The organism is Paraburkholderia sp. 40 (assembly GCF_050434105.1).
GTDB classification, from domain to species: Bacteria; Pseudomonadota; Gammaproteobacteria; order Burkholderiales; family Burkholderiaceae; genus Paraburkholderia; species Paraburkholderia tuberum.
In genome coordinates, this window is record NZ_JBNPVY010000004.1 from 2522501 (window position 1) to 2633847 (window position 111347).

The window sequence follows — 111347 nt, forward strand, 5'->3', positions numbered from 1 at the left end:
CGAGCTTGATTTCCGGTTGACCGAACTTCGCCGTGTCGGCGGCGAAAATGATGTCGCACATCATCGCCAGTTCGCAGCCGCCGCCGAGCGCGAAGCCCGCCACCGCGGCAATGATCGGCTTACGGATCGAGCGAACCGTTTCCCAATTGCGCGTGATGTAGTCGCCCTTGTAGACATCCATATAGGAGTACGACGCCATCATCCCGATGTCCGCACCGGCCGCGAACGCTTTCTCGCTGCCCGTCACGACGATTGCGCCAATCGACTCGTCGCCGTCGAACTCGCGCAACGCAGCGCCTAGTTCGTCCATCAGCGCGTCGTTCAGTGCATTCAGAGCCTTCGGACGGTTGAGCGTAATCAGTCCGACCCGTCCCCGCGTCTCAACCAGAATGTTTTCGTAAGCCATGCCGCCTCCATAAGGGTTAATCGCACGCGAAAAACGCTTCGCGCATCGTCCGTGGTGATGCTACCATTCACCAACCAACCGGTCGGTCAATTATTCGACAGGTATTTCCCAAACGTACAGCCGAGCCTCTTTGCCATGACACATCCGCTATTCACCAAGCACGAAGACACGCTGCACAAAGCGCTCTCCGCGCTCGAAACGCGCGGCTACTGGAGCCCGTTCGTCGAGATGCCCAGTCCGAAAGTGTACGGGGAAACAGCCAACCCGGACGGCGAAGCCGCGTTCAAGGCGCTTCTAGACAAAACGTTCGACCTGGACCAACCGTCGACGGACGAGACCGTCGGCGCAGAGGTTTCGCCGTTCGGCTTCCAGCTCGGCGTGCGTTACCCGAAAGCCGACCCGAGCACGCTCATCGCCGCATCTGCCGCGGCGCAACGCGATTGGCGCGCCGCCGGCCCGCAGGCATGGATCGGCGTGAGCCTCGAAATCCTCGCGCGCCTAAATTGCGCCAGCTTCGAGCTCGGCTACAGCGTGATGCACACGACCGGTCAGGCGTTCATGATGGCCTTCCAGGCAGGCGGCCCACACGCGCAGGACCGCGCGCTCGAAGCGGTCGCGTATGCCTGGGATCAGCTGCGCCGTATTCCCGCCGACGCGCACTGGGAAAAGCCGCAAGGCAAAAACCCGCCGCTCGCGATGCACAAGCGCTACACCGTCGTGCCGCGCGGCATCGGCCTCGTGCTCGGCTGCTGCACATTCCCGACGTGGAACGGCTATCCGGGCCTGTTCGCCGATCTGGCCACCGGCAACACGGTGATCGTCAAGCCGCATCCGGGCGCGATCCTGCCGCTCGCGCTGACCGTGCGCATCGCGCGTGACGTGTTGCGCGAAGCAGGCTTCGATCCGAACGTCGTCACGCTGCTGGCCACCGCCCCGAACGACGGCGCCCTCGTCCAGCAACTGGCCCAGCGCCCCGAGATCAAACTGATCGACTTCACGGGCAGCACCCAGAACGGCACTTGGCTCGAGCGCAACGCGCACCACGCGCAGGTCTACACCGAAAAAGCTGGCGTCAATCAGATCGTCATCGACTCGGTCGACGACATCAAGGCGGCCGCGCGCAACATCGCGTTCTCGCTGGCGCTGTACTCAGGCCAGATGTGCACCGCGCCGCAAAATATCTACGTACCGCGAGACGGCATTCGCACCGCGGAAGGCACGCTCAGCTTTGACGATGTCTCCCAGGCGCTTGCCGGCGCGGTGCAAAAGCTCGTCGCCGAACCGGCCCGCGCCGTCGAACTGCTCGGCGCGATCCAGAACGAAGGCGTCGTGCAGCGCATCGACGAAGCCGCCGGGCTCGGCCGCGTTCTCGTCGCGAGCCAGACGCTCGACCATCCGTCCTTTCCGGGCGCTCGCGTGCGCACACCGCTCGTATTGCAACTCGACGCCTCGACCGACCGCGCCCAGTTCACGAGAGAATGGTTCGGGCCGATCTCGTTCGTCATCGCGACGGACTCGACCACGCAGTCACTCGACCTCGCTGGCGACATTGCTGCCGAGCACGGCGCGCTAACGCTGGCGGTCTACAGCACGGACGACGCCGTGCTCGACGCCGCGCACGAAGCGTCGATTCGCGGCGGCGTCGCACTGTCGATCAACCTGACCGGTGGCGTGTTTGTCAACCAGTCCGCGGCTTTTTCGGACTTTCACGGCACCGGCGCCAACCCGGCCGCGAATGCCGCGCTTGCCGATGCCGCTTTCGTCGCCAATCGCTTCCGTGTCGTTCAAAGCCGCGTTCATGTTGAACCGAAAGCGGCGCCCGCGGTAGCTGGCTGAACGGCATAAGAAGGCTTCAGCACAACGCACGACTTCGTCCTATGCCGTTCGGCGGATGGACCGAGTCGTGCGCTCTGACTAACATCAGACATCGGATCGGCATCACGCGCCGACGCTAGTCGAGCGACCGTGCCCATCGGCCAAAGAGAGTTTGAGGAGACACCCCATGTCATATGAAGCGATCCGGCTGGACATCGACTCATCGAGCCACGTCGCCACCATCACGCTGAACCGCCCGGACAAGCTCAACAGCTTCACGCGCGCGATGCATCAGGAACTCGGCGCGGCACTCGACCAGGTCGAAAAGTCCGGCACCCGTGCGCTCGTGCTCACCGGCGCGGGACGCGGCTTCTGCGCCGGCCAGGATCTCGCCGACCTCGATTTCACGCCCGGCGCGATGACCGACCTCGGCGCCGTGATCGATGAATACTTCAATCCGTTGATCCGCCGTCTGCAAGCGCTACCGTTTCCGGTGATCGCCGCGGTCAACGGCACGGCCGCCGGCGCGGGCGCCAATCTCGCGTTGGCCTGCGACCTGGTGCTCGCAGGTCGCTCCGCGAGTTTCATCCAAGCGTTCGTGAAGATCGGCCTCGTGCCGGATTCGGGCGGGACGTGGTTCCTGCCGCAACGCGTTGGCATGGCACGCGCGCTCGGCCTCGCGATCACCGGCGACAAGCTCAGCGCCGACACAGCCGAAAGCTGGGGCTTGATCTGGCAAGCGCTCGACGACGCCGAATTGGCTCCGGCCGCGGCAAAACTCGCGGCCCAGCTTGCCCAGCAACCGACGCGCGCGATCGCCGCAATCAAGCAGGCGATGCGTGCCGGCACGACGCAAACGCTCGACCAGCAGCTCGATCTCGAGCGTGACCTGCAGCGCCAACTAGGCGCCTCGCACGATTACGCGGAAGGCGTGCAGGCATTTATCGAAAAGCGCGCGCCGCGCTTCGAGGGGCGTTGAGATGCCCACGCAAACCACCCGCCCCGACCAGATGACTGCCGACGAACTCGCCAGCGCGACAGCTGCCGCGATGTACGAAAACGACGCCTGCAGCCGCGCGCTCGGGCTCGATATTCTCGAAGTGCGCCCCGGCTATGCGCGGCTGCGCATGGCGGTGCGCGACGACTTCCTGAACGGCCATCAGATCTGCCACGGTGGCCTGATCTTCACGCTCGCCGATTCGACCTTCGCGTTCGCCTGCAACACCTACAACATCAATACGGTTGCCGCCGGCTGCTCGATCGAATACCTCCGGCCGGTCTACGGCGGCGACGTGCTGAGCGCCGAAGCGGTCGAGCAGACATCGAGCGGGCGCACTGGCATCTACGATATTCGCGTCACGAATCGCGCCGGCGAGACCGTCGCGATGTTTCGCGGCAAGTCGGCGCAAATCAAGGGCAAGCCGATTCCCACCGGCGACTAACATTGAGCGGCGGCAAGCCAGAGCCGCCCCCGCGGACGACTGTCTGCGTGGCTCTCTGACGCCAACGCGTTACATATCAGACTCAGATACTGAGGCAGCAAGGAGACATTCGATGAGCACCGATCTTCCGCTCGATCCGATCGAGACCGCCAGCCGCGACGAGCTCGCCGCGCTCCAACTTGAACGGCTCAAATGGTCACTCACCCATGCGTATGAAAATTCGCCGGTGTACCGGCGCAAGTTCGACGAAGTCGGTGTTCATCCGGGCGATGTCAAGTCGCTCGCGGACCTCGCGCGCTTTCCGTTCACGACGAAGAAGGATTTCCGCGACAACTATCCGTTCGGCATGTTCGCGGTGCCGCAGGAGCAGATTTCGCGAATCCATGCATCGTCTGGGACGACCGGCAAACCGACCGTCGTCGGCTATACGGCGCGCGACATCGACACGTGGGCGAATCTCGTCGCCCGTTCGATACGCGCCGCCGGCGCGAAGCGCGGCGACAAGGTGCACGTGAGCTACGGCTACGGCCTCTTCACGGGCGGCCTCGGCGCGCATTACGGCGCCGAGCGCGCGGGGCTCACCGTGATTCCGTTCGGCGGTGGTCAGACCGAAAAGCAGGTGCAGCTGATCCAGGACTTCCGGCCGGACATCATCATGGTGACACCGAGCTACATGCTGTCGATCGCCGACGAACTCGAGCGCCAGGGTATCGACCCGGCTAGCTGCTCATTGCGCATCGGCATCTTCGGCGCTGAGCCGTGGACCAACGAAATGCGCGAGGCGATCGAAAAACGCATGGGCATCGACGCGGTCGACATCTACGGTCTCTCCGAAGTGATGGGCCCGGGCGTCGCCTCGGAGTGCGTCGAGACCAAAGACGGCCCGACGATCTGGGAAGACCATTTCTATCCCGAGATCATCGACCCCGAAACGGGCGAGGTGCTGCCCGATGGCGAACTCGGCGAACTCGTGTTCACGTCGCTGACGAAAGAAGCGCTGCCGATCATCCGCTACCGCACGCGCGATCTCACGCGCCTGCTGCCGGGCAGCGCCCGCGCGATGCGGCGAATGGAAAAAATCACGGGCCGCTCGGACGACATGATGATCGTCCGTGGCGTCAATGTGTTCCCGACGCAGATCGAAGAGTTGCTGCTCAAGCAGCACGCGCTCGCGCCGCACTATCAGATCGTACTGACGAAGGAAGGGCCGCTCGACGTGCTGACGCTGAACGTCGAACCGTGCCCCGAAAGCGCGCCGGATACTTCCGCGCTAACCACCGCGAAAAACGCGCTGGCGTACGACATCAAGGCGCTGATTGGCGTAAGCGCGGTGGTGAACGTGCTGGCCGTGAATGGGATCGAGCGCTCGGTGGGCAAGGCGCGGCGGGTGGTCGACAAGCGCAGATCGGGGCTCTAAGTCAGGCAACGGGCAGCGATGCGCAGAGTAAGAGCCCAACAAAAACGGCGTCACGCACGGATCCTGATCCAAACGTGACGCCGATTTCCACGACTTCTATTAACGGCTTCGCGGCAGCCTCCAACCCGCCTCCCGAAAACCGCTGTAACTCAAACGGCAGTCACGCTTCCGCCTGCGCCCCACCGCCTCACGAATTCGGCAGCAGCAACCACATCCGGCCACCCTGCTTCATCTTGCCAGCCAGATCACCGGCATCGTCGCCGAGGCCCCAGAAGTAGTCGGCGCGCACGCCGCCTTTGATCGCGGTGCCCGTGTCCTGCGCGAACACGAGGCGGTTCATCGGCGAGTTCGTCAGCGGCCGTGTGGTCTGCAGGAACACCGGCGTGCCGAGCGGAATCGCGCTCGGGTCGACCGCAATCGAGCGCTCCGGCGTCAGCGGCACGCCGAGCGCGCCGATCGGACCGTCCGCGCCACCGCTCGGCATAGTTTCGGCCGACGGCATCTCGCGAAAAAACACGAAGCGCGGATTGGTGTCGAGCAATCCATCGACGCGCGTCGGATTCGCGCGTGCCCATGCCTTGATGCCCTGCATCGTCGCCTGCGCGGGCGTGATCTCGCCATGATCGAGCAGCCAGCGCCCGATCGACTTGTACGGCTGATTATTGGTACCGCCAAAGCCGACGCGCATCACACTGCCGTCTTCCATCACGATGCGCCCGGAGCCCTGCACCTGCAAAAAGAATGCTTCGATCGGATCGTCGACCCACACGAGTTCGTTGCCGCTGAGCGCGCCCGAGCGTTCGAGCTGCGCGCGCGCCGGCAACGGCGCCCCCGCGCGATAGCCGGCGGGCCAGCGGTACAGCGCGGTCTGATATACCCCATGCCGCGTGCGCGAGCCCCGCAGCAGGGGCTCGTAGTAACCGGTGACCAGACCGTCGAGCGTGCCGTCGCTATTCGCGAGTTGGAACGGCGTGAAGTAGGCTTCGAAGAAGGCGCGCGCGCTGGTGACGTCGAGATCGTCGATTTGCGCGGCGGCCGCGCATGCACGCGACCAGTTCGGCTGACGCGCGAGCCTCGTGCAGTTTTGCCGCAACGCGGCCGTCGCGCCGATCAGCGAGTCGTCCTGCCAGCCCGGCACCTGCTGCCACGCAACCGCGGTCAAGCGCGACGACGCGATCTGGCCGGGGATGATCGCCGCGCCGCTCGGCGGCGAAGGCCGGAGCGCGCCGCCGCCACCGCAGGAGGCAAGCAACACCGCAACCGACAATGCACCGACCCACGCGCCGGCTCGGCGGACAAAACGCATACAATGTTCGTTCTTGATGGAAACCGCCATGTCTGATTTGTTCGACGAATACCCGATGCTCATCTTCGCGCTGGAATCGCTGCTCGCGCTGTTCCTGCTCGTCTTTATCGTTGTGTGGACGTCGTCTGGCAAGAAAAAAGCGAGACGTGCCAAGCCGGCGGAACGGTCCCAACAGCAAAAGCCGCAGTGACCCTGGCCGGCGGGTTGCATACAGAACCGCGCAACCCCTCGTGCATCAAGCGCTCGTCTGAGCGCTCATCCAACCACCCACTCAACTGCCCGCTGCGCCGCGCGCCGATACGAACTCGTTAACGACCGCGCAACACCGCGCCGGTTCAATGCAACGTTCGCGGCATGCGCAACACGAACTCCGGCACCGGCGCCTCGAAGCGCTCACCATCCTCCGCCACGCAGAAGTAATCGCCGCGCATCGTGCCGACCGGCGTCCCGATCACTGCCCAACTCGTGTATTCGAAATGCTCGCCCGGCTTGAGCAGCGGCTGATGACCGACCACGCCCAGGCCTTTGACTTCCTGGACGGTGTTTTCGCTGTCGGTGATGATCCAGTGACGCGCGATCAACTGTGCGGGCACCTGGCCGGTGTTACGGATGGTCAGCGTGTAGGCAAAGGCGTACTGGCGACGCTCCGGGTCCGATTCTTCAGGCAGGTAGTGCACCTGCGCCGAGACGCTGAATTCGTACTGGCTCATCCTGATTCCGATCTGATCAAACGGGCTGTGAAAAATCGTGGAAGGCCCGAACGCCAATGGTCTGCGGGTGCAGCGGCGATGCGGCGCTCATGGAATGGCATTCTGCTTGATGCGCGGCATGGCCGCAACCGGATACGCCTTTCGGCCAGCAGTGTCTAAGACGTTGGGACACGGCTGCTTTGCCGCGCCCAGTCTCCATGTCGTTTTTGCGCCGGCACTTTGCAAAGTTTCATCGCGCGATTCCGCCACGCCAACCGCGGCCAGCACCCCGGTCTGCACGCGCAAAACCGGTAAAATGGCGCTTTCCCGCTTGCATCGGCCCCCTGTCATGACGCAATTTCGCATCGCCCCCAGCATTCTCTCCGCCGACTTCGCCCGCCTGGGCGAAGAAGTCCGCAACGTCGTCGCCGCCGGCGCCGACTGGATCCACTTCGACGTGATGGACAACCACTACGTGCCGAACCTGACCATCGGCCCGCTCGTATGCGAAGCGATCCGCCCGCACGTGGACGTGCCAATCGACGTGCACCTGATGGTGCGTCCCGTCGACCGCATCGTGCCGGACTTCGCGAAAGCCAGCGCGAACCTGATCAGCTTTCACCCGGAAGCGTCGGATCACATCGACCGCACGCTGTCACTGATCCGCGACCACGGCTGCAAGGCCGGCCTCGTGTTCAATCCGGCGACGTCGCTGAACTATCTCGATCATGTGATGGACAAGGTCGACCTCGTGCTGATCATGTCGGTGAACCCGGGCTTCGGCGGCCAGTCGTTCATCCCCGAGGCGCTCAACAAGCTGCGCGAAGCGCGCAAACGCATCGACGCGTACACCGAGCGCACCGGCCGCGACATCCACCTCGAAGTGGACGGCGGCGTGAAGGTCGACAACATCGCGGAAATCGCGGCGGCCGGCGCGGACACGTTCGTGGCCGGCTCGGCGATCTTCGGCCAGCCCGATCACAAGGTCGTGATCGACAAGATGCGCGCCGCCCTCGCGACCGTCCAGCGTTAAAAACCAGCGCCTCATGACCACTCCGTATCCCGCCCCGACGTTTACCGGCCCGCGCCTCGAAGCCGCGATCATCGACCTCGACGGCACGATGATCGACACGGCCGACGACTTCACCGCCGGCGTGAACGGTATGCTCGCTCAGCTCGACGCGGAGGAAACGACGCGCGAGGAAGTGATCGGCTATGTCGGCAAGGGTTCGGAGCATCTGATCCGCAGCGTGCTTGCGCCGCGCTTCGAAGCCGAGCACGCGCAAGAGCGCTTCGACGAAGCGCTCGCGATCTATCAGGCCGAGTACGCGAAGATCAACGGCGTGCACACGCGGCTTTATCCAGACGTCGAGGCCGGTCTGCGCGCGCTGCGCGACGCGGGCCTGAAGCTCGCCTGCGTGACCAACAAGCCGCACCGCTTCGCGCTCGAATTGCTGCAGCAGTACCGGCTTGCACCGTATTTCAGCGTCGTGCTCGGCGGCGACAGTCTCGCGAAAAAGAAACCAGACCCGCTTCCGATGCTGACCGCCGCCGCGCAACTCGGCGTCGAACCGAGCGCCACGGTGGCGATCGGCGACTCGGAAAACGACGCGCTGGCGGGCCGCGCGGCCGGCATGGCGACGCTGACCGTGCCCTACGGGTACAACCACGGCCAAGCTATACAAACGATAAAATCCGATGGTATAGTTGCCTCGCTGCTCGACGCCGCCGGGGCGATCGCAGCGCATCAATCCACGACTTAACAGTCCTTCATCCTCATGTTTCTGAATAAAAAACGGAGTCTGATTAGCATCGACCGGGGAGCCTGGCCCTGGCGTCGCTGGTCGCGCTAACCTCGCCTGAGGTACGCTGAAGCTCGTCTTCGGCAACCGTTTTTTACTTCGCTGCGCTCACGCGCTTTTTCCATCGATCTGTTTTTGCGCAGCTGCATCGGCTGATTGAGCCTGCGCGTACCCGCAAGGTACCGTTGCTCACCCGCACCGCTCGCACGCGCCGATGGAAGACCCGCGCCGGTCGGTATCATTGTGTCGAGAACGTCGACCCACGCCCTGACCGGAGGCGCTTAGCCCCGCTTTGCCCGACGCTTGCTGCCGCCGGACCACCGTACAGGATCGGAACATGACCGAACTCGAATTCCAGTCCCTCGCCAACGAGGGTTTCAACCGCATCCCGCTGATCGCCGAAGCGCTCGCCGACCTCGAGACGCCGCTGTCGCTGTACCTGAAGCTCGCGCAGACCGAGCGCAACGGCGCGAACTCGTTCCTGCTGGAGTCGGTGGTCGGCGGCGAACGCTTCGGGCGTTATTCGTTCATCGGCCTGCCGGCGCGGACTCTCATGCGCACGCGCAACGGCGTGTCGGAAGTGGTCCGCGACGGCAAGGTCGTCGAGACGCACGACGGCGATCCGCTCGCGTTCATCCAGCAGTTCCAGGCGCGCTTCAAGGTCGCGCAACGCCCGGGGCTGCCGCGCTTCACGGGCGGTCTCGCCGGCTATTTCGGCTATGACGCCGTGCGCTACATCGAGAAGAAGCTCGCGCACAGCGCGCCGAAAGACGACCTCAATCTGCCCGACATCCAACTGCTGCTGACCGAGGAAGTCGCCGTCATCGACAACCTCGCGGGCAAGCTCTATCTGGTGGTCTACGCGGACCCGACCCAGGCCGAGGCGTACACGAAAGCGAAGCACCGTCTGCGCGAACTGCGCCAGCGGCTGCGCGTCACCGTCGAGCCGCCTCTTGTGTCGGCCAGCGTGCGCACCGAGATCTACCGCGAATTCGCGAAAGACGATTACCTGGCCGCCGTGCGCAAGGCGAAGGAATACATCGCCGCCGGCGAACTGATGCAGGTGCAAGTCGGCCAGCGCCTGATCAAGCCGTACCGCGACAATCCGCTGTCGCTGTATCGCGCGCTGCGCTCGCTGAATCCGTCGCCGTACATGTACTACTACAACTTCGGCGACTTCCACGTGGTCGGCGCGTCGCCGGAGATTCTGGTGCGCCAGGAAAAGCGCGGCGAGGACCGTATCGTCACGATCCGCCCGCTCGCCGGCACCCGTCCGCGCGGCAACACGCCCGAGCGCGATACCGCGCTCGCGACCGAGCTGCTGAACGATCCGAAGGAAATCGCCGAGCATGTGATGCTGATCGACCTCGCGCGCAACGACGTCGGCCGCATCGCGCAGATCGGCTCGGTGGTCGTGACCGACAAGATGGTGATCGAGAAGTACTCGCACGTGCAGCACATCGTCAGCTCGGTCGAAGGCAAGCTCAAGAACGACATGACCAATTTCGACGTGCTGCGCGCCACCTTCCCGGCCGGCACGCTGTCGGGCGCGCCGAAGGTCCGCGCGATGGAACTGATCGACGAGCTCGAGCCCGTCAAGCGCGGCCTGTACGGCGGGGCGGTCGGCTATCTGTCGTTCACCGGCGAGATGGATCTGGCCATTACGATCCGCACCGGCGTGATCGCGAACGGCAATCTGTATGTGCAGGCGGCCGCGGGCGTGGTCGCCGATTCGGTGCCGGAATCCGAATGGCAGGAGACCGAGAACAAGGCACGCGCGGTGATGCGCGCGGCCGAGCAGGTCCAGGACGGCCTCGATAGCGACTTCTGACCGGAGACACACCATGCTGCTCATGATCGACAACTACGACTCGTTCACCTACAACCTGGTGCAGTACTTCGGCGAACTCGGCGAAGACGTGCGCACCTACCGCAACGACGAAATCACGCTCGACGAAATCGCGAAGCTGAACCCAGAGCGCATCTGCCTGTCGCCGGGCCCGAGCAACCCGCAGCACGCGGGCATCACGCTCGACGTGCTTCGCGAATTCGCCGGCAAGACGCCGATTCTCGGCGTGTGCCTCGGCCATCAGGCGATCGGCGAGGCGTTCGGCGGCCGCGTCGTGCGCGCGCAGACCATCATGCATGGCAAGGTCAGCACGATCGAAACCGACTGCAAGGGCGTATTCGCGGACCTGCCGAAGCATTTCACGGTGACGCGCTACCACTCGCTCGCGATCGAACGCGAATCGCTGCCCGACTGCCTCGAAGTATCGGCCTGGACTGAAGACGGCGAAATCATGGGCGTGCGCCACAAGGAACTGGCCGTGGAAGGCGTGCAGTTCCACCCGGAATCGATCCTGTCCGAACACGGCCACGCGCTGCTCGAAAACTTCGTCAAGCAGTCGAAGCTCGCCGTCGCCGTCAAGGCCTCGAATCACGCGGCGTCCCGCAATGCCTGACACAAGGGAGACGAGATCATGTCCATTACGCCCCAGGAAGCCTTGCAGCGGACCATCGAGCACCGCGAGATTTTTCACGACGAAATGCTGCACCTGATGCGCCTCATCATGCGCGGTGAGCTGTCGCCCGTGATGTCGGCGGCGATCATCACCGGCCTGCGCGTCAAAAAAGAGACCATCGGCGAAATCACCGCGGCCGCCACGGTGATGCGTGAATTTGCCCGGCACGTCGACGTGCCGGACAACTCGAACTTCGTCGATATCGTCGGCACCGGCGGCGACGGCGCGCACACGTTCAACATTTCCACCGCGACGATGTTCGTGTCGGCCGCGGCGGGCGCGAAGGTCGCAAAGCACGGCAATCGCGGCGTATCGAGCAAGTCGGGCAGCGCGGACGTGCTCGAAGCGCTCGGCGTCAACATCGATCTGCAACCAGAGCAGGTCGCGGCATCGATTGCGGAAACGGGCATGGGCTTCATGTTCGCGCCGAACCATCATCCGGCGATGAAAAACGTCGCGCCGGTACGCCGGGAACTCGGCATCCGCACGATCTTCAATATCCTCGGGCCGCTCACCAATCCGGCCGGCGCGCCGAATCAGCTGATGGGCGTGTTTCACCCCGACCTCGTCGGCATTCAGGTGCGCGTGATGCAGCGCCTCGGCGCCAGGCACGTGCTCGTCGTGTACGGGATGGACGGCATGGACGAAGTGTCGCTCGGCGGCGCCACGCTGGTCGGCGAGTTGCGCGACGGCGAGATCCGCGAGTACGAGATCCATCCGGAAGACTTCGGCATGCAGATGGTGTCGAACCGCACGCTCAAAGTCGCCGACGCGGGCGAGTCGAAGGTCATGCTGCTCGACGCGCTCAGCAACAAGCCCGGCGTCGCGCGGGAAATCGTCACGCTGAACGCCGGCACGGCACTCTATTCGGCGAACGTCGCGGCCACGATCGCGGACGGCATCGAGCTCGCGCGCGAGGCGATCGCGAGCGGCAAGGCACGCGCGAAGGTCGACGAACTGGTGCGCTTCACCCAGCAATTCAAGCAGTAATCACGTAGCGAGACATTTATGAGCGACATCCTCGACCGCATCATCGCGGTCAAACGCGAAGAAGTCCGGGCGGCCGAGCAAAGCGTGCCACTCGAAGAACTGCGGCTCGAAGCGTCTTCGCGCGATCTCCGCGACTTCGTCGGCGCATTGCGCGCCAAGCACACGGCGGGTCTCGCCGCGGTGATCTCCGAAGTGAAGAAGGCGAGCCCGTCGAAGGGCGTGCTGCGCGAGCACTTCGTGCCGGCCGACATCGCGCGTTCGTACGAGAAGCACGGCGCGGCGTGTCTGTCCGTGCTGACCGACGTGCAGTTCTTCCAGGGCAGCGTCGTTTATCTGCAGCAAGCGCGCGCCGCGTGCCAGTTGCCGGTGATACGCAAGGACTTCATCGTCGATCCGTATCAGGTGGTCGAAGCACGTGCGATGGGGGCCGACGCGATCCTGCTGATCGCCGCCGCGCTCGAAACCGCCGAGATGCAGGACCTCGAAGCGCTCGCGCATTCGCTGGGTCTCGCGGTGCTCGTCGAAGTGCACGACAGCGATGAACTCAACGAAGCGCTGACGCTGAAGACGCCACTGATCGGCATCAACAACCGCAATCTGCGCACTTTCGAAACCTCGCTCGACACGACGCTCGGCATGCTCGACGCGATTCCCGACGATCGCATCGTCGTGACCGAATCGGGCATCCTGTCGCGCGACGACGTCGAGCGCATGCGCGCGCGGAACGTGCATACCTTCCTCGTCGGCGAAGCGTTCATGCGCGCGGACGAGCCGGGCGTGGAACTTGCACGGATGTTTTTCTGAGCATCGTATCGACGTATCGGCGTATCGGGCGCAGAGAAATCCACGCAACAAGGACACCCAGCATGGGCATGGAACGCGAAATCAAGCTGGCGCTGCCGGCTTCGCAGGTGCAGGCGGCGACGCAGTGGTTCGCCGCGCGCGCCGGCAAGAACGGACGCGCGATCAAGCTCGTGAACATTTACTTCGATACGCCGCAGTTGACGCTGGCGTCGTCAAAGAGCGCGCTGCGTCTACGGCAGACCCCAGACGGCTGGCTGCAGACCTTCAAGACGGTCGGCACGGCGACGAACGGCTTGCATAGCCGGCACGAATGGGAATTGCCGGTCGCGGGCGCGAAACTCGAAATCGAATCGTTGCTGAGCGCTTGCGACGAACCCGCCGCCGCGGATGCACTGAAACAGGCCGCGCCTGTGCTGATCGAGCTGTTCCATACCAATTTCACACGCACGCTATGGCTGCTCGACTCCGACGGCGCTCAGATCGAGGCGGCGATCGATCAGGGTGACGTGCTTGCCGAAGTCGACGATGAAGCCCGCCGCGCGCCGATCTCGGAGATCGAGCTCGAACTGAAATCGGGCGACGAAGCGGCACTTCACACGCTCGCCGCCGAACTCGGCAAACGGATTGCCGGCCTCGCGCCGGATGACATCAGCAAGGCGCAGCGCGGGTATCGGTTGCGCGCCGGGTGAGCGTGTTGCCCGAAACCCGCGGCACCTCATGCGCTCGCTTGCCGCAACTTGAGCTAGTCCGCGTTTGCTGCGACACTTCCCCGCCATGACCTCCGCTTCCCGCACCCGCTCCAGTTTGCCGCAGGCATCCTTGTTCGACGATGTCGCGCCCGCCTCCGCCGCCCCCACCGCCGCCCCGCCCACGCTCGAAGCACAATTCGCCGCGCTACCCGCGGCCTGGCGCGCGCATCTGAAGCCCTTCATCGACAGCGACACCTACGCGCCGCTGTGCCGCTTCGTCGACGGTGAGCGTGCCGCGGGCAAAACGATCTATCCGGCCGACGTGTTCCGCGCGCTCCGCCTGACGAGCCCCGACGAAGTGAAGGTCGTAATCCTAGGCCAGGACCCATACCACGGCGAAGACCGCGGCACGCCGCAGGCGCACGGCCTCGCGTTTTCGGTCGCGCCGCACGTGCGGCCGCCACCGTCGCTGCGCAACATCTTCAAGGAAATCGCCGCGAGTCTCGGTCACCAGACGCCGCCGCACGGTTGCCTCGACAGCTGGGCCAAACAGGGCGTGCTGCTGCTGAACACGGTGCTGACCGTCGAGCGCGACAGCGCCGCAAGCCACGCGAAACGCGGCTGGGAGAAATGTACCGACACGCTGATCCACGAACTCGCGACGCGGCATCAGAACCTCGTCTTCATGCTGTGGGGCGCGCATGCGCAGGCGAAGCGCGCGCTACTCGGCGGCAAGTCGCACTATGTGCTGGAGGCGCCGCATCCGTCGCCGCTGTCCGCGCATCGCGGCTTTCTCGGTTGCGGGCATTTCGCGAAGGCGAACGAATATCTGTTGCAGCACGGCCGGCAGCCGATCGACTGGCGTCTACCGGACGACGCGCAAATGCTTGCGTGAGAGCGTCGTCGTCAGAAGATTGCGATACACAACGAAAACGCCACGGAGGGTGAACCCATCCGTGGCGTTATTCTTTTCATCGCTCGCGCCGCATCGAAGCGGCGCAATGCGGCAGGACAAACCCGCTTAAACCGCGGCGATCGCTTCGCGTGCCGAGCTCAGCGCGGCGTTCGCGGCGTCCGGGCCCAAGTTCAGGCCTTCGGCGTAGATGAAATTCACGTCGGTCATGCCGAGGAAGCCGAGGAAGCTCTTCAGGTACGGCGTCTGGCTATCGTTCGGCGTGCCGAGATACTTGCCGCCGCGCGCCGACACGACGTGGACCTTCTTGCCCGTCACGAGGCCTTCCGGGCCGTTCGCGGTGTAACGGAACGTGATGCCCGCACGTGCGATGAAGTCGAAGTACGTCTTCAGTTGCGACGAGATGCCGAAGTTATACATCGGCGCACCGATCACGATGACGTCGGCCGCTTGCAGTTCGGCGATCAGCGCTTCGCTGCGTGCGGCGATCGCGGCCTGTTCCGGGGTGCGCTGGTCGGCCGGCGTGAAGAACGCGCCGAGCACGGCGTCGTCGAGGTGCGGCAGCGGTTCGGCTTGCAGATTACGGACGACGACTTGCGCGCCCGGATTCGACTGTTGCAGCTTTTCAGTCAGCTCGTTGACGAGAAGCGTCGAGTTCGCGCCTTGCGAACGGGCTGCCGAGTTGATTTGCAGGATCGTGGTCATGGTTGACTCCAGTAGGGGCGCGCAGTGTTGCGCGAGTGAAGTCATTGTGTTTTTTTACCGGCCGGCGAAAAAGCCGTCCGGCGGCGAAGGATTGTTGCATGGATAGAACAATCAACCGCCCTCCTCCGCCGATTGACGACGGGACAGGCGACGATCGGTGGACCGCCCGGTGCGGCCCACCACCACGCCGATCACTTCGTCAGCCAGCGCTCAAGGGCTTTGCGCGCGGCGGGACGGTGATCGCTGACCGTGAGCTTGTAGCGCGCCACTTCGGGACCGTCGAGATTCACCTGCGTGACCCGCAGCTCGTCGCGGCGGAACGCGTGCACCTCGACCTTCGCACCCGGCTGATAGCGCGTCAGCAGAGCATCGATATTCCCGCCGGTCACGCGCAGACCATCGATCGCGATCAGCACGTCGCCCGCGGAGAGACCCGCCTTCTGCGCGGCGCTGCCCTCGTGCACGGTCGCGAGCGCGCAATCCGCGCCGCCGCGTAGCCGCACGCCGAGCGACGGCTTGCCGTTTTTGTCGACGTCCGGCGCGAGCGCCACGCCGAACGGCGCGAGCAGCGCGTCGAGCGGCAGATCGCGCGTGCCGCGCACGCCCTCGGCGAACAGTTCGGCCAGTTGCGCGCCGCTAGCTTCCTCGAAAATCGCCTCGATCTCGCTTTCGTCGACGCCGACCGGCTTGCCTCGATAAAAGTCACGGCCGAAGCGCTTCCACAGCAGACGCATCACGTCGTCGAGCGATTTCTGGTTGCCGGTCTGCGCGCGGATCGTCAGGTCGAAGGCGAGCGCGATCAGCGAGCCCTTCGTGTAATAGCTGACGATCGCGTTCGGCGCGTTCTCGTCCTGCCGGTAGTACTTGACCCACGCATCGAACGAGCTTTCGGCGGCGCTCTGCTTGAGGCGCCCGCTGCCGCGCTGCACCCCGCCGATCACCTTGCCAACCAGGCCGAAATAGTCGTCCTGCGAGATCACGCCGCTGCGTACGAGAATCAGGTCGTCGTAATACGACGTGAAGCCCTCGAACAGCCACAGCATCGACGTGTAGTTTTCGACGCCGAGGTCATACGGCGCGAACACGGCCGGCTTGATCCGCTTCACATTCCACGTGTGGAAATACTCGTGGCTGCACAGACCGAGATAGGTCCGGTAGCCCTCGCTCATCGGCTCGCGGCCCTGCACCGGCAGATCGGTGCGATTGCAGATCAGCGCAGTCGACGCGCGATGCTCGAGCCCGCCGTAACCGTCGGTGACAGCCTGCGTCATGAACACGTACCGCTCGACCGGCGCCTTCTTCGACTTCGGTTCGAACAACGCGATTTGCGCTTCGCAGATGCGCTTCAGGTCCTTGCAGAGACGCTCCATATCGAGCCCGATCGCGCGACCGCCGATCACGACGTCGTGCGGCACGCCGTGCGCCTTGAACGTCGCGAGCGCGAATTCCCCGAGCGTCACAGGATGGTCGATCAATTCGTCGTAGTTCTGCGCGCGGTATTCGCCGAAACCGTAGCGCTTCGTGCCGCGCGCTTCCGGCAGCGCGGTCGCGACGCGCCAGCCGCGATACGCGGCGCCCTGCGGCTTCTGGATATCGACCACGCACTGCGCGTCCTCATGGCCGAGCGGCGACAGGAACACGCTGGTGCCGTTGAAAAAGCCGATCGTGTCGTCCAGATGCGCGGCGCGCACCGACAGGTCCCATGCGTACACCTCGTAGCGCAGCGTCAAGGCTCCCTTGACCGGCGCGGCCTGCCACGTGTGCTTGTCGATCTTCTCGACGCGCACCTTGCGGCCCGCGTCGTTCACCGCGCGCAGTGTGACGATGTTGCGCGCGAACTCGCGCACCATGTAGCTGCCCGGAATCCACACCGGCAGCATGAAACGCTGGCCGGCCAGATCGGGATCGGCGACGGTCACGGTGACTTCGAACAGGTGGGCGGCGGGGTTACCCGGAACGATGGTGTAGCGGATCGGCTTCATCGGCGGCGCTTGGGAGTGTCAGGAGAGTGAGGCGGGAAGTTCGGGGCTCGATGCGAAAGGAGGCGCTGCGTGCGCCTCCTTCAGTTTGAACGTTGCATCTGTTGCGCGCCCAGGGCGTGCGTGGCGCTGTGGCCAGCGCGCTGTTCAGTGCACGGCCGACAGTTCCTTGTCGAGCCGATCTGCCGGCACCGCGCCGGGCAGGCGGCGACCGTCGGCGAGAAACACCGTCGGCGTGCCTTCGACGTTCATCGAACGGCCGAGCGCGAGGTTCTTGTCGATCGCGGCGGTGTCGCAGGTGGCGGCGGCGGTCGGCGCCTGACGGTCCTGCATCCACGATTCCCACGCCTTCGCGCGATCGGCCGAGCACCAGATCGACTTCGACTTGGCCGTCGAATCGGGCGACAGCACCGGGTACAGGAACGTGTAGACCGTCACGTTGTCGATCGACAGCAGCGTTTTTTCGAGCTGCTTGCAGTACGGGCAGTTCGGATCGGAGAACACCGCGATCTTGCGCGCGCCGTTGCCGCGCACGACCTTCACCGCGTTGCCGAACGGCAGGCTCGCGAAGTCGATGCGGTTGGTTTCCGACAGGCGTGCCTCGGTCAGATTCTTGCGCGTCTTCGAGTCCACCATGTCGCCGAGCATCAGGTAGTCGCCGCTCGCATCGCTGTAGATGATCTGCGTGCCGAGGTTTACTTCGTACAGGCCCGCAATCGGCGACTTCGACACGCCCTTGATCGTCACGTCGGACAGACGCGTTTGCAGCGTGGCTTTGAGCTTGTCGGTGGTCTGGTCGGCCTGCGCCGAGCAGCCGAGCGTAGCGGCACCGATCGCGAGCGCGGCGGCGGCGATGCGGAAGGTCTTTTTCATGCTTGAGTCCTGGAGTCAGTCGCGCACCTGCGCGTTTTTTACGTTCCGGCCGCCTATCTGTTCAATCAGGCTCGATCAGGTTCGATCGGGGGTCGGATAAGGGGCGGATCGCAGCGCTTCGATCCGGTCATGATACCTGTCCCGGGCGCCGGTGACCGGCCATCGGCTATCCGCCCGACGCCTCGTTGCGGTTTACCCCAGCGCGGCCGACACGAGCCAGCGCTTGATGAATGGCTGCGCGCCGACGAACGCCATGCCGGTATTGCGCACGGCGCGCGCGAGCGGACCGGGCACCGAGAACAGTTTCTGCAGGCCGTCGGTGGCGATCATCAGCGCGCGAATGTCTTCGCGGCGCGCGCGTTCGTAGCGACGCAGCAGCACCATGTCGCCGAGATCGCGGAACGACTCCTTGCCGCCGATCGTGCTCGCGAGCGCGGCGACGTCGCGCAAGCCCAGGTTCATGCCCTGTCCTGCCAACGGATGGATCAGATGTGCGGCATCGCCGACCAGCGCGACCCGTGGGGCGACGAGCCGGTCCACGGTCTGCAACGCGAGCGGGAAGCCCTGCGCGGGCGTCATGCAGTCGAGCGCACCGAACTGTTCACCGCTCACGTGCTCGACTTCGGCGGCGAGCCGCTCGGGATCGAGCGCGAGCAACTGCTCGGCGTGTTCGGTGCGGGCCGACCAGACCAGCGACACGTGGCCGTCCGGCATCGGCAGTAACGCGATGATCTCGCCGTCGCGGAACCACTGATACGCGGTTTCGCCGTGCGGCTTCGCAGCCTTGAAATTGGCGACCACACCGATCTGTCTGTAGTCGCGGCGCACCATCTTCGAGCCGATCTGCGCGCGCACCCACGAGTGCGCGCCGTCAGCGCCGACTACCAGATCCGCTTCGAGCACGCTGCCGTTCGCGAGGCCGACGCTCGCGTTGTCGACGGAGAAATCGAGCGCCTGCGCGCGCGTGTCGATCCACGTGAGGTTCGGCTGGAAGCGCAGCGCGGCATCGAGCGCGCGCTCGATCACCGACGACTCGACGATCCACGCAAGCTGCGGTACCGATGCCTGAAACGCCGAGAAATGCAGCTCGGCGTGCGCGTCGCCGTAGACGCGCATGTCGTAGACGGGACCTAGCCGTGTGTGATCGAGCGCCTGCCAGACCCGCAGCCGTTCGAGCAAGGCCTGCGAACTCGACGACAACGCATAGACGCGCGAGTCGAAGACAGCACCGGCGGGCAGCGCCGCGCAAGGCTGCGCGAGCAGTGCGACGCGCAGTCCGGCTTGCGTGAGCGCGAGCGCCGCGGTCTTGCCGACGAGCCCGCCGCCGATCACGGCGGCATCAAAGGTCTGGTGGTGTGCGTTCATGCGCGCATTATAGCCGCGGGGGTTGCGGGGGACGGATCGACGGGCGCGGCCGTTGGCTCTGTGCGCGGGGCCTCGCGGGCTCGTGCCGGACATGGTGTGTGGGGTCAGAGCCTGAGGTTGTCGGCGGGACTGTGCGAGTCTGATGCCGACCGCTCGCGCAACCCACACTTCATGCGTTGGCGGCCACGCGCATTTGAGTCCCGGGCCGGTGGCCGCGCGGCCTCGATGCGTCGTGCCCTCGATGCGTCGTGCTAATGCGTCGCGGCGCTTGCCGCGAGCGCCGCGTTCGCCTCGCGCATGCGCATGAAGTCGCGATCGGACGAGAGGTTGCGCCACGCGGCCGCCTCGAGCTCCGCCTTGCGATCGCGCTGATCGCTGCGTACCGCGCAGTCGGGGAACACGCGGTCGAACACGCGCCATAGCGAGTCGTAGTCGTTCTTATCGGCGAACCGCGCGATGTCGGCGTGATCTTCGTGCGACAGGTGGGTCGTCAAACAATCGATGGTCTGCCGGTCCGTGGTGGCCTGCGCTTCGTCGAAATTCGGCGCGACCCATGTCGCGACCGAGCCCACCACGACCGCGGCGACGACGCCGATCCCAACCCATCTGATGATTCCCACGCTGCTCCCCCGGAAATATTGAGCTCTGCCGGCTCTGAACTGACGATTCTACAGTGGCTTCGCGCCAATGCGCCGGCGGGTCCGCGCGGGCGAACGGGTTACAATTGCGCTTTCCGTGAAAACTCGCACTCAATCGTCGAGCCAACGCCCCGATTCGGTGTCTTGTCCGCTCCGCTGAGCCTGCCGCGCCCCACCTTGCGCGAAGGCTTTCCGAATCCGCGCGCAGCGTCGAGCGCATCACGCAACCTACTGATTCACTGAAGGATTTCCATGAGCCTCAAATGCGGCATCGTCGGCCTGCCCAACGTCGGCAAGTCCACCCTGTTCAACGCGCTGACCAAGGCGGGCATCGCCGCCGAAAACTATCCGTTCTGCACGATCGAGCCGAACGTCGGCATCGTCGAGGTGCCGGACGCGCGGCTGAAGGCGCTCGCCGAAATCGTCAAGCCGGAGCGCATCCTGCCGGCCGTGGTCGAGTTCGTCGACATCGCCGGTCTGGTGGCCGGCGCGAGCAAGGGCGAAGGCCTCGGCAACCAGTTCCTCGCGAATATCCGCGAAACCGACGCAATCACGCACGTCGTGCGCTGCTTCGAAGACGACAACGTGATTCACGTCGCGAACAAGATCGATCCGCTGTCGGACATCGAGGTGATCAACACCGAGCTCGCGCTTGCCGACCTCGCCACCGTCGAGAAGGCGCTCGCGCGCTATTCCAAAGCGGCCAAGTCGGGTAACGACAAGGAAGCCGCGAAGAACGCGGCGGTGCTGGAGAAGGTCCGCGCGCAGCTCGACCAGGCGAAGCCGGTCCGCGCGCTCGATCTGACCGATGAAGAAAAGGCTACGCTCAAGCCGTTCTGCCTGATCACCGCCAAGCCGACGATGTACGTCGCCAACGTGAAGGAAAACGGCTTCGAGAACAACCCGCACCTGGACGCGATCACGAAGTTCGCGGCTGCTGAAGGCGCGCCGGTCGTGGCCGTGTGCGCGGCAGTCGAAGCGGAAATCGCCGACCTCGACGAAGCCGACATGGAAGTCTTCCTCGCCGACATGGGCATGCATGAGCCGGGCTTGAACCGCGTGATCCGCGCGGGCTTCAAGCTGCTCGGCCTGCAGACCTACTTCACGGCCGGCGTGAAGGAAGTGCGCGCGTGGACGATCCACGTCGGCGACACGGCGCCGAAGGCGGCCGGCGCGATCCACACCGACTTCGAGCGCGGCTTCATTCGCGCGCAGACGATCAGCTTCGACGACTACATCGCCTACAAGGGTGAACAAGGCGCGAAGGAAGCCGGCAAGATGCGCGCGGAAGGCAAGGAGTACGTCGTGCATGATGGCGACGTGATGAACTTTTTGTTCAACGTGTAGGCGCGAAGCAGCGCAAACTGCGCTGCGCGCTTAAGGCCCGCGAACCCTCAGGGGTTGCGGGCTTTTTTGTTTGCGCGCTACGACTTCCGCAACGCGTCGAGACAACGGGCCTTGATGTTCGGATTTGCAGTCGTGACCGCCGAAACAGCGTGCAACGCTTTGGCCTTGTAGTTTTTCGGCCGGCCAATCGCCGTCGATACTTCAGCGGGCGTGTTGTCTTGCACGGCCGCCACCGCTCCTGACGCGCACACCAGGATCAGAAGTGCAATGAGTTTTTTCATCGTTCTACCCGAAGCTGGCGGTCACCGCTTGACCAGACTCGTTCGCGGACGGCCCGGTCCACGATGACGATGCATCCGTTCGATGCGCTACCCGGATGACTCTTGCTGTCGCCATGCATGAAGAAGGTGTCCCTGCCGAAAGTGTGCGTTCCCGGATTAGGCGTCAATGGCATGGCGAAAGCTCCGACATGATGCGAATGCCTTGGCGACCCAATCGTGTACGACCCTTCAGGTATCGGCCCGACCGATCGGACGTGTTGCATGAGGTAATTGTTTTTGCCCGCCGTGGCCCGGGTATCCGCGTGCGACCACGCTTCCATTTCGGGACAGGGTTCCCGATGTCTGGCTGTATGTCCATGTCATTGTTGACACCTTCTTATCAAGTCGAGAGATCGAGCTTACGGCAACAGCACATGGGCGAATGTCAAAAGTGGTAATGGTCCGGGGAGCGCATCTATGCGGCACCACTCCATGACCTGCATCACCCGTGATCTTTCCGAATAGATTCCCGTTTATTTCCTTTCCCTGACAGCCAATGCTAAATTTCGGCTTCCGGCGCACCGCCACCCTTGGTCCGCGCCGCCCGGCATCCGACGCCGGAATGTCATCGAACACAACTAGAATCGCGCGATTCGCGTCCGCGCCCCTTCCGAACCGGAGACAAAAACGATGAATTACAAGCCGCTGTTCCGTTCACTTTCCGTCGCCGCTGTATTGAGCATCGGCGTCAGCCAGGCGGCTCACGCCGCGACCGAAATCCAGTTCTGGCACGCCATGGAAGCCGCACTGGGTGAACGTCTGAACGACATCGCGAACGACTTCAACAAATCGCAAAACGACTACAAGATCGTGCCCGTGTTCAAGGGCACCTACGACCAGACCCTCGCCGCCGGCATCGCCGCCTATCGCAGCGGCAATGCGCCGGCCATCCTGCAGGTCTACGAGGTCGGCACCGCGACGATGATGCAGGCGAAGAAAGCCATCGTCCCGGTGACGCAGGTATTCAAGGACGCGGGCCTGCCGCTCGATCAGAAAGCCTTCGTGCCGACCATCGCGAGCTATTACAGCGACTCGAAAACCAGCGAACTGATCTCGATGCCGTTCAACAGCTCGACGCCGGTGCTGTACTACAACAAGGATGCGTTCAAGAAGGCTGGCCTCGATCCCAACCAGCCGCCGAAGACCTGGGCCGAGTTGCACGCCGATGCGCAGAAGCTGAAGGCCTCGGGCATGTCGTGCGGCTACTCGTCGGGCTGGCAAAGCTGGATTCAGCTCGAGAACTACAGCGCGTGGCATGCGGCGCCGTTCGCGTCGCGTAACAACGGCTTCGACGGCATGGACGCGCAGCTCGAATTCGACAAGCCGCTGCAGGTCGCGCACATCCAGTTCCTGCAGAACATGGCGAAGGACGGCACGTTCACCTATGTCGGCCGCAAGGACGAACCGGTGTCGAAGTTCTATAGCGGCGACTGCGGCATCATCACGAACTCGTCAGGCTCGCTCGCGACGATCAAGAAATACGCGAAGTTCAACTTCGGCACCGGCATGATGCCGTACGACGACAGCGTGAAGGGCGCACCGCAGAACGCGATCATCGGCGGGGCGAGCCTGTGGGTGCTGTCGGGCAAGGACCCGGCCGTCTACAAGGGCGTCGCGAAGTTCCTCGCCTATCTGGCCACGGCGCCAGTCGCCGCGAAGTGGCATCAGGACACCGGCTATCTGCCGATCACGACCGCCGCGTATGACCTGACGCGCCAGCAGGGCTTCTACGACAAGAACCCCGGCAGCGACACCGCGATCCGCCAGATGCTGAACAAGCCGCCGCTGCCGTTCACGAAGGGCCTGCGTCTGGGCAACATGCCGCAGATCCGCACCGTGATCGACGAAGAACTCGAACAGGTGTGGGCGGACAAGAAGACGCCGCAACAGGCGCTCGACTCGTCCGTCGCGCGCGGCGACGACCTGCTGCGCCGCTTCGAAAAGGCCGGTAACTAAGCATCGCCTGCAGGCAGGGTTCCGGCGCTCCCGCGCGGGAACCCGTCGTTGCAGCACACTCTGGACATCCCGATGGAAAAGCGCTCCTACTTCGGCACCAGCGCGCTGCCCTACCTGCTCGTCGCGCCGCAGCTGCTCATCACGCTCGTGTTCTTCCTCTGGCCGGCGGGCGTCGCGCTCTGGCAATCGACGCAAACCCAGGACGCGTTCGGTACGTCGAGCGAGTTCGTCGGACTCGCGAACTTCAAACAGCTGTTCGCCGACCCGCTGTATCTGGCGTCGTTCAACACGACGATCGTGTTCTGCACGCTCGTCACCGTGTCGGGCCTCGTGATCTCGCTGCTGCTCGCGGTCTGCGCGGACCGCGTGACGCGCGGCGCGAAGGCCTATCAAACGCTGCTGATCTGGCCGTACGCGGTCGCGCCCGCGATCGCCGCGGTGCTGTGGTCGTTCCTGTTCAACCCGAGCATCGGCCTCGTCACGTATGCGCTCGCGAAACACGGCATCGTGTGGAATCACGCGCTGAACCCCGGTCAGGCGATGTTCCTCGTCGTGCTCGCGTCGGTCTGGCAGCAGATCAGCTATAACTTCCTGTTCTTCTATGCGGGCCTGCAGGCGATTCCGCGCTCGCTGATCGAAGCGGCCGCGATCGACGGCGCCGGTCCGGTGCGCCGCTTCTTCGGCATCGCCCTGCCGCTGCTATCGCCGACCACGTTCTTTCTGCTGGTGATCAACATCACCTACGCGTTCTTCGACACCTTTCCCGTGATCGACGCGGCCACCGGCGGCGGCCCAGGCCAGGCCACCCGCACGCTGATCTACAAGATTTTCGCCGAAGGCTTCCAGGGGCTCGACATCGGCAGTTCGGGCGCACAGTCGGTCGTGCTGATGATCATCGTCGTGGCACTGACCGTCGTGCAATTCCGCTTCATCGAACGCAGGGTTCAATACTCATGATCGAGAACCGACGCGGTTTCGACCTGTTCTGTCACGCGATGCTGATCATCGGCGTCGCGCTCGTGGTGTTTCCGGTGTACGTCGCGTTCTGCGCGGCGACGATGAGCGAGCACGAGGTGTTCACGGTGCCGCTGTCGCTCGTGCCGAGCACGCATCTGTTCGAGAACATCGTCACGATCTGGACGCAGGGCACCGGCAACGCCGCGGCGCCGTTCAATCGCATGCTGTTCAACAGCCTCGTGATGGCGCTCGTCATCGCGATCGGCAAGATCGCCGTGTCGATGATCTCCGCGTACGCGATCGTCTACTTCCGCTTTCCGTTTCGCACGCTCGCGTTCTGGCTGATCTTCATCACGCTGATGCTGCCGGTCGAAGTGCGGATTTTCCCGACCGTGCAGGTGGTGTCGTCGATGCATCTGAGCAATACGTACACCGGTTTGACGCTGCCGCTGATCGCGTCGGCGACCGCGACGTTCCTGTTCCGCCAGTTCTTCAAGACGCTGCCGGACGAGCTGATGGAAGCCGCGCGCATCGACGGCGCGGGCGCGCTGCGCTTCTTCTGGGACGTCGTGCTGCCGCTGTCGCGGACCACGATGGCGGCGCTCTTCGTGATCACGTTCATCTACGGCTGGAACCAGTATCTGTGGCCGATCCTGATCACCAGCCAGCAGTCGCTGATCACCGCGGTGATCGGCATCAAGGGGATGATCGCCTCGGGCGATACCGCGACCGAATGGCATCTGGTGATGACGGCCACGCTGCTCGCGATGCTGCCGCCGCTCGCCGTCGTGCTGACGATGCAGCGCTGGTTCGTGCGCGGCCTCGTGGATTCGGAAAAATGATCCGGTATGGCGGACTGCGACAAGCACTCAAAATCAAAGGCTAGAACGGCATGGCTGCACTGACTCTGCAAAGCGTTAAGAAAACCTACGACGGCAAACAGTTCGTGTTGCACGGCATCGACGTCGACGTCGCCGACGGCGAATTCGTCGTGATGGTCGGCCCGTCCGGCTGCGGCAAATCGACCTTGCTGCGAATGGTCGCCGGGCTCGAGCGCATCTCCGACGGCAGCATTTCGATCGCCGGCAAGGTCGTCAACGAGCTGGAACCGAAGGATCGCAACATCGCGATGGTGTTCCAGAACTACGCGCTGTATCCGCATATGAGCGTGGCCGAGAACATGGGTTACGCGCTGAAGATCGCGGGCGTCGATCGTGCGCAGATCGCGAAACGCGTCGAAGCCGCCGCGCAGATTCTCGAGCTCGGCGCGCTGCTGCAGCGCAAGCCGCGCGAGTTGTCGGGCGGGCAGCGGCAGCGCGTCGCGATGGGCCGCGCGATCGTGCGCGAGCCGGCGGTGTTTCTGTTCGACGAGCCGCTGTCGAATCTCGACGCACGTCTGCGCGTGCAGATGCGCCTCGAAATCCAGCGCCTGCATGCGCGCCTCAAGACCACGAGTCTTTACGTCACGCACGATCAGATCGAAGCGATGACGCTGGCGCAGCGCGTGATCGTGATGAACCAGGGCCACGCCGAGCAGATCGGCGCGCCGACCGAAGTCTACGAGCGGCCGGCCACGATGTTCGTCGCGAGCTTCATCGGCTCGCCGGGGATGAACCTGCTCGAAGGCCGTGTCTCCGACGACGGCTCGACCTTCGAGGTCGCCGGCAACGGGCCGAAGCTGCCGCTCGCGGGCGTGCCGTCGATCGGCCGCGAAGTCGCGACAGGCCGCGAGTGGACGCTCGGCATTCGCCCCGAGCATCTGAGCCCGGGCACGGCCAACGCACCGTTCGCGACACTGAGCGTCGATTCTTGCGAAATTCTCGGCGCGGACAATCTCGCGCACGGCCGCTGGGGCAAGCACGATGTGACCGCGCGGCTGCCTCACGCGCATCGTCCCGCGGCCGGCGAGGCGCTGCAGGTCGTGCTGCCCGCGCAGCATCTGCACTTCTTCGATCCGGCGACTGGACGGCGCGCGAACTGAGACGCCCGCGGAGCGTCGCGACGGCGGCCCGCTGCCGGAACTCCCCTGCCGCCCGGCCCTCGCCGCGAAGTACAATGCCACCTGAACCACGTGCCGCACGCGGCAGCGTCGTCGAATCCGACGCCGCGCCGGCCGGCGCCGGGTGTTCCGCCCGGCCCTCACACCGATTACCCATTCACCCCCGACTGCCCGCCCGCACGCGGCCGGCGTCGTCAACGTCTACTGCAAGCAAATGGCCCAATACGTTTTCACCATGAACCGGGTCGGCAAAATCGTGCCGCCCAAGCGCCAGATCCTGAAAGACATTTCGCTATCGTTCTTCCCCGGCGCGAAGATCGGCCTGCTCGGCCTGAACGGCTCGGGCAAGTCGACCCTGATCCGCATCATGGCCGGTGTGGACACGGAGATCGAAGGCGAAGCGACACCGATGCCGAACCTGAACATCGGCTATCTGCCGCAGGAGCCGCAACTCGATCCGCAGAAAACCGTGCGTGAAGCGGTCGAGGAAGGCCTCGGCGACGTGTTCAACGCGCAGAAGAAGCTCGACGAGATCTACGCGGCCTACGCGGAGCCGGATGCCGACTTCGATGCGCTGGCCACCGAGCAGGCGAAGTACGAAGCGATCCTCGCAACGACCGACGGCAGCGCCGAGCAGCAGATCGAAATCGCTGCCGACGCACTGCGCCTGCCGGCATGGGACGCGAAGATCGAGCATCTGTCGGGCGGCGAAAAGCGCCGCGTCGCGCTGTGCAAGCTGCTGCTGCAAAAGCCCGACATGCTGCTGCTCGACGAGCCGACCAACCACCTCGACGCGGAATCGGTCGAATGGCTCGAGCAATTCCTGACGCGCTTCCCGGGCACCGTGGTCGCCGTCACGCACGATCGCTACTTCCTCGACAACGCCGCCGAGTGGATTCTCGAACTCGACCGCGGTCACGGCATTCCGTGGAAGGGCAACTACAGCAGCTGGCTCGATCAGAAGGAAGAGCGTCTGAAGCAGGAAGAAGCGTCGGAGTCCGCGCGCCAGAAGGCGATCAAGAAGGAACTCGAGTGGGTGCGCCAGAACCCGAAGGGCCGCCAGGCGAAGTCGAAGGCGCGTATCGCGCGCTTCGAGGAACTGAACAGCCAGGACTACCAGAAGCGCAACGAAACACAGGAAATCTTCATTCCGGTCGGCGACCGCCTCGGCAATGAAGTGATCGAGTTCAAGAACGTCAGCAAGTCGTACGGCGACCGGCTACTGCTCGATAACGTCAGCTTCAAGATCCCGGCCGGCGCGATCGTCGGCATCATCGGTCCGAACGGCGCCGGCAAGTCGACGCTGTTCCGTATGCTGACCGGTCGCGAACAACCGGATTCGGGCGAGATCGTGCAGGGTCCGACCGTCAAGCTCGCTTACGTGGACCAGAGCCGCGAAGCGCTCGCAGGCACGAAGACCGTGTTCGAGGAAATCTCGGGTGGTGCCGACGTGCTGACGGTCGGCAAGTACGAAACGCCGTCGCGCGCGTATATCGGCCGCTTCAATTTCAAGGGCGGCGACCAGCAGAAGATCGTCGGCAATCTGTCCGGCGGCGAGCGCGGTCGTCTGCATCTGGCGAAGACGCTGATCGCGGGCGGCAACGTGCTGCTGCTCGACGAACCGTCGAACGACCTCGACGTCGAAACGCTGCGCGCGCTCGAAGACGCGCTGCTCGAATTCGCGGGCTCGGTGCTCGTGATTTCGCACGATCGCTGGTTCCTCGATCGCATCGCGACGCATATCCTCGCGTTCGAAGGCGACTCGCAAGTCACGTTCTTCGACGGCAACTACCAGGAATACGAAGCGGACAAGCGCGCGCGTCTCGGCGAGGAAGGCGCGCGGCCGAAGCGCCTGCGCTACAAGCCGATCTCGCGTTAAGAAGCGGGCGGACGACGGCCCGTCTGGCGCAATGCCGGACGGGCCGCGGGGCATGCGCGTTGCTAAGCGTCGCTAGATGGAGGCGCGCGTGAAAGTCTCGCGCACGCGACGGACGGTCAACACAGCGCCGCGCGACGCGGCGACGAGGAGACAGGCATGGCGATGTCGAAGGGCAGGCGCTGGATCGTCATCGTGGGGGCAACGCTATTGGCGTTGCTTCTGATCACGATCGGCGCGATGCAATTCGCGCAACAGGAAGTCAAGAATCGCGTCAGCGCGGCGCTCGGGCCGCTTGGCAGCGCGGACAGTATCGACGTCGGCCTCACCTCGGTACACCTCACCCACGTCGTGCTAAAAGCGCCGCCTGGCTGGCCAGCGGGTGAACCGCTACGCGCCGACGAAATCACGATCACCCCCGACGTGCGCGATCTGATCGCGCGGCGCATGCATATCCGCGAGGTCGTCGTGCGAGGCTTCGACATGGCCGTGTTACGCACGAAGGACGGCTCGCTGAATCTGCTGCCGAACCTGCGCGAATCGCTGAACCGCGGCGATCAGCCGGGCAACGCCGGCACGGCGCCGCCGATCCCGCGCGAAAAGCTGGTCGACCATATCCGCTTCGAACACGGCAACTTCCAGTTCTACGACATGACTGTCGGGCCGCCGCCGTTCAAGGTCACGGTCAGCAACGCCAACGCGAGCGTCGACCATCTGCATCTGCCGGCGCTTGCCGAACCGACCAATGTCAGCGTTCGCGGCTCGATGAAGGGGCCGGCGCATACGGGCACCGTGACGTTCGACGGCTGGATCAAAATCGCCAGCCGCGATTCGCAGACGACCAGCACGCTGCGCGGCGTCGATATTGCGATGCTCGATCCGTATCTGCTGAAGAAGGCCGGCACGCGCGCACAGGTGACGGGCGGCACCGTCGATCTGACGATCGAATCGACGGTGCGGAACTATCATCTCCATGCGCCCGGCACGGTGACGGTCCACAATCTGCAACTCGCCGAATCCGACAATCCGCTCGAGACGTTCATGTCGATTCCGACCCGCGCCGCCGTCGCGGCGCTGAAGACGCATAACGGCGACATCACGCTGCATTTCGTGCTCGACGGCGATCTGCGCGATCCGAAGTTCTCGGTGCGCGAAGGAATCCTCACGCGCATCGGCGCGGGGTTTGCGCAGGCGCTCGGGGTCAGCGTCGAAGGCGTCGCGAAGGGTGCGGGTGAGACCGTCAAGGGTCTCGGCAATGCGCTGAAGAATCTGCTGGGGCAGTAGCGGCGGCGGTCGGCTCAAACCGGCAAGCCCAACTCGCGCAGCTTGGCTTCCGTTTGCGCGGCGCTCGTGTGATGCACGCCGTGCCAGCCGAGCGCCGTCGCGGCTTCGGCGTTCTTCGCGTTGTCGTCGATGAAGACGAGTTCGGCCGGCTCGACACCGGGCATTTGCAGTTCGATGCGCCGGCGCATCTCCGCGAAGATCGCCGGGTCGGGCTTCACGAGCTTCACGAGCCCCGACACGACGACGTCGCGAAACCGCCGCAGCACCGGATAGTGCTCCCACGCGTACGGAAACGTCTCGGCCGACCAGTTGGTCAGCCCGAAGAGCGGCACCTCGGCCGCTTCGAGCTTTTCCATCAGCGCGATGCCGTCGTCGAGCACACCCGCCACCATCTGGTGCCAGCGCTCATAGAACGCGCGGATCAGCGGTTCGTGATCGGGAAACCGCGCGATCAGCTCGTCGGTGGCCTCGACGATCGGCTGACCGCCATCCTGGCGGATCACCCAGTCCATCGAGCAGACGTGCGTGAGGAACCAGCGGCGCTCGACTTCGTCGGGAATCAGCTCGCGGTACAGGTACTCGGGACTCCAGTCGATCAGCACACCGCCGAAATCGAACACCACTGCCTTGATCGCCATGCACCACGCTCCTTTGGAAGGTCGTCGCTACCCTGAGATGGGTTGCGTGCGCTGTTCCAGCCACGCTTTCGCGTCGCCCGATACATGCGGCGCGAGGCGCGCGCGCACTGTCTCGTGATACGCGTTGAGCCACGCGCGCTCGTCGTCGCGCAGCAGCGACAGCTCGATGCAGCGCGCGTCGATCGGGCACAGCGTCAGCGTTTCGAACCTCAGGAAATCGCCGAATTCGGTTTTTTCCGCGGCCACGTTCAGCACGAGGTTTTCGATGCGCACGCCCCACTTGCCCGGTCGATACAGACCCGGCTCGTTCGACGTGATCATGCCCTCCTCCATCGCGGTCCACGGTTCGGCCGGTGCGTAGTGCGAGATCACCTGCGGGCCTTCGTGCACGTTCAGGAAGTAGCCGACCCCGTGACCGGTGCCGTGGCCATAGTCGGCGCCGGCCTGCCAGATCGGTGCGCGCGCGATCGCGTCGAGCATCGGCGAGCGGATGCCGCGCGGGAATTGCGCGCGTGACAGCGCGATCATGCCCTTCAGCACGACGGTGAAATCGCGGCGCTGTTCGCTGCTCGGCGTGCCGACCGGGACGACGCGCGTGATGTCGGTCGTGCCGCTCAGATACTGGCCGCCCGAATCGATCAGCAGCAGGCCATTGCCTTCGATCACCGCATGCGACTCCTCGGTCGCGCGATAGTGCGGCATCGCGCCGTTCGCATTGAAGCCCGCGATCGTCGCGAAGCTCAGCGACACGAAGCCGGGACGGCGCGCGCGAGCTGCCGTCAGACGCTCGTCGATCGTCAGCTCGGTGATGCGCTCGCGGCCGAGCGCGCTTTCGAACCACGCGAAGAATTCGGCGAGCGCGGCGCCGTCCTGCTCCATCGTCTCACGCACGTGCGCGGCATCGGCGGCGGTCTTGCACGACTTCAGAAAAGTGGACGGATTGACCGCCTCGACCACCTTGACCGACGACGGCACCGCCTGCAGCGAGCCGTACGTGATGCGGCGCGGATCGATCAGCAGCGTGCTCCCGGCTGGCAGCGCAGCAAGCGCGTCGGCGGTTTTCGCGTACGGCTCGACGCTGATGCCGTCGCACGCGAGCACTTCGGCGAGCGCCGGCGACACCTTGCCGTCGGCGATAAATAGCGACGCCCGATCCACGCCGATCAGCGCGTGCGCGACGAACACCGGGTTGTAGCTGACGTCGGCGCCGCGCAGATTCAGCAGCCAGGCGAGGTCGTCGAGCGTCGAGATGAGGTGCCACTGCGCGCCTTTCTCGACCATCGCGCGACGCACCTGCGCAAGCTTGTCCGCACGTGTGACGCCCGCTTGCGGCGCGGCGTGCTCGAAGACGGCGTCGGCGGGCAGCGCCGGGCGCTGCGCCCAGATCACGTCGAACAGGTCGAGGTCGGTGCGCAATTGCACGCCGCGCGCGTTCAGTGCGGCGCTCAACGCGCGCCCGGCCGCGACGCCCAGCACCGCGCCGTCCACACCGACCGTGCCGCCGCTCGCGACGTTCTGCGCGAGCCATTCGAAATGCGGCGTCGTGAGCTGGCCGCCGGTCATCTTCATCAGTTCGACACCGCTGCCGGCGAGCTGCGCACTCGCCTGCTCCCAGTAGCGGCTGTCGGTCCAGACGCCGGCGAAATCGGCTGTGACGATCAGCGTGCCGGCCGAGCCGGTGAAGCCCGACAGCCACTGGCGGCCTTGCCAGCGCCCTGGCAGATACTCGGACAGATGCGGATCCGCCGAAGGAACGAGGTAAGCGGCAATGCCTTCGCGCGCCATCGCGGCGCGCAGGCTCGCGAGGCGCTCGGGAATGGAGGAGGTTTCGGGAAGTCGGGCGTTCATGGAGTTACCTGCAAGGATTCATCGACGGATTGACCGGCGCGTTGATTGACGCGACAAGAGGCCGACCGTCACGGCGACGGCGATGAGCGCGACGGCGGTGCATACCGGCCATTCGAGCATGTCGCCGTCATGGAAGAGACTAGTCACATTGCCGGCCATCCGCGCGACGCTCGTGCCGAGCACACCGGCCAACAGCGCGGCCCACCAGCGGGCGCGGCTCGCGCGGCGCTGCGGATGCAACCACCAGCCCGCGAGGCCGATCACCGCGCCGAGTACGAGAATGCCTGGCCAACCCATCAGGCGTCGACTCCAGACTGGGCGCTCAAACACGGCAAGATCAATTTCGGATTCGTCTCATAGGCGAAAGGAGCCGCCAACGCTAGCATTTTTGCCTCCTCAACTATACAAGTTCAGCACGGCGCTTTCCGCATAGCGGTTGAGTTTAGGGATCGGGGTGTGCTTAGGCAAGTTGTAAGTCTGACGAAAACGCCTCATGCTTCGCCCGTTGCCAGGCTGACGCAGCGCCATGCGCATCGCCCTTATCGAACCCGACGTGCAACACGCCAAACTGGTTGACCGGCTCATTTTCGCCGGCGGCCACGCGTGCCAGCACTTCACCACTAGCGCCACGTTCCTGCAGCGCGCTACCGACGAATTTTTCGACCTGTTGATCACCGAAAGTTGGGCCGGCGACCATTGCGCCGAAGACGTGATCCCGCGCGCGCGCTCCATTCTGCCGGGCCTGCCCGTCATGATGCTGCTGACCGCACCGCGCGAATGCCAGATCGTCGCCGCGCTGCATGCCGGCGCCGACGACTGTCTCAGCAAGCCAGTGCGCGGCCCCGAAATGCTCGCGCGTGTCGAGGCGCTGCAGCGCCGTGCGGGCCTGCGGCGGCCGCCCAACCGTCGACGCGACGTGATCGGCGGCTATACGTTCGACGCGGCGAATTTGGCCGTGACATTCCGCGACCTGACCGTGATCCTGACGCCGAAGGAATTCCGCCTCGCTCTGTTGTTGTTCAACAATCTGACGCGACCAGTGTCGCGCGCGCATATTCTCGAGACCGTGTGGGCGCGCCGCCGCGACGTAAAGTCGCGCACCATCGACACTCACGTGTCGCGCGTGCGCGGCAAGTTGCAACTGCGCCCGGAGCTTGGCTACGCGCTGACGCCGGTCTATGGTTACGGTTACCAGCTCGACGCGATTCCGCCGGAGACTCCGACAGGCACGAGCTGACGCATGCGGGGTATGCGGCGTGCAGGATGTGAGAATCGTGGAAACGCTATAATATATGGCTGAACGATAGCTCCCCCAAATGCAGCTTCTAACGATCGGAATCAACCATCACACTGCGCCTGTCGCCTTGCGCGAACGCGTGGCGTTTCCGCTCGAACAGATAAAGCCCGCTCTGGATACATTCAAAGGCATCTGGCTGGGCCACATGGCCCCCAACGCGCCCGAGGCGGCAATTCTGTCCACCTGCAACCGCACCGAACTCTACTGCGCGACCGACGACCTCGCCGCGCGCGAAGCCTCGGTGCAGTGGCTGTCGAAGTACCACAACCTCCCGATCGATGAACTCGCGCCGCACGTCTATGCGCTGCCGCAGTCCGAAGCCGTGCGCCATGCGTTCCGCGTCGCGTCGGGGCTCGATTCGATGGTGCTCGGCGAAACGCAGATCGTCGGACAAATGAAGGACGCGGTGCGCACCGCCTCCGAAGCCGGCGCCCTCGGCACCTACCTGAATCAGCTATTCCAGCGCACCTTCGCCGTCGCGAAGGAAGTGCGCAGCACCACCGAGATCGGCGCGCAGTCGGTGTCGATGGCCGCCGCCGCGGTACGCCTCGCCCAACGCATTTTCGACAAGATCGCGAACCAGCGCGTGCTGTTCATCGGTGCTGGCGAAATGATCGAGCTTTGCGCGACGCACTTCGCGGCGCAGCATCCGCGGGAACTCGTCGTCGCGAACCGAACCGCCGAGCGCGGCATGCGGCTCGCCGAGCGCTTCAACGGCCGCGCCATTCCGCTCTCCGAGCTCCCCGCGCGGATGCACGAATTCGACATCATCGTGTCGTGCACGGCGTCCACGTTGCCGATCATCGGTCTTGGCGCGGTCGAGCGCGCGGTCAAGGCGCGCCGTCACCGGCCGATTTTCATGGTCGACCTCGCGGTGCCGCGTGACATCGAACCCGAAGCCGGCCAGCTCGAAGACGTGTTCCTGTACACCGTCGACGACCTCGGCGCGATCGTCCGCGAAGGCAATGCGTCGCGCCAGGCCGCGGTCGCGCAGGCCGAAGCGATCATCGAAACGCGCGTGCAGAACTTCATGCAGTGGCTTGATGCGCGCAGCATCGTGCCGGTGATCCGCCACATGCACACGCAGGCCGACACACTGCGCCGCGCGGAGGTCGAACGCGCGCAGAAAATGCTCGCGCGCGGCGACGATCCCGCCGCAGTCCTCGAGGCACTGTCGCAATCGCTCACCAACAAGCTGATCCATGGTCCTACGCACGCGCTGAATCGCGCGAGCAGCGACAACCGCGACAAGCTGATCGAACTGATGAGCGGCTTCTACAAACACCCCGGCTCTACCGAGCGTTAGCGGCGCAGTGCTCGCCGCACCCCCGCGCGCCACCGCCGTGGCTCGCAAAGTGCTTCCGCCCCGGGCATTCGCCCGTTCCACTGGCCGCATCCATTCCGGAGTCCGCTCCGCTACCCGCCTGATGAAAACGAGCATGCAACGCAAGCTCGACCAGCTGACCACCCGGCTGGCCGAACTGAACGACCTGTTGAGCCGCGAAGACATCACCGCCAACCTCGACCAGTACCGCAAGCTGACGCGCGAACACGCGGAGCTCGGCCCGGTCGTCGAGCATTATGGGCTGTGGCGCCAGGCGCAGAACGACGCCGCCACCGCGCAGGAACTGCTCGCCGACGCGTCGATGCGCGATTTCGCCGAAGAGGAAATCCGCGCAGCACGCGATCGTATGGAGACGCTCGGCGTCGAACTGCAGAAAATGCTGCTGCCGAAAGACCCGAACGACGAGCGCAACATTTTCCTCGAAATCCGCGCGGGCACCGGCGGCGACGAATCCGCACTGTTCGCGGGCGATCTGCTGCGCATGTATCTGCGCTATGCCGAGCGCAACCGCTGGCAGGTCGAGATGATGTCGGCGAGCGAATCGGACCTCGGGGGCTATCGCGAAGTGATCGTGCGAATTGCCGGCGATGCCGCGTATTCGAAGCTGAAGTTCGAGTCGGGCGGGCATCGCGTGCAGCGCGTGCCGGCCACCGAAACGCAGGGCCGCATCCATACCTCGGCGTGCACGGTCGCGGTGATGCCGGAAGCGGACGAGATCGGCGAAGTCGAGATCAATCCGGCCGATCTGCGTATCGACACGTTCCGCGCGTCGGGCGCGGGCGGCCAGCACATCAACAAGACCGACTCGGCGGTGCGCGTCACGCACTTGCCGACGGGCATCGTCGTCGAATGTCAGGACGACCGCTCGCAGCACAAGAACAAGGATCGCGCGCTGAAGGTGCTCGCCGCGCGCATCAAGGACAAGCAGGCGCACGAGCAGCAGGCGAAGGAAGCGGCGACGCGCAAGAACCTGATCGGCTCGGGCGACCGTTCGGAGCGCATCCGCACGTACAACTTCCCGCAGGGGCGCCTCACCGATCACCGCATCAACCTGACGCTGTATCGCCTCGACGCGATCATGGACGGCGATCTCGAAGAACTGATCGCGGCGCTCGTCAGCGAGCATCAGGCCGAACTGCTGGCTTCGCTCGGCGACGCGGACTAACGCCCCGACAATGACCGACGCCTCCCCGGCTCCGCTCGACCCCACCGCTCTGCCCCCCACGGCCGAAGCGCTAATGCGCGCATCGCCGCTGCCGCCGCTCGAAGCGCGGATTCTGCTCACGCATGTGCTCGGTTGGCGGCGCACGCAGCTGATCACGCGCGGCGAGGAGCCGCTCGAACGCGCAAACGTCGAGCGTTATCGCACGCTCGAGGCGCGGCGCATGGCCGGCGAGCCGGTCGCGCAGCTCGTCGGTGCGCGCGAGTTCTTCGGGCTCGAATTCGAAGTGACGCCGCACGTGCTGATTCCGCGTCCTGAGACCGAGCTGCTGGTGGAGACCGCGCTCGCGGCGATCGAACCTCGGCCGCGCCCACGTGTGCTCGATCTCGGCACCGGGACCGGCGCAATCGCGGTGGCGATCGCGTCGATGCGGCCCGACGCGCAGGTCTGGGCGCTCGACCGCTCGGCCGACGCGCTCGCCGTCGCCGCGCGCAACGGCGCGCGCCTGCTCGACGTGAAACGCCCGGGGGGCGCCGTCGTTTTCCTGCCCAGCGACTGGTACGGCTCGCTCGACGCCGCGTTGCGCTTCGATGCGATCGTCAGCAATCCACCATATATCGCGAGCGGCGACCCGCATCTGCGTGAGGGCGATCTGCGCTTCGAGCCGCGCGGCGCGCTCACTGACGAGGCCGACGGCCTCAGCGCGATCCGCGCGATCGTCGTCGGCGCCCCCGAGCGTCTCGCCGCCGACGGCACGCTTTGGATCGAACATGGCTACGACCAGGCCGAAGCCGTGCGCGCATTGTTGAGCGAACGCGGTTTTGCCGAGGTCCGCTCGGCGCGCGATCTCGCCGGCATCGAGCGGATCAGCGGCGGCGTGCTGCGCGCCGCTGCGGCCTGAGCGCGGTCGCCGAGGCTAAAACCCCAGGCGCGACGTGGCTGCGGCCGCCCGTAGCGAAATCCGCTATCATTTCAGCCTATTCCCATCCTTTATCGGAACCGCAAGGTCAGTCATGGATACGCAACAACGCATCAAGCAAATCGTCGACGGCAACAACGTCGTTCTCTTCATGAAGGGCACGGCCCAGTTCCCGATGTGCGGTTTTTCCGGCCGCGCCATCCAGATCCTGAAGGCGTGCGGTGCCGGTGAAATCAAGACCGTCAACGTGCTCGAAGACGACGAAATCCGTCAGGGCATCAAGGTGTTCTCGAACTGGCCGACCATTCCGCAGCTGTACGTGAAGGGCGAATTCATCGGCGGCTCGGACATCATGATGGAGATGTACGAATCGGGCGAACTGCAGCAGCTGTTCGCCGCGGCCTGAGCGTTCTACGCTTCGTTCGCTTCATCAGGCGCCGCAAGTCATGCAGCAAGCACGCACCGCGGTGCCTCGCCGGCTGATCGTCGCGATCACCGGCGCCACCGGCGCCATCTACGGCATCCGGCTGCTCGAGACGCTGCGGCGGCTCGGCGGCGTCGAGAGCCACCTGCTGATTTCGAGCGCGGGTTGGCTCAACATCCAGCATGAACTCGAGTTGGGCAAGGAAGACGTGCATCCGCTCGCGGATGTCGTCCATTCGGTGCGCGATGTCGGCGCGAGCATCGCGTCCGGCTCGTTCGCGACCGACGGCATGATCGTCGCGCCCTGCTCGATGAAAACACTCGCGAGCATCGCGCACGGTTTCGCCGACAACCTGATCACCCGCGCCGCCGACGTCACACTGAAGGAGCGTCGCCGTCTCGTGCTGCTGGTGCGCGAAACGCCGTTCAATCTCGCGCATCTGCGCAACATGACGACCGTCACCGAAATGGGCGGAGTGATCTTCCCGCCGCTGCCCGCGTTCTATAACCGGCCTGCTTCGATCGACGAGATGGTCGACCACACTGTCGCACGCGTGCTCGATCTGTTTGCGCTGGGGCCGGCGTTGTCGCCGGCGTGGGAAGGATTGCGGGGCGCGCAGGATTAACCGCGACAACGCGGATTAACAACGGCCGCGACGCAATCAATTCCCGCCGAACCCATTTATCAAGCTGGCGTGCGGACCTATATTGGTAGCAACCCAATTTCTCCGTGCTGTGCTTACACGGCCGCGTTGCTGTCATGAACCGCTTACCTTCGCTTTTCCTGTCTCACGGCGCACCCACGTTGCCGATTGATCCGTCGATGCCGTCCGCCGAGTTCGGCGCGCTCAGCACGCAATTGCCGCGTCCCGAGGCAATCCTGATGTTGTCGGCGCACTGGGGCACCGCGCAGCCACTCGCGAGCATCGCGACGGCGCCTGAAACCATCCACGATTTTTATGGTTTTCCGCGCCAGCTCTACGAAATCCAATACCCGGCGCCGGGCGCGCCCGACATCGCACGTAGCGCCGCCGCGCTGCTCGGCGAGAGCGGCATCGTCGCGGACGTGCAGCCGCACGGACTAGACCACGGCGCATGGGTGCCGATGCTGCTGATGTTTCCGCGAGCGGACGTGCCAATCGCGCAACTGTCGATCCAACCGCACAAGGACGCCGCGCATCATTTCCGCGTCGGCCGCGCGCTGCGCGCGCTTAAAGACGAAGGCGTGATGGTGATCGGCTCCGGCCAGATCACCCATAACCTGCGCGCCGCCGATTTCTCCGCGCGCCCGGAAGACGCCGATCCGCGTGTGGCCGAATTCACCGACTGGTTCGAGGACAAGCTCGTCGCGCGCGATATCGACGCGCTGCTCGACTATCGCCGCCAGGCGCCGCACGCGGTGTTGATGCATCCGACCGACGAGCATCTGTTGCCGGTATTCGCCGCGCTCGGTGCCGCCGACGACGACTATTCGCTCGCGATCCAGTCGCTCGGCACCTACCAACGCTCGCTCGCGATGACGAACTACGTGTTCGGGACCGCCTGATCCGACGCGGGGTCGCGCACAAAGGTCAACAAAAAGCCCGCCCGATCATCGATCGGGCGGGCTTTTTATCGGCCCCGAAAGACCCGCGTCGAGCGGATCTTCGGTTTCGACCGGCGCTCAATGCGCGCCGATAACTTCGAGCACTTCGTCGTGCACGAGCCGCTCGTCCAGATACTCCGAACGATAGCCGCTGTTCACGCCCCAGAAGTAGAACACCAACGAGAAGGCGATCACGACGAGCATGTCCCAGCCGTACGGCAGAATGCCGAAGCCGCCAAACTCCTTGCTGCCGATCAGCGACAGGATCGCCATGATCGGCAGATACGCGACCAGCCACCAGGCCGCCTTCAGGTCACGGCCCCAGCCCTCGAAGCCCGACTTCGCCTGGAAGTAGAAATACACCGGCAGCGCGACGACCATCAGCAGAATGATTTCGCCGGTCAGCGGCCACTTCGCCCAGTACAGGATCAGCGACGCGCAGACGAACGCGAACGGCGCGATCACCTTCATGCCGGCGATGTGCAGCGGGCGCTCGAGATCGGTTGCCGCGCGGCGCAGTGCCATCAGGCTGATCGGGCCGGTCAGGTACGAGATCACGGTCGCGACCGAAATCACCGCCGCGAGCGAACTCCAGCCGCGGAAGAAGAACAGGAAGATGAACGAGACGAGCAGGTTGAACCACATCGCGTTGCGCGGAACGCCATAGAACGGGTGCACGTTACCGAACATCTTCGGCATCGTGTTGTTGCGCTCCATCGCGTAGATCATGCGCGAGGTGGTTGCCATGTAGGTCGTACCGGTGCCGCTCGGGCTCACGAACGCGTCGACGTACAGCAGGATCGCCAGCCAGTTCAGGTTCAGTGCAATCGCCAGTTCCGCGAACGGCGAAGCAAAGCTGAAGTGGCTCCAGCCCTTCATCACGTCGGCCGGATTCACGGCGCCGATGTATGCGATCTGCAGCAACACGTAGATCACGAGCGCGAGCAGGATCGAGCCGATCACCGCGAACGGCACGCTCCTGGCCGGATTTCGCGCTTCACCGGCCAGGTTGATCGGGCTCTGGAAACCGTTGAATGCGAACACGATGCCGCTCGTCGCGACCGCGGTCAGGACCGCCGACCAGCCGTACGGCGCGAACGTGGTCGTCTGACCAAAGTTCTCGGTGTGGACGCCTGTCATCATCAGGCCGACGATCGTTGCGCCCGGGATCAGGAACTTGAAGATCGTGATCGCCGAGTTGGCGCGCGCGAACAGCTTGACGCCCCAGTAGTTGAGCAGGAAATAGATGATGACGAGCCCGGCGGACAACAGCAGGCCGTTGGTCGTCAACGACCCGTCGACGAACAGCGCATGCGCCCAGGGATAGGGCCACGTACTCATATATTGGATCGATGCTTCGGCCTCGATCGGGATCACCGACACGATCGCGATCCAGTTGGCCCACGCGCTGATGAAACCGACCAGCGCGCCGTGCGAGTAGCGCGCATAGCGCACCATCCCGCCAGATTCCGGAAACATCGCGCCAAGTTCCGCGTAGGTCAGCGCAATCGCGAGAATCACGAGCGCACCGATGATCCATGCGCAAATCGCAGCCGGACCGGCAATTTTTGCAGCCTTCCACGCGCCGAACAGCCAACCCGAACCGATGATCGAGCCCAGACCGGTCAGCATCAGCGCGAATGGCCCGATGTCCCGTTGTATAGAACTTTTCAAGTCTTCTCCTAAATCAGAACCATGTCGGCACCGCGTGACATCGCTTGTGGCGGTGGGGACGGGGTGACGCGCATGTAAGCGCGTCCAGATGCGGAATAGGTGCAACCGACGCGCGGCGCGTAGTTTAACGGTTGCACCGTGTTACTGCAGCGAAACCGCAGCCGAACTAAGGGTTCTCCCTAGCAAAAAGTTGTCCCCCTGCGCAAGCTTTGTAAGAAAATTTCGGATCAGTCCGGCAAAGTTTCGTCTAGACTGTTGACCTTCGTCCGAATTCGCCGTATAACGTTCGGGCAGGATTTCAAGTGGCGAGTGAAGTGGTTCTTTCGTAGTTCGCCCATCAACGGTACTCCGGTTGGTCCCATTACCCCCTTCCTTGATTTTCATGCACCCCGGGCTTCGGCCTTATTCACCATTTTTAGGAAAAAGTAATATGGAAACCGGTACCGTCAAGTGGTTCAACGACGCTAAGGGCTTTGGCTTCATCACTCCGGACGGCGGCGGTGAAGATCTGTTCGCGCATTTCTCGGAAATTCGCACTGAAGGCTTCAAGACGCTGCAAGAAAACCAGAAGGTGACGTTTGAAGTGAAGACGGGCCCGAAGGGCAAGCAAGCGGCTAACATCAAGCCGGTGTAAGCTCCGCGCTTCCCTCTGGACGCAAAAAAACCCCGCCTCGGCGGGGTTTTTTATTATCGGCGGCCAATCTGAAGGCGCCGATTAACTTCGCATGACTTCGCAATTCGCGGCGGATTATTTGGTGATTATCCGGGATTATCCGAATACGCGCCGCGCATGAATACCGAGGCCAGTCGCCACGCTCGCGAGACGATCGCCAAACACTGCTTGCGCGTCTGGAAACGCCGCGGCCAACGCGCCCGACAGAAACGCGAGGCCGGTCGACCCGCCGGTGAAATAGATCGCGTCGACATCGCGCGGCGCGACGCCCGCCGCCTGCACCGTATCGCGCGCGGCCTGCACGATGCGTCGCGTTTCTTCCTCGCCTGCCTTGATGAGCTGCGCTTCGTCGAACGCGAGACGCAGATCCTCTTCCACCTGCTCGAGATCGATCACGGTCTCGCCGCCCGCCGCCACGCCGATCTTCGCCTCTTCCGCGTGGGCGGCGAGCGCGTGCCCGAAACGCTGCTCGACCACGCGCATCAGCCGGTCGTGGTGCTTCGTCTCCGTGAAAAGGTGCCGCATCAGCGCGAGTTCGCTGACGCGCTTCGGCGTGTAGACGGTGTTGATCAGGTGCCAGGTCGCGAGATCGAAATAAATCCGGTTCGGGATTTCGCGCCCTTGCGGATCGAGCGACTGATAGCCGAGTTCGCGCATTATCGTGGTGAGTTCGACGCGGCGGTCGAAGTCCGTACCCGCGACGTGCACGCCGTGGTGCGCGAGCACATCGTCCTTGCGCTCGACGGGCTTCATCCGTTCCGGCCCCACTCGCACGAGCGAAAAGTCCGACGTACCGCCGCCGATGTCCGCCACAAGCACGAGCCCCTCGGCGCTCAGGTGCGATTCGTAGTCGAACGCAGCCGCGATCGGTTCATACTGAAAGTGGATGTCGCGCAAGCCGACCGTGCGTGCAGCGGCTTCGAGCTGTTGCTGCGCCATCTGGTCGGCGCGCGGGTCGTCGTCGACGAAGAACACCGGGCGGCCCAGCACCGCGCGGTCGATCGCGCCGCCGGCGCTCGCCTCGGCCGCGCGCTTCAGGTGAGTCAGGAACGTCGCGATCACCTCGGTGTACTTGATCGCACTGCCGTCGCCGAGATCGGTCGTATTCTCGGCGAGCGGCGAGCCGAGAATGCTTTTCATGGAGCGCATCAGCCGGCCGTCGAAACCGTCGATGTAAGCAGCGAGCGCCGCGCGCCCGAATTCGCTGGTGTGTTCGTCGGTATTGAAGAAGACCGCGGTGGGCAGCGTCGTGTACGCGCCTTCGACCGGCGCCAGCTTCAGCTGCGGGCCGATCGGAACCGCGACGGACGAATTGGAAGTACCGAAGTCAATCGCGCAATAGTTCATGGCAGGAATGGCCGCTCACGGCTGGCGCGCAAAGAAAGGGGAGCGGCTTTGTATCACGAAAACTCCGGCAGCATCAACTGAAGCTGCCGGGACGGCCGCAAGATCGTTTGAAATCATAGCGGAATGGATCTTGCTGCGTCCGACCGGATATGCCGCCCCATTTCGCCATCGAGGAGACTTCGCGTCATGAGCGTGCCGCCCACCGCCGCCGTCGATGACCAGCACGCCACGCTGATCGAAACCGATCTGCCGTCGCGGCTAGACCGTCTGCCGTGGGGCCGCTTTCATACGCTGATCGTGGTTGCGCTCGGCGTGACGTGGCTGCTCGACGGCCTTGAGGTGACGCTCGCCGGCGCGGTCGCGAGCGCGCTGAAAACCAGCCCGGCGCTGCGCTTTTCGAATGCCGAGGTCGGCCTCGCGGGCAGCGCATACATTGCCGGCGCGGTGCTCGGTGCGCTCGGTTTCGGCTGGCTGACCGACCGGCTCGGCCGCCGCAAGCTGTTTTTCATCACGCTGACGCTGTATCTGGCCGCGACCGCGGCGACCGCGCTGTCGTGGAATCTGATGAGCTTCATGCTGTTCCGCTTCCTGACCGGCGCGGGTATCGGCGGCGAATACACGGCGATCAACTCGACGATCCAGGAATTTACGCCGGCACGCGTGCGCGGCTGGACCGACCTCGGCATCAACGGCACGTTCTGGGTGGGCGCGGGGCTCGGCGCCGCAGGCTCGCTCGTCCTGCTCGATCCGCACCTGCTGCCTTCCGACTGGGGCTGGCGCGCGTGTTTTTTCATCGGCGCGGTGCTCGCGCTGACGATCCTGCCAATGCGCATCTGGATACCCGAAAGCCCACGCTGGCTACTCACGCACGGCGACGAGCGCGACGCCCGCACGATCGTCGAGGGCATCGAGACGCGTTTTCGCGACGACGGCCACACGCTTGCCGACGACGCCCTCACGCGGCTGCGCCTGCGCGCGCGCGACCATACGCCGTTGCGCGAGGTGTTCCACACGCTGTTCAACGTGCACCGGCGCCGCGCGCTGGTCGGTCTCACGTTGATGACCGCGCAGGCATTCTTCTACAACGCGATCTTTTTCACCTACGCGCTCGTCCTCACCGACTTCTATCACGTGCCGGGCGACGACATCGGCTGGTATCTGCTGCCTTTCGCGCTCGGCAATTTCCTGGGGCCGCTCGTGCTCGGGCGGCTGTTCGACGTGATCGGTCGACGCAAGATGATCGCCGCGACCTACGCGATGTCGGCGATCCTGCTGACGCTGTCCGGCTATCTGTTCGAGCAGCAACTGCTGAGCGTCGTCACGCAGACGGTCGCCTGGATGGTCATTTTCTTCTTTGCGTCGGCGGCCGCGAGTTCCGCGTATCTGACCGTGAGCGAATCGTTTCCGCTCGAAATCCGCGCGCTCGCGATCGCGGTTTTCTATGCGTTCGGCACCGCGCTCGGCGGCATCATCGGGCCGGCGTTTTTCGGTCGGCTGATCGATACGCATCAGCGCAGCGAGGTGTATTCGGGCTATCTGGTCGGCTCGGCGTTGATGCTCGCGGCGGCGCTCGTCGCGGCGATCTGGGGTGTCGACGCGGAGCGCAAGTCGCTCGAACATGTGGCCGCGCCGCTGTCCAGCGTGACGGACGGTGAGAACGGCATGGACGGCGCTGCATAAAAAACGCGCGGACCGTGCCGCGCGTGCCTGACCGCTTAGTTGCTCATCGACCGCTTTCTTCGCTTTACGCGATATCGCGCGGCAAGCGCGGCGAATCCATCGCTCAGAGCGCCTTCTTCCAGGCGCCGGCGTACGCGATATCCGCGAGCGCCGCGCGTTGACGCGGCGCCTTCTCGCGTTCGCGCAGGACCGGGTCCAGTTTGTCGACGTCGCCGTAATGGCCGAGCGAGATCATCGCGATCGGCTCGACGTCCTTTGGTAGTTCGAAGGTGGTACGGAACGCGTTCACGTCGAAGCCGCTCATCTGGTGCGCGGCGAGGCCGAGCGCGTGCGCCTGCAGCACCAGCGACATCGCCGCCGCGCCGGCGTCGTAGAACGCGCAGCGGTTTACGTCGCCCTTGTTGGTCAGTGTGTGCGCGGTCACCGCGATCAGCACCGGCGCGTGCGCATTCCAGCCCTGGTTGAACGGCACCAGCGTGGCGAAAGCCTTCTTGAACGCGACTTCGTCGACGCTGCGATCGAATACCAGAAAACGCCAGGGCTGCGCGTTATATGAAGACGGCGCCCAGCGCGCCGCTTCGAGCACGGCTCGCAACTGATCGCGACTCACCGACTCGCTCGAATACGCGCGAGGGCTCCAGCGGCCTGCAATGAGCTCGTGAATGGCAACTTCGGTTGAGGCGGGTTTGTTGGCCATGCGCTTCTCTCGGTAGAAATTCATGTTCTCCGGGCGGCTGCCCGAGGCCACATAGCATAACGGGCTTTCGGTGCGCGCTCCAAATTGCGGCGCGGCGCTATGCGTGCCGGCTGAGAAAACGCACGGCCCCGTCATGGGGCCGTGCGTCGTTGCTTCGCTGACGGTGAATCCGCGCGGCTCGCGAGGCGCCTCAGATTGCCTGCGGCGTCGGCACCTTGGCCGGGCGGTTGATGCGCAGCACGATCACCGCGGCGATCAGACACAAGCCGCCGGAAATCATCGATGCGACCGTGTAGCTGCCAAGACTGGCGCGCAGCATGCCCGCGCCGAGCGCCGCGAACGCCGCGCCGAGCTGGTGGCCCGCGACCACCCAGCCGAACACGATCGGCGCCGATTCCTTGCCGTAGACGTCGGTCGCAAGACGCACGGTCGGCGGCACGGTGGCGATCCAGTCGAGACCGTAGAACACCGCGAACAGCGGCAGTCCGAAAAAGTCGATGCCGAACGCGTGCGGCAGATACATCAGCGACAGCCCCCGCAGCCCGTAATACCAGAACAGCAGCACGCGGCTATTGAAGCGGTCCGACAGCCAGCCCGACATCGTCGTGCCGAACAGGTCGAACACGCCCATCGCCGCGAGCAACGACGCGCCCTGCACTTCGGTCATCCCGTAGTCGCCGCACATCGCGATCAGATGGGTGCCGACATAGCCATTGGTGCTCGCGCCGCAAATGAAGAAGCTGAAGAACAGCAGCCAGAAGTCGCGCGTTTTGCTCGCCGACGCGAGCGTGCCGAATGCGATCGCGAGCGGATTCTGCCTGGTGACGGTCGTCGTGATGGGTGCGTCATGCGGTTCGCCGTACGGGCGCAGCTGCATGCTGGCCGGATGCTCGGGCAGCAGGAACGCGACGAGCGGAAGCACGACGCCCGCCGCGAGCGCGACGACCCACACGACCTGACGCCAGCCGTAATGCTCGGCGATGGCCGCGAGCAGCGGCAGAAACACCAGCTGGCCGGTCGCCGAGCTGGCGGTCAGGATACCCATCACGAGGCCGCGGCGCGTCGTGAACCAGCGCGTCACGACCGTCGCCGACAGCGACAGCGCCGCTACCCCGGTCGAGCCGCCGACCATCACGCCCCAGATCAGCACCATTTGCCACGGATGCGTCATCAACGACGACAGCGCGACACCCGCGGCCATCGTGCCGAGCGCGCTCAGCAGCGTGGGGCGCACACCGAAGCGCTGCATCGCGGCGGCCGCGAACGGCCCCATCAACCCGTACAGCGCGATGTTCACCGAGATCGCGAGCGAAATCGTCGCGCGGCTCCAGCCGAATTGGTGCTCGAGCGGCACCATCATCACGCTCGGTGTCGCTCGCGTACCCGCAGCCGCGAGCAACACCAGGAACACCACGGCGACGGTCAACCAGCCGTAGTGGAAACGCCCGCCTATCAGTCGCGCAGCCCAGTTCATCGATTCTCCCATCGACGCGGCCCGGGTGGCGGCGTCGTTCGTATTATTACGGCCTCGGTGAATGACTTGTGACAGATCGGTCACAATAGTGTTGCGATCTTAGTTACTGGTCGGTAACATGTCAAGGCGTCAATCTCATTCGGGTGACTTGCGATGTCCGACAGCGAAACCCCCAAGCCCGCCCCTACTCGTGCGCGGCGCGCGCGCGGCGCACAGACCGCCGGGCCGCAGGCGCAGCTGCATCTGCTGCGCGCGGCCAGCGAGTTGTTCTATCGCGAGGGCGTGCGCACGGTCGGCGTCGATGCGGTGGTCGAGCGCGCGGGCGTGAACAAGATGAGTCTGTACCGGCAGTTTTCGTCGAAGGACGAACTCGTGATGGCGTATCTGGAGCAGAAGGACGAGCAGTTCTTCCGCTACGTCGAGAAGAGCTTCGCGAAGCATCCGGGCGAGCCGGCGAAGCAGCTTCAGCAGTACTTCGACGACCTCGCGGTGCGCGCCTCGGTCGACGATTACCGCGGCTGCCCGTTCGTGAACGTGTCGGTGGAGTTTTCGGATACCGCGCATCCGGCGCGGCAGTTCGTGTTCCGCAACAAGCAGCGCTTGATGGCGCGCCTCGTCGAACTGTCGACAGCGGCCGGCGCCGGCGATCCGCAAGCGCTGGCCGATGGGCTCGGTCTGCTGATCGAGGGCGTGTACGCGGCGAGCCAGACTTACGGGCCGGGCTGCGGGCCGATCCTCGCCGCGCCGAAAGTCGCCGCGCAGTTGATAGCGGCCGCTTGCGCGGAGAAGCCGGTTCGCTGAGCCAGTCCGTCAGCTGGGTCCTTTAGAATTGCGCGTTTTCCCGTCACATCCGTCCGCCATGCCGTTGCCCGCCGAATCCCACGATGCCGTTATCGCCGCGACCCGTCATTGGCTGACGGAGGCCGTGATCGGCCTGAACCTGTGTCCGTTCGCGAAGGCCGTGCATGTGAAGGGGCAGATTCGCTATGCGGTCAGCGAAGCGGACACGCTCGAAGCGGTGCTGACCGACCTGGAAGCCGAGCTGCAGACCCTCGTCGCCGCTGACCCCGCCGCCATCGACACGACGTTGCTGATCCTGCCGCGCGCGTTCGAGGACTTTCTCGGCTTCAACGACTGCCTGTTCTTCGCCGACCGGCTCGTCCAGCAGCTACGGCTCGAAGGCACTATCCAGATCGCGAGCTTTCATCCGCATTACCAGTTCGAAGGCAGCGAGCCCGACGATATCGAAAACTACACGAACCGGGCACCCTATCCGATCCTGCATCTGCTGCGCGAGGACAGCATCGAGCGGGCGGTGCAGGCCTTTCCCAACGCGGAAGAGATCTACGAGCGCAATCAGGAAACGCTGCGTCGCATTGGCCTCGCGGGCTGGGATGCGTTGATGAAGCGCTAAATGAAGCGCCAGGCCGCACCTCAGGCCGGCACGAAAAATCGCTCCTTCAGCGCATCGAGCCCGAGCGCGTCCAGCACTTCGCCGAGCCGCTCAGCGGGCCGGCGCCGCGGCAGGTCCTTGTACTGCGCGATGATCAACTCGTTTTTCATCGAGTGTTCCCAGCCGACCAGCTCGGTCACGCTGACCTGATAGCCATGCGCTTCGAGCTGCAGGCAGCGCAGCACGTTCGTGATCTGGCTGCCGAATTCGCGCGTGTGCAGCGGATGCCGCCAGATTTCCGTCAGCGCGTTCTTCAGAGTCTTGCCCTTGTTCTGCCGCAGCACGCCGGCCACCTCGGCCTGGCAGCACGGCACGACGACGATGTACTTCGCGTGCTTTTCGAGTGCGAAACGGATCGCGTCGTCGGTGGCGGTATTGCACGCGTGCAGCGCGGTCACGATGTCGATTTCGGCGGGCAACCGCGTCGACGTGATCGACTCCGCCACCGACAGATTCAGAAACGACATCCCCTTGAAGCCGAGCCGCGCCGCCAGCTCTTCGGACTTCGTCACCAGCTCTTCGCGCGTTTCAATGCCGTAAATGTGCGAAGCCCCACCGGCGACGTCCTGAAACTCCTTGAAAAACAGGTCGTACAGGATAAAACCGAGGTATGACTTGCCCGCGCCGTGATCGACGAGCGTCAGCGCCCCCTGCTGGTCCTTCAGGTCCTTGAGTAGCGGCTCGACGAACTGGAACAGATGGTAGACCTGCTTCAGCTTGCGACGGCTGTCCTGATTCATCTTGCCGTCGCGCGTGAGGATGTGGAGCTCTTTGAGCAGTTCGACGGACTGGTTGGGACGGATTTCGTGGGTTTTGCCGGACATGTATGGGCCGCCATCAATTGCAGTGCGAACGTGCGACAGATGACGGAAAAAGAGAAAGGTTGCTGCCAGTTTACCCAAAGTGCGGCAATCCCAGCGAGTACGCCGCCCGGGTCACGCGAGACAGGTGGTCGGCCGGGAACATTTCCTGCTCGCAAGGCGCTGCGCGGAAGTGTCTCGAGAATGGCTGAAAACAGCTTGAGCGCCGGCTGAGCCTGCGGGTGCAAGCCGCGTCGCCGAAAACAGGAGGCTGTCCGGCCGTGCAACCGGACACGCGAACCGGATGCATGTGGGGAGAGCGGGCCCGCAACAAGGGCCGAACGTTACGTAACCAGCAGCGGCCGGCTTTGCAACGGGTCGCGCGCTCGGATGATCACAGAAGAGGCGGCAATGGATACGGTACCCAACGGAAATGTCGAACAGAAGTTTCAGGAAATGATGGCGAAGCTCACCGCCGCGCCGGCATGGTCGGAGAAACAGCAACTCGAACTGGAGATGGCTCGCGACATCTCCACGGAAATGCTGCGGCTCGCCGAGGTCATGCGTGACGGCAACGTCGACCTCGAGACCTGCCTGACGATGCTCAAGTACGCCAAGGTGCTCGACTTCGTGATGACGACGCTCGCGTCGCGACGCGACATCAAGCCGCAGACGTTGCGGGTGATCTTCAAGCTCGCCGGGCTGAAGGTCGATGAGGCGTATCCGGGTTAGCGCGTCGGCATCCTGTTAGATTGGCTTGGTATCGCGTTTCTCGTGTCACCACAAGACTGCTGCAACACGCCCGCACGCGGGCGGCTGGATGCCGCTCGCGACGCGGGCTTCCACACTCCCCTTCCACGGGTGTCTCAAGCGTGCGGCGCCTCGACGGGCGGCGTTCCCTCATGAAAAAGCGTCTTCAACTGCTCGCGCAGCTCTGGCGAATCCGCGTGCTTGTGAACGTTGACGGCATGCTGGACCGCGGCTTCGAGCAGTTCGCCGTCGCTGTCGGCGGATAGCGCGACAGTGCAGTTCGTTTCGCTCGGAAACTCGCGACAGTCGATATATTTGCGGGTCATGGCAATCTCCTTGAACCAGACGATCGACTCTTCCACCGATTCGACAGGCGATTCGCGTCGGCTGCCGGCGCGCGGCAGTGAAGTGCGCCGCAGCGGCTGCGTCGCAAGCGACGTGATTGGGGATTGACGCGAGGAACGACGCGAACGGCGTCCGATGGAAGATGTTTGAAAAGTATAGGTCGCGTGCGGCACGAGCCAAGCGGTGAACGCGATGCGCAACGGCCGGGAGAAAGACTGAATCCAGTATTTTCCGGTCTGGGGCGATCGAGCCCGGTCGCCTCGCCGAATAGCCGTCTATTTGCCAGTACCGAGCACAGTTCGACAGAGTTTGTCGGCGTTTGCCGCGCGCCGCGCGCGGTGTGACAATAGCGCCCTTCGCGCCGCATATCCGTTCGGTCACCGCGGCGCACCGCCTTTTCTCCCCGTTGATCCGCTGAACCGCATGTCATTCTCGCTCGATTCCGCCCGCGTCGCCGTGATCGGCGGCGGCCCCGCCGGCCTGATGGCCGCCGAGACGCTTGCCGGGCGCGGCGTGCAAGTCCACGTATATGACGCGATGCCGTCGGTCGGCCGCAAATTCCTGATGGCGGGCAAAGGCGGCATGAACATCACGCATTCGGAAGCCCTCGCGCCGTTTCTCGACCGCTACGGCTCGCGCCGCGAGCGCATCGCGCCGTTACTCGACGCGTTCGATCCCGACGCGCTGCGCGCATGGTTGCGCGAGTTGGGCGTCGAGACGTTCGTCGGCAGTTCGGGGCGCGTATTTCCGTCCGACATGAAGGCCGCGCCGATGCTGCGCGCGTGGCTGCATCGGCTGCGCGAAGCGGGGGTGCAGTTTCATATGCGTCACAAGTGGAGCGGCTGGGCGTCAACATCCGAAGACGGTGCCGCCCACGCGTTGCGCTTCGACACGCCCAACGGTGAGCAGACGATCAGCTGCGACGCGGTCGTGTTCGCGCTCGGCGGCGCCAGTTGGCCGCGTCTCGGCTCTGACGCTGCGTGGGTGCCGCTGATGACGTCGCGCGACGTGCCGGTGACGCCGCTGCGTCCCGCGAACTGCGGCTTCGACGCGGACTGGAGTCCGTATCTGCGCGAGCGTTTCGCGGGTCAGCCGATCAAGACGGTCGCGATTTCCCTCACGGGCGTAGACGGAAAAGTCCACAATCGACAAGGTGAAATACTTTTGACCGAAACGGGCCTCGAAGGGAGCCTGATTTACGCGTTGTCGGCGCCGATCCGCGAGCGGATTCTCGCCGGCGGCGAGGTCACGATCGCGCTGGATCTCGCGCCAGGCTTGCCGTTCGAGCGAGTCGTGGAGGAAGTGACGCGGCCGCGCGGCTCACGCTCGATCGCGAGTCATCTGCACGGGCGAATCGGAATTGGCGGGGTCAAGCTGGCGTTGTTGCACGAGATTCTGTCGAAAGAAGCCTTCGCCGATGCGCGCGGCCTCGCCCACGCGATCAAGGCGCTGCCGATGCGACTGCTGCGCGCGCGACCGATCGAGGAAGCGATCAGTACGGCGGGCGGAATCCCGTTCGAGGCGTTGGACGCGCATCTGATGATCGACCGGATGCCCGGCGCATTCTGCGCGGGCGAAATGCTCGATTGGGAGGCGCCGACCGGTGGTTATCTGTTGACCGCCTGCTTTGCCAGCGGGCTGGTCGCTGGCCGGGGCGCATGCGCGTATCTGGAAGCGCACGGCATGCCGGCGTGACGCGCGCAGTCGCCGTCACCGCGCCTTGAGCCGCCACAACGACGTGACCTCGGCCGTTCGCGCAACATACAACGGATCGTTCTGATCGCTGGCCTTCGGATGCCGTGGACGAATGTCCTCGCGTCCCACGACACTGAGCCCCGCGTGCTCGATCGCCGCGAGCAGCCACTCGCGCGTACGCAGCCCAAGGTGCTCGGCGAAATCCGAAATGATCAGCCAGCCCTCGCCGCCCGGCGTCAGATGATCAGCGAGGCCGTTCAGGAAGCCGACCAGCATGCGGCTGTCCGGATCGTAGACCGCATATTCGAGCGGCGACGCGGGCCGCGCCGGCACCCACGGCGGATTGCAGACGATGAGCGGTGCGCGACCGTCCGGAAACAGATCGGCCTGCACGATCTCGACCTGCTCGGCGAAACCAAGTCGCGCGAGATTTTCACGAGCACACGCAAGCGCGCGCGCATCCTGGTCCGTCGCGACGATCTTGCGCACGCCGCGTTTGGCCAGCAGCGCGGCCAGCACGCCGGTGCCGGTGCCGATATCGAACGCGAGGTCCAGCGACGGCAGCGGCGTGCGCGCGACCAGATCGACGTACTCGCCGCGCACCGGTGAGAACACACCGTAGTGCGGATGGATGCGCTCGCCTAGCGCCGTAATCACGACGCCCTTTTTGCGCCATTCGTGCGCGCCGATCAAACCAAGCAACTCGCGCAACGATACGACCGACGCGTCACCGGTCGCCGGTCCATAAGCTTCGATGCAGGCCTGCCGCACGTCGGGCGCGCGACGCAGCGGAATGGCGTAGTCGGCATCGAGCGGAATCAGGATCATGCCGAGCGTGCGCGCGCGCTGCGACTGCGCCTGCCGATGCTGGTTGAACGCGTCGAGCGGTGTCGCTCCCTGCTTGCGCGGCTTGCGTTCGAGCCGGCGCGTGACGGCCTGCAGCAGTTGGCGCGCGTTCTGGAAGTCGCCGCGCCACAGCAGCGCGGTGCCTTCGCAGGCGAGGCGGTAGGCCGAATCGGCGGTGGTGCGGTCGTCGGCGACGACGACGCGCTTCGGCGGCGGCACGGCCGCTTCGGAACGCCAGCGTGCGGTGCGCGGGCCGTCGGCTTCTGGCCAGGTGAGAGTTGCGGGGCTGGTCATGGTGCAATGGAGTCGATGTGACGTCGCCGGCGACGTGGACCGCGGCAGCGGACCGGAATGTCCGGCGGCTGCCCGTCATCCCGGGCGACGCCCGAATAGTACCGTACCGCCGCCGTGCGGATTCGCGGCGCGGCATGAATTGCGGTGACGGTGATCAGGTGAGTCTAGACGCACCGAAAGTAGACAATAATGTCTACAATCGACAAGGTGAAAGAGATATCATGATTTTTGAGCCATCGCGCGGCTCACCTCACGCTGCCCTCGCACGTTTTGACGTGCGTGAAACCCTCGTCGCAAACAAGCCTGGCCAAGGCTTCGGTGATCGGCATCAGCAACGATCCGGGCAATTTCCACCGAAAAAAGAAAAACCCCGCCAAAGCGTGTGCTTCGACGGGGTTTTCTAGCATTTCCAGTTACTTGCTGATAAAGCAATCTGGTGCCGGCTGCAGGACTCGAACCCGCCACCTCATGATTACAAGTCAAGCGCTCTACCTGATGAGCTAAGCCGGCATGAGGCCGTGATTCTACTTCATTTCACGATCTTAAGGCGAGCCCTTCCGCCGCCTTTCGAGCCATCGTCGTCGGGCTGCGGTTTGTCGTCGGCGTCGGTGGCCGCGGCAGGGTCGGCGGGGGCGGTTTCGACGGCGCGCGGAGCCGCCGGCGTGTCAGCTTCGTCCGCGGCATCCGCGCCCGAATCCTGAGCCTCGCCGCCCGCCGATTCGACCGGGAACGCCATACCTTGGCCGTTCTCGCGCGCGTAGATCGCAAGAATATTGGCGACCGGCACTTCGATCTTGTGGGACTTGCCGGAGAAGCGCGCGTTGAACTCGATCCACTCGTTGCCCATCTGCAACTGGCTGGTCGCCTCGAAGCTGATGTTCAACACGATCTCATTGTCGCGCACAAACTGACGCGGCACGCGCGTCTGATTGTCGACGCGGACCGCGATATGGGGTGTGTAGCCGTTATCCGTGCACCACTCGTAGAGCGCGCGCAACAGATAAGGCTTCGTGGAAATCTCTTGCATCAACAGTCCTCTTGCGGGCGCGGGCGCGCATCGAAGCGATGCGACGTCCGCGCTCCAAAGCCAAACTCAACGACGCATCACCTTTTCCGACGGCGTCAGCGCTTCGATATAAGCCGGGCGGCTGAAAATGCGCTCGGCGTACTTCATCAGCGGCGCGGCGTTCTTCGACAGCTCGATACCGTAGTGGTCAAGGCGCCAAAGCAGCGGTGCAATCGCGACGTCGAGCATCGAGAACTCTTCGCCGAGCATGTACTTGTTCTTCAGGAAGATCGGCGCGAGCTGCGTCAGGCGATCGCGGATCGCGAGGCGCGCCTTCTCGTGATTCTTCTCCGCTGCCTTGCCCTTCTCGTTTTCGAGCGTGCCGACGTGGACGAACAGCTCTTTCTCGAAGTTGAGCAGGAACAGGCGGGCACGCGCGCGCTGGACCGGATCGGCCGGCATCAGCTGCGGGTGCGGGAAGCGCTCGTCGATGTACTCGTTGATGATGTTCGATTCGTACAGAATCAGGTCCCGTTCGACGAGAATCGGCACCTGACCATACGGATTCATCACGGCGATGTCTTCCGGCTTGTTGAACAGGTCGACGTCGCGGATCTCGAAGTCCATGCCCTTTTCGAACAACACCAGCCGGCAACGCTGGGAGAACGGGCAAGTAGTGCCGGAATACAGAACCATCATGTTTACGTTTCCTCAAAAAGCTGAAGGGCCAGCGCGCGGAAAAACCGTTCAGCAGGTTTTTCCTGGCGCCGGCCCCACGCCATGTAGCGGCGTGATTATTTGATATGTTTCCAGTACGCGGCGTTCAGTCGCCAGGCGAAAAAGCTCAGGATACCGAGGAACAACAGCACCCACACGCCAAGTTGCTTGCGGGTTTGCTGCGTCGGTTCGGACATCCATGACAGGTACGACACGAGGTCGGCCACAGCAGAATCATAATCTACCGGCGACACCGTCCCCGGAGTCAGTTGCTGGAAGCCGAGGAATTTGTGGACCTTTTCGCCGGTTTTTTCGTCGGTTTCGTCGCCGAATTTCGCCGCACGCTGCCCCTGAAGCTGCCACAGCACGTGAGGCATGCTCACGTTTTGGTACACCAGATTGTTCCAGCCGGTCGGCCGCGTATCGTCGCGATAAAAACTCCGCAGATACGTGTAAAGCCAGTCCGTGCCGCGCGCTCGCGCCTCCACCGACAGATCCGGCGGCGTCGCCCCAAACCACCCTTTCGCGTCCTCCGGGCGCATCGCCACGGTCATCGTGTTGCCGACCTTGTCGGTGGTGAACAGCAGGTTCGCCTGGATTTCGTTCGGCGTGATGCCGAGATCGGTCAGGCGGTTGTAGCGCATCAGGTTCGCGCTGTGGCAATTCAGGCAGTAGTTTACAAACAATTGCGCACCGCGCTGCAATGAAGCGAAATTGTTCGTGTTGTCCGGCGCGCGATCGAGCGGGAAATTCTCGTCCGCGTGAACCGGAGCGGCCAGCAGCGCAAGCATGGTCGCGCCGACCAGCGCGCACATCGAAAGCAGTCTTTTCATCTTCATGTTCTCCTGGCTCGCGATTAGTGAGGCTTGAACCGCACCCGCTCGGGCGGCTGCTTGAACTTGCCAAGCCGGGTCCAGAAGGGCATGCCGAGGAAAAACGCAAAGTAGATCAGCGCGCAGATCTGGGCGATCAGCGTCGCGGCCGGCGATGGCGGTCGCGTCCCGAGGAAGCCGAGCGTCAGGAACGCAATCACGAAGATCCCGAAGAAAACCTTGTGGAAGAACGGCCGGTAGCGAATAGACCTGACCGGCGACCGGTCGAGCCACGGCAGGAAGAACAGCGAAATCACCGCGCTGCCCATCACCACGACGCCCCAGAACTTCGATTCGGTGAACACCATCGCGACGATCACCAGCACCGCAAGCACCGGCAGGCCGAGCTTCCACTTGCCGCGCGCGCGCACGAGCGCCAGCAACCCGAGTAGCGCGATGACGATCATCAGCACGATCTTGAATGGATCGGTAGTGGCGCGCAGCATCGCATAAAAGGCGGTGAAGTACCACACGGGCGCAATTTCCGGCGGCGTCTGCAGCGGATTCGCGGGGATGAAGTTGTTGGCTTCAAGGAAGTACCCGCCCATTTCCGGCGCGAAGAAGATGATCGCCGCGAAGATCAACAGGAAGATCGCCACGCCCATGAAGTCGTGCACCGAGTAGTACGGGTGGAACGGAATGCCGTCGAGCGGCACGCCATCCGGGCCCTTCTTGGCCTTGATCTCAATGCCGTCCGGATTGTTCGAGCCGACTTCGTGCAGCGCGACGATGTGCGCGATCACGAGGCCGACCAGCACCAGCGGAATCGCGATCACGTGGAACGCGAAGAAGCGGTTCAGCGTGACGTCGGACACGACGTAGTCGCCGCGAATCCACAGCGACAGATCGGGCCCGATGAACGGAATCGCCGAGAACAGGTTCACGATCACCTGCGCGCCCCAGAACGACATCTGGCCCCATGGCAGCAGGTAGCCGAAGAACGCCTCGGCCATCAGGCTCAGGAAGATGAGGCAGCCGAAAATCCACACCAGCTCGCGCGGCTTGCGGTACGAGCCGTACATGAGCCCGCGGAACATGTGCAGATACACGACGACGAAAAACATCGACGCACCCGTCGAGTGCATGTAGCGGATCAGCCAGCCCCACGGCACCTCGCGCATGATGTACTCGACCGACGAGAACGCGAGCGTCGCGTCGGGCTTGTAGTTCATCGTCAGGAAAATGCCGGTGACGATCTGATTGACCAGCACCAGCAACGCAAGCGAACCGAAGAAGTACCAGAAGTTGAAGTTCTTCGGCGCGTAGTACTCGGAAGCGTGCTTCTTCCACGTCGCAGTCATCGGGAAGCGCTGGTCGATCCAACCAGCCAGCCCGGTCGTCTCTACTTCGTGTTCGCTCGCCATTACGCTTCTCCTTTTTCGTCCTTCCCGATCACAAGGGCCGTTGCCGACGTGAACATGAAGCGCGGGATGTCGAGGTTCTGCGGAGCGGGTTTGTTCTTGAAGACGCGGCCGGCCATGTCGTAGGTCGAGCCGTGGCACGGGCACAGGAAGCCGCCGGGCCAGTCGTCGGGGAGATTCGGCTGCGGGCCTTCCTGGAAGCGCGGCGTCGGCGTGCAGCCCAGATGCGTGCAAACGGCGACGGCAACCAGCAGATGCTTGTTCTCGGCGCGTGAACGGAATTCGTTGTTGCAGTAGTCCGGCAGCGGCATCGAAAACGGATTCAGCGAGTGGGGGTCCGCTACCTGGCTGTCGGCTTTTTGAACATCGGCGAGCATGCGGTCCGTGCGGTTGATGATCCACACCGGCATGCCACGCCAGGCGACCGTCATCATGTCGCCGGGCTTCAGACCACTGATATCGACTTCGACCGGGGCACCTGCGGCCTTGGCCTTTTCGGATGGTGCAAAGGAACTAACAAAGGGTACGACAACGGCAACACCTCCTATGCCGCCTGCTACGGTCGTCGCTACCAGCCAGTTACGGCGGCTGCCATCGACGCGTTCCTCTTCTTTGTCTCGCATCACTCGCCCCACTTCTGAGTTGGATTTTTCCTTCACGTCGCTTCTACCGCCGCTAGTTTGCTCGAATGGAGTCGCCATTTACAAGGGCCGATTGCCAAAAACCGTGCGAAGCCCTTGATAGCTCAGGGTTTGTCCGTACCGATCGCAAACTTTTTCGCACCTCCTTTTAAGTGCCTTCTGCGGTATTCCTGCTTTTTTCTTCGTTAATGCAATTCGCAATTCAAACGGGATTGGGGATATCGATAAACAGATGTTCGATATCGAACGATTCGGACAGATGCTTGCCCACCGCCTGCACGCCGAAGCGCTCGGTCGCGTGGTGGCCAGCTGCCAGAAACGCGACGCCGCTTTCCGCCGCCGTATGCATCACCGACTCCGATACCTCGCCGGTCACGTAGACGTCGACACCCGCGTTGATCGCGGCGTCGAACATGCCTTGCGCGGCACCCGTGCACCAGCCGACGCGGCGCAGCTCCATATCCGGATCGCCGAACACGAGCGGCGTGCGGCCCAGTGTCTGCTCGATTTCCGCGGTGAGGTGCGACAGCGTGATCGGCATCGGCAGCGTGGCGAGCCAACCGAGATCGTTGTCGCCGAAACGCGCGTCGCTGATCCAGCCCATCTTCTCGCCGATCTGCGCGTTGTTGCCGAACTCGGGATGATCGTCGAGCGGCAGATGGTAGGCGAACAGGTTCAGGTCGTTGGCGAGCAGCAGCTTCAAACGAGCATGTTTGCGGCCGGTGATCTGCGGTGCCTCGTTGCGCCAGAAGTAGCCGTGATGGACCAGCACGGCGTCGGCGCCCCAGTCGAGCGCGGCCTCCAGGAAGGCCACCGACGCGGTCACGCCGGTCGCGAGTTTGTTGATCCGGCGGCGTCCTTCGACCTGCAATCCGTTCGGGCAATAGTCCTTGAAGCGCGCGGTTTCAAGGAGATTGTTCAAGTACAATTCAAGTTCAATCCGATCCATATAGACCTCTAGTCTTCAGATGCTTAGACGCTTCTGGCTGTTATTTGCCCAAGCGGTGACGGTGCTGTTGGCGTTGATGTTCATCATTGCGACCCTCAAACCGCAGTGGCTGCAGCGTCAAGGACAGTTCGGCAGACAACTCGCCGAACCGATCGTCGCGCTACGGGAAGTGGCGCCGGGCATCGGCACTGGCCATGCCGAAACGTCCTATGCCGAAGCGGCGCAAAAGGCCATGCCCGCGGTCGTCAACGTGTTCTCCAGCAAGGATGGCTCGCTGCCTCCCGACCCGCGCGCCAAAGACCCGCTGTTCCGCTACTTCTTCGGCGACAGGAACAATCGCAAGCAGCAGGAGCAGCCTGCCTCGAATCTCGGCTCAGGCGTGATAGTGAGTTCGGAAGGTTACATTCTAACGAACCAGCACGTCGTCGACGGCGCCGATCAGATCGAAATCGCGCTCGCCGATGGCCGCACCGCCAGCGCGAAGGTCATCGGCATCGACCCCGAAACCGATCTGGCCGTGCTAAAGGTCAATATGACCAATCTGCCCACCATCACGCTCGGCCGGATGGACCAGACCCGCGTCGGCGACGTCGTGCTCGCGATCGGCAATCCGTTCGGCGTCGGGCAGACCGTAACGATGGGCATCGTCAGCGCGCTCGGCCGCAACCATCTCGGCATCAATACGTTCGAAAACTTCATCCAGACCGACGCCCCGATCAACCCCGGCAACTCGGGCGGTGCGCTCGTCGACGTGAACGGCAACCTGCTCGGCATCAACACCGCAATCTACTCGCGCTCGGGCGGCTCGCTCGGCATCGGCTTCGCGATTCCGGTGTCGACCGCGCGCAGCGTGCTCGAGAGCATCATTACGACCGGCACGGTCACGCGCGGCTGGATCGGCGTCGAACCGCAGGACGTAACGCCGGAAATCGCGGAGTCGTTCGGGCTCGATCAGAAGTCGGGCGCGATTGTCGCGGGCGTGCTGAAAAGCGGCCCGGCCGACCGCGCGGGCATCAAGCCCGGCGACATCCTGACGAGCGTAAACGGCCAGGCGATCACCGATACCACGCGTCTGTTGAACGTGATCGCGCAGATCAAGCCCGGTACGGCGGCGAAAGTGCATCTGGTGCGCAAAGGTCATCAGATCGATCTCGACGTGAAGATCGGCAAACGCCCGCCGCCGCCGAAACAGACGGAAGACGACAACGGCGGCGATCAGCCGGATGACGAAGGCGGCTGAAGCTAATGCCGCGATTCCACGCAATGAAAAAGGGCAGTCCGCAATGAACTGCCCTTTTTCATTTGACGCCCGGCACTGACTCGCGACACCTCAACTGGACGGCGGCGGACTCGCATCCTCCACGACCACCGGCTGCTTGCCGACGATCAACCGCGCCGCGACGATGCCAGCTTCATATAGCAGAATCAGCGGAACCGCGAGGATCAGCTGCGAAAACACGTCCGGCGGCGTTACGACGGCCGACACCACGAACGCGCCGACGATCACATACGGCCGGATCTCCTTCAGCTTCTTCAGCGTCACCACGTTCATCCGCACCAGCAGCACGACGACGATCGGTACCTCGAACGTGACGCCGAACGCGATGAACATCGTCAGCACGAAGCTCAGGTAATTGTTGATATCGGTTGTCATCTCCGCGCCGAGCGGCGCATTGTAGTGCGCCATCACGCGGAAGATGGTCGGAAACACGACGAAGTACGCGAACGCCATGCCGCACAGGAACAGCGTGTAGCTGCTCGCGACGAGCGGCGCGACGAGCTTCTTCTCGTGCTGATAGAGCCCAGGCGCGACGAACGCCCAGATCTGGTACAGCACGACCGGCAGCGCGATCACGAAGGCGACCAGCATCGTCACCTTCATCGGCACGAAGAACGAGCCGGTGACATCGGTGACGATCATCTTGCCGTCCTTCGGCAGATTCATCATCAGCGGACGGGCGAGCAGTTTGAAGATGTCCGGCGCCCAGTACACGAGCCCGATGAACACGACGACGACGGCGAGCCCCGCACGGATGATGCGGTCACGCAGTTCGACGAGGTGGGAAATGAAGGTCTCTTCAGTGCCTTCGTTCTGGGATTGCTGGGGGTCGCTCACACCGGCCCTCGGTTGGGGATTGTCGATCTGAACATCAGAAAAACCGCGTCGGACGACGCAGGTTGGCAGGTGTGTGCCGCGCAACGCGCGCGGCGCCCGACTGCACGCGCGTGCGCCGCAGGCTCGCTCGCTTGTACCAGGTGGGCGTGGCACTCTGCTGGACGCGCCAGGTCTTGCGTTTGGGCGCGGCGGCCGGCGTACTGACGGGCCACGAGGTGGCACCCGCGCTGCCGGTGGCCCCGCTGCCGGCGTCTTCGAGCGCGCCGCCGGCGATGCTCGGCGATACCGAGGTACCGCTATCCCATGCTTCGTTCAGTTCATTCTCGTGCTTGCGCAGATTGTCCTGAACCGCCGTTTCGACATTGCTCGCGGCCTTCTCGAACTCGGTTTTCATGCGCCGCAATTCGTCGAGCTCGATTTCGCGCGTGACTTCGGCCTTAACGTCGTTGATGTACCGCTGTGCGCGGCCGAACAGCGCGCCGGCCGTGCGAGCCACACGCGGCAGGCGCTCAGGCCCGAGGACGACCAGCGCGACGACGCCGATCAGCGCCATCTTGGTTAGACCGAGGTCCAGCATGAAGTGGAATGTCCGTCAGAAACGCGGGAACGGCGCGAAGGCCGCGGCTTAGCGGTAATCGCTCGATTGCTGCGTCTTTTCCTTCGCTTCGACGTCCACCGCGCCGTTGCGCGGCAGCTCGCGCTGCTGCTGTTGCGCGTCGGCCGACGACGAATCGGCTTCCTTCACACCTTCCTTGAAGCCCTTCACGGCGCCGCCCAGATCGCTGCCGATGTTGCGCAGCTTCTTCGTGCCGAACACGAGCGCGACGATCAACAGAACGATCAACCAATGCCAAATACTCAACGAACCCATGACTACTCTCCTTAACCCCGACGCCGCATCTCGATGCGGCCAATTTGCATAACCTGAAGCGCGTGCGCTTCGTCTCCATCTATCCCTACGTTACCTCAGGCTGCACCGCCTCGCTCGCATTGCGGCCATCTACGCCTGTCATTGTGGCCACACGATCGCGTCGACGTTATTACACAGCGGTAAAAACAACGGCGGCGCTATTGTCCCCGACCAAAACTCGCGGCGGTGCGCACTTGCCACGCAGTGCGCCTCACGCGTGAAGCGGCGCTCAGCCCATGCGTTGCCAGGGACGCGGTCCCGCGAGAATGTGCGCGTGCAGGTGATACACCTCCTGACCACCGCCCGGACCGGTATTGATTACCGTGCGAAAGCCCGTTTCGCCGCCGTTATACGCGACCCCCAATTGTTCGGCCAGTCGCGCGGCCAGGACAAGCATTCTACCAAGCAGAGGCGCGTCGCTTTCCGTGCAGTTCGACAGCGTTGCAATGTGCTTGCGAGGAATCACCAGCACATGCGTTTCGGCCGCCGGACGGATGTCGCGGAAGGCGACGAACTCGTCGTCTTCGTGGACCCTGGTCGACGGGATTTCGCCAGCGGCAATCTTGCAGAAAAGGCAGTTCGGATCGTGACTCATCGTATTCCTGACGCGGTATGACTTGGGCGAGCGAAGCCGCCCGCGCCGAGGTTCGATCCGAAAGCCGGCCCGCCCATACGGACCGGCTAGCGTTCAGACCCAACTGGCCGGATTCGCGAACGGCTTGTTATCGTACAGATACAGCCAGCCTTTGATAATACGGTACAACATCCATATGCTGACTGCCCACAGCACCGGAATGCCGATCACGACGAGCAGCAGCAACGCGCCGATCGCGTAACCGATGAGGCCCAGCCAGAACGTGCGGATCTGCCATTCGAAGTGCGCTTCGTACGGCGTGCCGGCCACGTCCGACCGTTTGACGTAGTTGATGATGATCGCGACCAGAATGGTGAGCCCGCCGGTCAGCCAGTGGACCGCATACAGCGCGTACAGCACGTGCGTGAGCGTGCGCAGGCTGCGCTCGCGCTCAGGCACCATCGCGTGGCGGTAGACCGGCGGCGGATAGCTTCCTTGCGGCTGTTCCATGCTTGCGTCCTCCCGGAGGTGCGATTACCGCTATATTGGTGCCGGCGCGCGCGACTTCAAGCAGAAACGCCAGATTTCCGCTCCGGCTGCTCAGTCGCCGTTTTCCTCGCGCTCGCGGCTCTTGCGCAGCGCCTTTTCCTCGATGCCCGACAGGCCTTCGCGACGCTCGAGTTCGGCGATCACGTCGGCGGGGCTCAGATCGAAATGCGACAGCATCACGAGGCAGTGGAACCACAGGTCCGCAACCTCGCCGACCAGCGCCTTCGGTGCGCCGCCCTGGCGCACGTCCTTCGCAGCCAGCACGACTTCGGTGGCTTCTTCGCCGATCTTTTTCAGCACCGCGTCGTCGCCCTTATGGAACAGGCGCGATACATACGAGATGTCCGGATCGCCGCCCTTGCGGCTGTCGATCACCGCCGCGAGGCGCAGCAGCGTGTCGAGCGTCGAAGCCTCGGCGGTCGAGGGGTTTTGCGTGGATTGCGTCATTTGTAGATGTGTTCGGGGTCTTTCAGCACGGGATCGACGGCCTGCCAGTCACCGTCGTCCACCGAGCCTTCGAATTTCTGGAAAAAGCACGAGTGACGGCCGGTGTGGCACGCGATGCCCGATACCTGCTCGACTTTCAGCAGCACGACGTCTTCGTCGCAATCGAGTCGCACTTCATGCACATGCTGCACGTGACCCGACTCCTCGCCCTTGAACCACAGGCGCTGGCGCGAGCGCGAGAAATACACCGCGCGGCCGGTCTCGACGGTCTTTGCCAGGGCCTCGCGGTTCATCCACGCGAACATCAGCACGTCGTTCGTCGACGCTTCCTGCGCAATCACCGGCACGAGGCCGTTCGCGTCCCACTTGACCTTGTCGAGCCAGTTCACTGCCGAAGGATTCGTCACGTCACAACCTCACCGAAATGCCCTGATCGGCCATGAAGCGCTTGGCCTCGCCGACCGTGTGTTCGCCATAGTGGAAGATGCTCGCGGCGAGCACCGCGTCCGCGTGGCCGCTCTTGATGCCGTCGGCGAGATGCTGAAGATTGCCGACGCCGCCCGAGGCGATCACCGACACCGGCACCGCGTCCGACACCGCGCGCGTGAGCGCGAGGTCGAAGCCGCTCTTGGTGCCGTCGCGATCCATGCTTGTCAACAGGATTTCGCCCGCGCCCAACTCGGCCATCTTGCGCGCCCATTCGACCGCATCGAGACCGGTGGCCTTGCGGCCGCCGTGCGTGAACACTTCCCAGCGCGGCGTTTCGCCGTCGGCCGATACGCGCTTCGCGTCGATCGCGACGACGATGCACTGCGAGCCGTATTTGTCGGTCGCGTCCTTCACGAGTTGCGGATTCGCTACCGCCGACGAGTTCATGCTGATCTTGTCGGCGCCCGCGTTCAGCAGGCGCCGCACGTCTTCGACCGCGCGCACGCCGCCGCCGACCGTCAGCGGAATGAACACCTGCGAAGCGACCGCCTCGATGATCGGCAGAATCAGGTCGCGCTGATCCGAGGTCGCGGTGATGTCAAGGAACGTCAGTTCGTCGGCGCCCTGATCGTCGTAACGGCGCGCGATTTCGACCGGGTCGCCCGCGTCGCGCAGTTCGACGAAGTTGACGCCCTTGACCACGCGGCCCGCGGTGACGTCGAGACAGGGGATGATGCGTTTAGCTAGAGCCATGATCGTGCAATTCTGCCAATACCGCTGATGAGGCCGCTCGCTTGCGGGCAAGCGGCACGGTGCCGGCGCGAGCGGTTGCGTCGCGCCGCGAGTGAGGTGCCGGCCGGAAGCTGGTGAGGTTCCGGGCGCTTAATCGTGCGACGCGCGTTACAGGCAAGCCATCGTTCGGACGAGCGCCGCAAGCCGACACGAGCGCAACGCCGGCGGCCCGCGCAACCTGCCCAGCACGCGCAGCCGACGCCGTGCTTAAGCGTCGTCCGCTTCGCGCAGCTTGTCCGCGAGCGTCTGCGCGGCCGCGAAGTCGAGGTCGCCCGAATAGATCGCGCGGCCGCAGATTACGCCCTCGATGCCCTCGCCTTCGACTTCGCACAGCGATTCGATGTCCGCGAGGTTCGATAGACCGCCGCTCGCGATCACCGGAATCTTGACCGCGCGCGCAAGGCGCACCGTCGCTTCGATGTTGATGCCTTGCAGCATGCCGTCACGCCCGATGTCGGTGTAGATGATCGACTCGCAGCCGTAGTCCTCGAACTTGCGCGCGAGGTCGGCTACTTCGTGACCGGTCAGCTTGCTCCAGCCGTCGGTGGCGACCTTGCCGTCTTTCGCGTCGAGACCGACGATGATGTGACCGCCGAACGCGGTGCACGCGTCCTGCAGAAAGCCGGGGTTCTTCACCGCCGCGGTGCCGATGATCACGTACGACAAACCGTCATCCAGATAGCGCTCGATCGTGTTCAGGTCGCGGATGCCGCCGCCCAGCTGAACCGGAATCTGGCCGCCCACTTCATCGATGATCGCGCGGATTGCATCGCCGTTTTTCGGCTTGCCGGCAAACGCGCCGTTCAGGTCGACCAGATGCAGTCGACGCGCGCCGCGGTCGACCCAATGTCGGGCCATGGCCGCCGGTTCCTCGGAGAAAATCGTCGCCTGGTCCATATCGCCCTGTTTGAGGCGTACACACTGACCGTCTTTCAGGTCGATGGCGGGAATCAGCAGCATAGCAATCGGGTGTTATCTGGGAGTGGATTGAAGGTCGGCGGCAGCGGCTGGCGAGTCAGCCCGCCGCAATACCGTCTCGCTAGTTTAGTACAACTCGTTCGGCGCTCCAGTGGGGCGCCGGTCGGATGCGGGACCGGGGCACCGCGCGACGCGCGCGCGGCAACGGGTTGAAAAAAGGCGTTCACGGGTTCCAGTGCACGAAGTTGCGATACACGCGCAAACCCGCCTCGGCGCTCTTTTCAGGGTGGAATTGGGTGGCAAAGATGTTATCCCGCGCTACCGCCGAGGTAAAGGGCACGCCGTAGACCGTTTCGCCCGACGTATGCGCCGGGTTGTCCGGCACCACGTAGTAGCTGTGCACGAAGTAGAAGAACGCGTTGTCGGCGACACCGTCCCACAGCGGATGCGGCTGCGCCTGACGCACGCGGTTCCAGCCCATCTGCGGGACCTTGAAGCGCGAGCCGTCGTCCTGCACCTGGCCTTCGAGCTCGAAGCGCACCGCCTTGCCGGGCAACAGACCCAGACCCGGCGTGTCGCCCTCGGCGCTCCAGTCGAACAGCATCTGCTCGCCGACGCACACGCCCATCAGCGGCTTGCTCCGCGACGCCTCGACGACCGCTTCCTGCAAACCGGACGCGCCGAGACTGCGCATGCAGTCGGGCATCGCACCCTGGCCCGGCAGCACCACGCGGTCGGCCGAGCGGATCACTTCCGGACGATCGACGATCGCCACGTCCGCTTCCGGCGCCGCTTTACGCAGTGCCTGGGCAACCGAGCGCAGGTTGCCCATTCCGTAATCCACAATCGCTATCGAAGTTTTCATTTCAAGTTTGGCCGCTCTGCCCTCGATCCATCGACGCCGCCGCGCGGCGTCAAACGACGTGCCGGCAAATGCGGTCCTGCCCGATGAATCGCTTGAAGGTGAGTGGCCTGAAGACGTTGGAGGCAGTGAAACCCGTGTTAAAGCCTGCTACGGCCGTTACGTTAGAGGCTGCCCTTGGTCGACGGAATCTGTCCGGCCGCGCGCTCGTCGAGTTCGACGGCCATGCGCAGCGCACGCCCGAATGCCTTGAACACCGTTTCGAGCTGATGGTGCGCGTTGATGCCACGCAGGTTGTCGATGTGCAGCGTCACGCCGGCATGGTTCACGAAGCCGCGGAAGAATTCGATCGACAGGTCGACGTCGAACGTGCCGATGCGCGCGCGCGTGAACGGCACGTGAAATTCGAGGCCCGGACGGCCGGAAAAATCGATCACGACGCGCGACAGCGCTTCGTCGAGCGGCACGTAGGAATGGCCGTAGCGGCGGATGCCCTTGCGATCGCCGATCGCCTTCGCGACGGCCTGGCCGAGCGTGATGCCGGTGTCTTCGACCGTGTGATGGTCGTCGATATGCAGGTCGCCATGCGCTTCGATCTCGAGGTCGAACAACCCGTGGCGGGCGATCTGGTCGAGCATGTGGTCCAGGAACGGCACACCGGTGGCCAGCTTCTGCTGGCCGGTGCCGTCCAGGTTGATCTTCACACGGATCTGCGTTTCGCTGGTGTTGCGAACGACTTCCGCAAGGCGCATGGCAATTCCTCGAATCTGGCTTAAAAGCGCTAGTAATGTGGGATGGACAAACTGGCGGGCTGCTCAGTGCAGCCGTTCAACGCAGCGGCTCAGTGCCGCCGCTCAATGCGGCGGGTTACCGCAACACGAGTTTCAGGCCGGCGAGCAACTGGGCGTTCTCGTTCGGCGAACCGACGGTCAAACGCACGCAATTGGCCAGCAATGGATGCATTTTACTCACGTTTTTGATCAGAATCCGCGCCGTTAGCAGGGTTTCGAACAATACCGACGCATCGGGCACCCGCACGAGCAGGAAGTTGCCCGCGCTAGTGAACACTTCGGCGCCCGGCAGCGCGGCCACCGCCTGCGCGAGTTTCTCGCGTTCGTCGCGCAATTGCGCGGCCTGCGCATCGAGCACGCCGATGTGGTCGAGCAGGAAATCAGCGGCGGCCTGCGTCAGCACGTTGGTGTTGTACGGCGGGCGGACCTTGTCGAACTCGGTCAGCCACGCGGGCTTGCCGACCAGGTAACCGAGGCGAATCCCGGCGAGGCCCAGCTTCGACACCGTGCGCATCACGACGACGTTGTCGAACTGGTCGGCGCGCGGCAGCCAGCTCTTCTGCGCGAACGGCTGATACGCCTCGTCGATCACGACGAGGCTCTTGCCCGCCGCGGCGATGACGCGCTCGATTTCGGCGTCATCGAACAGCGTGCCGGTCGGGTTGTTCGGATACGCGAGATAGATGATCGCCGGTTCATGCTCGGCGATCGCCGCGAGCATCGCGTCGGTATCGAGCGTGAAGTCGGCTTTGAGCGGCACGCCGACGAATTCGAGATTCGCCAGCTTCGCCGACATCTGATACATGACGAAGCCCGGCACCGGCGCGAGCACCTTCGCGCCCGGCTTCGCGCACGCGACCGACATGATGCTGATGATTTCATCCGAGCCATTGCCGAGCAGCACGTCGCACCCCGCCGGCACGCCCATCACGTGACGAATGCGCTCGATCAACTGCTCGGGGCGCGGCGCCGGATAACGGTTCAACGCGATGCCGGCCAGACGCTCGCCGAGATGCGCGGCAAGTTCCGGCGGCAGCGGAAACGGGTTTTCCATCGCGTCGAGCTTGATGAAGCCGGTGGCGTCCGGAACCGGATAGCTCGTCATTGCGAGCACGTCGCTGCGGATGATGTCTCGAGGTGTCGTCATAGGTTCGGGGGGCCGGGCCGTGCGAAAGACGCCGGGTCGGCGTCGTCAGTGCTGGGCGCTCGGGTTGGTCTCGGTCGTCGTTATTGAACGGGGCGGGTGGGCTCGATCCGTCGCTCGAGCGGGTGGAAGCCGGAAAACATGGAAGCCGGTCGATGCGGCGGCGGTTGCCGCCCTCGCCGCTTCTCCTGCTCCCGCTTACACCTGCTTGGGCTCCGCCGCGCGCCAGCGCGATCAGCGCTCCGCCTCAGCCGCGTTCGTTGTTGTTCTGCCGCATCCGGTATTCGGCGCTGCGTGCGTGCGCTTGCAGACCTTCGCCGTATGCCAGTTCCGCGGCAATCTCGCCGAGCGTCTGCGCACCTTCCGCGCTGACCTCGATCAGGCTCGAACGCTTGAAGAAATCATAGACGCCGAGCGGCGACGAAAACCGTGCGGTACGCGACGTCGGCAGCACATGATTCGGGCCCGCGCAGTAGTCGCCGAGGCTCTCGCTCGTGTAACGGCCAAGGAAGATCGCGCCTGCGTGACGGATCTGTTGCGCCCACTGATGCGGCTCCAGCGCCGAAATTTCAAGGTGCTCCGGCGCGATGTCGTTGGCGATCGCGCAGGCCTCGGCCATGTCGCGCACCTTGATCAGGGCGCCGCGGGTTTCGAGCGACGTGCGGATCACTTCGCGGCGCGGCAGGGTGGGCAGCAGTTCGTCGATCGCTTCCTGCACGCGCGCGATGAACGCGTCGTCGGGGCACAGCAGGATCGACTGCGCGAGCTCGTCGTGCTCGGCTTGCGAAAACAGGTCCATCGCGACCCAGCGCGGGTCGGTCGTGCCGTCGCACAACACGAGGATTTCCGACGGCCCGGCGATCATGTCGATGCCGACCGTGCCGAACACGCGACGCTTCGCCGACGCGACGTACGCGTTGCCGGGGCCGCAGATCTTGTCGACCGGAGGCACAGTCTGCGTGCCGTACGCGAGTGCAGCTACCGCCTGCGCGCCGCCGATCGTGAACACGCGATCGACGCCACCCAGCAGAGCCGCCGCGAGCACGAGCGGATTCTTCACGCCTTCCGGCGTCGGCACGACCATCACGATTTCGCGCACGCCGGCCACCCGCGCCGGTATCGCGTTCATCAGCACCGACGACGGATACGCGGCCTTGCCACCCGGCACGTAGATCCCCGCGCGATCGAGCGGCGTGACCTTCTGGCCGAGCACGGTGCCGTCCGCTTCGGTGTACTGCCAGCTATGGCTGCCGCACTCGATCTTCTGCTTCTCGTGATAGCCGCGCACGCGTGCCGCCGCCGCTTCGAGCGACGCGCGCCGCTTCGGCTCGAGACTTTCGAGCGCCGCCTCGAGTTCGGCCATCGGCAGTTCGAGCTCGGCCACGCTTTTCGCATCGACGCGATCGAAGCGATTCGTGTATTCGAGCACCGCCTCGTCGCCGCGCGCCTTCACGTCGTTCAGAATCTGCGCGACCGCGCGCTCGATGGCTTCGTCTTCGCTCGCCTCGAACGCGAGCACCGCATGCAGCGACTTGTGGAAGTCGCGAGCGGTGGAATCGAGTTTGCGAATCTTGGTAGACATACAGGTATCCGTTTCGGTAAGGCGCGCTATCAGTGCAACGTCACATTGCCATCGTCAGTCAGGCCGCCGGGGCGGCGGTTTTCGACGAAGCATTGGCAAACGCGTCGAGAATCGGCCGCAACGCGGCGCGTTTGAGCTTCAGCGCTGCCTGGTTCACGACGAGACGCGACGAAATCTGCATGATCTCCTCCACCTCGACCAGATTATTCGCGCGCAGCGTATTGCCCGAGCTGACCAGGTCGACGATCGCGTCGGCGAGACCAACCAGCGGAGCGAGTTCCATCGAACCGTACAGCTTTATCAGATCGACGTGAACGCCCTTGGCGGCAAAATGCTCACGAGCGGTTTCAACATACTTGGTCGCGACCCGCAGACGCGCGCCCTGGCGCACCGCGTTCGCATAATCGAAACCGGCCGCGACCGCGACCGACATGCGGCAACGCGCAATGTCCAGATCCACCGGCTGATACAGGCCGCTGCCGCCATGCTCGAGCAGCACGTCCTTGCCGGCCACGCCGAAGTCGGCCGCGCCGTACTCGACATAGGTCGGCACGTCGGTCGCGCGCACGACGATCACGCGCAGGTTCGGGTCGGTGGTCGGCAGGATCAGCTTGCGCGAGCTCTCCGGATCTTCCGCTACCTCGATGCCTGCCGCCGCGAGCAGCGGCAGCGTTTCCTCGAAGATACGCCCTTTCGACAACGCGAGCGTGAGCGGCGCGCTGACCGCCGGCGACGACGACGTTTGCGGCATCGAACTCATGCCCCGCTCCCGGAAACCCGGCGCACCTTCGCGCCGATCGCATTGAGCTTCGCTTCCATGCGGTCGTAGCCGCGATCGAGGTGATAGATGCGGTCGATCAGCGTCTCGCCCTCGGCGCGCAGCGCGGCGATCACAAGACTCGCGGACGCGCGCAGATCGGTGGCCATCACCTTCGCGCCGGACAGTTTTTCGACGCCGGTTACGAGCGCCGTGTTGCCGTCGATCGTGATGCTCGCGCCGAGACGGTTCAGCTCCTGGACGTGCATGAAACGGTTTTCGAAGATCGTCTCCACGACTTGCGACGTACCGTTCGCGATCGTGTTGAGCGCCGTGAACTGCGCCTGCATGTCGGTCGGAAACGCCGGGTATTCGGAGGTGCGGAACGTGACCGCGCTCGGGCGCTTGTCCATGCGCACGCGCATCCAGTCGTCGCCTTCCTCGACCGTGACGCCCGCTTCGCGCAGCTTTTCGGTGACGGCTTCGAGCAGCAGCGGACGCATCTTGCGCAGCATGACGTCGCCGCCGGCCGTCGCGACCGCGCACAGGAAAGTGCCCGCTTCGATGCGGTCCGGAATCACCGTGTGCTTCGCACCGTGCAGCTTGTCGACGCCATGGATCACCAGACGGTCGGTGCCGATGCCTTCGATCTTCGCGCCCATCGCGACGAGCAGATGCGCGAGGTCGACCACTTCGGGTTCGCGCGCTGCGTTCTCGATGACCGTCTCGCCTTCGGCAAGCACCGCCGCCATCAGCAGGTTCTCGGTACCGGTCACGGTGATCATGTCGGTGACGATGCGCGCGCCCTTCAGACGCTTCGCGCGCGCTTCGATGAAGCCGTGCTCGATCGTGATCTCGGCACCCATCGCCTGCAGACCCTTGATGTGCTGATCGACCGGACGCGCGCCGATCGCGCAGCCGCCCGGCAGCGACACGCGCGCATGACCGAAGCGCGCGACGAGCGGACCGAGCACGAGGATCGACGCGCGCATCGTCTTCACCATTTCGTACGGCGCGACGAGGTTGTCGACCTTGGACGCGTCGAGCGCGACGCGCCCTTCGCCGGCTTCGATACGCACCCCCATCTGGCCGAGCAGTTTGAGCATCGTGCGCACGTCCTGCAGATCGGGCACGTTCTCCAGATGCACCGGATCGGCGCTCAGCAGACCCGCGCACAGGATCGGCAATGCCGCGTTTTTCGCACCCGAGACGACAACTTCACCGGAGAGCGGGTAGCCACCTTCAATGATGAGTTTATCCATGCCTGTCGGTTCCTGATCGGCCCGGTTCGCGTCCGGACCTGCTTTGTCTGTGTTTGGCGCGCCGCTAGCGGTGTCGCGCCCTTCCTGAGTAATTCGCACTAAATTTCCAGATTACGCGTTCTGCCATTCGGCGGGCGTCAGCGTCTTCATGCTGAGCGCGTGGATTTCTTCGCGCATGCGGTCGCCGAGCGCCGCATACACGAGTTGGTGACGCTGGATCAGGCGCTTGCCTTCGAAGTTCGGCGAGACGATCGTCGCAAAGAAATGCTGACCGTCGCCTTCGACGTCGAGATGCTCGCACGCGAGTCCAGCTGCAATGTACTGTTTGACCTGTTCGGGAGTCGGCAACATGAGAGAAGCTCCTCGTCAGTGGCGCAGCTTGTAGCCGGTAGCGAGCATGCGCATCGCCACAGCGGCCAGCACCACGAAGAAACCGGCGACGATCGCGAGGCTCACCAGCGGGTCGATATCCGACACGCCGAAAAAACCATAGCGAAAGCCGTCGATCATGTAGAAAAACGGATTGAGCCGCGATACTTCGCGCCATACGGGCGGCAGCGTATGCGTCGAGTAGAACACGCCCGACAGGAACGTGAGCGGCATGATCAGAAAGTTCTGGAACGCGGCGAGCTGGTCGAACTTCTCGGCCCAAATGCCGGCGATCAGACCCAGCGTGCCGAGAATCGCCGAGCCGAACATCGCGAACACGATGATGTAGAGCGGCGCGGTGAAGGCGAGCGGCACGAACCAGATCGTCACGATGAACACGCCGAAGCCGACACACAGCCCGCGCGCCACGGCCGCGAGCACGTAGGGCCGCGAACATCTCGTGGTGCGACAGCGGCGGCAGCAGCACGAACACGAGGTTGCCGGTGATCTTCGATTGAATCAGCGACGAAGAACTATTCGCGAACGCGTTCTGCAGCACGCTCATCATCACGAGGCCCGGAATCAGGAAGCTCGTGTATTCGACGCCCGGATAGACCTGCACGTGGCCGCGCAGCGCGTGGCCGAAGATGGTCAGGTAAAGCAGCGCGGTGATGACCGGCGCGAGCACGGTCTGGAAAGACACCTTCCAGAAGCGCAGCAGTTCTTTGTAAAACAGCGTGCTAAATCCACTGTACCCGCTCATGCAAGCCCCTCGATCACTTCTGGACCGTTCATCACCTGAACGAATACGTCTTCGAGGTCGGCCTTGCGGACCTCGATTTCTTCGAATGTACAACCGGCCGCGCGGCATTGCGCGAGGATGCGCTCGACGTCGTCGTAGCTCGTCAGGCGCAGCAGATGCTGGCGGCCATTGCCGTTGCCGGCGCCGCTTTCCGCCTCGAGCGGACGCAGATCGGCGGGCAGCACGCCCTGCGCGAAGCGAACGAACAGTTGCATGCCGGCGAAACGCTGCAGAAGTGTGCTGGTGCGATCGAGCGCGACGACCTCGCCACGGCGCAGCATCGCGATGCGGTCGCACAACGATTCGGCTTCTTCCAGATAGTGCGTGGTCAGCACGATCGTGTGGCCTTCGCGATTCAGGCGCGAGATGAACTTCCACAGCGTCTGGCGCAACTCGACGTCGACACCCGCGGTCGGCTCGTCGAGCACGATCACCGGCGGGCGGTGCACGAGCGCCTGCGCGACCAGCACGCGGCGCTTCATGCCGCCCGACAGCGCGCGCATGTTGGCATCGGCCTTTTCGGTGAGATCGAGATTGGCCATGATCTCGTCGATCCACGCGTCGTTGTTGCGCAGCCCGTAGTAGCCGGACTGGATGCGCAAGGTTTCGCGCACCGTGAAGAACGGATCGAACACGAGCTCCTGCGGCACCACGCCGAGCGCGCGGCGCGCGTTGCGGAAATCGTCGACGACGTCGTGACCGCGCACCGCGATGCTGCCTTCGTCGGCGCGCGCGAGACCCGCGAGTATGCTGATGAGCGTCGTCTTGCCCGCGCCGTTCGGACCGAGCAGTCCGAAGAATTCGCCTTCTTCGACCGCGAGGCTGACGCCCTTGAGCGCCTGCAAGTCCTTGTAGCGCTTCTTGACGTTACGAATTTCTATGGCTGACATGACTATGGGCCGCGTGCGTCGCGGCGCCTGAAGTAGCCCCCAATGGAGCTTGGGGACGCGCAAATGCTGGAAGAAACGGAACCGGGGCCGATTAGGGGGCCAGTTCAACGCCACAAAAAAACGTTTGATTATAGGGCAAAAACTGACACCCCCGGCTTGGCCCGAAGGGAGGAGACGACGCTAGAGGAGCGTCAATGTCGCGCTGACGCAACCATGCTGGAGGCGCCAGAGGAGAGAAGAGTATCGACGCCGTAGGCCTGCGCGAGACTGGCGAGCCCAGCCGGCAGATTGACGATTTCGAACTTGCCGCCGCGCGCCGCCGCGGCCCGCACCCACGCGAGCAGGACGGCGAGCGCCGACGAATCGAATTGCGTGAGCGGCGCGCAATCGACGCCGCCCGCACCCGCCGCGATGCGTTGCAGACCCGCCGCGAGCGCGGCCTTCGCGCTCTCGTGGGTCAGCGTCGTGCCGCTGTCGAAGCGGTTCGCAACCGCGTTCAGCACGTCGCTCACGATTGCTTGCCTGCGGCGAGTTGCTGATTGCGCTGCGTGAGGAACTGGATCAGTCCGTCCACGCCCTTCTGCTGGATCTGCTCGTTGAACTGCTGCTGATACGCCTGGATCAGCCACGCGCCGAGCACGTTGATGTCATACACGCGCCAGCCCTGCGCCGTCTTGTACAGGCGGTAGTCGAGTTCGATCGGCTGGCCGTTGTTCATCACGACCGAGCGCACCACCGTGTCGGTGTCGTCCGGGTTCATGCGGAACGGCTTGTACTGGATCTGCTGGTCGCGCACCTGCGCGAGCGCGCCCGAGTACGTGCGGATCAGCAGCATCTTGAACTGCTCGACCACCTGGTTCTGCTGTTCGGGCGTCGCGGTGCGCCAGTTACGGCCCATCGCGAGCTGGGTGGTGCGGCGGAAGTCCGTGTACGGCAGGATCTTTTCGTTGACGAGCGCCGTGATCTGCTTGATGTCGCCCTGCTGGATCGACTTGTCGCCGCGAATCGCGTCCATCACCTGCTGGGTGACGGTCTTGATCAGCGCGTCGGGCGCGTTGGTGTCGACGGTTTGCGCCGATGCGCCCGCGCTGATGAACGAAAACAACGCGGCAAACAACGGAATCAGGAAGAATTTTTTCATATCGAGCTTTGCCTCAAATATAGTGCAACAGTTTGAACCGACCTTATCACGCGAGTTCGACGGCAATCCATGCGCAAACTGCGAGAGTCGTATCGATCTGTTACGACTGCACGTTCAACGCAATCTTAAGGACGGGAAGTTGAAGCGCGTGGGCGGCACCAACTGACCGGCCGGAATTTGCGTTTCCGGGCCGCCTTTCAGGTCGAGAGGCGGTGTTTCGGCGCCCGACGCGGCCTCCGGTGCCGACGCGCCTTGCGGCGTGCCCACGGCCGCGCCGGATGCGGGAGCCGGCTTGGCCGGCGCACCTGCCGCGCCCGCCTCGCCTTCGTCGTACTTCGGCAGCGGCGCTTCCTCGTCGTAGCTCGGCAGTTCCTGCGGACGCCGGCGGTTATCCGACAACAGATACTGCCGGCGCTGCAGATACGCGTTACGCACGAACGAGTATTTGTCGAGCGCCGCGCCTTCCAGCAGGTTGCTCGCTCCGAGCAGATTCGCGCGCGTGTTGACGATGTTCAGGCCATACAGCGCCCAGCTCAGGCCCGGCGGGTCGACGTAGCTGATCGGGTTCACGTAGTAGTTGCCGAGCGAGCCGACCGCATCGCGCACCGTGCTCGGCCCGAACAGCGGCAGCACCAGATAGGGGCCCGCCGGCACGCCGTAGTGGCCGAGCGTCAGACCGAGGTCGTTGTCGTGCTTCGGGAGCTTCGCGAGCGTCGCGACGTCGAACAGGCCGCCGACGCCGAACAACGTGTTGATCACGATCCGCATGATGTCGGACACGCCGTCGGCGATGCGCAGCTGCAGCAGGTTGTTCGCCGCGATATAGACGTCGCCGATGTTCGAGAAAAAGTTCGTCACGCTGTCGCGAACCGGCTGCGGCGTGACCCAAACGTAGCCCTGCGCAACCGGCTTCAGCGCGTACTGGTCGATCTTGTCGTTGACGGTGAAGATCGTACGGTTCAGCCCTTCGAACGGGTCGCCCTTGGTAGGCGTCTGCACGGTCGTGCAACCGGCGAGCAGCGCAGCCGCCACGGCGACCTTGCCTAACTGTAGGACGCGCGCGCCGCTGCGCGGGGTCTGCAGTGTCGTCTGCATCTAATTCTCCTTGTTGGCCTTACTGGCCGGCAGCGCCGGAGGCCGGCGCGCCCGGCGCCGGTGCAGGGGCGGATGCGGCGGGCTTCGCCGCGCCGGAATCCGCGGCTTTGCTATACAGGAACTGGCCGATCAGGTTTTCCAGCACGATCGCCGATTGCGTCATCGAGATCGTATCGCCGGCCTTCAACATTTCCGAGTCGCCCCCCGGCTCGAGCCCGATGTACTGCTCGCCGAGCAGACCCGAGGTCAGGATCTTCGCCGAAGTGTCCCTCGGAAACTGATATTGCTTGTCGATATCGATCGTGACGAGCGCCTGGTAGGCGTTGCTGTCGAAGCCGATCGACGCGACCCGGCCGACCGTCACGCCAGCGCTCTTCACCGGCGCGCGTGGCTTCAGCCCGCCGATGTTGTCGAACTTGAGCTTGACCGGGTAGGTTGCCTGGAACGACAACGAGCTCATATTGCCCGCCTTCAGCGCAAGAAACAGCAACGCCACGAAACCCAGCACCACGAACAGGCCGACCCAGAAGTCGAGAACATTCTTTTTCATCGTCATCCCAAAGTGAATCCGCCGCGCCGCCGCCACCTCCCGCCGTGCGCGGCGCATCATGCACCGCCGGCGGCCGGCATGCTGCGCGGTCTTAGCTGAACATTAGTGCGGTCAGCAGGAAATCGAGCCCGAGCACCGCGAGCGACGCGTACACGACCGTGCGGGTCGTCGCGCGCGACACGCCTTCCGGCGTCGGCTTCGCCTCGTAGCCCTGAAACAGCGCGACGAAGGTCACCGCGAGGCCGAACACCACGCTCTTGACGACCCCGGCGCCGACATCGCGCCACACGTCGACGCCGCTTTGCATCTGCGACCAGAACGCGCCGGCATCGACGCCGATCAGCAGCACGCCCACCACGTAACCGCCCAGAACGCCGACCGCGCTGAAGATCGCGGCGAGGATCGGCATCGACACGATGCCGGCCCACAGGCGCGGCGCGATCACGACCTTGACCGGATCGACGGCCATCATTTCCATCGCGGTGAGCTGCTCGCCCGCCTTCATCAGGCCGATTTCGGCGGTCAGCGACGTGCCCGCGCGCCCGGCGAACAGCAGCGCGGTCACGACCGGCCCGAGTTCGCGCACGAGCGACAGCGCGACCAGCAACCCGAGCGCCTGCTCGGAGCCATAACGGTTCAGCGTGTAATAGCCCTGCAACCCGAGCACGAAACCAACGAACAGCCCCGACACCGCGATGATCACTAGCGAATAATTACCGACGAAGTGGATCTGCTTCGTGACAAGACGCGGGCGGCGCAGCAGCGGGAAAAATTCGAGCACGAGCCGCAGGAAGAAGCGCGTCGCGTAGCCGGCGGTGCCGAGCCCGGTGATGACCGAGCGACCGATCGAACTGATCATGACTGGCCTCCGCCGATGCCGAAGTCCGCCGCGAGCGGCGTCTGCGCCGGATAGTGGAATCTGAACGGGCCGTCCGGCGCGCCGTCGATGAACTGCCGCACGGTCGGATCGGTCGACGCGCGCAGTTCGTCGGGCGTGCCCTCGGCAAGCACACCGCCGTTGGACAGGAAGTACACGTAGTCGGCGATCGCGAATGATTCCGGCACGTCATGCGTGACGAGAATCGACGTGGCGCCGAGCGCCCGGTTCAGCGTGCGGATCAGGTTCGCGGTGATGCCGAGCGAGATTGGGTCGAGACCGGCGAACGGCTCGTCGTACATCATCAGTTCGGGGTCGAGCGCGATTGCGCGCGCGAGCGCCACGCGCCGCGCCATGCCGCCGGAAATCTCGGACGGCAGCAGGTCGCGCGCGCCGCGCAGGCCGACCGCGTTGAGCTTCATCAGCACGAGGTCGCGCAGCAGTTCTTCGGGGAGATCGGTGTGCTCGCGTAGCGAGAAGGCGACGTTTTCGAACACCGTCATGTCGGTGAACAGCGCGCCGAACTGGAACAGCATGCCCATCTTGCGGCGCAGCCCGTAAAGGCCTTCGCGCGTCTGCTCGCCGATGTCCTGGCCGTGGAACAGCACCTGGCCGCGCTGGGCGCGCACGAGGCCGCCGATCAGCCGCAGCACCGTGGTCTTGCCGCAACCCGAGCCGCCCATGACCGCGACGACCTGACCGCGACGAAAGCGCAGATTCAGATTCGACAGGACGAGCCGGTCGCCGTAACCGAAGTCGACGTCGCGCAGCTCGAGTAAGGTCTCGGGATAGAAAAGCACCAAACTGACGATCCTTTTACAGGGAAGGCCGAATTATAGGGCCATCGTGCAAAAGCTGCCGTGAGGTGCCCCGTTCCTTGACTATGCCTGACGATTATTGCGTAAACATGTGTTGCAGCGCAGAAACAGCGGCGGCCGGGTCGGTCGCTTCCGTCACCGCGCGCACCACGGCCGCGCAGCCGACACCGGTCGCGAGCACGTCAGGCAGCACCTGCAGATCGATCCCGCCGACCGCGACGAGCGGCACCACGCCGTCGAGCAGCCGCACATAGCGTGCGAGGCGGCGCAAGCCCTGCGGCGCGGTCGGCATCACTTTGGTGGTGGTCGGGAACACGGCGCCCAACGCAATATAGCTCGGACGGAAATGCAGCGCCTTCAGCATCTCGTAGAAGCCGTGAGTCGACAGACCGAGCCGGATGCCCGCGTCGGCCAGCGCGGACAGGTCCGCCGTATGCACGTCTTCCTGGCCGAGATGTACGCCGTACGCGCCCGCCTCGAGCGCCGCCTGCCAGTGATCGTTGATGAACACCTGCGCGTCGTGCGCGCGGCCGGCCGCCACGCAGCGCGCGATTTCGCGCTTCAGCTCGTCGGCGGGTTCGGCCGACTTGCGGCGCAACTGCACCGTCTTCACGCCGAAGCCGACCACCCGTTCGACCCAGTCCGCGGTCGGCAACACCGGATACAGGCCGAGCCTTGCCGGGCAGCGCGGGAACGCCTTGGCGGGTGCCGCCGGCAGGTCGATAAGGCGCGGAAAGCGAGCGAGGTCGGCCGGGAAAGCATCGTCGGCGCGGGTCTCGTCGCCATCGCGCCACGCGAGCGCGAGCACCAGCGCGTCGTGCGGATCGAAACCGCAGTCGAGGAACGCGGCAAGCGCGGGAATCCAGTCTTCCGCCAGATGGCCTTCGAGGCCGTACTTCTCGCCGCCCAGATGCAGCGTCGCGCGGTTTTCCGCGGCGACGATCACGCCCGCACCCCGCGTCAGCCAGCGCGCGATTTGCTCGCCGCGCTGCTGTGCGTCGGCGGTCACGATCAGGTCGCCACCGTTCGGTTCGTCGGGTGCGATCAGGCAGATGCGCCACGGCGCGTGCGTCAGCGGCCAGTCGCCGAGACGTGCGCGGATGCGCTCGGCGGCTTCGATGAGTTCGTCGGCCGTCGGCCAGAACAGATCGCGGTCCTTCAGCGTCAACGACTGAGTCATGCGGCCCCCCCATCCTGATGCCAGAACGGCATGCCGACCACCGGCGTGCTCGCGTGCGCGCTCTCGCGCTCGGCCATCGGGCCCGCGAGATACGCTTGCCGACCCGCCTCGACGCCCAGCGCGAATGCGCGCGCCATCGCGTCGGGGTGCGTCGCCTGCGACACTGCCGTGTTCAGCAGCACGCCGTCGAAGCCCCACTCCATCACCTGGGCCGCATGCGACGGCACGCCGAGCCCGGCATCGACGATCAGCGGCACGTCCGGCAACCGCTCGCGCAACACGCGCAGCCCGTATGGATTGATCACGCCCTTGCCGGTGCCGATCGGCGCGCCCCACGGCATCAGCGCCTCGCAGCCGGCGTCGAGCAGACGGCGGCCGATCACCAGATCTTCGGTGCAGTACGGCAGCACCTTGAAGCCATCCTTGACGAGCCGCGCGGCGGCTTCGATCAGGCCGACCGGGTCGGGCTGCAGTGTGTAGTCGTCGCCGATCAGTTCGAGCTTGATCCACTCGGTCTCGAAGATTTCGCGCGCCATGTGCGCGGTCGTCACCGCTTCACCGACGCTCAGGCAACCTGCCGTGTTCGGCAAGAGCGGCACGCCATGGCGCTTGAGCAGATCGAAGAAGCCGGCTTCGGCGTGGCCCTCGTTCATCTGACGGCGCAGCGCGACCGTCACCATGCCGGGGCGCGCGGCGTCGATCGAATCGGACAGCGATTGCAGCGACGGATAGCGCGATGTGCCGAGCAGCACGCGGCTTGCAAAAGTTTGACCGTATAGCGTCAGCGCGTCGGCGGTCTCGTGAGAAGTCATTTGCATCATCCTGGTTTGCCCTCGCGGCTAGAACCGACCGCGTTGCGGCAATGGGTTTTCGGCGACGGTTGTTGCGTTCGGTAAGCGACAGGCTGGCGCGGTCGCGCTCAGCCGCCCGCGACCGGCTGCACGACGTCGAGCCGGTCGCCCGTTTGCAACGCGCGCGCCGCATGCTGCGCACGCGCGACGAAATCGCCGTTGAGCGCGACCGCGAACGGCGGACGTGCGCCAAAGGCGGCGAGCGCATCGGCGACAGTCGCGCCCTCGGGCAGCGACAACGGCTTCTGATTGATATGAATGTCCATGGTGTTCGAATACGGTTCAATCGATGGCGCAAGCGGCATCGCGCGCGGCACGTTGGCCGCTACGCTCGGGCCGGCTCGCGCGCGAAATGCTGCTGGAACAGCTCGCTCCAGCGTGAGTCGCGCCGCCAGCCGGCGAATGCGTCGGCATCACCGACGCGGCCGTCGAGCAGCGCGCTCGCGAAGCGCACGGCTTCGTCGGCGACTTCGGGCGCGATCATGTAGCCGTGCCGGTACAGGCCGTTCACGCGCAGCGTGCGCGCGCCGTCCCACAGCAGCGCGGGACGATGATCGGGCAAGGTCGGCCGGCACTGCGAATTCAGCTCGAGAATGCGCGCCTCGCCGAAGCCCGGGTGCACCGAAAACGCCGCGCTCAGCAACTCGAGCGCCGAACGCACGCTGACGGGCGACATGTCCTCGCCCTCCACCTCGGTCGCGCCGATCACGTAGAGGCCGTTCTGCTTCGGCGCGATATACAGCGGGTAACGCGGATGCAGTAGCCGCACCGGGCGCGTCAGCTGCAGGTGAGGCGCATGCACGCGCGCAACTTCGCCGCGGATGCCGCGCAGCGTCGGCAGCACCGGCTTCGCGCCGAGCCCGCGGCAATCGATGGTGATGCCGGCCTCGGGCAGCGATGCGTCCTCGATCGGCGTGTTCCAGTGCGTGTCGACGCCGCGCTCGGCAAGCCCGGCCGCGAGCGCGGACAGCACCTGGCGGTTGTCGAGCTGGCCTTCTCGCGGCAGCAGCCAGCCTTGGCTGAAGCGGCCGGCCAACGCGGGTTCGGCGGCGCCGAGCTGCGCGCCCGCCAACGCGACGAAGCCGCCGTCGAGCAACTCGGCCGGCGCGTTCGCACGCACGCGCCGCTCGAATAGCGGCGCCTCGGTGCGATCCGCGTGATGCCAGACGACGAGCGTGCCGTTGCGCTGGAAAAACACCGGCTCCGGCAGTTCGGCAAGCACGCGCGGCCAGCTTTCGAGCGAACTCCCGCCAAGCCGCGTGATCAGCAGCTCGGCGCTCGCGGCCTCTGCCAGCGGTGCGAGCATCGCGGCGGCGACCCACGCGGCAGCCTGCGAACCGGTGGCATCGCCGCGCTCGTAGAGCGCCACGCGATGCCCGTCGCCAGCGAGGCGCCACGCGACCAGCCGGCCGCACAGGCCGCCGCCGAGCACGGCGAAATCGGGTCGGGCGGGACGGTTCATCGCGCGCGCTCCGTTCGACTGCGGTGGGCAAAACCAAGACGGCACGGCTCGCCCGAGGCGGCGTGACGAAGGGAAAAATGCATGTCTGAAGAATAGGCGGTCATCGAGTCCTTTCCGTACGGCCAAAAAACGCACGTACCCAGGACGAAACCGGCGGGTGAAGCCGGCCGGTCACGACGTGCACATGTGAGCTGCGCTCGCCGCCCGGCGGGGAATGGAAGACGGTTGCTTCCGGAAACTTCCCGCGCCGGTATTACCCGGATCGGGTGCAAAGGGTCTCTCTCAGCCTCGCCGTCCCGGCATGAAAGTCATGCCGCCTGTGGGCGAAGCACCCCTGTTTCGTCGCAGGTCATTAGACCATAAAAGGCGCGGCGCCCGCAAACCAGCGCTCCGCGGTCGCCACCCCAATTTTGATCTGGCACCGTCTGTCGAGATGCCGGTGCGAAGCGGCCCGGCGCTCTGGCACAATGCCGTGACCGGTGCCGCAAAAACGCGGCGCGCGCGGCGCTCGTGGCCGCATGCGTGGCGGCGGCACCCCAGCGGATGCCGGCCCCGAAAATTAATTTTCGCTTAAGGGCGTCACGCCAGAATCGGGCGCCCGTCCGGACTCGCGTTCATCGAGCGTGATGGCGCGATGCCCGGCCAGGTATCGCAGACCCGCGGCAGCCACGCCCTCGCAAAGGAGCCTGCTGTTCGCGGGATCGCCCGACATGGGTCAACCAGATCGGACCCGTACGCCGGAATGGCACTTCGGGTCAGCACTTCATCAGGACGCTCATGACACCACATACTTCCGCCAGCCCCGCGCTGCCGCCCGACGAAACGGTCTCCGCGTGGACCCTGATCAAGCCCTACTGGGTTTCCGAGGAACGAGGCATCGCGTGGGGGCTGCTCGTCACGATCATCGTGATGAACCTGCTCGTCGTCTGGATCAACGTGCGCCTGAATAGCTGGAGCAGGGACTTCTACAACGCGCTGCAGGCGAAGAACGTCCACGACTTCCCGCACCTGCTGATGATCTTTACCGGACTCGCGTTCGGTTTCATCATCCTTGCCGTGTATGGACGCTATCTGCGCCAGATGCTCGGCTTCCGCTGGCGCCAGTGGCTGACCACCCGCTACCTGAACGAGTGGCTCAACGACAGCGCGTTCTACCGCATCGAGCGCGACCGCCTCGCCGACAACCCCGACCAGCGGATCAGCGACGACCTGCAGTCGTTCGCGACCACCACGCTGTCGCTGACGCTCGATCTGCTGTCGACCGTCGTCACGCTCGTGTCGTTCATCACGATCCTGTGGTCGCTCGCGGGCGCGTTGAGCATCTCGCTCGGCGGCATGCCGCTGCAGATCCCCGGCTACATGGTGTGGGCCGCCGCGCTGTATGCGGTGGTCGGCTCGCTCATCACGCAGAAGGTCGGCCATCCGCTCGTGTCGATCAACTATCAGGCGCAGAAAGTCGAGGCCGATTTCCGTTTCGGCTTGATCCGGCTGCGTGAGAACGCCGAGCAGATCGCGTTCTACAACGGCATGGAAACCGAGAAGACGAACGCGCGCACGCTGTTCGGCCGCATCCGCGACAACTGGTGGCAGGTAATGAAGTACACGAAGCGCCTGACCTTCGTGCTGAGCTTCTACGGCCAGATCGCGATCATTTTCCCGATCGTCGTCGCCTCGCCGCGCTACTTCGCGGGCGCATTCACGTTCGGCGTGCTGATGCAGATTTCGAGCGCGTTCGGCACGGTCAGCGATTCGTTCTCGTGGTTCATCAACAGTTATACGAGCCTCGTCGAATGGCGCGCGACCGTGAACCGGTTGCGCGAATTCAAGCGCGTCGTGCATTCGCCGCGTCTGAAGGAATCGGTGTCGCCGGCCACGGAACATGGCGGCATCAATCTGCATTTCGTCGACAGCAACACGCTTACCACCGACAGCCTCCAGCTCGCGCTGCCCAATGGCAACCCACTGTCGCGCATCCGCGATATCGCGATCCAGCCGGGCTCGCGCTGGCTCGTGCGCGGTCCGTCGGGCGCCGGCAAGAGCACGCTGATGCGCGCGCTCGCGGGCCTGTGGCCCTTCGGCGATGGCTCGATCGACGCACCGGTCAACGCGCGCATGATGTTCATCCCGCAGGTCAGCTACATGCCGATCGGCACGCTGAAGGCGGCGCTCGCGTATCCGTCGGCGGCGGACACCTATGGCGACGACGAATGCCGCGACGCGCTCATCACCTGCCATCTGTCGGAATACGCGGACCGTCTGCAGGAAACGGCGCACTGGACTCGCGTGCTGTCGCCGGGTGAGCAGCAGCGCTTTGCCGCCGCGCGAGTGCTGCTGCACAAGCCGGACTACCTGTTCCTCGACGAAGCGACCAGCGCGCTCGACGCGGAAAACGAGGCGCGGCTCTATCGGCTGTTCACCGAGCGGTTGCCGAAGGCTGCGATCGTCAGCGTCGCGCATCGCGAATCGCTCGCAGCGTTCCATGACGAAACGCTCGACGTCGAGCGTTCTGTCGAAGCGGTAGCGGCGTGAGCGACGCGAGCGGCGCTCACGTCAGCGAAGCGCACGGCGCCGCCGCTCGCGTCGTGCTGATCACCGGCGCCGGTTCCGGCATCGGCGCGGCGCTCGCACGGCGCCTCGCGGCGCCGCATACGTCGTTGATGCTGCACGCGCGCGGCGCAGACGACGCCTCCCGTCGACGGCTCGTGCAGGTTGCCGCCGACTGCACGGCAAGCGGCGCACGCTGCGCGACCGTGTTCGGCGACCTCGCCGAGCGCGGCGCGGCGGAGCACGTGATCCATCAGACGCTTGCGAGCTTCGGCGCACTCGATCAACTGGTCGCGAACGCCGGCCATGCGCAGCGCCAAACGCTGGCCGCGCTCGATCCCGACACCTTCGGCGCCGCCTTCGCCGCGATGCCAGCCGCCTTCGCCGCGCTCGTGCGGCGCGCGATGCCCGCGCTCGAAACATCGAAGCGCGGTCGCGTGGTCGCCTTGAGTTCGTTCGTCGCGCATCGCTATCGCGCGGATGCGCCATTCGCCGCGACGGCGGCCGCGAAAGCGGCACTCGAAGCGCTTGCGAAAACGGCGGCCGCGGAGCTCGCGCCGCTCGGCGTGACCGTCAATTGCGTGGCGCCGGGCTACACGCGCAAGGATCGCGGCCCAAGCGCCGACAACGCGGCCGTGTGGGCGCACGCCGCCGAAGCCACGCCGCTCGGTCATGTTGCCGAACCGGACGACGTCGCCGCGCTGATCGCATTCCTGCTGTCCGACGCGGCACGCCACCACATCACCGGCCAGGTGATTCACATCGATGGCGGCTTGACGCTCGGTTAAGCCTCGCCTGCGCGCCGGCACCTCCGGACGCAACATCCGGAAAGACACGAGAAGAGTTCGAAAGCATTTGCGGAGCGCGCAAGCTGTTCCGCGCTTTGAAAATGCCTGCGAGCAGCGACGATAGTCGTACGGGCCGCGCCATGCGCCGGCCTTCGTTGATGTCAGTCACGTCTTTCATCGCAACCGCTCTTCGGACTCCTCGCCCATGTCATTCGCTCGCCGTGTTTCACCTTTGCTCCCGTCTTTGCTCCCGCGCATCGCGCTCGCCTGCGGCGCGGCGCTGCTGCTCACGAACGCCGTCGATGCCGCGCAAACGACCGTGCCGAACCAACCCGCCGATATCTGCGCGGCGCTCACGCACATCGTCGATGCGAGCGATTTCCGGCGACTGCCAAACGAGACCGCCGCGCAACTGCCGGGCGTATCCAATACGGACGATTGCCGCGCCAGCCCGCACGCGTACGACTGCCACTGGCGCGCGCACTGGCAAGCCGACGGCGTCATCAACGATCCGCTCGAAGAACTCGGCGCCGACATCGCCGCCTGCTTTCCGCGCGTCGTGCACGACGTCAACACACCCGTGCGCCAGCATTTCGTCGTGACCACCGACGCCCGTCGCGTGAACGTCACCGCGAGCGTGCAAGGTCAGAACGAACTGCGACTGCGCGTGACGCGATGAGCGCGCGGCCGTCGCTGCTTTTGATGCTCCATCGCACTTCGTGACCGGGATCGGGCGCTGCCTCATGACCTCGTCGCCGACCGTGCGCGCGCCAGCGGCAACCAGGCATTCGCGCCTGTGTCCGGTCGCCTCGCTGATATGCCGGCGTCGTTGCGCCCTCGCCGCCTTCGCCGCGACGCTGACGCTCGCGCTCGACGGCTGCGCCTGGACGCTGATCCAGGCCGCCGACGCCACCGGCTCCGTCATCCCGGCCGGCTACGCGATCGCGTCGAACTACTCGTCGCCGACCTTCGTCAACGGGCGCCCCGCGGATTTGCAGCACCTCTGCATCGAAGTGAACCCGACGGTGTCGGTCGGCGATTTCGTGCCGGCGCTGCAGTTCGCGCTCGAGCGGCGCGGTATTCGTTCGGACGTCTACAATCCGGGCACCTCGCCGGCCGGCTGCGAAGCGCGGCTCGTCTACAACGCCGCGATCGACTATGGCCACCGCTCGTTCAGCGACGAATCGATCCAGTACCTGTCGATCATCGATCTGACGCTGATCCAGAGCGGCCGCATTCTGGTCACCGCGCGCTATCAGACCGGCGGCCTGAACACCGACCGTTTTTCGTCGGCCTCGGTCAAGCTCGGCGGACTGATCGAGCGGATGGTGGTCGATCGGACCGATTTCCCGCGTCAAGCGCAGCAACGGCAGACCCTGCAAACCTCGCTGGCCTTCCCGCCGCCCCACTGAGTGCTCGCGGCTTTGCTTTCGCTTGCAGCGCCTTACACGGGAAAGGATTGGAAAGCGGTATACGCTTTGCGCGGCCCGTGCGCATCACTAAGATGACCTGAATGAACCAGACCATCCTGATCGTCGATGACGATCCCGTCGTACGCGAGCTCGTCAGCGAATATCTGCACGGCCGCGGCTTAAAGGTCGCCATGCTGGAAAATGGCTTGGCGTTGCAGCGCAGATTGCAGCAGGAGCGTCCCGCGCTCGTCGTGCTCGACATCAAGATGCCGGAGCTCGACGGCATCAGCGCGCTGCGCGCCTTGCGTGTCGCCGGCGACGACATTCCCGTGATCCTGCTGACCGCGCGCGCCGATCCAATCGATCGCGTGATCGGCCTCGAACTCGGCGCCGACGATTATCTCGGCAAGCCTTTCGAACCGAGCGAGCTCGTCGCGCGGATTCGCACCGTGCTGCGGCGTCGCGGCTCGATCGCGCCGGGCGCGCCCGAACAGCGCGCGCCCTATCATTTCGGCCGCTTCGACGTGAACTTCCCCGCGCGCGAACTGCGCCGCGACGGCGAACGCATCACGCTGCGTTCGAGCGAATTCGCGATGCTGAAAGTGTTCGTCACGCACGCGATGACCGTGCTCACGCGTGCGCAGCTGCTCGAAAAACTGCACGGCAATAGCGAAGCGCATCGCAATCGCAGTCTCGACGTATCGATCTGGCGCTTGCGTCGATTGATCGAAGTGGACCCGTCGGAACCGCGCTACGTGCAGACCGTGTGGGGACGCGGCTACGTGTTCGTGCCGGACGGCGAGATCGGCGCGGCCGAACGCGGGCTTGCGCCGCCGCTCGGTTAGCGGCGCCTGATGGTCGAAGCCGGTTGATGCCGCCCACGCGTCGCACGTAACGCGCGGCGCGGTGTCGCGCGCATCGCGCTGACCCGGCTGACGGTCAAAACGTCAGCACACTCAGAAACATCCTCTGCAGCCAGCCCATCGTCGTCGCATCGTTGACCATGCCGAGGCCCGCCTGCTCGATGCGCGCGTTCGCGACCTTGCTCGACGCGACGTAATTGCCTGCTTCGATGTCCTTGGGATTGACGATACCCGAGAGTCGAAGACGGTCGCGGGTCCCGCTCATCGCGATCACCTTCTCGCCTGACACGACGAGATTGCCGCCCGACACCGTGCCGATCACGGTCACGGCTAGCGTGCCCGTCATGTCGCTGATGTCGCTCAGATTGCCCTGCCCTTTGTAGTCGGTGCTGGCGGAGCCGATGTTGAACAGTTTGGCGAGTCGCGCGGCGGCATTCGTCGATTGATCCGCGGCAGTCGCGGTGATGCTGCTCGTGCGGTTCGCCGACGCGCTCGCGCTGTTGTTGCCGCTATACGATTCCGACAGCCGGATCGTCAGCACGTCGCCGACGTGCTGCGCGCGCGGCGTCTCATACAGCAGCAGCGGCGTGCCGGCCTGATAGATCGCGCCTTGCGTGTTGACGTTCAACGGTGCGGACGCGAGCGGCGGCGCCATCGGCGTTTCGACGATCGACCTGGTCTGCGCGCTCGAACAGGCCGCGAGACAGCTCGCGGCGCCGAGCACGAGGGTGAGACGTAGCGCGGTCATGCTGGCTCCGTGGCGGAAAGGATGAAAGGAGTCGAAGTGAGGCGGCCTATCCGGACACCGCCCGGTTTCGGCGTTGGGATCGCACCGGTAATCAGGGTTGCCTGGCAATCGTCAGCCCGCGTCGGCGCCGCTCGCCTGCCACTGCCGCACGACCGCTTTCATCCACGCATCCGAGCCCTTCAGCAGATACGTGAGCGTGCCGTTGCGGCTGCCGGGCAGAAAGCACAGCGTGATCGAACTCACCGCGTTCTCCCATACGTACATCGGCATCGCGCCCGGCGCCGCCGCGTTGCGGGTCGCGAGACGCGGCGGCCCGTAACGATCCTCGAGCGCGACGCGCAGATCCTCCGCGGTCAGTTCGTCGATCACGAACGACATCTCATAGAGACGCAGCGCGCCCTGCCCGTCGATGCGCGCGAAGCGCATCACGTGTTCGAGCGCCGGCGCACCATCGACCACGGCCTGCGACACCGCCCAGCGTTCATCATCGCGATGCGCCCAGCGGCACGCGACGCTCAGGCTATCGTGCGACTTCAGCCGCATGCCGAGCGCTCCGGCCTGCACGTCCGTCTCGCAGATCGGCACGCTGCCGACCGGCGTCGCGCGCACGGTCGAGCCCGCGCGGAATTCGTCGATCGTGATGCCGAGCGCGACGCCGCGAAACGAAAACGGCGCGTCCGGCGAGCGCCGCCGCGTGTCGGTGACGACGCTATTCGATGCCGCGCTGGCCGCCTTCGCACTGCGCGCGACGAGCTGTGCATGCGCGGCGCACGACAGCACGCCGCCGAGCAGCATCAGTGCACCAACCATCCGGGTGAGCGTCATGATTCAATCGATCGCGGAAGCGCACATGTCGAAAGGCGTCGCCGCCGCATGGCCGACGACCGGCAGCACTTTCAGGGTCGCCGCCGTGACCCGGCACGGCAGCGCCGCGGCGCCGCAGCCGCCGAGCGGCAACAGCAGCGCGCCGGCAACGAGCCACGCCACGGCGCGCCGCCGCTGCTCAGTAGTTCTGGATAACGGCACGCGGACCTCGCCGACTCACGCAGTCGTGTTGACCAGATGGCCGATGAGCCCCGTGCCCGGCGCAGGCAGTGCAGGCTGCCCGAGCCCGGCGCTCTGCTGCGATTTCGCCGCTGCGCCCGTGGAGCTTGAACTGGCGGATTTCTCCGTGGCCGGCTTATTCGCCAGCGAGGAGAAAGGCGTGGAACTGAGCGTATTGTGGATCGTCATGATGGACCTCGCGAAGGTGCGCATCGCGCACCGGTGTCGGTTGAACGCCGCGTGCCGTCGTCCGAGGCAGCGGGCCTCGTTCGGCGTGCGGCGCGACTTGCTGCGGAACGAATCATCGCGCCGCGCGGGTGCCGACGATGGGCGAAGCAAAGCACGCTTTCGCGCGGTTGTTACGATCCGTTCCCGGGGCTTGCGAGGGCTTTCGAGTGCTTGCCAACCGTTGTCATCGCGTGCCTGTCGTCGCGCAGAGCCGGATCAGGCAGTGCTAAAGTAAGCGCTGAACCTTCGCTGATCAGCCCCGGCGCGAGCCCGCCAGCACCGAGCGGCACACAGTAAGCGTTGGTAAGGAAATGCCCGGTCGCGCGTTGGGCGGGCCAGTCTAGAATTTCGCCATGAATCCACAGGTCCTTATCATCGACGACGATCCGGTCGTACGCGATCTGCTTTGCAAGTTTCTGCAGTCGAACGGCTTCGATGCGTCCGTGCTGCATGACGGCACCCATTTGCAGCGTCGTCTCGAGCGTGAGCGGCCGTCGGTCGTCGTGCTCGACATCATGATGCCGAACACCGACGGCCTGCGCGCGCTCACCGCGTTGCGCGCCGCCGGCGACGACATCCCGGTGATCTTCGTGACCGCGCGCGGCACGGTGGCCGACCGCATCGTCGGCCTGTCGCTCGGGGCGGACGACTATCTGACCAAGCCCTTCGATCCGCGCGAACTGCTCGTGCGGATCCAGACCGTGTTGCGCCGGCGCGGGCCGTCCACCACGAGCGCGCCCGAAGCACGCAAGCGCTATCGCTTCGGTCCATTCGAACTGGACTTCGCCACGCGCTCGCTGACCCGCGACGACGCCAAGCTGCCGCTGCGCGACAGCGAATTCGCGCTGCTGAAGATCTTCGTCAACAATCCGTACAAGGTGCTGTCGCGCGTGCTGATTCACGATCTGGTGCATCGCGACAACCTCGCGTTCCGCGACCGTAGCCTCGACGTACCGATCTGGCGCCTGCGCCGCGTGATCGAGGACGACCCGTCGAACCCGTGCTACGTGCAAACGGTGCGCGGCAAGGGCTACGTGTTCGTGCCCGACGCCAACGGCACACCCTTCGAGGACGGGGCCGCCCCGAGCGCATGAGAAATCCGCTGAACACGCTGTTCGGCAGAATGGCGTTGCTGTCGGCGGCGGTGCTGTTCGCGATTCAGGCGAGTTGGTTCGTGCTGGTGACGATGCAGCCGCCGCGCCATGAAATCGACGGCTTCGCGCGCGGGATTCTGCTCGTGCTGCAGGCGATCAACGGCGAGCCGATCAAGGGCGCCGCGCTCGCGCCGGCGATGCGCGTGCATCTGGTGCCCACCTGGAACATGCCGACCAGCGTGCATCTGCGCGAGCCGCACGAGCATATGGTGGTCGAACTGAGCCGGCACCTGCGTGAGAACCTGCCGGCCGGCACGCAGATCGCCGTCGACGATCTGCGTCCGCCGCAACTGTGGGTGCTGGTCCCGGGCAAGTCGAACTGGGTCGTCGTGCCGGTCGACCTGCCGCCGCCGCCGCGTTTTCTGATCGAATCGGTGTCGATGCTGGTCGCCGGGCTGATCCTGTCGTTGTTCGCGGTGTGGCAGATGCAACGGCCGTTGTCGCGCGTGGCCGATGCGTCGCGCGCGTTCGGCTCGGGCGGCCGGCCCGAACCCGTGCCGGTGCAGGGCCCGCGCGAGCTGCGTGACCTGATCGGCTCATTCAACGACATGATGCGGCGCCTGAACGAAGCCGGCGACGACCAGGCGGTGATGCTCGCCGGCGTCGCGCACGATCTGAAGGCGCCGCTCACGCGCCTGAAGCTGCGCGCAAGCGTGCTGGTCGACGAAAACGAGCGCGCGGGCCTGATCCGCGACGTCGATTCCCTGACCAACATCGTCCAGCAGTTCCTCGAATTCGCGGGCCAATCGGCGGACGCCGGACCGCCCGTCGAAGTCGACGAGTTCTTGCGCGAGCAGTTTTCCTCGGGCGATTACGCGGAGGCCGCTGAAACCGCCGAAGCGGCGGACCCCGCCGAAACCCCGCTGTTCGCGCTCGATCTGCGCGCCGGCCCCTCGTTCACGCTGCCGCGCACGCTGCTCGACCGGCTGGTGACGAACCTCGTCGACAACGCGCTCGAACACGGCATGCCGCCGGTGGAAATCTCGACCGCGTGCAACGACCGTCATTGGACGATCAGCGTGCGCGACCACGGCGCCGGCATTCCCGACGACCGCATTGCCGCGGCGATGAAGCCGTTCGTGCGGCTCGACGCCGCGCGCGGCGGCGAAGGCCATTGCGGGCTCGGTCTCGCGATCGTCGCGCGGCTCGCACACGATCGCGGTGGACGCTGCTTCGTGCGCAATCACGCGCAGGGGGGGCTCGAAGTAAGGATGGAATTGCCGGTGGACCCGGCGCTGTCTTAAGGATGCTCGCAGGCAAACGCGGCGCGGACCGGACACTTACCTGCCCTTACCGCATCGACTGTCGCGCGGGTTGCGGCCTTATAGTCGCCCTCGGCAACCTCGATGCAGCCCTTCCCGGTCCGCTCGCACCTCTGCGGCGGACTTTTTTTTTTGCGCTGCAGGAAGGCCAACAAAGCGCGCCAGCGAAGCGCGTCAATGCACGAGCCGATTGCGCAGCGCGTCGACCGTCGCCGTGGAAAGACCGAGGCCTTGTGTCAGGTAGCTCGCCATCGTGCCGTAGCTCGCCTGCACCTGGTCGAAGCCCGCCTGCAGATAATTCTCGTCGACGTCGAGCAACGGCGCTCTCGCCGTCGCAATGGCCGCGCCTTCCTGCGCGCGCAGTGTGGTGGTTTGCGCTGCGATCGATGGCGCGAGATAGACGTTGCTGAGCAGGTAGTCCTGCATGATCACGTCGAGCGGAACGTTGGCGATGCTGAGCAGCAGCGCCGCGACCCAGCCCGCGCGATCCTTGCCCGCGTTCGAGTGGAATAGCTGCGCGCCCGTGCCGTCGGCGAGCGCGCCGAGCAACGCGCCATAGGCGGCTCGCTGCGGGCCGCCCGTCACATACCCGCGCGCTTGCGCCTGCATGAACGCGACGGCGTCGACGGGAGAATCGACCGGGGGTGCGACGAAGTCGTTCATGCCGAGAACGTTCAGCGTCGAGGATGTCGCGCCGCTCGGCAGCACGTCGGCGATGCGTGCGATTTCGGCGGGCGTGCGCAGGTCATAGACCGACACGATACCGAGCTTGTCGAGCGTCGCCGTGTCGGTGCCGCTCAGCGTCAGCGCGTTCGCGCGATAGAACACGCCGCGCCGCATCTGTTTGCCGTCGACGGTCAGATAGCCGGCACCCGCGCCGCCGACATCGCGGAAGTTGCTGACCGACACGAGCCGGGGCGTAGCCGGCTGATCGGCTTCGAGACTACCGCCGCAGGCGGACAGCAGCGTGCTGCCGAAACCCGCGGCCAGCATCGCACCGGCCGAACCCCTCAGAAAGCGTCGCCGCGCCGCCGACGCTTCGCCGGGCATGCCGCGCTCCACGGGCACGGTCGTGCTCGCAAGGGCGCGGATAGGCGAACGGTTTTTCGCGGTAACGGACATCGGGGCGACAGGTGTATAGGAGGATTGCGTGGGGCAGCCGGGGCTGCAGACGCAGTTTAACGTTGACCAAGAAGTTTTGCGCTACATCGTAGGGGATAGTAAGAAAAAAGAGGGTGCGGTTGGCCCACTGATTTCCGTTCCCTTGCGGTGCCTTATCGGTCGTTACCGCGCGCACGCCCTTTTTGACCCCAACTGGCCTCACGACGCCGCATCCCCGTAGAATACGGACACCCACCCATCCGGCCCCCGCAGGCACAAGAAACCTGGAGACCACAACAAAACATGTCTTCTCTCCAATGGTTCACCGAGCTGACCCCGCGCGAGCATCGCACGCTATTCGCCGGTTTCGGCGGATACGCGATCGACGCGTTCGACTTCATGATCTACTCGTTCCTCATTCCGACGCTGATCGCGACGTGGGGCATGAGCAAAAGCGAAGCAGGCATGATCGCCACCAGTTCGCTGATTTCGTCGGCGATCGGCGGCTGGCTCGCCGGCATTCTCGCCGATCGCCACGGCCGCATCCGTATATTGCAATGGACGATCGCCACCTTCGCGATCTTCACGTTCCTGTCTGGCTTCACGCAGTCGTTCTGGCAGTTGCTCGCGACGCGTACGCTGCAGGGCATCGGCTTCGGCGGTGAGTGGTCGGTCGTGACGATCATGATGGCCGAGACGATCCGCTCGCCACAGCATCGCGCAAAGGCGGTCGGCACCGTGCAGAGCAGCTGGTCGTTCGGCTGGGCGGCCGCGGCGATCGTCTACTGGGCGGCGTTCGCGCTGCTGCCGGAACAGTACGCGTGGCGCGCGTGCTTCTGGGTTGGCCTGCTGCCCGCCGCATGGATCATCTATATCCGCCGCAACGTCAGCGACCCCGACATCTTTGTCGCGACGCGTCGCGCGCGCGAAAGCGGCATCAACACGTCGCACTTCATGCAGATCTTCTCAGCCGAGCATCTGAAGACAACTGTGCTCGGCAGCGCGCTGTGCACCGGCATGCTCGGCGGCTACTACGCGATCACGACGTGGCTGCCCACCTATCTGAAGACGGAGCGCCATCTGTCGGTGTTCAATACGAGCGGCTATCTGATCGTGCTGATCGTCGGTTCGTTCGCCGGCTATATCGTCGGCGCGATTCTGTGCGACAGGATCGGCCGGCGCGCGTCGTTCGTGCTGTTCGCGGTCGGCTCGTTCGTGCTCGGCATGGTCTACACGATGCTGCCGATCACCGACGCGATGATGCTCGCGCTCGGCTTCCCGCTCGGCATCGTCGTGCAGGGGATTTTCGCGGGCATCGGCGCGTATCTGTCGGAGCTGTATCCGAACGAAATCCGCGGCTCGGGGCAAGGCTTCTGCTACAACCTCGGGCGCGGGCTCGGTTCGTTCTTCCCGATCCTCGTCGGCACCTTCGCACAGACGATGACGCTCGTGAAGGCGATGGGCATCGTCGCGGGCTCGGGGTATCTGCTCGTGATCGTCGCCGCGTTGTGCCTGCCGGAAACGAAGGGCAAGGTACTCGGGGCGGCCGGCTCCGCCGCTTGAGATTGTCTGAAACCGCAGTTCCCAATCATGAAAACGATCGTACTCGGCGGCGGCGTCATCGGCGTCGCCACTGCTTTTTATCTGTGCCAGCAAGGCTGCGACGTGACGTTGATCGAGCGCGAACCCGACGTCGCCCTGTCCACGAGTTTCGGCAACGCCGGCGTGATCGCGCCGGGCTACGTGACGCCATGGGCCGCGCCCGGCATGCCGGCGAAAATCCTCAAGTACCTGTTCAAGCCGGCCTCGCCGCTGATCTTCCGGCCGACGCTCGATCCGGCCCAATGGCGCTGGATCGCGCGCTGGCTGCGCGAGTGCGACCTCGACCGCTTTCGCGTGAACAAGCAGCGTATGCAGCGCATCGCGTACTACAGCCGCGCTTGCCTGCACGAATTCCGCGGCCGTCATCCGTTCGACTACGGCCGCAGCCAGGGCTATCTGCAACTGTTTCGCAGCGAGTACGACGTCGAACTCGCGCAGCCGGCGCTCGCTGTGCTGCGCGATGCGGGCATCGTGCATCGGGAAGTCAGCGCCGCGCAGTGCGCGGAGATCGAGCCCGGTCTGCACTGGGCGCGTCAGGCGCCGTTCTCGGGCCTCTATCTGCCCGACGACGAAGCCGGCGACTGCGCGCGCTTCACCCGCGAACTGCGCGCGATCTGTGAACGCAATGGCGTGAGCTTTCGCTTCGACACGCGCGTCACGTCGCTCGATGTCGAGGGAGCGACGGTGCGCGGCGTGCGTATTCAAAGCGAGCGGGGTGCGCAGACGCTGCCGGCCGACGCGGTGGTCGTCGCGCTCGGCGTCGATAGCGCGGCGTTGCTCGCGCCGCTCGGTGTGAGGGTGCCGCTCTATCCGGTGAAGGGCTATTCGGCCACGCTGCCTGTGACCGACGAGGAAAAAGCGCCACGGGCGGCACTGATGGACGAATCGCTGAAGACGGCGATCACGCGCTTCGGCAACAACCTGCGCATCGCGGGTACGGCGGAGCTCGGCAATCGCCAGACGACGTTGCGCGAGCAGGCGCTGCAAACGCTGCTCACAGTGCTGCGCGACTGGTTTCCGCACGCGGCCAATCCGACTTCCGCGCACTTCTGGGTCGGCCGCCGGCCGATGACGCCCGATGGCGCGCCGCTGCTCGGCCCGTGCAACTTCGACAACTTATGGCTGAACCTCGGGCACGGCTCGACAGGCTGGGCGATGTCGATGGGCTCGGCGCGCGTGGTCGCGGATCTGATCGCGCAGCGCAAACCGGAGATCGATCTCGACGGTCTGACGCTCGCGCGCTATCGCCAATGAGGCGGACATAACGCACCGCGACGAGATAAAAGAAAACCGGGCTCCCCCTTTCAGGCGAGCCCGGTTTCTTTTTTACTGCATTGCTTTCCCGCTACAGGTGCCCTTCATGGGGCGCCTTGTCGTCTCCACGTCTTCCTGCAAATCGTGGCCGGCGCGCGCGGCCTGGAACTCCAGGCACGCACACCAGCTGAAGACGTTTAACGCGGCAGTTCCGAATGCCCCATCAGGAACGCATCGACCGAACGTGCGCACTGACGGCCTTCGCGAATCGCCCACACCACGAGCGACTGGCCACGGCGCATGTCGCCTGCCGTGAACACCTTGTTCACCGACGTGTAGTACGCCTTGTCGCCCTCCGTTGTGGCGCGCACGTTGCCGCGCGCATCCTTGTCGACGCCGAACGCTTCGAGCACCGGCGACACCGGCTGCGTGAAGCCCATCGCAAGCAGCACGAGGTCGGCCTTCATTTCGAATTCGGAGTTCGGCACTTCGACCATCTTGCCGTCCTTCCATTCGACGCGCGCGGCGATCAGCTTCTCGACCTTGCCGTTCTTCCCTTCGAGACGCTTGGTCGCGACCGCCCAGTCGCGCTCGCAGCCTTCCTCATGCGACGACGACGTGCGCAGCTTGATCGGCCAGTATGGCCATACGAGCGGCTTGTTCTCTTCTTCCGGCGGCTGCGGCAGCAGTTCGAACTGCGTGACGCTCTTCGCGCCGTGACGGTTCGACGTGCCCACACAGTCGGAACCGGTATCGCCGCCGCCGATCACGACGACGTGCTTGCCCTTCGCGACGAGCTGGTTCGGCACTTTGTCGCCGGCGTTGACCTTGTTCTGCTGCGGCAGGAATTCCATCGCGTAATACACGCCTTCGAGCTCGCGGCCCGGCACCGGCAGATCGCGCGGCGTTTCGGAACCACCGGCGATCACGACCGCGTCGAACTGTTCGTTCAGCTCGGCCGGCGTGATCGTTTCCTTCGCCGTGTTGCCGATGTGCGCCGGCAGCGAGTCCGGCTTGCCGATGAACACGTTGGCGCGGAACGTCACGCCTTCGGCTTCCATCTGGCGCATGCGGCGGTCGATCTGCCACTTCTCCAGTTTGAAGTCGGGGATGCCATAACGCAGCAGGCCGCCGATCCGGTCGTTCTTCTCGAACACGGTCACGTCATGACCGGCGCGCGCGAGCTGCTGCGCGGCCGCGAGACCCGCGGGGCCCGAGCCGACCACGGCGACCTTCTTGCCGGTCTTGTGCTTCGGCGCTTGCGGCGCGACCCAGCCTTCGGTCCAAGCTTTGTCGATGATCGCGTGCTCGATCGACTTGATGCCGACTGGGTCGTCGTTGATGCCGAGCGTGCACGCCGCTTCGCACGGCGCCGGGCAGATGCGGCCCGTGAACTCGGGGAAGTTGTTGGTCGAATGCAGCACTTCGATCGCGTTCTTCCAGTCCTGACGGAACACCAGGTCGTTGAAGTCCGGGATGATGTTGTTGACCGGGCAGCCGCTGTTGCAGAACGGAATGCCGCAGTCCATGCAACGCGCGCCTTGAATCTTCGCTTCGTCGTCGGTCAGTGCCGCGACGAATTCCTTGTAGTGCTTCACACGCGTGAGCGGAGCCTCGTACGTCTCGTGGCGACGTTCGAACTCGAGAAAACCGGTTGCCTTGCCCATGTGGTTCTCTTCTCTATCTGTATCTAGGGGTAATCTGGACCCGCCGCGCGTCGATTGGTCGGAACGCGGCGGGTACGTCTAAAGGTGACTTCCGTGAAGGCAGCTCAGGCGGCGAGCACTTCGCTGTTCGCCTTCTTCGCAGCGAGTTCGCCGAGCGCGCGCTTGTATTCGGTCGGGAACACCTTCACGAACTGACGGCGTGCCGCGTCCCAGTTTTCGAGCAGCGCCTTCGCACGCGGAGAGCCCGTGAACTGGAAGTGACGCTCGATGAGCCCCTTGAGCAGCGCTTCGTCGGTCGTGCCGCGATGCCACACGCCCTGATCGACCGTGCGCTCCTGTTCGGCCTGTTGCAGCACCGGTTCGAGCGCGACCATCGACTTGTTGCACTTGCTCGCGAACATGCCGTCCGGATCGAACACGTACGCGATACCGCCCGACATGCCGGCCGCGAAGTTACGGCCCGTCTCGCCGAGCACGACCACCGTGCCGCCCGTCATGTATTCGCAACCGTGGTCGCCCGTGCCTTCGACGACCGCCGTCGCGCCCGAGTTACGCACGCAGAAACGCTCGCCGGCCACGCCGCGGAAGAAGGCTTCGCCTTCGATCGCGCCGTACATCACCGTGTTGCCGCAGATGATGTTCTCTTCCGACTTGCCGCGGAAATCGTTGGTCGGACGGATGATGATGCGGCCGCCCGACAGGCCCTTGCCCACGTAGTCGTTGCCGTCGCCGACCAGATCCAGCGTGATGCCCTTCGCGAGGAACGCGCCGAAGCTCTGACCCGCGGTGCCCTTCAACTGGATGTGGATCGCGTCGTCCGCGAGTCCTTCGTGGCCGTACTTCTTCGCGATCGTGCCCGACAGCATCGCGCCGACCGTGCGGTTCACGTTGCGCACCGGCTGGATGAACGACACGTGCTCGCCCTTCTCGATCGCGGCCTTCGCCTTCTCGATCAGCGTGTGGTCGAGCGCGCGGTCGAGGCCGTGATCCTGCACGTCGACGTGCTTGCGCGCGACTTCCGCAGGCACTTGCGGCTGGTAGAACACACGCGAGAAGTCGAGGCCCTTCGCCTTCCAGTGCTCGATACCCTTCTTCGTGTCGAGCAGTTCCGCGCGACCGATCAGGTCGTCGAACTTGCGGATACCGAGTTGCGCCATGATTTCGCGCGCCTCTTCCGCAATGAAGAAGAAGAAGTTCACGACGTGTTCCGGCTGGCCCTGGAACTTCGCGCGCAGCACCGGATCTTGCGTCGCGACGCCGACCGGGCACGTGTTCAGATGGCACTTGCGCATCATGATGCAGCCTTCGACGACGAGCGGCGCCGTCGCGAAGCCGAACTCGTCAGCGCCGAGCAGCGCGCCGATCACGACGTCGCGGCCGGTCTTCATCTGACCGTCGGCCTGCACGCGGATACGGCCGCGCAGCTGGTTCAGCACCAGCGTCTGCTGCGTTTCGGCGAGACCCAGTTCCCACGGCGTGCCCGCATGCTTGATCGACGACAGCGGCGATGCACCCGTGCCGCCGTCATGACCGGCGATCACGACGTGGTCGGCCTTCGCCTTCGCGACACCCGCGGCAACCGTACCGACGCCCGACTCCGACACGAGCTTCACCGAGATGCTCGACGACGCGTTCACGTTCTTCAGATCGTGAATCAGCTGCGCCAGATCTTCGATCGAGTAGATGTCGTGGTGCGGCGGCGGCGAAATCAGGCCGACGCCCGGCACCGAGTAACGCAGCTTGCCGATGTAGTCCGACACCTTGTGGCCCGGCAGCTGACCGCCTTCGCCCGGCTTCGCGCCCTGCGCCATCTTGATCTGGATCTGATCGGCCGACGCGAGGTACTCCGCCGTCACGCCGAAGCGGCCCGACGCGACCTGCTTGATGCGCGAGCGCAGCGAATCGCCTTCCTTCAACGGAATGTCGACGACCACTTCGTCGCCTATCACGGACTTCATCGTGTCGCCGTTCTTGATCGGAATGCCGCGCAGTTCGTTGCGATAACGGTTCGCGTCTTCACCGCCTTCACCGGTGTTCGACTTGCCGCCGATGCGGTTCATCGCGACGGCGAGCGTGGCGTGCGCTTCGGTGCTGATCGAGCCCATCGACATTGCGCCGGTCGCGAAACGCTTGACGATTTCCTTCGCCGGTTCGACTTCGTCGAGCGAGATCGCCTTGGTCGGATCGAACTTGAACTCGAACAGGCCGCGGAAGGTCATGTGGCGCTTGGTCTGATCATTGATCAGATGCGCGTATTCCTTGTACGTCTGATACGAGTTGCTGCGCGCCGAGTGCTGCAGCTTGGCGATCGCATCCGGCGTCCACATGTGTTCTTCGCCGCGCACGCGGTAGGCGTACTCGCCGCCCGCGTCGAGCATGTTCGCGAGGACCGGGTTGTCGCCGAATGCTTCGCGATGCAAACGGATCGCTTCTTCTGCGACGTCGAACAGACCAATGCCGCCGACTTTCGACGACGTGCCGTGGAAGTACTTCGCCACCAGATCCGCGGCAAGACCGACCGCTTCGAAAATCTGCGCGCCGGTGTACGACATGTAGGTCGAAATACCCATCTTCGACATGACCTTCTGCAGGCCCTTGCCGACTGCCTTCGTGAAGTTGTAGACCGCCTTCTCCGCCGACAGGTCGCCCTTCAGGCCGGCCGCGAGCTGGCTCAGCGTTTCCATCGCGAGGTACGGGTGCACGGCTTCCGCGCCATAGCCCGCGAGCAGCGCGAAGTGGTGCGTTTCACGCGCCGAACCGGTTTCGACGACCAGACCCGTGCTCGTGCGCAGACCCTGCTGCACGAGGTGCGTGTGAATCGCGGCCGTAGCGAGCAGCGCCGGAATCGCGACGTTGTCGCGGTCGGTCTTGCGGTCCGACACGATCAGCATGTTGTAGCCGGACTTGACCGCATCGACGGCTTCCGCGCACAGCGACGCAAGGCGTGCCTCGATGCCTTCCTTGCCCCAGGCGACCGGATAGCAGATGTTCAGTTCGTACGAGCTGAACTTGCCGCCCGTGTACTGATCGATCGCGCGGATCTTTGCGATGTCCTTGAAGTCGAGCACCGGCTGCGACACTTCGAGACGCATCGGCGGGTTGATGTTGTTCGTGTCGAGCAGGTTCGGCTTCGGCCCGACGAACGACACGAGCGACATCACCATGTTTTCACGGATCGGGTCGATCGGCGGGTTCGTGACCTGCGCGAACAGCTGCTTGAAGTAGTGATAGAGCGTCTTGTTCTTGTTGGACATGACCGCGAGCGGCGAGTCGTTGCCCATCGAGCCGACGGCTTCCTCGCCCGCTTGCGCCATCGGCGCCATCAGGAACTTCAGGTCTTCCTGGGTGTAGCCGAACGCCTGCTGGCGATCCAGCAGCGCAGCAGCTTCGCGGCGTTCCGTCACGACGTCTTCGGCCTTCGCCTCGATCTCGTCGAGCTTGATGCGCACGGCGTCGATCCAGCTCTTGTACGGCTTGGCGTTCGCGAGGTTGTCCTTCAGTTCCTTGTCGTCGATGATGCGGCCGTGCTCCATGTCGATCAGGAACATCTTGCCCGGCTGCAGACGCCACTTCTTGACGATTTTCGACTCGGAAATAGGCAACGTGCCGGCTTCCGACGCCATGATGACGAGGTCGTCGTCGGTGACGATGTAGCGCGCCGGGCGCAGACCGTTACGGTCGAGCGTCGCGCCGATCTGGCGGCCGTCGGTGAACGCGATGGCGGCGGGGCCGTCCCACGGCTCCATCATGGCGGCGTGGTATTCGTAGAACGCGCGGCGGTTTTCGTCCATCAGCGTGTGCTGTTCCCAGGCTTCCGGAATCATCATCATCATCGCGTGGACGAGCGGGTAGCCGGCCATCACCAGCAGTTCGAGACAGTTGTCGAACGATGCAGTATCCGATTGACCCGGATAGATCAGCGGCCACAGCTTCGGCAGATCGTCGCCGAGTACGTGCGAGGCGATCGCGCCGGTGCGCGCGTTCAGCCAGTTGACGTTGCCCTTCACCGTGTTGATTTCGCCGTTGTGGGCGATCATGCGGTACGGGTGAGCCAGTTCCCACGCCGGGAACGTGTTGGTCGAGAAGCGCTGGTGCACGAGTGCGAGCGCCGAAATAGTGCGGTCGTCCTGCAGGTCGCGGTAGTACACGCCGACCTGACCCGCCAGCAGCAGACCCTTGTAGACGACCGTGCGCGCCGACATCGACGGCACGAAGTATTCCTTGCCGTGCTTGAGCTTCAGCGCCTGAATGCGATGGCTCGCGGTCTTGCGGATGATGTACAGCTTCCGCTCGAGCGCGTCGGTCACCATGATGTCCTTGCCGCGGCCGATAAAGATCTGGCGGATCAGCGGCTCGCTCGCCTTCACGGTCGGCGAGATCGGCATGGCATGGTCGACCGGCACGTCGCGCCAGCCGAGCACGACCTGACCCTCGGCCTTCACCGTGCGCTCGAGTTCCTGTTCGCAGGCGATGCGCGACGCGTGCTCCTTCGGCAGGAAAATCATGCCGACGCCGTATTCGCCAGCCGGCGGCAGCGTCACGCCCTGCCGGGCCATCTCTTCGCGATAGAAGCCGTCCGGAATCTGGATCAGGATGCCCGCGCCGTCGCCCATCAGCGGATCGGCGCCGACGGCGCCCCGGTGGTCGAGGTTCTCGAGAATCTTCAGGCCCTGCTGGACGATTTCGTGACTCTTGTGGCCCTTGATATGAGCGACGAAGCCGACGCCGCAGGCGTCATGCTCGTTTTGCGGGTCGTACAGACCTTGGGCGGCGGGAACCGGGTGAATCGGTTGCTGGTGGTCGTTCATGGGGACACCGTCTGTGAGGAGGCCGGACAGGCCGTTAAACCATTGTTTTGGCGCAGTGCACTTCGCGACCGCGACGGCGCTCTTCTCGCAGCAAGACTGCGCGGGACGAAAAGCGTCGGAAATCGGAATATACGCGACGAATCAAGGAAATAGCAAATAAAACCTATTGATCAGCCCCCGATTATCAAATTGGTGCATCGCGATTGTTTTTTATTGGTTCCATATCAATTTGGGGCAAAAGAAAACGGCATACGACATGCCGTCTTCATGCAGTTCCTTGATGCAAAACGCTTTAATCGGATTTAAAGCGGCTCTATCGGCGCCGCCGGGGTATCGCCCTACCGCCGCCTCACTGCGTATGCGGCGTCTCGCGCACCTTGCGTGGCCGGCCACGCGGTAGGGGCGACACACGTCGGTTGGCGGCGCGCGCCGCCCATTCGCGGTATGTGTCGCTGCCGAGCACCCAGCCCTTCAACGTGGCTTGCTGGAGCTGACTTGCCTCGCGCTCGTCGAGCGGCTGCTCGCACAGTTCGCGATAAGCACGCTGTCGCTCGAACGGCGTATTGCCGAGCGACCAGTAAAGGGGGTGATCCGTGATCAGACTGTCGAGGGTGAGGCCGATGTGATGACGGTAGCTCGACCAGCGATAATCCTCGGCCGCGTTGACCAGTTCCAAGCGCACCGGACACATTTCCACGACCCGGCTCGCAAGCAGGAAGTAGCGCTCACCCTCGATCACGGTGGCCCGGTAACGGCCTTCCCACAAGGTGCCGCGACGCGCATAGCGCCGGTTGAAGTGCGCGACGTAGCGCCGCCCGACGGCCTGCATCGCCTTGGGGAGGCTCGACTCCTCGGTGGGCGTGACGAGCAGTTGCACGGCGCCCGGCATCAAGGCGTAAGCGTGGATGGAAAGGTGATGGTCCCGGGAGGCCGCCTTCAGACAGTCGATGAAAAGCTCGTAGTCCTGGTCGTCGACGAAGGCGGGCTGCTGGTCGAGCCCGCGGAGGATGACGTGCTGCGGCTGGTCGGGGACATAAAGACGTGCAAGCCGTGCCATGCTGGAGTGTCCAATAGTCGCGTTGGTATATACCCGAAGGTCCGAAGAGCCGCATGGGCGCAAGGTTCGGCGCCATGCGGCCAAGCCAGAATCCACGCGGTGCTTAGGGAGAAAACTCTAACCGCCGCGTATGGTTTGTTTCAAACGTTGTAGTCATAATGAGCGGGCCTTTTTTGGAGGAGCACATATGAAATTAAAACAGGCCGTAACGGGGATGGCAGTGCTAGCCTGCATGAGCACGGCAGCGCACGCACAATCGGCCGGCACCATTTACTTCTCGACGGGCTGGTTCCATCTGGCGCCCCAATCGAGCAGCGACCCACTGACCGTGACCAGCATTGGCGGTAGCCCAACCAACATCACCGAAGCCAACACCGGTGCCTCGCTGAGTTCGGCCGATACCATCGGTTTCACCGCCGGCTACTTCGTCACCGACCATATCGCAACCGAATTCGTCATTGGCGTCCCCCCTACTTTCGATCTGTACGGCACGGGCAGCTTCGCGCAGTTCGGCAAGCTCGGGCAGGCCAAACAGTGGAGCCCGACGCTGCTGTTCAAGTACTACTTCAACGCGCCGACCGCTTCGTTCCGCCCGTATCTCGGTCTCGGTGTGAGCCGCATCTGGTTCACCGACGAACACATTTCCAACAGCGCATTCGAAGCCAACGTTCTGCATGGTCCGACCAGTGTGTCGACGGATAGTTCGTGGGAACCTGTGTTTAATGCGGGCTTCACGTACGCCTTCAATCAGCATTGGTTCGCCGGCGTGTCGATCTCGTACGTGCCGCTCAGCACGACCGCAAAGCTCAGTTCGGCATCGACCACGCCGGTCGGCACGCTGACCGTGCAATCGCAAACCAAGATCAAGCTGAACCCGATCGTCACTTACGTCAACGTCGGTTACCGTTTCTAACGCTTCGCTAGAGCGGGTAGCTTGAATTAGGGTAGTCGAATTTTCGCGACCTGGGGAACGCCGTCATCGAACCGATCACGGCGTTTGCATTTGGCGTCTCTGTTGCATCGGGATGGCAGCGTCATCCGGCATCAGCGTTTGTAAATTTGACGCGAATTCGGCGCGTCCGTGTGCAAAATCCGGCGACGATACGGGCACCCCCCATCCTGTCGCGAGCCGCACGCGTGCAGCGGTGCCGGCGATGCAGCGCTTGGCATCGAAGTTGCGTTGAGATGGCGTTTCCTACGCGACGACGTGATACTGCGTCTGCGCATAGCGTGTCCGCGCGACGATGCGCGGGGCCTTTCAACTCATCGACGGAGCGATCATGACAGCACTTCCAAATACGCGAGACGCCCTCGGCGAATCCTGGACCAGCGCGAGTCGCCGCGCGCGGCGCATCGCTCGCCACAGCCGCCACGCGGCCGAAGATATCGCGGTCGAGTTGCGCACCCTGCTGTCGGAACTCGAATCGACCTTGGCCGACGGCACGCAGGCCGACGCCGTGGCCTTGCGCGGCAGGCTGCGCAAACAGTTGGACGCCGCGCGCGAGCGGCTGAACGACACGCGCGACGCGATGCGCGATCGTGCGGGCGTCGCGATCTCGGACGCTGATCACTACGTGCATGAAAATCCGTGGCAGACGATTGTGATCGTCGGCGGGCTTGCGCTGGTGGCGGGGGCGCTGTTCGCGTCCCGTTCGCGATGACGCTGGCTTGCCCGGTTTGACGGTGCTGGCAAGGGGGCGCGACGGCCGCTTCGATGCGGCGAGGCTGAGCGTTACGCCGCTTGCGGCGCCCAGCCGCTAGCGACTAGTTATCGTCGATCACGAACAGCCGCCGATACTCCTTCAGCGCGTAACGATCGGTCATCCCCGCGATGTAATGCGCGATTAAACGCGGCTGACCCGTCGCATCGGCCGACTGATAGTCCGGCGGCAGCAGCCGCGGGTCGTCGGTGAACGCGTCGAACAGGCCGACCACGACGCGGCGTGCCTTGTTGGCCATGCGCATCACCCGATAGTGACGGTACATGTTTCTGAACAGGAAGCGCTTGAGCGCCGCGGCCTGCGCGGCGATCGCATCACTGTGCGCGACGAGCGGGGGTGCCGCGCGCACGTCGTCGAGTGACGCCGGCGCGTAGCGCGCGAGATTGGCCCGCGTCGTTTCGATCAGATCGACGATCAGCGTATTGATCACGCGCCGCACCGTCTCGTGAATCAGCCGACGCCCCTCGATCTGCGGATAGTCGCCGCGCGCCGCCTCGCAGTGCGTCTGCCAGAGTTCCACTTCGGCGAGTTGCTCGAGCGACAGCAGACCGGAGCGCAGACCGTCGTCGACGTCGTGATTGTTGTACGCGATTTCGTCGGCGACGTTGGCGATCTGCGCTTCGAGCGACGGTTGCCGCCCTTCGAGAAAGCGCTCGCCCAATGTCCCGAGCCGGCGCGCGTTGTCGCGCGAGCAGTGCTTGAGAATGCCCTCGCGCGTCTCGAAGCACAGGTTCAACCCATTGAACGCTCCGTAGTGCTCTTCAAGTTCGTCGACGACCGTGAGGCTCTGCAGGTTGTGCTCGAAGCCGCCATGCTCGCGCATGCATTCGTTCAACGCATCCTGGCCGGCATGGCCGAACGGCGTATGGCCGAGATCGTGCGCCAGCGAAATCGCTTCGACGAGATCCTCATTGACGCGCAGATTGCGCGCAACCGAGCGCGCGATCTGTGCAACTTCGAGGCTATGGGTGAGGCGCGTGCGAAACAGGTCGCCCTCGTGGTTGACGAATACCTGAGTCTTGTATTCGAGTCGCCGGAATGCGGTCGAGTGGACGATGCGGTCGCGGTCGCGCTGAAACTCGGTACGCGCGCTCGGCGCGGTTTCCGCATAGCGACGCCCACGCGACTGGCTCGAATGCGCCGCGTACGGCGCGAGATGCGCTTCGAGTGCCTGCTGGGTCGGCGCGGGGACGGCGGGTGTGGCAACCGCGGCAGCGGCATCCGCAGCGCTGACCGTGGCGGCGATGAAGCCGTTCCCGGCGCCTGCGCGCGCGCTCGTCGTGTCATGCTGGATATCGTCGCTGCGCCTGTCAGTCACCGGGTTCTCCGAAACATGGGCGGCGCCTCGTGACGCGGGTGCGTGAAGCGTGGCTGCAGGGCCGTGTTGAATCTAGACGGCGGCGGCCAGCGTCGCATGCACGTCGGCGTCGGGCGCGCGGGTGATCAGTGTCTCACCGAAACGCTTCAGCAGAATGAACTTGATCGCGCCGGCTTCCGCCTTCTTGTCGATCTGCATCAGCTCGATGTAACGATCCGCGCCGAGCGCGGGAGCACGAGTGGGCAGATGCGCGGCAAGCACGATGTCGACGAGCCGCTTGCGCGACGCTTCATCGAGATGGCCGAGCCTCACGGACAGATCCGCCGCCATCACCATTCCGCAGCCGACCGCCTCGCCGTGCAGCCACTCGCCATAGCCGAGTCCGGCTTCGATCGCGTGGCCGAACGTGTGACCGAAGTTGAGGATCGCGCGCAGACCACCTTCGCGCTCGTCCTGCGCCACCACCGACGCCTTGATCTCGCACGAGCGTTTGACTGCCTCGGTCAACGCCCCCGGTTCGCAGCGGTTCAAAGCCTCGATATGGGCCTCGATCCAGGTGAAGAAACCGGCGTCGGCGATTGCGCCGGTCTTGATGACCTCGGCGATGCCCGCCGCGAGTTCGCGTTCGGGCAACGTACGCAATGCGCCGATGTCAGCGATCACCGCTCGAGGCTGGTAGAACGCGCCGATCATATTCTTGCCCAGCGGATGATTGATGCCGGTCTTGCCGCCGACCGACGAATCCACCTGCGACAGCAACGTGGTCGGCACCTGGATGAACGGCACGCCACGCATGTAGCAGGCGGCGGCAAACCCGGTCATGTCGCCGATCACACCGCCACCGAGCGCGATCAGCGTGGTCTTGCGGTCGGCGCGCGAGCCGAGCAGCGCGTCGAAGATCAGGTTCAGCGTCTGCAGATTCTTATGTGCTTCGCCGTCCGGCAAAACCACCGTGGACACCTGCTTGTTCAGCGGCGCAAGCGCTGCGCGCAGCTTGTCGCCGTAGAGCGGATCGACGGTGCTATTGGTGACGATCGTGACCGAGTTGCCGGCGATATGCGGCGCGAACAGCGCGGTCTGGCCGATCAGGCCGGCACCGATATGGATGGGGTAGGCGCGCTCGCCCAGTTCGACGTTGACGGTAATCATACGGTCCATTATGACGCAGGATGTTTGGCGACGCCGGCCATCTCGAGCTGCATCAGAACCATGTTGACGAGTCCGTTGACCGAGGGCCGGCCGGTTTCGATCACGAAGTGCGCGCATTCGCGGTACAGCGGGTCGCGCACTTCATAGAGCGCTTCGAGGCGCGCCTTGGGGTCTTCCGTTTGCAGCAGCGGGCGATTCTTGTCGCGCCGCGTGCGCAGCCACAGGTCATGCGGATTGGCGCGCAGATAGATCACAAGGCCACGACTTTTCAACGCTTCGCGGTTTTCCGGCCGCAGGACTGCACCGCCGCCGGTCGCGAGCACGATATTGTCGCGCCCGGTCAGCTCCGAGATCACGCTCGCTTCGCGATCGCGAAAGCCCGCTTCGCCCTCGAGCTCGAAGATCACGGGAATGCGCGCGCCCGTGCGCGCCTCGATTTCATGGTCGGAATCGAAGAACGGGCGCTCGAGACGGCGCGCAACCGCCCGACCCACAGTGGTTTTTCCTGCCCCCATGAGCCCTACGAAAAAAACATTGGCGTGTGCGTCCCGCGCTTGCAACGGTGTCCTCTGGCTAATCCGGTGTAGTTCGTGCCGCAGCTTACTGGCAAAGCGGCTGCCTTGTCGAGCCTGCGCGCCGCCGGCGGACGGCGGCGCATGCGTGCCCTATATGCCCTAATTTTCCCGCACCACGCGCGGCGTGATGAAAACCGCCAGTTCGCTACGCGTGTCGCGATGAGTCCGATGGCGGAACAATGCGCCCAGAACCGGTATTTTGCCGAGGAGGGGCACCCGCTCGACGTCGTCACGGTCGTCGGTCTCGTAAATTCCGCCGATCGACACCGTACCTCCATCCTCGACCTCGACGCGCGTTTGCACGTGCTTGGTGTTGATCGCGGGCCCGGCGTCGGTCTGCTCGCCGACGCTGTCCTTCGCGACGTCGAGATCGAGCACCACGCGGCCATCCGGCATGATCTGCGGCTCGACCTCCAGTTTGAGCGTCGCCCGGCGAAACTGCACGCCCGATACGCCCTGGCCGACCTTCGCCTGATACGGCAGCTCGGTGCCCTGCTCGACGATCGCCTTCATCCGGTCCGCGGTGACGACCCGTGGGCTCGACACGATTTTCCCATGCCCTTCGGACTCGAGCGCCGAGAGTTCGATATTCAGCAGCCGGGTCGCGTGAGCCGCGAACAGCGTGAGGCCGGCGGTCGCGGCATCGAATCCGGAGATCGGTCGAGCCGACAGATCGTACACGGAGCCGTCCGTTCCACCCGTCAGCCCTCTCGACGTACCGTCCGCGCTGGTGCCGGCGAGCGACAGCCGCACCCCGAGATTGCGCGAAAAGCCCTGGTCGCCTTCGACGATCTGAGCCTCGATCAGCACCTGGCGAGTCGGCCGGTCGACGGAAGCGATCAGCGTGGCGATCTGCTCGAGCCGCCCCGCGAGATCGGTGACGAACAGCAGGTTGGTGCGCGGATCAGCGGTGACGGCGCCACGTTTGGACAACACGCGCTGCGTGCCGGAACCGGTCAGCAGGCGACGCACGTCCTCAGCGTGCGCGTAGTGCAGCTCGAAGGTGCGGCTCGCGAGCGGCTCGAGGTCCGCGGCGCGCGCGTGGGCTTCGAAGCGCTGACGTTCGCGCGCGGCGAGCTCGGCGGCAGGCGCGACCCAGATTACGTTGCCGTGGCGCTCCATCGCCAGATTGTTGACGTCGAGCAAGGTGTCGAACGCGGTGCGCCACGGCACCTTGTCGAGACGTATCGACACGGCGCCGCGCACTTTGTCGCTGGCGACGATGTTCAGGCCGGTGAACTCGGCGAACGCTTTCAGGACCGCGCCAAGTTGCGCACGCTGGAAGTTCAGCGAGATCGGCTCGTTGCCCGCGGGAAGGCCCGAGTCCGCACTCGCCGATGCGTCGGCGAGGCGCGGCCGCGGCGGCAGCGGGACCGGCGGGCCTTCGAGACTAGGCGTGCCGGCACTGTCGTCGCGAGCCGGGGTGGCGGGTTGTCCTGGCGAAGGCGGCGGCATCGGGCCGTTGGCGACGTCATCCGGGGAAGCGTCGGGCGCTATCGCGGAACGCGCGGCCGGCTGGAGCTTGTCCGGCTCCTGGGCCGCGCCTGGCGTGGAAACGTCGCCGAACGGATTCGCCGCCTGGCCGATGCCGCCGCTCGGCAGCGGCGCCGTCTCGTAGGCGGTGTTGGCCGATCCGGTCGGGTCGTCGAGCGCCGCGTAAGTCGGCAACGGCGGCAGCAGCAGTGGCGTCGCTGCCTGTGCGACGCCGGCACCCAGCGTCGCGGCGACGTAGAGACCGAAACACCGTCCGGAGACGACGCGGACCTCGCGTCCGACAGCCAGCGTCGCGACGCTCCATCGTTTGAGCGTGCGCATCATGACGCCTCCGTCAGCGTCAGCGTCAGCGTGCGCGTCGCGCCGCCGTTCGCGAGCGTAATGCCAAGCGCGTCGAGCTGTGTGACCCGCTCGACGCCCAGTCGTTGCCCGGCCGCGACCGTCGTCGTGCCGTCTGGCGTGTCGAGCAGCGCGAGCCCGCGGGTACGATCGCGCAGCAAACCGACAAGGCGCAACTCAGAAGCATCGCCCAGCTCGCCGCTCGCGGAGATCTGCGACTTCGCAAACGGATCGAAGAACACGAGGCCTTCGTCGTCATCGTCGGCAGCCTCGTCGGCGTCGGGGCTCGCGTCGGCGCTCGCAGCCGGGGTGTCGGGCACCGGTCGCAGCGCGGCGTACACCTGCAGCGTCGCGGCCACCGCGAGCCCTTTGCCGTCCTGCTTGACGGTCACGTCGACGGGAACGATCAGCACCGGCAGTTGCGCGAGCCCGTGGAAAAACGCCATCAGGTGAACGAAGTCGGTGCGCGCGGTGAGCTGCAGCACGCGCATCCGCTCGACGCCCTCGCCGCTCGCCGCGCCCGGTTCCACCGCAAGCAGCGCGACGCCGCTTTGCGTGGCCAGCTCGGAGACGATGCGCACGTCGTCGGCGGAGTTCCACGACACGGCGCTCGACGCCGTGGCCGGCATCGCCGCGGCTGCACGGCGCAGCGACGGCAGCTGTGCAAGCGTGTGCCGCGCGTCCGCGAGACGCTGCGTGCTGACCGCGAGCGCCGCGCGGCTCGCTTCCAGTCCGGCGAGATCAGCCGCGTTCCAGCCGTACGCGCCGAAACCGAACAGGAGCGCGGCAAGCGTCGCCGCGACGAGCCACCGACGGCGCCGGCTCCACGCCTCGAGCGGCATACGCGCCCGCTTGACCCAGCGCGAAAAACCCGCGGACCCATGCGCCGCACCACCCGCCTCGAAAAAGGTCGTGCTCATCGCGCACCTCCCGTTCGTGCGGCCTTCAGGGCGCGCGTCGCTTTGTGCGGCGGATCGCCCCAGCGCAGCCGCGCATCGAACTCCACGGGTCCGCCTATCGCCTGTTCCGTCGACGCGCCGCCCTTCCCCGTCGGCCGATGCAGATCGCGCATCTCCGCGCCCTGCACGCCGTGGATCGCGCCGAGCCGCTTGAGCCACTCGGCCGACGCGATATGGCCGCTCGAAGTCGCCAGCAATTCAGTCTCGTCCTCGCGCTGGCGCAACTGCCGCAACACGACGCGATCGCCGGGTTCGAAGCTCAGCGCGTCGAGCAGATCGCGCAGATGTGCGAGCGGCCTCGCGAGACTCGCGGCGCGCGCCGCGGCTTCGCGCTCATCCTGTTCGGCCCGCGACAGCTTCGCGTGCTCCGCGAGCGGCGCGGCGAGCGGAGTCAGCGCCTGCCCGGCCGCCGCGCGCCGCGCATCGAGCCGCGCTGCGGCGAAGCTCTGCCAACCGGCGACGAGCAACACACCCGCGGCACCGACACAAGCGGCCACAGCCCAGTCG

Annotated in this window: 112 protein-coding genes, 1 tRNA gene, 1 pseudogene and 1 riboswitch (2 of these 115 running past the window's edge); of the genes and pseudogenes, 45 read left to right on the forward strand and 69 right to left on the reverse strand. The window is 64.7% G+C overall.

What is annotated here, in order from left to right:
- On the reverse strand, positions 1-406 hold the 5' portion of the coding sequence (locus OKW28_RS33425) for an enoyl-CoA hydratase (protein WP_184036005.1). Its footprint begins 371 nt before the window's first position; only the first 406 of its 777 coding nucleotides appear in the window; the start codon lies at positions 404-406; its stop codon lies beyond the left edge, outside the window.
- Positions 407-541: 135 nt separating this feature from the next.
- On the opposite strand from OKW28_RS33425, the gene paaN reads away from it, so the two are divergent.
- From paaN to paaK, 4 genes are all read left to right on the forward strand, one after another.
- Positions 542-2242, forward strand: a complete 1701-nt coding sequence (paaN, locus tag OKW28_RS33430; RefSeq protein WP_429451844.1) for a phenylacetic acid degradation protein PaaN — start codon at positions 542-544, stop codon at positions 2240-2242.
- Between the two features lie 166 nt (positions 2243-2408).
- On the forward strand, positions 2409-3200 hold the full coding sequence (gene paaG, locus OKW28_RS33435; RefSeq protein ID WP_429451846.1) for a 2-(1,2-epoxy-1,2-dihydrophenyl)acetyl-CoA isomerase PaaG: 792 nt from the start codon (positions 2409-2411) through the stop codon (positions 3198-3200).
- A 1-nt stretch (position 3201) separates the two neighbouring features.
- On the forward strand, positions 3202-3663 hold the full coding sequence (gene paaI / locus OKW28_RS33440; RefSeq protein WP_429451847.1) for a hydroxyphenylacetyl-CoA thioesterase PaaI: 462 nt from the start codon (positions 3202-3204) through the stop codon (positions 3661-3663).
- A 112-nt stretch (positions 3664-3775) separates the two neighbouring features.
- On the forward strand, positions 3776-5080 hold the full coding sequence (paaK, locus tag OKW28_RS33445; RefSeq protein ID WP_429451848.1) for a phenylacetate--CoA ligase PaaK: 1305 nt from the start codon (positions 3776-3778) through the stop codon (positions 5078-5080).
- A gap of 187 nt (positions 5081-5267) precedes the next feature.
- Here paaK and mltA read toward each other — a convergent pair whose 3' ends face one another.
- On the reverse strand, positions 5268-6386 hold the full coding sequence (mltA, locus tag OKW28_RS33450) for a murein transglycosylase A (protein WP_429451849.1): 1119 nt from the start codon (positions 6384-6386) through the stop codon (positions 5268-5270).
- Positions 6387-6414: 28 nt separating this feature from the next.
- Between mltA and OKW28_RS33455 the strand changes: the two genes are divergently transcribed.
- Entirely contained in the window at positions 6415-6576 is a 162-nt protein-coding gene (locus OKW28_RS33455) for a hypothetical protein (RefSeq protein ID WP_176078910.1), read from the forward strand.
- 145 nt (positions 6577-6721) lie between these two features.
- Here OKW28_RS33455 and apaG read toward each other — a convergent pair whose 3' ends face one another.
- On the reverse strand, positions 6722-7096 hold the full coding sequence (gene apaG, locus OKW28_RS33460; RefSeq protein WP_429451850.1) for a Co2+/Mg2+ efflux protein ApaG: 375 nt from the start codon (positions 7094-7096) through the stop codon (positions 6722-6724).
- Positions 7097-7424: 328 nt separating this feature from the next.
- Between apaG and rpe the strand changes: the two genes are divergently transcribed.
- The 8 genes from rpe to OKW28_RS33500 all read left to right on the forward strand — a co-directional run bounded on the left by rpe (position 7425) and on the right by OKW28_RS33500 (position 14777).
- Entirely contained in the window at positions 7425-8108 is a 684-nt protein-coding gene (gene rpe, locus OKW28_RS33465) for a ribulose-phosphate 3-epimerase (protein ID WP_429451851.1), read from the forward strand.
- Between the two features lie 13 nt (positions 8109-8121).
- Positions 8122-8838 (forward strand): phosphoglycolate phosphatase, encoded by a 717-nt coding sequence (locus OKW28_RS33470; protein ID WP_429451852.1) that lies wholly within the window; start codon positions 8122-8124, stop codon positions 8836-8838.
- 376 nt (positions 8839-9214) lie between these two features.
- Positions 9215-10708 (forward strand): anthranilate synthase component I, encoded by a 1494-nt coding sequence (gene trpE, locus OKW28_RS33475; RefSeq protein ID WP_429451853.1) that lies wholly within the window; start codon positions 9215-9217, stop codon positions 10706-10708.
- Between the two features lie 13 nt (positions 10709-10721).
- Positions 10722-11339, forward strand: coding sequence for an aminodeoxychorismate/anthranilate synthase component II (locus OKW28_RS33480; protein ID WP_429451854.1), 618 nt, complete (start codon positions 10722-10724; stop codon positions 11337-11339).
- Between the two features lie 18 nt (positions 11340-11357).
- Positions 11358-12389 carry an anthranilate phosphoribosyltransferase gene (gene trpD / locus OKW28_RS33485; RefSeq protein WP_429451855.1) on the forward strand — a complete coding sequence of 344 codons (1032 nt, stop codon included), beginning with the start codon at positions 11358-11360 and terminating at the stop codon, positions 12387-12389.
- Between the two features lie 18 nt (positions 12390-12407).
- Positions 12408-13193, forward strand: coding sequence for an indole-3-glycerol phosphate synthase TrpC (gene trpC, locus OKW28_RS33490; RefSeq protein ID WP_429451856.1), 786 nt, complete (start codon positions 12408-12410; stop codon positions 13191-13193).
- Positions 13194-13255: 62 nt separating this feature from the next.
- The gene (locus tag OKW28_RS33495; protein ID WP_429451857.1) at positions 13256-13882 is read left to right on the forward strand and encodes a CYTH domain-containing protein; all 627 of its coding nucleotides are present in this window, start codon (positions 13256-13258) and stop codon (positions 13880-13882) included.
- Between the two features lie 85 nt (positions 13883-13967).
- Positions 13968-14777: a uracil-DNA glycosylase gene (locus OKW28_RS33500; protein ID WP_429451858.1), complete on the forward strand. Its 810-nt coding sequence runs from the start codon at positions 13968-13970 to the stop codon at positions 14775-14777.
- 126 nt (positions 14778-14903) lie between these two features.
- On the opposite strand, the gene OKW28_RS33505 is transcribed toward OKW28_RS33500, so the two are convergent.
- From OKW28_RS33505 to OKW28_RS33525, 5 genes are all read right to left on the reverse strand, one after another.
- Positions 14904-15500, reverse strand: a complete 597-nt coding sequence (locus tag OKW28_RS33505) for an FMN-dependent NADH-azoreductase (RefSeq protein WP_018420121.1) — start codon at positions 15498-15500, stop codon at positions 14904-14906.
- A 191-nt stretch (positions 15501-15691) separates the two neighbouring features.
- Positions 15692-17482 (reverse strand): M61 family metallopeptidase, encoded by a 1791-nt coding sequence (locus OKW28_RS33510; RefSeq protein WP_429451859.1) that lies wholly within the window; start codon positions 17480-17482, stop codon positions 15692-15694.
- A gap of 144 nt (positions 17483-17626) precedes the next feature.
- Positions 17627-18352, reverse strand: coding sequence for a DsbC family protein (locus tag OKW28_RS33515; RefSeq protein ID WP_429451860.1), 726 nt, complete (start codon positions 18350-18352; stop codon positions 17627-17629).
- A 192-nt stretch (positions 18353-18544) separates the two neighbouring features.
- Positions 18545-19717, reverse strand: coding sequence for a UbiH/UbiF family hydroxylase (locus OKW28_RS33520; protein ID WP_429451861.1), 1173 nt, complete (start codon positions 19715-19717; stop codon positions 18545-18547).
- 251 nt (positions 19718-19968) lie between these two features.
- Positions 19969-20337, reverse strand: coding sequence for a hypothetical protein (locus OKW28_RS33525; protein ID WP_429451862.1), 369 nt, complete (start codon positions 20335-20337; stop codon positions 19969-19971).
- Between the two features lie 270 nt (positions 20338-20607).
- Here OKW28_RS33525 and ychF point away from each other — a divergent pair, with 270 nt between their 5' ends.
- Positions 20608-21702, forward strand: coding sequence for a redox-regulated ATPase YchF (ychF, locus tag OKW28_RS33530; protein ID WP_187616872.1), 1095 nt, complete (start codon positions 20608-20610; stop codon positions 21700-21702).
- Positions 21703-21779: 77 nt separating this feature from the next.
- On the opposite strand, the gene OKW28_RS33535 is transcribed toward ychF, so the two are convergent.
- On the reverse strand, positions 21780-21983 hold the full coding sequence (locus OKW28_RS33535) for a hypothetical protein (RefSeq protein ID WP_429451863.1): 204 nt from the start codon (positions 21981-21983) through the stop codon (positions 21780-21782).
- Positions 21980-22303 carry a tlde1 domain-containing protein gene (locus tag OKW28_RS33540; RefSeq protein WP_429451864.1) on the reverse strand — a complete coding sequence of 108 codons (324 nt, stop codon included), beginning with the start codon at positions 22301-22303 and terminating at the stop codon, positions 21980-21982. The genes OKW28_RS33535 and OKW28_RS33540 overlap by 4 nt, the downstream gene beginning before the upstream one ends.
- A 349-nt stretch (positions 22304-22652) precedes the next feature.
- On the opposite strand from OKW28_RS33540, the gene ugpB reads away from it, so the two are divergent.
- The 6 genes from ugpB to OKW28_RS33570 all read left to right on the forward strand — a co-directional run bounded on the left by ugpB (position 22653) and on the right by OKW28_RS33570 (position 30094).
- Positions 22653-23978 (forward strand): sn-glycerol-3-phosphate ABC transporter substrate-binding protein UgpB, encoded by a 1326-nt coding sequence (ugpB, locus tag OKW28_RS33545; protein ID WP_429451866.1) that lies wholly within the window; start codon positions 22653-22655, stop codon positions 23976-23978.
- A 72-nt stretch (positions 23979-24050) separates the two neighbouring features.
- Positions 24051-24935, forward strand: coding sequence for a sn-glycerol-3-phosphate ABC transporter permease UgpA (gene ugpA, locus OKW28_RS33550; protein ID WP_184052403.1), 885 nt, complete (start codon positions 24051-24053; stop codon positions 24933-24935).
- A complete protein-coding gene (ugpE, locus tag OKW28_RS33555) occupies positions 24932-25777 on the forward strand; it encodes a sn-glycerol-3-phosphate ABC transporter permease UgpE (protein WP_429451868.1) in 846 nt (281 codons plus the stop codon). Before ugpA ends, ugpE begins: the two co-directional genes overlap by 4 nt.
- Before the next feature lie 50 nt (positions 25778-25827).
- Entirely contained in the window at positions 25828-26916 is a 1089-nt protein-coding gene (locus OKW28_RS33560) for a sn-glycerol-3-phosphate import ATP-binding protein UgpC (protein ID WP_429451870.1), read from the forward strand.
- Between the two features lie 232 nt (positions 26917-27148).
- Positions 27149-28813 (forward strand): energy-dependent translational throttle protein EttA, encoded by a 1665-nt coding sequence (ettA, locus tag OKW28_RS33565; protein WP_429451872.1) that lies wholly within the window; start codon positions 27149-27151, stop codon positions 28811-28813.
- 156 nt (positions 28814-28969) lie between these two features.
- The gene (locus OKW28_RS33570; RefSeq protein ID WP_429451874.1) at positions 28970-30094 is read left to right on the forward strand and encodes a DUF748 domain-containing protein; all 1125 of its coding nucleotides are present in this window, start codon (positions 28970-28972) and stop codon (positions 30092-30094) included.
- 14 nt (positions 30095-30108) lie between these two features.
- On the opposite strand, the gene OKW28_RS33575 is transcribed toward OKW28_RS33570, so the two are convergent.
- Genes OKW28_RS33575 through OKW28_RS33585 form a run of 3 tightly spaced genes read right to left on the reverse strand, consistent with a single transcriptional unit; the run spans position 30109 to position 32877 of the window.
- The gene (locus OKW28_RS33575) at positions 30109-30732 is read right to left on the reverse strand and encodes an HAD family hydrolase (protein WP_429451876.1); all 624 of its coding nucleotides are present in this window, start codon (positions 30730-30732) and stop codon (positions 30109-30111) included.
- Positions 30733-30759: 27 nt separating this feature from the next.
- Positions 30760-32580 (reverse strand): aminopeptidase P family protein, encoded by a 1821-nt coding sequence (locus OKW28_RS33580; RefSeq protein ID WP_429451878.1) that lies wholly within the window; start codon positions 32578-32580, stop codon positions 30760-30762.
- A gap of 18 nt (positions 32581-32598) precedes the next feature.
- Positions 32599-32877 (reverse strand): hypothetical protein, encoded by a 279-nt coding sequence (locus OKW28_RS33585; RefSeq protein WP_184009140.1) that lies wholly within the window; start codon positions 32875-32877, stop codon positions 32599-32601.
- A gap of 229 nt (positions 32878-33106) precedes the next feature.
- Between OKW28_RS33585 and OKW28_RS33590 the strand changes: the two genes are divergently transcribed.
- The 7 genes from OKW28_RS33590 (at position 33107) to OKW28_RS33620 (ending at position 39272) form a co-directional block, all read left to right on the forward strand.
- Complete coding sequence (locus OKW28_RS33590) at positions 33107-33817, forward strand: response regulator transcription factor (RefSeq protein WP_429451880.1); 711 nt, start codon at positions 33107-33109, stop codon at positions 33815-33817.
- Between the two features lie 79 nt (positions 33818-33896).
- A complete protein-coding gene (gene hemA / locus OKW28_RS33595) occupies positions 33897-35183 on the forward strand; it encodes a glutamyl-tRNA reductase (protein WP_429451882.1) in 1287 nt (428 codons plus the stop codon).
- Between the two features lie 121 nt (positions 35184-35304).
- Positions 35305-36387, forward strand: a complete 1083-nt coding sequence (prfA, locus tag OKW28_RS33600) for a peptide chain release factor 1 (RefSeq protein ID WP_184070555.1) — start codon at positions 35305-35307, stop codon at positions 36385-36387.
- 10 nt (positions 36388-36397) lie between these two features.
- On the forward strand, positions 36398-37285 hold the full coding sequence (gene prmC, locus OKW28_RS33605) for a peptide chain release factor N(5)-glutamine methyltransferase (protein ID WP_429451884.1): 888 nt from the start codon (positions 36398-36400) through the stop codon (positions 37283-37285).
- 112 nt (positions 37286-37397) lie between these two features.
- Positions 37398-37709 (forward strand): Grx4 family monothiol glutaredoxin, encoded by a 312-nt coding sequence (gene grxD, locus OKW28_RS33610; protein WP_018420101.1) that lies wholly within the window; start codon positions 37398-37400, stop codon positions 37707-37709.
- 40 nt (positions 37710-37749) lie between these two features.
- Positions 37750-38352 carry a UbiX family flavin prenyltransferase gene (locus tag OKW28_RS33615; protein WP_429451886.1) on the forward strand — a complete coding sequence of 201 codons (603 nt, stop codon included), beginning with the start codon at positions 37750-37752 and terminating at the stop codon, positions 38350-38352.
- 134 nt (positions 38353-38486) lie between these two features.
- On the forward strand, positions 38487-39272 hold the full coding sequence (locus OKW28_RS33620) for a DODA-type extradiol aromatic ring-opening family dioxygenase (protein WP_429451888.1): 786 nt from the start codon (positions 38487-38489) through the stop codon (positions 39270-39272).
- A 117-nt stretch (positions 39273-39389) separates the two neighbouring features.
- Here the strand turns inward: OKW28_RS33620 and OKW28_RS33625 are convergent, their stop codons facing one another.
- Positions 39390-40985, reverse strand: coding sequence for an APC family permease (locus OKW28_RS33625; protein ID WP_429451890.1), 1596 nt, complete (start codon positions 40983-40985; stop codon positions 39390-39392).
- Positions 40986-41415: 430 nt separating this feature from the next.
- Here OKW28_RS33625 and OKW28_RS33630 point away from each other — a divergent pair, with 430 nt between their 5' ends.
- Positions 41416-41619 carry a cold-shock protein gene (locus OKW28_RS33630; protein WP_007180251.1) on the forward strand — a complete coding sequence of 68 codons (204 nt, stop codon included), beginning with the start codon at positions 41416-41418 and terminating at the stop codon, positions 41617-41619.
- 135 nt (positions 41620-41754) lie between these two features.
- On the opposite strand, the gene OKW28_RS33635 is transcribed toward OKW28_RS33630, so the two are convergent.
- Positions 41755-43005 (reverse strand): Hsp70 family protein, encoded by a 1251-nt coding sequence (locus OKW28_RS33635; RefSeq protein WP_429451892.1) that lies wholly within the window; start codon positions 43003-43005, stop codon positions 41755-41757.
- A gap of 186 nt (positions 43006-43191) precedes the next feature.
- Between OKW28_RS33635 and OKW28_RS33640 the strand changes: the two genes are divergently transcribed.
- Positions 43192-44685, forward strand: a complete 1494-nt coding sequence (locus tag OKW28_RS33640; protein ID WP_429451894.1) for an MFS transporter — start codon at positions 43192-43194, stop codon at positions 44683-44685.
- Between the two features lie 103 nt (positions 44686-44788).
- On the opposite strand, the gene OKW28_RS33645 is transcribed toward OKW28_RS33640, so the two are convergent.
- Together OKW28_RS33645 and OKW28_RS33650 are read right to left on the reverse strand one after the other, a co-directional pair.
- The gene (locus OKW28_RS33645; protein ID WP_429451896.1) at positions 44789-45406 is read right to left on the reverse strand and encodes a nitroreductase family protein; all 618 of its coding nucleotides are present in this window, start codon (positions 45404-45406) and stop codon (positions 44789-44791) included.
- A gap of 166 nt (positions 45407-45572) precedes the next feature.
- Positions 45573-46856: an MFS transporter gene (locus OKW28_RS33650; RefSeq protein WP_429451898.1), complete on the reverse strand. Its 1284-nt coding sequence runs from the start codon at positions 46854-46856 to the stop codon at positions 45573-45575.
- Between the two features lie 153 nt (positions 46857-47009).
- On the opposite strand from OKW28_RS33650, the gene OKW28_RS33655 reads away from it, so the two are divergent.
- A complete protein-coding gene (locus OKW28_RS33655) occupies positions 47010-47657 on the forward strand; it encodes a TetR/AcrR family transcriptional regulator (RefSeq protein WP_184065627.1) in 648 nt (215 codons plus the stop codon).
- 58 nt (positions 47658-47715) lie between these two features.
- Complete coding sequence (locus OKW28_RS33660) at positions 47716-48270, forward strand: DUF1415 domain-containing protein (RefSeq protein ID WP_429451900.1); 555 nt, start codon at positions 47716-47718, stop codon at positions 48268-48270.
- A gap of 20 nt (positions 48271-48290) precedes the next feature.
- Here the strand turns inward: OKW28_RS33660 and OKW28_RS33665 are convergent, their stop codons facing one another.
- Positions 48291-49133 (reverse strand): class I SAM-dependent methyltransferase, encoded by an 843-nt coding sequence (locus tag OKW28_RS33665; RefSeq protein ID WP_429451902.1) that lies wholly within the window; start codon positions 49131-49133, stop codon positions 48291-48293.
- Between the two features lie 387 nt (positions 49134-49520).
- Here OKW28_RS33665 and OKW28_RS33670 point away from each other — a divergent pair, with 387 nt between their 5' ends.
- Positions 49521-49841 (forward strand): DNA-binding protein, encoded by a 321-nt coding sequence (locus tag OKW28_RS33670; protein ID WP_090802066.1) that lies wholly within the window; start codon positions 49521-49523, stop codon positions 49839-49841.
- A gap of 134 nt (positions 49842-49975) precedes the next feature.
- Here the strand turns inward: OKW28_RS33670 and OKW28_RS33675 are convergent, their stop codons facing one another.
- Positions 49976-50185, reverse strand: coding sequence for a DUF1059 domain-containing protein (locus OKW28_RS33675; protein WP_429451904.1), 210 nt, complete (start codon positions 50183-50185; stop codon positions 49976-49978).
- A 442-nt stretch (positions 50186-50627) separates the two neighbouring features.
- Between OKW28_RS33675 and OKW28_RS33680 the strand changes: the two genes are divergently transcribed.
- Positions 50628-51899: a TIGR03862 family flavoprotein gene (locus OKW28_RS33680; RefSeq protein WP_429451906.1), complete on the forward strand. Its 1272-nt coding sequence runs from the start codon at positions 50628-50630 to the stop codon at positions 51897-51899.
- Positions 51900-51914: 15 nt separating this feature from the next.
- Here the strand turns inward: OKW28_RS33680 and OKW28_RS33685 are convergent, their stop codons facing one another.
- The 8 genes from OKW28_RS33685 to OKW28_RS33720 all read right to left on the reverse strand — a co-directional run bounded on the left by OKW28_RS33685 (position 51915) and on the right by OKW28_RS33720 (position 58585).
- A complete protein-coding gene (locus OKW28_RS33685) occupies positions 51915-53039 on the reverse strand; it encodes a methyltransferase (protein WP_429451908.1) in 1125 nt (374 codons plus the stop codon).
- 434 nt (positions 53040-53473) lie between these two features.
- Positions 53474-53549: transfer RNA gene (locus OKW28_RS33690), tRNA-Thr, on the reverse strand.
- 19 nt (positions 53550-53568) lie between these two features.
- Complete coding sequence (locus tag OKW28_RS33695) at positions 53569-54066, reverse strand: ClpXP protease specificity-enhancing factor (protein ID WP_429451910.1); 498 nt, start codon at positions 54064-54066, stop codon at positions 53569-53571.
- Positions 54067-54132: 66 nt separating this feature from the next.
- Positions 54133-54744, reverse strand: a complete 612-nt coding sequence (locus OKW28_RS33700; RefSeq protein ID WP_006052302.1) for a glutathione S-transferase N-terminal domain-containing protein — start codon at positions 54742-54744, stop codon at positions 54133-54135.
- A gap of 95 nt (positions 54745-54839) precedes the next feature.
- Entirely contained in the window at positions 54840-55595 is a 756-nt protein-coding gene (locus OKW28_RS33705; protein WP_429451912.1) for a cytochrome c1, read from the reverse strand.
- Between the two features lie 23 nt (positions 55596-55618).
- Complete coding sequence (locus OKW28_RS33710; protein ID WP_429451914.1) at positions 55619-56998, reverse strand: cytochrome b; 1380 nt, start codon at positions 56996-56998, stop codon at positions 55619-55621.
- On the reverse strand, positions 56998-57618 hold the full coding sequence (gene petA / locus OKW28_RS33715) for a ubiquinol-cytochrome c reductase iron-sulfur subunit (RefSeq protein WP_429454542.1): 621 nt from the start codon (positions 57616-57618) through the stop codon (positions 56998-57000). The genes OKW28_RS33710 and petA overlap by 1 nt, the downstream gene beginning before the upstream one ends.
- A 220-nt stretch (positions 57619-57838) precedes the next feature.
- Positions 57839-58585 (reverse strand): Nif3-like dinuclear metal center hexameric protein, encoded by a 747-nt coding sequence (locus OKW28_RS33720; RefSeq protein ID WP_429335388.1) that lies wholly within the window; start codon positions 58583-58585, stop codon positions 57839-57841.
- Positions 58586-58604: 19 nt separating this feature from the next.
- Between OKW28_RS33720 and OKW28_RS33725 the strand changes: the two genes are divergently transcribed.
- The gene (locus OKW28_RS33725; RefSeq protein WP_429451916.1) at positions 58605-59825 is read left to right on the forward strand and encodes a Do family serine endopeptidase; all 1221 of its coding nucleotides are present in this window, start codon (positions 58605-58607) and stop codon (positions 59823-59825) included.
- Positions 59826-59915: 90 nt separating this feature from the next.
- Here OKW28_RS33725 and tatC read toward each other — a convergent pair whose 3' ends face one another.
- From tatC to OKW28_RS33865, 28 genes and pseudogenes are all read right to left on the reverse strand, one after another.
- Entirely contained in the window at positions 59916-60701 is a 786-nt protein-coding gene (gene tatC / locus OKW28_RS33730) for a twin-arginine translocase subunit TatC (protein WP_018420078.1), read from the reverse strand.
- A gap of 34 nt (positions 60702-60735) precedes the next feature.
- Positions 60736-61278: a Sec-independent protein translocase protein TatB gene (gene tatB, locus OKW28_RS33735; RefSeq protein ID WP_429451919.1), complete on the reverse strand. Its 543-nt coding sequence runs from the start codon at positions 61276-61278 to the stop codon at positions 60736-60738.
- A 48-nt stretch (positions 61279-61326) separates the two neighbouring features.
- On the reverse strand, positions 61327-61572 hold the full coding sequence (gene tatA, locus OKW28_RS33740; protein WP_018420076.1) for a Sec-independent protein translocase subunit TatA: 246 nt from the start codon (positions 61570-61572) through the stop codon (positions 61327-61329).
- Positions 61573-61840: 268 nt separating this feature from the next.
- Entirely contained in the window at positions 61841-62206 is a 366-nt protein-coding gene (locus OKW28_RS33745) for a histidine triad nucleotide-binding protein (RefSeq protein ID WP_184035806.1), read from the reverse strand.
- Between the two features lie 93 nt (positions 62207-62299).
- Complete coding sequence (locus OKW28_RS33750) at positions 62300-62695, reverse strand: DUF4870 family protein (protein WP_429451921.1); 396 nt, start codon at positions 62693-62695, stop codon at positions 62300-62302.
- Between the two features lie 90 nt (positions 62696-62785).
- On the reverse strand, positions 62786-63181 hold the full coding sequence (locus OKW28_RS33755) for a phosphoribosyl-ATP diphosphatase (protein ID WP_429451923.1): 396 nt from the start codon (positions 63179-63181) through the stop codon (positions 62786-62788).
- Positions 63178-63588: a phosphoribosyl-AMP cyclohydrolase gene (gene hisI, locus OKW28_RS33760; RefSeq protein ID WP_090802086.1), complete on the reverse strand. Its 411-nt coding sequence runs from the start codon at positions 63586-63588 to the stop codon at positions 63178-63180. Before hisI ends, OKW28_RS33755 begins: the two co-directional genes overlap by 4 nt.
- A gap of 1 nt (position 63589) precedes the next feature.
- Positions 63590-64363 carry an imidazole glycerol phosphate synthase subunit HisF gene (hisF, locus tag OKW28_RS33765; RefSeq protein ID WP_062128440.1) on the reverse strand — a complete coding sequence of 258 codons (774 nt, stop codon included), beginning with the start codon at positions 64361-64363 and terminating at the stop codon, positions 63590-63592.
- 246 nt (positions 64364-64609) lie between these two features.
- Positions 64610-65362, reverse strand: a complete 753-nt coding sequence (gene hisA, locus OKW28_RS33770) for a 1-(5-phosphoribosyl)-5-[(5-phosphoribosylamino)methylideneamino]imidazole-4-carboxamide isomerase (RefSeq protein WP_233851518.1) — start codon at positions 65360-65362, stop codon at positions 64610-64612.
- A gap of 181 nt (positions 65363-65543) precedes the next feature.
- Positions 65544-66185, reverse strand: coding sequence for an imidazole glycerol phosphate synthase subunit HisH (hisH, locus tag OKW28_RS33775; RefSeq protein ID WP_429451925.1), 642 nt, complete (start codon positions 66183-66185; stop codon positions 65544-65546).
- A gap of 161 nt (positions 66186-66346) precedes the next feature.
- Positions 66347-66934: an imidazoleglycerol-phosphate dehydratase HisB gene (hisB, locus tag OKW28_RS33780; RefSeq protein ID WP_013090696.1), complete on the reverse strand. Its 588-nt coding sequence runs from the start codon at positions 66932-66934 to the stop codon at positions 66347-66349.
- 115 nt (positions 66935-67049) lie between these two features.
- Positions 67050-68120, reverse strand: a complete 1071-nt coding sequence (gene hisC, locus OKW28_RS33785) for a histidinol-phosphate transaminase (RefSeq protein WP_429451927.1) — start codon at positions 68118-68120, stop codon at positions 67050-67052.
- Between the two features lie 244 nt (positions 68121-68364).
- Positions 68365-69699, reverse strand: a complete 1335-nt coding sequence (gene hisD, locus OKW28_RS33790) for a histidinol dehydrogenase (RefSeq protein ID WP_429451929.1) — start codon at positions 69697-69699, stop codon at positions 68365-68367.
- 58 nt (positions 69700-69757) lie between these two features.
- Positions 69758-70459, reverse strand: a complete 702-nt coding sequence (gene hisG, locus OKW28_RS33795; RefSeq protein ID WP_090802096.1) for an ATP phosphoribosyltransferase — start codon at positions 70457-70459, stop codon at positions 69758-69760.
- Positions 70456-71718, reverse strand: a complete 1263-nt coding sequence (gene murA / locus OKW28_RS33800) for a UDP-N-acetylglucosamine 1-carboxyvinyltransferase (RefSeq protein ID WP_429451931.1) — start codon at positions 71716-71718, stop codon at positions 70456-70458. The genes hisG and murA overlap by 4 nt, the downstream gene beginning before the upstream one ends.
- Positions 71719-71829: 111 nt before the next feature.
- A complete protein-coding gene (locus tag OKW28_RS33805; RefSeq protein WP_429451933.1) occupies positions 71830-72069 on the reverse strand; it encodes a BolA family protein in 240 nt (79 codons plus the stop codon).
- A 15-nt stretch (positions 72070-72084) separates the two neighbouring features.
- A pseudogene (locus OKW28_RS33810) lies at positions 72085-72850 on the reverse strand (ABC transporter permease).
- On the reverse strand, positions 72847-73779 hold the full coding sequence (locus tag OKW28_RS33815; protein WP_429451935.1) for an ABC transporter ATP-binding protein: 933 nt from the start codon (positions 73777-73779) through the stop codon (positions 72847-72849). Before OKW28_RS33815 ends, OKW28_RS33810 begins: the two are co-directional and overlap by 4 nt.
- A 191-nt stretch (positions 73780-73970) precedes the next feature.
- Entirely contained in the window at positions 73971-74291 is a 321-nt protein-coding gene (locus tag OKW28_RS33820) for an STAS domain-containing protein (protein ID WP_429451937.1), read from the reverse strand.
- Positions 74288-74920, reverse strand: a complete 633-nt coding sequence (locus OKW28_RS33825; protein WP_429451939.1) for an MlaC/ttg2D family ABC transporter substrate-binding protein — start codon at positions 74918-74920, stop codon at positions 74288-74290. Before OKW28_RS33825 ends, OKW28_RS33820 begins: the two co-directional genes overlap by 4 nt.
- Positions 74921-75034: 114 nt before the next feature.
- Entirely contained in the window at positions 75035-76015 is a 981-nt protein-coding gene (locus tag OKW28_RS33830; RefSeq protein ID WP_429451941.1) for an MlaA family lipoprotein, read from the reverse strand.
- A gap of 19 nt (positions 76016-76034) precedes the next feature.
- On the reverse strand, positions 76035-76565 hold the full coding sequence (mlaD, locus tag OKW28_RS33835) for an outer membrane lipid asymmetry maintenance protein MlaD (RefSeq protein WP_035470668.1): 531 nt from the start codon (positions 76563-76565) through the stop codon (positions 76035-76037).
- 91 nt (positions 76566-76656) lie between these two features.
- Positions 76657-77424 carry a lipid asymmetry maintenance ABC transporter permease subunit MlaE gene (gene mlaE, locus OKW28_RS33840; RefSeq protein ID WP_429451944.1) on the reverse strand — a complete coding sequence of 256 codons (768 nt, stop codon included), beginning with the start codon at positions 77422-77424 and terminating at the stop codon, positions 76657-76659.
- A complete protein-coding gene (locus OKW28_RS33845) occupies positions 77421-78245 on the reverse strand; it encodes an ABC transporter ATP-binding protein (protein WP_429451946.1) in 825 nt (274 codons plus the stop codon). Before OKW28_RS33845 ends, mlaE begins: the two co-directional genes overlap by 4 nt.
- Before the next feature lie 91 nt (positions 78246-78336).
- Positions 78337-79440: a thiamine phosphate synthase gene (gene thiE, locus OKW28_RS33850; protein WP_429451948.1), complete on the reverse strand. Its 1104-nt coding sequence runs from the start codon at positions 79438-79440 to the stop codon at positions 78337-78339.
- Positions 79437-80252, reverse strand: coding sequence for a thiazole synthase (locus tag OKW28_RS33855; RefSeq protein WP_090805494.1), 816 nt, complete (start codon positions 80250-80252; stop codon positions 79437-79439). Before OKW28_RS33855 ends, thiE begins: the two co-directional genes overlap by 4 nt.
- Before the next feature lie 107 nt (positions 80253-80359).
- Positions 80360-80557 carry a sulfur carrier protein ThiS gene (gene thiS / locus OKW28_RS33860; RefSeq protein WP_026225709.1) on the reverse strand — a complete coding sequence of 66 codons (198 nt, stop codon included), beginning with the start codon at positions 80555-80557 and terminating at the stop codon, positions 80360-80362.
- A gap of 59 nt (positions 80558-80616) precedes the next feature.
- Positions 80617-81753 (reverse strand): FAD-dependent oxidoreductase, encoded by a 1137-nt coding sequence (locus OKW28_RS33865; protein ID WP_429451950.1) that lies wholly within the window; start codon positions 81751-81753, stop codon positions 80617-80619.
- A 222-nt stretch (positions 81754-81975) separates the two neighbouring features.
- Positions 81976-82099: riboswitch (TPP riboswitch) on the reverse strand.
- Positions 82100-82530: 431 nt separating this feature from the next.
- Between OKW28_RS33865 and OKW28_RS33870 the strand changes: the two genes are divergently transcribed.
- The 5 genes from OKW28_RS33870 to OKW28_RS33890 all read left to right on the forward strand — a co-directional run bounded on the left by OKW28_RS33870 (position 82531) and on the right by OKW28_RS33890 (position 87342).
- A complete protein-coding gene (locus OKW28_RS33870; protein ID WP_429451952.1) occupies positions 82531-84282 on the forward strand; it encodes an ABC transporter ATP-binding protein/permease in 1752 nt (583 codons plus the stop codon).
- The gene (locus OKW28_RS33875; RefSeq protein ID WP_429451953.1) at positions 84279-85085 is read left to right on the forward strand and encodes an SDR family NAD(P)-dependent oxidoreductase; all 807 of its coding nucleotides are present in this window, start codon (positions 84279-84281) and stop codon (positions 85083-85085) included. The genes OKW28_RS33870 and OKW28_RS33875 overlap by 4 nt, the downstream gene beginning before the upstream one ends.
- A gap of 205 nt (positions 85086-85290) precedes the next feature.
- Positions 85291-85764, forward strand: a complete 474-nt coding sequence (locus OKW28_RS33880) for a hypothetical protein (protein WP_429451955.1) — start codon at positions 85291-85293, stop codon at positions 85762-85764.
- 64 nt (positions 85765-85828) lie between these two features.
- The gene (locus OKW28_RS33885) at positions 85829-86497 is read left to right on the forward strand and encodes a hypothetical protein (protein WP_429451957.1); all 669 of its coding nucleotides are present in this window, start codon (positions 85829-85831) and stop codon (positions 86495-86497) included.
- 101 nt (positions 86498-86598) lie between these two features.
- Positions 86599-87342: a response regulator gene (locus tag OKW28_RS33890; RefSeq protein ID WP_429451959.1), complete on the forward strand. Its 744-nt coding sequence runs from the start codon at positions 86599-86601 to the stop codon at positions 87340-87342.
- A 94-nt stretch (positions 87343-87436) separates the two neighbouring features.
- Here OKW28_RS33890 and OKW28_RS33895 read toward each other — a convergent pair whose 3' ends face one another.
- From OKW28_RS33895 to OKW28_RS33910, 4 genes are all read right to left on the reverse strand, one after another.
- Positions 87437-88108 (reverse strand): flagellar basal body L-ring protein FlgH, encoded by a 672-nt coding sequence (locus OKW28_RS33895; RefSeq protein WP_429451961.1) that lies wholly within the window; start codon positions 88106-88108, stop codon positions 87437-87439.
- Between the two features lie 111 nt (positions 88109-88219).
- A complete protein-coding gene (locus tag OKW28_RS33900) occupies positions 88220-88933 on the reverse strand; it encodes a hypothetical protein (RefSeq protein WP_429451963.1) in 714 nt (237 codons plus the stop codon).
- Positions 88934-88936: 3 nt separating this feature from the next.
- Complete coding sequence (locus OKW28_RS33905) at positions 88937-89095, reverse strand: DUF6726 family protein (protein WP_041734448.1); 159 nt, start codon at positions 89093-89095, stop codon at positions 88937-88939.
- A gap of 54 nt (positions 89096-89149) precedes the next feature.
- Positions 89150-89341 carry a hypothetical protein gene (locus tag OKW28_RS33910; protein WP_429451965.1) on the reverse strand — a complete coding sequence of 64 codons (192 nt, stop codon included), beginning with the start codon at positions 89339-89341 and terminating at the stop codon, positions 89150-89152.
- 392 nt (positions 89342-89733) lie between these two features.
- Between OKW28_RS33910 and OKW28_RS33915 the strand changes: the two genes are divergently transcribed.
- Positions 89734-90474 carry a response regulator gene (locus tag OKW28_RS33915; protein ID WP_429451967.1) on the forward strand — a complete coding sequence of 247 codons (741 nt, stop codon included), beginning with the start codon at positions 89734-89736 and terminating at the stop codon, positions 90472-90474.
- Positions 90471-91778, forward strand: a complete 1308-nt coding sequence (locus OKW28_RS33920; protein ID WP_429451969.1) for an ATP-binding protein — start codon at positions 90471-90473, stop codon at positions 91776-91778. Before OKW28_RS33915 ends, OKW28_RS33920 begins: the two co-directional genes overlap by 4 nt.
- Before the next feature lie 192 nt (positions 91779-91970).
- Here the strand turns inward: OKW28_RS33920 and OKW28_RS33925 are convergent, their stop codons facing one another.
- On the reverse strand, positions 91971-92846 hold the full coding sequence (locus OKW28_RS33925; protein ID WP_429451971.1) for a tyrosine-protein phosphatase: 876 nt from the start codon (positions 92844-92846) through the stop codon (positions 91971-91973).
- Between the two features lie 354 nt (positions 92847-93200).
- Here OKW28_RS33925 and OKW28_RS33930 point away from each other — a divergent pair, with 354 nt between their 5' ends.
- The gene (locus OKW28_RS33930; RefSeq protein WP_429451973.1) at positions 93201-94460 is read left to right on the forward strand and encodes an MFS transporter; all 1260 of its coding nucleotides are present in this window, start codon (positions 93201-93203) and stop codon (positions 94458-94460) included.
- A 27-nt stretch (positions 94461-94487) separates the two neighbouring features.
- Positions 94488-95753, forward strand: a complete 1266-nt coding sequence (locus OKW28_RS33935) for a D-amino acid dehydrogenase (RefSeq protein WP_429451975.1) — start codon at positions 94488-94490, stop codon at positions 95751-95753.
- 197 nt (positions 95754-95950) lie between these two features.
- Here OKW28_RS33935 and OKW28_RS33940 read toward each other — a convergent pair whose 3' ends face one another.
- From OKW28_RS33940 to OKW28_RS33950, 3 genes are all read right to left on the reverse strand, one after another.
- Positions 95951-97420 (reverse strand): glutamate synthase subunit beta, encoded by a 1470-nt coding sequence (locus tag OKW28_RS33940; RefSeq protein WP_429451976.1) that lies wholly within the window; start codon positions 97418-97420, stop codon positions 95951-95953.
- A gap of 104 nt (positions 97421-97524) precedes the next feature.
- Entirely contained in the window at positions 97525-102228 is a 4704-nt protein-coding gene (locus OKW28_RS33945; protein WP_429451978.1) for a glutamate synthase-related protein, read from the reverse strand.
- 349 nt (positions 102229-102577) lie between these two features.
- On the reverse strand, positions 102578-103285 hold the full coding sequence (locus tag OKW28_RS33950; RefSeq protein WP_018420184.1) for a transposase: 708 nt from the start codon (positions 103283-103285) through the stop codon (positions 102578-102580).
- Positions 103286-103472: 187 nt separating this feature from the next.
- Here OKW28_RS33950 and OKW28_RS33955 point away from each other — a divergent pair, with 187 nt between their 5' ends.
- The gene (locus OKW28_RS33955; protein ID WP_429451980.1) at positions 103473-104198 is read left to right on the forward strand and encodes an OmpW/AlkL family protein; all 726 of its coding nucleotides are present in this window, start codon (positions 103473-103475) and stop codon (positions 104196-104198) included.
- Positions 104199-104565: 367 nt separating this feature from the next.
- Positions 104566-104946 carry a DUF883 family protein gene (locus OKW28_RS33960; protein WP_429451982.1) on the forward strand — a complete coding sequence of 127 codons (381 nt, stop codon included), beginning with the start codon at positions 104566-104568 and terminating at the stop codon, positions 104944-104946.
- 103 nt (positions 104947-105049) lie between these two features.
- Here the strand turns inward: OKW28_RS33960 and OKW28_RS33965 are convergent, their stop codons facing one another.
- From OKW28_RS33965 to OKW28_RS33990, 6 genes are all read right to left on the reverse strand, one after another.
- Positions 105050-106252 (reverse strand): deoxyguanosinetriphosphate triphosphohydrolase, encoded by a 1203-nt coding sequence (locus OKW28_RS33965; RefSeq protein ID WP_429454544.1) that lies wholly within the window; start codon positions 106250-106252, stop codon positions 105050-105052.
- A gap of 144 nt (positions 106253-106396) precedes the next feature.
- Positions 106397-107473: a 3-dehydroquinate synthase gene (gene aroB / locus OKW28_RS33970; RefSeq protein WP_429454546.1), complete on the reverse strand. Its 1077-nt coding sequence runs from the start codon at positions 107471-107473 to the stop codon at positions 106397-106399.
- A gap of 8 nt (positions 107474-107481) precedes the next feature.
- Complete coding sequence (locus tag OKW28_RS33975; protein WP_090802131.1) at positions 107482-108033, reverse strand: shikimate kinase; 552 nt, start codon at positions 108031-108033, stop codon at positions 107482-107484.
- 114 nt (positions 108034-108147) lie between these two features.
- Entirely contained in the window at positions 108148-109866 is a 1719-nt protein-coding gene (gene pilQ / locus OKW28_RS33980) for a type IV pilus secretin PilQ (RefSeq protein WP_429451984.1), read from the reverse strand.
- Positions 109863-110801 carry a hypothetical protein gene (locus OKW28_RS33985; protein WP_429451986.1) on the reverse strand — a complete coding sequence of 313 codons (939 nt, stop codon included), beginning with the start codon at positions 110799-110801 and terminating at the stop codon, positions 109863-109865. The genes pilQ and OKW28_RS33985 overlap by 4 nt, the downstream gene beginning before the upstream one ends.
- Positions 110798-111347: the 3' portion of a fimbrial assembly protein gene (locus tag OKW28_RS33990; RefSeq protein ID WP_429451988.1), read on the reverse strand. It continues 137 nt past the right edge of the window; 550 of the gene's 687 nt are visible here — the last part of the coding sequence; its start codon lies beyond the right edge, outside the window; the stop codon is at positions 110798-110800. The genes OKW28_RS33985 and OKW28_RS33990 overlap by 4 nt, the downstream gene beginning before the upstream one ends.

What these genes read in the sequence shown, in the direction of transcription:
- OKW28_RS33890 (WP_429451959.1), top strand. Translation starts at nt 86,599, where the DNA reads ATGAACCAGACCATCCTGATCGTCGATGACGATCCCGTCGTACGCGAG.
- OKW28_RS33580 (WP_429451878.1), bottom strand. Translation starts at nt 32,580, where the DNA reads ATGAACGCCCGACTTCCCGAAACCTCCTCCATTCCCGAGCGCCTCGCG.
- OKW28_RS33630 (WP_007180251.1), top strand. Translation starts at nt 41,416, where the DNA reads ATGGAAACCGGTACCGTCAAGTGGTTCAACGACGCTAAGGGCTTTGGC.
- OKW28_RS33950 (WP_018420184.1), bottom strand. Translation starts at nt 103,285, where the DNA reads ATGGCACGGCTTGCACGTCTTTATGTCCCCGACCAGCCGCAGCACGTC.
- hisC (WP_429451927.1), bottom strand. Translation starts at nt 68,120, where the DNA reads ATGACGACACCTCGAGACATCATCCGCAGCGACGTGCTCGCAATGACG.
- mlaE (WP_429451944.1), bottom strand. Translation starts at nt 77,424, where the DNA reads ATGATCAGTTCGATCGGTCGCTCGGTCATCACCGGGCTCGGCACCGCC.
- OKW28_RS33500 (WP_429451858.1), top strand. Translation starts at nt 13,968, where the DNA reads ATGACCTCCGCTTCCCGCACCCGCTCCAGTTTGCCGCAGGCATCCTTG.
- OKW28_RS33895 (WP_429451961.1), bottom strand. Translation starts at nt 88,108, where the DNA reads ATGACCGCGCTACGTCTCACCCTCGTGCTCGGCGCCGCGAGCTGTCTC.
- OKW28_RS33710 (WP_429451914.1), bottom strand. Translation starts at nt 56,998, where the DNA reads ATGGCGAGCGAACACGAAGTAGAGACGACCGGGCTGGCTGGTTGGATC.
- OKW28_RS33750 (WP_429451921.1), bottom strand. Translation starts at nt 62,695, where the DNA reads ATGGAACAGCCGCAAGGAAGCTATCCGCCGCCGGTCTACCGCCACGCG.
- OKW28_RS33825 (WP_429451939.1), bottom strand. Translation starts at nt 74,920, where the DNA reads ATGAAAAAATTCTTCCTGATTCCGTTGTTTGCCGCGTTGTTTTCGTTC.
- paaG (WP_429451846.1), top strand. Translation starts at nt 2,409, where the DNA reads ATGTCATATGAAGCGATCCGGCTGGACATCGACTCATCGAGCCACGTC.
- OKW28_RS33560 (WP_429451870.1), top strand. Translation starts at nt 25,828, where the DNA reads ATGGCTGCACTGACTCTGCAAAGCGTTAAGAAAACCTACGACGGCAAA.
- ugpB (WP_429451866.1), top strand. Translation starts at nt 22,653, where the DNA reads ATGAATTACAAGCCGCTGTTCCGTTCACTTTCCGTCGCCGCTGTATTG.
- paaK (WP_429451848.1), top strand. Translation starts at nt 3,776, where the DNA reads ATGAGCACCGATCTTCCGCTCGATCCGATCGAGACCGCCAGCCGCGAC.
- OKW28_RS33925 (WP_429451971.1), bottom strand. Translation starts at nt 92,846, where the DNA reads ATGCCCGGCGAAGCGTCGGCGGCGCGGCGACGCTTTCTGAGGGGTTCG.
- grxD (WP_018420101.1), top strand. Translation starts at nt 37,398, where the DNA reads ATGGATACGCAACAACGCATCAAGCAAATCGTCGACGGCAACAACGTC.
- OKW28_RS33645 (WP_429451896.1), bottom strand. Translation starts at nt 45,406, where the DNA reads ATGAATTTCTACCGAGAGAAGCGCATGGCCAACAAACCCGCCTCAACC.
- trpC (WP_429451856.1), top strand. Translation starts at nt 12,408, where the DNA reads ATGAGCGACATCCTCGACCGCATCATCGCGGTCAAACGCGAAGAAGTC.
- OKW28_RS33755 (WP_429451923.1), bottom strand. Translation starts at nt 63,181, where the DNA reads ATGACGCAATCCACGCAAAACCCCTCGACCGCCGAGGCTTCGACGCTC.
- OKW28_RS33615 (WP_429451886.1), top strand. Translation starts at nt 37,750, where the DNA reads ATGCAGCAAGCACGCACCGCGGTGCCTCGCCGGCTGATCGTCGCGATC.
- mltA (WP_429451849.1), bottom strand. Translation starts at nt 6,386, where the DNA reads ATGCGTTTTGTCCGCCGAGCCGGCGCGTGGGTCGGTGCATTGTCGGTT.
- OKW28_RS33910 (WP_429451965.1), bottom strand. Translation starts at nt 89,341, where the DNA reads ATGACGATCCACAATACGCTCAGTTCCACGCCTTTCTCCTCGCTGGCG.
- OKW28_RS33695 (WP_429451910.1), bottom strand. Translation starts at nt 54,066, where the DNA reads ATGCAAGAGATTTCCACGAAGCCTTATCTGTTGCGCGCGCTCTACGAG.
- hisB (WP_013090696.1), bottom strand. Translation starts at nt 66,934, where the DNA reads ATGCGCCTTGCGGAAGTCGTTCGCAACACCAGCGAAACGCAGATCCGT.
- OKW28_RS33880 (WP_429451955.1), top strand. Translation starts at nt 85,291, where the DNA reads ATGTCATTCGCTCGCCGTGTTTCACCTTTGCTCCCGTCTTTGCTCCCG.
- OKW28_RS33455 (WP_176078910.1), top strand. Translation starts at nt 6,415, where the DNA reads ATGTCTGATTTGTTCGACGAATACCCGATGCTCATCTTCGCGCTGGAA.
- OKW28_RS33805 (WP_429451933.1), bottom strand. Translation starts at nt 72,069, where the DNA reads ATGTTGCCGACTCCCGAACAGGTCAAACAGTACATTGCAGCTGGACTC.
- tatA (WP_018420076.1), bottom strand. Translation starts at nt 61,572, where the DNA reads ATGGGTTCGTTGAGTATTTGGCATTGGTTGATCGTTCTGTTGATCGTC.
- OKW28_RS33940 (WP_429451976.1), bottom strand. Translation starts at nt 97,420, where the DNA reads ATGGGCAAGGCAACCGGTTTTCTCGAGTTCGAACGTCGCCACGAGACG.
- OKW28_RS33955 (WP_429451980.1), top strand. Translation starts at nt 103,473, where the DNA reads ATGAAATTAAAACAGGCCGTAACGGGGATGGCAGTGCTAGCCTGCATG.
- OKW28_RS33935 (WP_429451975.1), top strand. Translation starts at nt 94,488, where the DNA reads ATGAAAACGATCGTACTCGGCGGCGGCGTCATCGGCGTCGCCACTGCT.
- OKW28_RS33495 (WP_429451857.1), top strand. Translation starts at nt 13,256, where the DNA reads ATGGGCATGGAACGCGAAATCAAGCTGGCGCTGCCGGCTTCGCAGGTG.
- hisA (WP_233851518.1), bottom strand. Translation starts at nt 65,362, where the DNA reads ATGCTGCTGATTCCCGCCATCGACCTGAAAGACGGTCAGTGTGTACGC.
- OKW28_RS33870 (WP_429451952.1), top strand. Translation starts at nt 82,531, where the DNA reads ATGACACCACATACTTCCGCCAGCCCCGCGCTGCCGCCCGACGAAACG.
- OKW28_RS33635 (WP_429451892.1), bottom strand. Translation starts at nt 43,005, where the DNA reads ATGAACTATTGCGCGATTGACTTCGGTACTTCCAATTCGTCCGTCGCG.
- OKW28_RS33665 (WP_429451902.1), bottom strand. Translation starts at nt 49,133, where the DNA reads ATGTCCGGCAAAACCCACGAAATCCGTCCCAACCAGTCCGTCGAACTG.
- rpe (WP_429451851.1), top strand. Translation starts at nt 7,425, where the DNA reads ATGACGCAATTTCGCATCGCCCCCAGCATTCTCTCCGCCGACTTCGCC.
- OKW28_RS33720 (WP_429335388.1), bottom strand. Translation starts at nt 58,585, where the DNA reads ATGGATCGGATTGAACTTGAATTGTACTTGAACAATCTCCTTGAAACC.
- OKW28_RS33515 (WP_429451860.1), bottom strand. Translation starts at nt 18,352, where the DNA reads ATGAAAAAGACCTTCCGCATCGCCGCCGCCGCGCTCGCGATCGGTGCC.
- trpE (WP_429451853.1), top strand. Translation starts at nt 9,215, where the DNA reads ATGACCGAACTCGAATTCCAGTCCCTCGCCAACGAGGGTTTCAACCGC.
- OKW28_RS33670 (WP_090802066.1), top strand. Translation starts at nt 49,521, where the DNA reads ATGGATACGGTACCCAACGGAAATGTCGAACAGAAGTTTCAGGAAATG.
- OKW28_RS33685 (WP_429451908.1), bottom strand. Translation starts at nt 53,039, where the DNA reads ATGACCAGCCCCGCAACTCTCACCTGGCCAGAAGCCGACGGCCCGCGC.
- OKW28_RS33920 (WP_429451969.1), top strand. Translation starts at nt 90,471, where the DNA reads ATGAGAAATCCGCTGAACACGCTGTTCGGCAGAATGGCGTTGCTGTCG.
- OKW28_RS33470 (WP_429451852.1), top strand. Translation starts at nt 8,122, where the DNA reads ATGACCACTCCGTATCCCGCCCCGACGTTTACCGGCCCGCGCCTCGAA.
- ugpE (WP_429451868.1), top strand. Translation starts at nt 24,932, where the DNA reads ATGATCGAGAACCGACGCGGTTTCGACCTGTTCTGTCACGCGATGCTG.
- OKW28_RS33945 (WP_429451978.1), bottom strand. Translation starts at nt 102,228, where the DNA reads ATGAACGACCACCAGCAACCGATTCACCCGGTTCCCGCCGCCCAAGGT.
- murA (WP_429451931.1), bottom strand. Translation starts at nt 71,718, where the DNA reads ATGGATAAACTCATCATTGAAGGTGGCTACCCGCTCTCCGGTGAAGTT.
- OKW28_RS33660 (WP_429451900.1), top strand. Translation starts at nt 47,716, where the DNA reads ATGCCGTTGCCCGCCGAATCCCACGATGCCGTTATCGCCGCGACCCGT.
- pilQ (WP_429451984.1), bottom strand. Translation starts at nt 109,866, where the DNA reads ATGATGCGCACGCTCAAACGATGGAGCGTCGCGACGCTGGCTGTCGGA.
- mlaD (WP_035470668.1), bottom strand. Translation starts at nt 76,565, where the DNA reads ATGAAAAAGAATGTTCTCGACTTCTGGGTCGGCCTGTTCGTGGTGCTG.
- OKW28_RS33855 (WP_090805494.1), bottom strand. Translation starts at nt 80,252, where the DNA reads ATGACTTCTCACGAGACCGCCGACGCGCTGACGCTATACGGTCAAACT.
- hemA (WP_429451882.1), top strand. Translation starts at nt 33,897, where the DNA reads ATGCAGCTTCTAACGATCGGAATCAACCATCACACTGCGCCTGTCGCC.
- OKW28_RS33815 (WP_429451935.1), bottom strand. Translation starts at nt 73,779, where the DNA reads ATGTCAGCCATAGAAATTCGTAACGTCAAGAAGCGCTACAAGGACTTG.
- OKW28_RS33885 (WP_429451957.1), top strand. Translation starts at nt 85,829, where the DNA reads ATGACCTCGTCGCCGACCGTGCGCGCGCCAGCGGCAACCAGGCATTCG.
- prfA (WP_184070555.1), top strand. Translation starts at nt 35,305, where the DNA reads ATGAAAACGAGCATGCAACGCAAGCTCGACCAGCTGACCACCCGGCTG.
- OKW28_RS33575 (WP_429451876.1), bottom strand. Translation starts at nt 30,732, where the DNA reads ATGGCGATCAAGGCAGTGGTGTTCGATTTCGGCGGTGTGCTGATCGAC.
- OKW28_RS33865 (WP_429451950.1), bottom strand. Translation starts at nt 81,753, where the DNA reads ATGAACCGTCCCGCCCGACCCGATTTCGCCGTGCTCGGCGGCGGCCTG.
- prmC (WP_429451884.1), top strand. Translation starts at nt 36,398, where the DNA reads ATGACCGACGCCTCCCCGGCTCCGCTCGACCCCACCGCTCTGCCCCCC.
- OKW28_RS33535 (WP_429451863.1), bottom strand. Translation starts at nt 21,983, where the DNA reads ATGAAAAAACTCATTGCACTTCTGATCCTGGTGTGCGCGTCAGGAGCG.
- thiS (WP_026225709.1), bottom strand. Translation starts at nt 80,557, where the DNA reads ATGGACATTCATATCAATCAGAAGCCGTTGTCGCTGCCCGAGGGCGCG.
- ettA (WP_429451872.1), top strand. Translation starts at nt 27,149, where the DNA reads ATGGCCCAATACGTTTTCACCATGAACCGGGTCGGCAAAATCGTGCCG.
- thiE (WP_429451948.1), bottom strand. Translation starts at nt 79,440, where the DNA reads ATGACTCAGTCGTTGACGCTGAAGGACCGCGATCTGTTCTGGCCGACG.
- OKW28_RS33900 (WP_429451963.1), bottom strand. Translation starts at nt 88,933, where the DNA reads ATGACGCTCACCCGGATGGTTGGTGCACTGATGCTGCTCGGCGGCGTG.
- OKW28_RS33480 (WP_429451854.1), top strand. Translation starts at nt 10,722, where the DNA reads ATGCTGCTCATGATCGACAACTACGACTCGTTCACCTACAACCTGGTG.
- OKW28_RS33570 (WP_429451874.1), top strand. Translation starts at nt 28,970, where the DNA reads ATGGCGATGTCGAAGGGCAGGCGCTGGATCGTCATCGTGGGGGCAACG.
- hisH (WP_429451925.1), bottom strand. Translation starts at nt 66,185, where the DNA reads ATGAAAACTTCGATAGCGATTGTGGATTACGGAATGGGCAACCTGCGC.
- OKW28_RS33700 (WP_006052302.1), bottom strand. Translation starts at nt 54,744, where the DNA reads ATGATGGTTCTGTATTCCGGCACTACTTGCCCGTTCTCCCAGCGTTGC.
- OKW28_RS33520 (WP_429451861.1), bottom strand. Translation starts at nt 19,717, where the DNA reads ATGAACGCACACCACCAGACCTTTGATGCCGCCGTGATCGGCGGCGGG.
- OKW28_RS33675 (WP_429451904.1), bottom strand. Translation starts at nt 50,185, where the DNA reads ATGACCCGCAAATATATCGACTGTCGCGAGTTTCCGAGCGAAACGAAC.
- OKW28_RS33960 (WP_429451982.1), top strand. Translation starts at nt 104,566, where the DNA reads ATGACAGCACTTCCAAATACGCGAGACGCCCTCGGCGAATCCTGGACC.
- ychF (WP_187616872.1), top strand. Translation starts at nt 20,608, where the DNA reads ATGAGCCTCAAATGCGGCATCGTCGGCCTGCCCAACGTCGGCAAGTCC.
- OKW28_RS33505 (WP_018420121.1), bottom strand. Translation starts at nt 15,500, where the DNA reads ATGACCACGATCCTGCAAATCAACTCGGCAGCCCGTTCGCAAGGCGCG.
- OKW28_RS33640 (WP_429451894.1), top strand. Translation starts at nt 43,192, where the DNA reads ATGAGCGTGCCGCCCACCGCCGCCGTCGATGACCAGCACGCCACGCTG.
- OKW28_RS33585 (WP_184009140.1), bottom strand. Translation starts at nt 32,877, where the DNA reads ATGGGTTGGCCAGGCATTCTCGTACTCGGCGCGGTGATCGGCCTCGCG.
- tatB (WP_429451919.1), bottom strand. Translation starts at nt 61,278, where the DNA reads ATGCTGGACCTCGGTCTAACCAAGATGGCGCTGATCGGCGTCGTCGCG.
- OKW28_RS33725 (WP_429451916.1), top strand. Translation starts at nt 58,605, where the DNA reads ATGCTTAGACGCTTCTGGCTGTTATTTGCCCAAGCGGTGACGGTGCTG.
- hisG (WP_090802096.1), bottom strand. Translation starts at nt 70,459, where the DNA reads ATGAGTTCGATGCCGCAAACGTCGTCGTCGCCGGCGGTCAGCGCGCCG.
- OKW28_RS33620 (WP_429451888.1), top strand. Translation starts at nt 38,487, where the DNA reads ATGAACCGCTTACCTTCGCTTTTCCTGTCTCACGGCGCACCCACGTTG.
- OKW28_RS33930 (WP_429451973.1), top strand. Translation starts at nt 93,201, where the DNA reads ATGTCTTCTCTCCAATGGTTCACCGAGCTGACCCCGCGCGAGCATCGC.
- aroB (WP_429454546.1), bottom strand. Translation starts at nt 107,473, where the DNA reads ATGATTACCGTCAACGTCGAACTGGGCGAGCGCGCCTACCCCATCCAT.
- OKW28_RS33540 (WP_429451864.1), bottom strand. Translation starts at nt 22,303, where the DNA reads ATGGAAGCGTGGTCGCACGCGGATACCCGGGCCACGGCGGGCAAAAAC.
- OKW28_RS33510 (WP_429451859.1), bottom strand. Translation starts at nt 17,482, where the DNA reads ATGAAGCCGATCCGCTACACCATCGTTCCGGGTAACCCCGCCGCCCAC.
- ugpA (WP_184052403.1), top strand. Translation starts at nt 24,051, where the DNA reads ATGGAAAAGCGCTCCTACTTCGGCACCAGCGCGCTGCCCTACCTGCTC.
- OKW28_RS33590 (WP_429451880.1), top strand. Translation starts at nt 33,107, where the DNA reads ATGCGCATCGCCCTTATCGAACCCGACGTGCAACACGCCAAACTGGTT.
- OKW28_RS33705 (WP_429451912.1), bottom strand. Translation starts at nt 55,595, where the DNA reads ATGAAAAGACTGCTTTCGATGTGCGCGCTGGTCGGCGCGACCATGCTT.
- hisF (WP_062128440.1), bottom strand. Translation starts at nt 64,363, where the DNA reads ATGGCTCTAGCTAAACGCATCATCCCCTGTCTCGACGTCACCGCGGGC.
- OKW28_RS33745 (WP_184035806.1), bottom strand. Translation starts at nt 62,206, where the DNA reads ATGAGTCACGATCCGAACTGCCTTTTCTGCAAGATTGCCGCTGGCGAA.
- OKW28_RS33655 (WP_184065627.1), top strand. Translation starts at nt 47,010, where the DNA reads ATGTCCGACAGCGAAACCCCCAAGCCCGCCCCTACTCGTGCGCGGCGC.
- OKW28_RS33985 (WP_429451986.1), bottom strand. Translation starts at nt 110,801, where the DNA reads ATGAGCACGACCTTTTTCGAGGCGGGTGGTGCGGCGCATGGGTCCGCG.
- OKW28_RS33680 (WP_429451906.1), top strand. Translation starts at nt 50,628, where the DNA reads ATGTCATTCTCGCTCGATTCCGCCCGCGTCGCCGTGATCGGCGGCGGC.
- paaN (WP_429451844.1), top strand. Translation starts at nt 542, where the DNA reads ATGACACATCCGCTATTCACCAAGCACGAAGACACGCTGCACAAAGCG.
- apaG (WP_429451850.1), bottom strand. Translation starts at nt 7,096, where the DNA reads ATGAGCCAGTACGAATTCAGCGTCTCGGCGCAGGTGCACTACCTGCCT.
- hisD (WP_429451929.1), bottom strand. Translation starts at nt 69,699, where the DNA reads ATGTCTACCAAGATTCGCAAACTCGATTCCACCGCTCGCGACTTCCAC.
- petA (WP_429454542.1), bottom strand. Translation starts at nt 57,618, where the DNA reads ATGCGAGACAAAGAAGAGGAACGCGTCGATGGCAGCCGCCGTAACTGG.
- OKW28_RS33915 (WP_429451967.1), top strand. Translation starts at nt 89,734, where the DNA reads ATGAATCCACAGGTCCTTATCATCGACGACGATCCGGTCGTACGCGAT.
- OKW28_RS33650 (WP_429451898.1), bottom strand. Translation starts at nt 46,856, where the DNA reads ATGAACTGGGCTGCGCGACTGATAGGCGGGCGTTTCCACTACGGCTGG.
- OKW28_RS33830 (WP_429451941.1), bottom strand. Translation starts at nt 76,015, where the DNA reads ATGCAGACGACACTGCAGACCCCGCGCAGCGGCGCGCGCGTCCTACAG.
- trpD (WP_429451855.1), top strand. Translation starts at nt 11,358, where the DNA reads ATGTCCATTACGCCCCAGGAAGCCTTGCAGCGGACCATCGAGCACCGC.
- paaI (WP_429451847.1), top strand. Translation starts at nt 3,202, where the DNA reads ATGCCCACGCAAACCACCCGCCCCGACCAGATGACTGCCGACGAACTC.